The sequence below is a fragment of the Janibacter sp. UYMM211 genome, from assembly GCF_040547045.1.
GTDB classification, from domain to species: Bacteria; Actinomycetota; Actinomycetes; order Actinomycetales; family Dermatophilaceae; genus Marihabitans; species Marihabitans melonis.
The window spans coordinates 169306-284648 of sequence record NZ_JBEPOY010000001.1 but is presented as its reverse complement, the minus strand read 5'-3'; the positions used below and the strand labels follow the sequence as shown (position 1 = coordinate 284648).

Below are 115343 nucleotides of genomic sequence, written 5' to 3'. Positions count from 1 at the left end.
GTTGCCCGCGGCCTCCTGCGCCGCGCTCTTGGCCTCGTCGACGAGCGGCTGAGCCTTGTCGGCGTTGTCCATCGCCGTGCGGGCCACCGAGCGCTCCTTCTCGCTCGCCGGGAGCAGCGATCCCACGAGCCAGCCGGCGGCGAGGGCGATCGCGCCCGCCGCGAGCGGGTTGCCCTGGGCGCGGCGTCGGGTCTGCTGACGCACGTCCTGCGCGCGGTCCCCGACGGCGTGCGCGGCCTGGCCGGCCCGGTCGCCCAGACCCGGCGAGTCGTCGTACGGGTCGTCGGAGCCCATGATCTTGTCCTTGAGCGAGTTCTTCGCGCCGACGGCCGCCCCGCCGACCTTCTGGGCCTGACGGCGGGCGACGTTGCCCGGCTGGACGGCCTCGCCCAGTGCGTCGACGTCGCGGCTGAGGTCGCCGCGGGTCCGCTCGATCTCGCGCCGGATCTCGTCCGGGCTCTGGGCCTGCGCCGCGGGTGCGACCGCAGGCTGCCCGGCGTAGGGGTCGGTGCCGCTCGTCGCGGCGATGTCGTCCTCGTACATGCTCATGCCCTGTCCTCGTCTCGTGAGATGGCGTCGGGGACGGCCTTGACCGTCTCCGTGGTCTGCGGCAGCCCGCGGACCCTCTTCAGCTGGTTGCGCCCCAGCACCGCGAGCGTGGCGGCGGCGACGGCCCACAGCAGGGTCACCACGAGGGCGGCCCAGATGAGGCTGTCGAAGAGCTCGGCGAGGACGAACATGAGGAAGGCCGTCGCGAAGATCGCCATGACGTGCGCGGCCACCCCCGCCCCGGCGAGCATCCCGGCGCCCTTGCCGGCCTGGGTGGCCGACTCCTTGGCCTCGGCCTTGGCGAGCTCGAGCTCCTGGCGCACGAGCGTCGACATGTCGGTCGCGATGTCGGAGATGAGCGCGCCGATCGAGCCGATCTCGCCCTTCGGGTAGGTGTCGTGCGCGCCGTGGAGAGGCTCGGCCGGGGGTGTCGTCCCTCCGGCAGGGCCCGCGGCCGACGCTCCAGAGCTCGGCGGACCGCCGCCCGCGGCGGGGCTGTAGACGGGGTCGGTCATGGCCGCAGCCCACCGGTGGTCGTCGGGTCGCCGAGGCCGGCCTGCTCTCCCGGCATCGGGCCCGCCGTCGGGATGCCGGACGCGGGGGGAGAGACGGGCGGCGGGGGACCCGTGGCAACGTGCGGGGTCGGCGGCGGGGCCACGGGCGGCGCCTGCACCGGAGCCTCTGCGTGCCGCCGGGCGAAGGGTGTGCCCTCGTCCTGCGGCGTGGTGTCGTCCTGCTTCTCGGCGACCACCCCACGGGTGAGGCGACCCGCGACGAGGCCGAGGACGGCCGCGCCGGCGAGGAAGGCGCCCGGGCGGCGGCGTGCGTAGCTCGTGAGCTCGGCGACGACGTCACCGGGCTCGCGGGCCTCGAGCCAGTCCGCCGCGGTGCGGGTGCGCTGAGCCGCCTGTCGGGCGAGGTCGCCGCCGACGCCGGAGTCGGCGTGATCGGCCATCCCGCCGAGGTCGTCGGCGAGGGTGCGCAACCCGCCCGCAGCTCGGCTCTGCTGGTCCGACCCCTGGCTGCTCAGCTCGGAGCGCACCTGGTGGTAGAGGTCGCGGATCTGCTGCTGGGTCTCCTGGGCGACGTGCTGGGCCTCGTCCTTCGCGGTCGCGGCGACCTGCTGGGTGCCCTCCCGGGCGTCTCCGGCGACGGAGGCGGCCTCGTCCTTGGCGACGGACGCCGTGCCGGCGCCTGCGCTGCCCGGGGTCGAGCGGTCCTGGTCGTACGGTCCTGCGGTCATCTGCAGTCCCCTCTTCGGTGAGTGGTGCAACGGGCGCAGACCCGGGCGCTGGCGACGCTGCCGGCCTGCCTGACCTTGTGGACGCTAGTGACCTCCGGCGAGCGGGGGCCGCGAGCGCACTACAGCCTTCGGGGTGGTATCTCGGGCTCTGACCTGGGCGGACGCCCCGCAGGGGACGGTCAGGTCCTCGCGCGACGCCCGCGGCCGCGGGGGGCGGATACTGGTGCGGTGAGCACCCCCGAGACCTTCCGCGAGATCGCCGACGTGCTGAGCCGCGGGCCGGCGCTGGCCCTCACCGGCGCGGGGATGTCGACCGACTCGGGGATCCCCGACTACCGCGGTCCGGACGGCACGCGCCGGGTGACGCCGATGCACCTGTCGGAGTTCATCGGCAGCAGCGCCGCCCGGCGGCGCTACTGGGCGCGCAGCTACGTGGGGTGGCGCCGCTTCAGCGCAGCCCTGCCCAACCGCGCCCACGAGCTCGTCACGCACCTGCAGGAGCGCGGTCAGGTCGGCGCCGTCATCACCCAGAACGTCGACGGCCTGCACCAGGCGGCCGGCAGCACCGGTGTCGTCGAGCTGCACGGGAGCCTGGCCGAGGTGGTCTGCCTCGCGTGCGGCGCCCGGGAGGCCCGGGCCGCGCTCGACGAGCGGATGGCGCAGCGCAACCCCGGCTTCGACGCGGACAGCGACGAGATCCGACCCGACGGCGACGTGCGCCTCGAGGAGGTCGAGGTCGAGACCTTCGAGGCGCCGCTCTGCCTCGTGTGCGGGTCGGACATGCTCAAGCCCGACGTCGTCTTCTTCGGCGGCTCGGTCGACAAGCCGCTCGTCGAGCACTGCTTCGCGCTCACGGAGGCGGCGCCGAGCCTGCTCGTGCTCGGGTCGAGCCTGCAGGTGATGTCCGGCCTGCGCTTCGTGCGGCGGGCCGCCAAGCTCGGCACGCCGGTCGTCATCATCACGAGGGGACGCACGCGCGGTGACGACCTCGCGACCCACCGGGTCGACGGCTCGCTCGACACGAGCCTGGACGCGCTGGTCCGCGCCAGCGCACAGGTCGGCTGACCGCCCCGCCACGCTGGACGGGCCCGCCCCGTGCAGGGGCGGGCCCGTCCGGCCGGGGCGGCGCGCCAGGCTCAGATGCGGCGCAGGACCGCGGTGACCTTGCCGAGGATCGTCGCGTGGTCGCCGTCGATCGGCTCGAAGGCGGGGTTGTGGGGGAGCAGCCACACCTTGCCGTCACGTCGCTTGAAGGTCTTGACCGTCGCCTCGTCGTCGAGCATCGCCGCGACGATGTCGCCGTTGTCGGCCGTCGGCTGCTGGCGCACGACGACCCAGTCGCCGTCGCAGATCGCGGCCTCGATCATCGAGTCGCCGACGACGCGCAGGAGGAAGAGGGAGCCCTCGCCGACGACCTGCTTCGGCAGCGGGAAGACCTCCTCGACGCTCTCCTCGGCGACGATCGGCACGCCCGCGGCGATCTGGCCGAGCACCGGCACGTACGTGGCGGCGGGGTGGGCGTCGCCGCTGCCCGTCGCGTCGGGGTCGTGGGGGCTGGCGCCACCGCGGTAGCCGGCGATGTCGTGGGTCTGCGCGTCGCCCTCGGGGGAGCGGGGCGCCTCGGGCGAGACGACCTCGATGGCGCGGGGCCGGTTGGGGTCACGGCGCAGGTAGCCCTTGCGCTCGAGCGCGGTCAGCTGGTGGGCCACCGAGCTCGGGCTCGTCAGCCCGACCGCGTCGCCGATCTCGCGCAGGCTCGGCGGGTAGCCCCGCGTCGCGACCGCGCTGCGGATCACCTCGAGGACCTTGACCTGCCGGGCGGTCAGCCCCTCGCCGTTGTCCCGCACCGGCAACGTGCGGATGTTGTCCTCGCTCATCGCGCCCCTCGCTGTCTCGCTCGCGCCGCGACCCGTGAGGGGGCGGCTGGTGGCCTGCTCCTGCGGGGGAGGACAGCGTTGTCGGTGCTCGCTGGTTGTCTCTCCCGTGTGGCCGACGGTAGTGCTCGGCCCGGTCTAGATCAAACACATGTTCGAGCGTGTCTTGTTCTCGCTCGAACACCTGTGCTAGACATCGTGCAGACGCCTCGTCGAACACCGGTTCGACCAGACGACCAGGAGGAGACCATGAGCGCACTCACCGTCCAGGCCCCGCAGCACGCTGCCCGGCCCTCGGCGCTGCGCGACCCGCGCCGGGCCGAGCGCCACCTCGTGTCCGTGCCGACGGGGACCGACGTCCCCACCGAGCTGCGGGTGACCCGTCGGGGTCGCCTCGCGCTCACGACGATCGCCGTCGCGGCGCTGCTCGCGCTCGGCACCGGCATCGCGACCGCGGGCGGCGAGGCCGCGGCGGCCACGACCGTCACCGTCGAGCAGGGGCAGACCCTCAGCGACGTCGCCGCCCGCCAGATGCCCGGCGTGCCCACGAGCGCGGCCGTCTCGGCCATCCGCTCGGAGAACGCGCTGAGCACCCCCTTCGTCCACGCCGGCCAGGAGCTCGTCATCCCGACGCGCTGACCGTCACGACGGATCACCAGACCACCCGGGTCCCTCGACCCGACCCGGGCGATAGCGACGGCCGCACCTCCACCGGGTGCGGCCGTCGTGCTGTCCCCGCCGGCTGTCGACAGGGCCTCGCACCGGCGTGTCGCCCGGTATCCCGGGCCTTCTCGCCCGGGGGCTTGCCGGGTCTTGCGTGCGTGGTGGTGGGCGTGATGAAATGGCACTACATCTAGTGGTTACACCGATGTCATTCGTCCACATGTAGTGCACATGTACGACGATGTTGTCCACCGGTTGTCGACAGATGTCCACAGCAGAACCGCCCTGATCCACACCCCGGTCCACAGCCGGCGACCCGCCTCGTGCAAGTCAGCCGGTGCCCGACCTGTGCCACCGTGCCCGAGAGGAGAGCATCGTGCACTGCCCCTTCTGCCGTCACACCGACTCTCGCGTCATCGACTCGCGCACGGCTGACGACGGGTCCTCGATCCGTCGTCGTCGGCAGTGCCCCGAGTGCAACCGGCGCTTCACCACGCTCGAGAGCGCGAGCCTGAGCGTGACGAAGCGCTCGGGGGCGGCGGAGCCCTTCAGCCGGGCCAAGGTCCTCGTCGGCGTCCGCAAGGCCTGCCAGGGCCGACCGGTCACCGAGGACCAGCTGGCCCTGCTCGCCCAGCGCGTCGAGGAGGCCGTGCGGGCGCAGGGCAGCGCCGAGATCGACGCCCACGAGATCGGGATGGCGATCCTCGGCCCGCTGCGCGAGCTCGACGAGGTCGCCTACCTGCGCTTCGCGAGCGTCTACCAGGCCTTCGACTCGCTCGAGGACTTCGAGGCCGCCATCACCCTGCTGCGCGCCGAGCACACCGCTCTCGCGCAGGACGCCCCCTAGACCCCCGGGTACCGGCACGCGATCGGGCTGTCGGTACCCGGTGACACGCTTGATGCGAGGTCTTCCCTTGCACGCCGCCCGCACCACACAGCACCACATGAGCAGCACCACCTGCAGACCCGCACCACCGAGAGAGGGACCATGACCGAGACCGCCGGCAAGCCCAGCACCCGTCGATCCGCGAAGAACCGCGGCATCACGGTCGAGCGCATCTACACCACCGAGGGCGTCCACCCCTACGACGAGGTGACCTGGGAGAAGCGCGACGTCGTCCAGCAGAACTGGAAGACCGGCGCGACGATCTTCGAGCAGCGCGGGGTCGAGTTCCCCGACTTCTGGTCGGCCAACGCGAGCACCATCGTCACGACGAAGTACTTCCGCGGCGCCGTCGGCACGCCCGAGCGCGAGCAGGGTCTCAAGCAGCTCATCGACCGCGTCGTGCTCACCTACGTCAAGGCGGGCAAGGACCACGGCTACTTCGCGACCCCGGTCGACGCCGAGATCTTCGAGCACGAGCTGACCTACGCCCTGCTCCACCAAGTCTTCAGCTTCAACTCCCCGGTGTGGTTCAACGTCGGCACGAAGAGCCCCCAGCAGGTCTCGGCGTGCTTCATCCTCTCCGTCGACGACTCGATGGACTCGATCCTCAACTGGTACAAGGAAGAGGGCTTCATCTTCAAGGGCGGCTCCGGCGCCGGCCTCAACCTCTCCCGCATCCGGTCCAGCAAGGAGCTGCTCTCCTCCGGCGGCACCGCCTCCGGCCCCGTGAGCTTCATGCGCGGTGCCGACGCGTCGGCGGGCACCATCAAGTCCGGTGGCGCCACGCGTCGCGCGGCGAAGATGGTCGTCCTCGACGTCGACCACCCGGACATTGAGGAGTTCGTCGAGACCAAGGCCCGCGAGGAGGACAAGATCCGGGCCCTGCGCGACGCGGGCTTCGACATGGACCTCGGCGGCGCCGACATCGTCTCGGTCCAGTACCAGAACGCGAACAACTCGGTGCGCGTCAGCGACGAGTTCATGCGTGCGGTCGAGGACGGCACCGACTTCGGGCTCACCTCCCGCAAGGACGGCTCGGTCATCTCCACCGTCGACGCCCGTGAGCTCATGGGCAAGATCGCCAAGGCCGCGTGGGAGTGCGCCGACCCGGGCATCCAGTACGACGACACGATCAACGACTGGCACACCAACCCCGAGACGGGCCGGATCACCGCGTCCAACCCGTGCAGCGAGTACATGTCGCTCGACAACTCCAGCTGCAACCTCGCCTCGCTCAACCTGCTGAAGTTCCTGCGCGACGACGACACCTTCGACGTCGCGACCTTCCAGAAGGTCGCCGAGCTCGTCATCACCGCGATGGACATCTCCATCTGCTTCGCGGACTTCCCGACCGAGCCGATCGGCGAGACGACCCGTGACTACCGTCAGCTGGGCATCGGCTACGCCAACCTCGGTGCGCTGCTCATGGCGACCGGCCACGGCTACGACTCCGACGGCGGCCGCGCCCTCGCCGCGTCGATCACCTCGCTGCTCACCGGTGCCGCCTACAAGCGCTCCGCCGAGCTCGCCGCGGTCGTCGGCCCCTACGCCGGTTACGCCCGCAACGCCGACGCCCACAAGCGCGTCATGCGCAAGCACCAGGCGGCCAACGACCAGGTCCGCACGCTGCACACGATGGACAAGGACATCCACGCGGCCGCGACGAAGGCGTGGGACGCCGTCATCACGCTCGGCGAGAAGAACGGCTACCGCAACGCGCAGGCCTCGGTCCTCGCGCCCACCGGCACCATCGGCTTCATGATGGACTGCGACACCACCGGCATCGAGCCGGACTTCTCGCTCGTGAAGTTCAAGAAGCTCGTCGGCGGCGGCTCGATGCAGATCGTCAACCTCACCATCCCGCGCGCGCTGAAGAAGCTCGGCTACGCGCAGGAGACCGTCGAGGCGATCGTCGAGTACATCGCCGACAAGGGCCACGTCATCGACGCCCCCGGCCTGAAGACCGAGCACTACGAGGTCTTCGACACCGCGATGGGTGCGCGCTCGATCAGCCCGATGGGTCACGTGCGGATGATGGCGGCGACCCAGCCCTTCCTCTCCGGCGCGATCAGCAAGACGGTCAACCTGCCGGAGGACGCGACCGTCGAGGAGATCGAGGACGTCTACATCCAGGGCTGGAAGCTCGGGCTCAAGGCGCTCGCGGTCTACCGCGACAACTGCAAGGTCGGCCAGCCGCTCTCCGACGGCGGCTCGACCGCCAAGGACGCGAAGGACGCCAAGGACGCGAAGACCGAGGCCGCGGAGCCGGAGAAGGTCGTCGAGTACCGCCCGCTGCGTCGTCGTCTGCCCAAGCGCCGCACCTCGCAGACCACGTCCTTCGCCGTCGGCGGGGCCGAGGGCTACCTCACGTCGGGCACGTACGACGACGGCGAGCTCGGCGAGATCTTCCTCAAGTTCGGCAAGCAGGGCTCGACCCTCGCCGGTCTCATGGACGCCTTCTCCATCGCGATCTCCATCGCGCTGCAGCACGGCGTGCCGCTCGAGACCTACGTCGAGAAGTTCACCAACCTGCGCTTCGAGCCGGCCGGCATGACCGACGACCCGGACGTGCGGATGGCGCAGTCGATCATGGACTACGTCTTCCGTCGCCTCGCGCTGGACTACCTCGACTTCGAGACCCGCTCCTTCATGGGCATCCATACCGCCGAGGAGCGCGCCCGCCAGCTCGAGACGGGGTCCTACGCGGCCGCGCCGAACGAGGACGACGAGGACCTCGAGGACGAGCTGGAGACCTACAGCCAGTCCGCCGCCCCGTCCTCGAAGAAGGCCGACGCCCCGGTCGAGGAGCACGCGGCCGAGGTCACCTCGGGCGCTGGCGCCGCCTCCGCCCGTGAGGTCAGCGGCCAGATCCACAGCTCGGCCGAGCTGCTGGAGAAGTTCCAGGGCAAGACCGCCGACGCGCCGATGTGCATGACCTGCGGGACGAAGATGCGCCCCGCCGGCTCCTGCTACGTCTGCGAGGGCTGCGGCTCCACCAGCGGCTGCAGCTGATCACGAGTTGCGCACGACGGGCCCCGGCCGCAGCGATGCTGCGGCCGGGGCCCCGCGCTTTCCGCAGACATGCGCCGGGGGAGTGCTCCCCCGACATGACGACAACCCCGAGATACCGGGGCAGATCGCGGGTCGTCGCCGAAACGACACGAGATCGGTGCGCCTCGCACCCATCCGGCGCAGGTAGCCTTCGCCGCACAAGACACACCACCTGACAAGGGGAGCACGATGAGCGAGTGGGCAGCGGGCTGGTACCCGGACCCCGAGCAGTCCGGCCAGATCCGGTACTGGGACGGCAGCAGCTGGACGGATCACCGTCAGCCGACGCCCGAGGGCTTCGGCAACGACCAGCAGGGGGCTGCCGGTCAGGACGCCTCTGACGTCGACGAGGCGACCCGGATCCGTCCGAGCGCCGACAAGTCGCCGGAGACCGAGGCCATGCCGAGCGCGGGCTCGGGCTACGGGTCGGGTGACTCCTCGTACGGGTCGAGCTCCTACGGCGCGAGCGGTGACAGCGGCTACGGCTCGAGCTCTTACGGGTCCTCGGGCGACAGCGGCTACGGCACGAGCTCCTACGGCGCCGGTGCCGGCGCGGGCGCCCCGGGCTACGGCCAGCAGGGCGGCTACGGCCAGCAGGGCCCCGGCGGTCCTTCGGGCTACAACCAGCAGGGCTACGGCCAGCAGGGCGGCTACCCCGGTCAGCCCGGCGGCCCGCAGAAGAGCAACAAGCTCCCGCTCATCATCGGCGGCGGCGTGCTCGGTGTGCTCCTGCTGTGCGTCCTCGGCTTCTTCGGCGTCCGCGCCCTCAGCGGTGGCGACGACCCGACGACGACTGCGAGCTCCTCGAGCTCCGAGTCCTCGACCTCGGAGACCTCGAGCGACACCTCGAGCGACTCGCCGACGAGCGACGACTCCTCGACGAGCGACACGAGCACCGACTCCCCGACGACCGACGCCTCGCCGACGAGCGACTCCACCGGCGGTGGCAGCACGAAGATCGGCAGCGGCGTCACCAAGGGCGAGTACGGCAAGACCTACGAGGGCAGCGGCAACGCCGTCATCCAGGTCCCGCCGGGGGACGGCGCCGGTCTCATCGAGGCCGACTTCCTCGGTGACCCCAACTCGAGCTTCTCCAGCTTCCGGGTCAAGGGCGAGGACGCGAACGGCTCGTCCTCGGGCGACTACAGCATCTTCTCCTACTACGACAAGGCGAAGGGCACGAGCTCGTACAACCTCACCGGCTCCAGCGCCTCGACCAACCGCATCAAGGTCGAGTCCGAGGGCAAGTGGAAGATCACCTTCAAGCGGATCTCGACGGCCCCCGCCTTCGGCTCCTCGCAGAAGGGCAACGGCGGCGCGGTCTTCAAGTGGGACGGCAAGTCCTCCGACATCCGCGTGAAGTACACCTCGAGCAACGACTACGGCGGCCGCATCTCCATCCAGGCCGTCGGTGGCGAGGACTACCCGGACCGTCTCGTCAGCGAGTACAAGAAGACCTACGAGGGCACCTCGACGGTCCAGACCGGCACGAAGTACCTCGTCGTCGACTCCGACGGCGGCGACTGGGAGATCACCAAGCGCTGATCACCGCGCGCTGATCACCCAGCCGTGACGAAGGGGGTGCCCGGACCGATCGGTCCGGGCACCCCCTTCGTGCTGCTGCCGGCAGCTGACGGTCAGCACTCGATGACGTTGACCGCGAGACCCCCGCGGGCGGTCTCCTTGTACTTGACCTTCATGTCGCGCCCGGTGTCGCGCATCGTCTTGACGACCTTGTCGAGGGAGACGACGTGGCTGCCGTCGCCGCGCAGGGCGGTGCGGGCGGCGGTGATCGCCTTGACGGAGGCGACCGCGTTGCGCTCGATGCACGGGATCTGCACGAGCCCGCCGACGGGGTCGCAGGTGAGGCCGAGGTTGTGCTCCATGCCGATCTCGGCGGCGTTCTCGACCTGGGCGGGGGTGCCGCCGAGGACCGCGGCCATCGCCCCGGCCGCCATGGAGCAGGCCGAGCCGACCTCGCCCTGGCAGCCGACCTCGGCGCCGGAGATCGACGCGTTCTCCTTGTAGATGACACCGATGGCGGCCGCGGTGAGCAGGAATCGCACGACCCCGTCGTCGTCAGCACCGGGCACGAAGTCGAGGTAGTAGCGCAGCACCGCGGGGATGATCCCGGCCGCGCCGTTCGTCGGGGCGGTGACGACCCGCCCGCCGGCGGCGTTCTCCTCGTTGACGGCGAGCGCGTAGAGGGTGAGCCAGTCCATGCCGCGCAGGGGGTCGTCGCTGCTGCCCTCGACCTTGAGCCGGCGGTGCAGGTCGGGCGCACGGCGGCGGACCTTCAGCCCCCCCGGGAGCACGCCCTCGGTGCGCGCGCCGTTGTCGATGCACTCCGACATCACCTGCCAGATCGCGAGCAGCTCGGAGCGCACCTCCTCCTCGGTGCGCCACGACAGCTCGTTCTCGAGCATGACCTGGGCGATCGACAGCCCGGTCTCGGCGCAGATCTGCAGCAGGCGGTCACCGGTGGTGAAGGGATGGGCGACGGGGGTGGTGTCCTCGACGACCTTCGTCGAGCCGGAGGCGTCCTCGCCGATGACGAAGCCACCGCCGACGGAGTAGTACGTGCGCTGCGAGACCAGCTCGCCCGCGGCGTCCCACGCGTGGAAGGTCATGCCGTTGGGGTGCAGCGGCAGGGTGGCCCGACGGTGCAGGACGACGTCGTCGGCCTCGGCGAAGTCGATCTCGTGCTCGCCGAGCAGGCTCAGCCGACCGCTCTCACGGATCTGGGCGAGACGGCCCTGGACCTCGCGGGGCTGGCACAGCTCGGGCCGCTCGCCGGACAGGCCGAGCATGACGGCGGTGTTCGAGCCGTGGCCGTGGCCCGTCGCGCCGAGCGAGCCGAAGAGCTCGGCCTTGACCCGCGCCACGCGGGGCAGGTCACCGCGCTCACGCACGCCCTCGACGAAGAGCACCGCCGCCCGCATCGGTCCCACCGTGTGCGAGCTGGACGGCCCGATGCCGACGGAGAAGAGGTCGAAGACGCTGAGTGCCACGTGCGTCACAGTAACGGGCGCTGTGGAAAAGCTCGCGGCGATCGGCCCGTCCCGCGCAAGTCTTGCGGTCATGACCTTCTCCGACCTGCCACCTGGGTGGCCCGCCCTGTCCCTGCGCGACGAGCGCCTCGCTGCCGACGTCGTCGACCTCGTCGTCCGCGACGACGAGCGGGAGGGGCGCTGCATCAGCCTCCTCCTGTGCGACGCCGACGGCCGGATGATCCAGCCGGTCACCGTCGACGGCGTCGACCCCACGACCGACGAAGGGGAGCGCCGTGCCCTCTTCGACGCCTTCTTCGGCCACCTCGGCGCGAGCCTGGCCGCCGTCGTCGTCGCGGTGGGGCGCCCGCGCGGCAGCGTGCCCGACGACGAGGTGCGGGCCTGGCACGAGAGCGCGCTGCGCGCCGCTCGCGAGGGCGGGGTCGAGCTGCTCGGCACCTATCTCGCGACCCGCGACGGCGTGAGCCTGCTGCCCCGGTGGGACGAGCGGGCGCTCGCGAGCTAGCGGCTGCCCAGCGGTCGCGCGGTCCACAGGTGCAGCGCGGCATAGCTGCGCCACGGGCTCGCCGGGCGCAGGACGCCCGGCAGGTCGACCTCGCTCGTCAGCCGCTCGAGGGCGACGACGAGCGCCCGGTCGCCACGCAGGTCGACGTCCGCGACGCCGTGCCCGCGCATGAGGGTGCTCGCGACCGTCCACGCCCCGACACCCCACACGGCGTGCAGCGCCGCGCCGGTCGCCTCGGGGTCGAGACCCGGGTCGAGGCCGCCGTCCGCAGCCAGGTCGAGGACCCCCTCGAGCGCCCGTCGTCGTGACCGCGTCCCGTGGTACCACCCGGTGCCGAAGGGGTGCACCGCCGCGGACCCGGGGAAGGGCTGCAGCGCGCCGACCTGCGCGCTCGGCGTGCCGACCTCGGCGACGAGCCGGTGCAGCTGGGTCAGCCCGGCGGCCACGCTCACCTGCTGACCGGTGACCGCCCGCAGCACCGCTTCGAAGGGGGTGGGGGTGCCCGGCAGCCGGATGCCCGGGCGCCGCGCGACGAGGGGAGCGAGCACCGGGACCGTGCGCAGGTGCGCGTCGACCTCGGCGGGATCGGTGTCGAGGTCGAGCATGCGCCGCAGGACGGCGACGGCCGCGTCGTGGTCGGCGGCGTCGGCGAGCTCGAGCCGGGCGGCGAGCCGGTCCTGGCCCGGGTCGTCGCGCAGCTCGACGAGCGTCGAGCCGTGAGGGAGCGCCAGCGCGAGCCGGTAGCGCTCGTCGTCGACGACCTCGACGCCGTCGAGCGCGTGGTAGCGGTACCAGTCGAGCAGCCCCTGCCAGTCGAGCGGCGGCTCGTAGCCGAGCGTCGTGTCGACCGTGACGGGGCCGCCGACGTGCTCGCGGGTGTCGCGGTCGGCGGGCATGGGTCGATCCTGCCCAGGAGCAGGCCCTACCCTTGGCTCTCGTGCTTGTGCCGTTGACCACGATCGTCCTGGTCGCCTCCCTCGTCCTCGCCGTGGTCGCCGGCGCCTACACGGCCCTCGACCGCGTCATCGACGACCGGCTGCTGCTCGTCGCCGCCGTCGTCGAGCTGCTCCTCGTCGTCCAGGCCGTCGTCGCCTGCGTCGTCGCGGGGCAGGTCCGCACCCCCGGCGAGGGGCCGACGATGGCCGCGTACGCGGTCACCCTGCCGCTCGTGCCGCCGGCGCTCGCGTACCTCGCCATCAAGGAGAAGTCGCGCTGGGCGATGGGTGCCGTCCTCGGGGGCGCCCTCGTCGTCGCGGTGATGACCCTGCGCATCCAGCAGATCTGGACCGTCCATGCGTGAGGCGACGGGGGAGCGCACCGGCCGTCCGGTGCGCAGCGGCCCCGGTCTGCTCCTCGTCATCGCCTACGGCACCCTCGCGCTCGCGGCCACGGGCCGCTCGACCCTCCAGGTCCTCGAGTACTTCGACCGCGCGCCGCTGGCCTACCTGCTGAGCGCGCTCGCCGCGCTCGTCTACGTCGTCGCGACGTGGGCCCTGCTCACCGACCGGCGCCCCGTCGCCTCCGCGACGATCACGGTCGAGGCCGTCGGCGTCCTGCTCGTCGGGGCGCTGTCCTACCTCGCGCCCGACCTCTTCCCGGACAAGACGGTGTGGTCGCACTTCGGCTCCGGCTACGGCTTCCTGCCGCTCGTCCTCCCCTTCGTCGGGCTGTGGTGGCTGCGCCGCACGGCCCCGGCGGGCGCGCCCACCACATCCTGAGACGCGCCCTGTCGCGCCGCGAGGACGCGGGCTAGCCTGCCCGCAGGTCAAGAGCACCAGCGTCAAGCCCCGGCTCGCTGGTCGGCAACCCTCCATCCGCGGTGGGGTGCCCCGGGAGACGACCTGGTCCGTGAGCACCCGCCCACGGTCAAGCGCGATGACACCAGGAGAACCCTCATGTCCGACCCCACGACGTGGCACTTCGAGACGCAGCAGATCCACGCCGGGCAGAGCCCCGACCCGACGACCGGCGCCCGCGCGCTGCCGATCTACCAGACGACGAGCTACCAGTTCGACTCCACCGAGCACGCCGCGAACCTCTTCGGGCTCAAGGAGCTCGGCAACATCTACACCCGCCTGATGAACCCGACGACGGACGTCGTCGAGCAGCGCATCGCCGCGCTCGAAGGGGGAGTCGGCGCCCTCCTCGTCGCGTCCGGCCAGGCCGCGACGACCTTCGCCATCCTCAACGTCGCCGAGGCCGGCGACCACGTCGTGGCCAGCCCGGCGCTGTACGGCGGCACGTACAACCTCCTCGGCTCGACCCTGCCCCGTTACGGCATCGAGGTGACCTTCGTGCAGGACGCGGCGGACCTCCAGCAGTGGCGCGACGCGGCGAAGGAGAACACCAAGCTCTTCTTCGGCGAGACGATCTCCAACCCCAGCGGCGAGATCCTCGACGTCGAGGGGGTCGCCGGGGTCGCCCACGAGCTCGGGCTGCCGCTCGTCGTCGACAACACCGTCGCGACGCCCTACGTCCTGCGCCCGATCGAGCACGGCGCCGACGTCGTCGTGCACTCGGCGACGAAGTACCTCGGCGGGCACGGCACGACGATCGCCGGTGCGATCGTCGACGCCGGGACCTTCGACTACGCGCTGCACCCGCAGCGCTTCCCGTCCTACAACGAGCCGGACGAGAGCTACCACGGGCTGCGCTACGGACCGGACCTCGGCGTCGGCAGCGCCTTCGGGGCCAACCTGTCCTTCATCCTCAAGGCGCGGGTGCAGCTGCTGCGCGACCTCGGTTCGGCGGTCTCGCCCTTCAACGCCTTCCTCGTCGCGCAGGGCATCGAGACGCTCTCGCTGCGCATCGAGCGGCACCTGGAGAACACGCGCGCCGTCGCCGACTTCCTCGTCGGTCACCCGCAGGTCGAGCACGTCACCTGGGCGTCCCTGCCCGACCACAAGCACCACGCCCTCGCGCAGAAGTACGCGCCGAAGGGTGCTGGCGCCGTGCTCACCTTCGAGATCGTCGGCGGCGAGGAGGCGGGTCGCCGCTTCGTCGAGGGGCTGACCCTGCACAGCCACGTCGCGAACATCGGCGACGTGCGCAGCCTGGCGATCCACCCGTGGTCGACGACGCACAGCCAGGGCAGCGACGAGGGTCGCTACGCGGCCGGTGTCTCGCCGGGCCTCGTGCGCCTGGCCGTCGGCATCGAGCACGTCGACGACATCGTCGCCGACCTCGAGCGGGGCTTCGCCGCGGCCGCGGGCGAGGCGCAGGAGCGCGCCGCGAGCTGACGTCATGACGAAGGGGGGACCCACCCGGTGGTGGGTCCCCCCTTCGTCGTCAGCGGGCTGGGCCCGCCCGAGATGTCGACGCGAGCGCTGGTTGCAACCCGAGCAGGTGCGAACGTCTGGGGTGGTCTCCCGAGATGTTGGCGCGAGCGCTGGTTGTAACCCGAGCAGGTGCGAACGTCTCGGGTGGTCTCCCGAGATGTTGGCGCGAGCGCTGGTTGCAACCCGAGCAGGTGCGAACGTCTCGGGTGGTCTCGAGGCTCGGGCGCAGGCGCCCTCGCACCTCGACCGACGAGGGCCTGTGGACAACTCGGTCGGCCGGGGTGGCGGGTCGACCTAGCGTTCGGGGATGACACGGCTGACCATCAGCGCCGAGGCGATCGCCGCGCTCGGCGACCGGCTCGAGGAGATCGCGACCCACCTGGAGGAGCGGTCGGCGCAGACGCGGGGAGCGGGCGACGTCGACCACGGCTTCGTCGACCGGGTGGCCGAGGAGGCGGTCGACCGGGTCTACGGCGACTTCGAGCACGCCCGGGTCACGCTGTGCGCTCAGCTCACCTCGCTCGCCCGCCTGGCCCGCTCCGCGGGCGCCTGCTACGTCGACACCGACGACATGGTGCGCCGCTCGGTGACACCGACCTTCGAGCGCGGGACGAAGGTCGGCACCCTGTGACCGGCTACGACTGGACCGCGCGCGACATCCTCGCGCTCGACCCCTACCGCGTCGACCTCGCCGCGACCGACGCCGTCGCCGCCCTCGGCAGCGACCTCACGACCGTCGAGGACAACGTCGCGCTCGTCGCCGAGCTCCTCGGGCAGGTGAGCACTCACGGGGTATGGGAGTCGCCGTCGGGCGAGACCTTCGCCCGCGAGGTGGGTGACGTCCCGGTGATCCTGCGGCAGGTCGGGGCGCGCATGGGCGGCGCGGGCGAGAGCATCACCCGCTACTCGCGGACGCTGCGCACCACCCAGGAGGAGATGGAGCGCACGGCCGCTGCGCACGAGCGCACGTGCAGCACCCTGGCCGAGATCGACCGCCAGCTCGCCCTCTACGCACCCCACCCGGCCGAGGAGGCGCTGCGGGCCCGACGCGCCGAGGCCCACCGCGAGGTCCTCGCCCACGAGAGCGCCTACGCCGCCGCGAGCGAGGACGCCCGGCGCGACGAGGCCGTGCTCGCCGCCGACCTCGACGAGGTGTGCACCGATCTCGCCGACCCGCGCGGCTACGACGCGCTCGAGAGCACCCGAGACCTCGGGCGCAGCGCGGTCTTCACGGGGCCGTGGGCGGGGCTGCTCAAGCCGCTCGCCCTCGGGACCGCGCTCGACCCGCTCGGCCAGGCCGGCCTGCGGGTGGCCTACGGGCACGGCAGCTGGCACCGGATCGCCTCGGACTCGAGGTACCTCGTCGCCGACGGGGTGATCAAGGGCAGCGGACGCGCGCTGCGGTCGGCGCGGGGCGTGAGCACCGCCGCCACCGCCGTGGGCCGCACGACGCGGACGGCGAGCCCGGCCCGCGCCCCACGGGCGCTCGACCAGCCCTGGCACGTCACCGCCCGGCAGAGCACGACCCGGCTCGCCGCCCGCAGCCGCGCGCTCGCCGTGGCGAAGGGGACGCAGCTGGCCCGCGACCGCAGCGGCCTCGCCCTCGCCGACGAGCTCGCCGCCGACTGGCGGGCCGTCTCGGGCGCCTCCCGGCCGGTGAAGGTCGTCCAGGGCGTCGCGTCGAGCACGAAGGTCGCCCGGCACGTCGGGCGGACCGCCGACACCGTGGGCACGACGCGGGAGCGGCTGCGCCCGATGACCGACGCCGACGCGCACGAGCGCGAGCGCCGCGACGCCCGACGCGAGGACCGGCGCCGCGCCGCCGCCGCCCACCGGGTCGAGGAGCCGACGCGGCCCTAGCGCGGGGCCGGACGTATCCTGGCGCGCATGCCCGGACCCGTCGCTGCGCCGATGACGGCGGCGCAGCTGCACTACCCGGAGCAGCTGCCCGTCGTCGCCGTCAAGGACGAGATCGCGGCCGCGATCCGTGAGCACCAGGTCGTCGTCATCGCCGGCGAGACCGGCTCGGGCAAGACCACCCAGCTGCCGAAGATCGCGCTCGAGGTCGGCCGGGGGATGGGCGGCCAGATCGGCCACACCCAGCCGCGCCGGATCGCCGCCCGCAGCGTGGCCGAGCGCATCGCCGAGGAGCTGCACGTCGAGCTCGGCGGCCTCGTCGGCTACCAGGTCCGCTTCTCGGACCACAGCAGCGACGCGACGGCGGTCAAGGTGATGACCGACGGCATCCTCCTCAACGAGATGCAGCGCGACCGCGACCTGCGCCGCTACGACACGCTCATCATCGACGAGGCGCACGAGCGCAGCCTCAACATCGACTTCATCCTCGGCTACCTCAAGCAGCTGCTGCCGCGCCGACCCGACCTCAAGGTCATCATCACCTCGGCGACGATCGACCCCGACCGCTTCGCCGCCCACTTCGCCGACGCCGACGGCACCCCCGCACCGGTCATCGAGGTCTCCGGGCGCACCTACCCCGTCGAGGTCCGCTACCGACCCCTCGTCGGCGAGGGCGAGGACGGCGAGGACATCGACCAGATCACCGGCATCTGCCGGGCGGTCGAGGAGCTGTGGACCGAGCCCGACCCCGGCGGGGCGCGGGACATCTTGGTCTTCCTCTCCGGCGAGCGCGAGATCCGCGACGCCGCCGACGCGCTCGAGGGCATGCACCTGCCGGGCACCGAGGTGCTGCCGCTGTACGCCCGGCTCTCATCCGCCGAGCAGCACCGCGTCTTCGGCCGCCACTCCGGCCGGCGCATCGTGCTCGCCACGAACGTCGCCGAGACCTCGCTCACCGTGCCCGGCATCCGCTACGTCATCGACACCGGCATGGCGCGCATCTCCCGCTTCAGCCAGCGCACGAAGGTCCAGCGCCTGCCCGTCGAGCCGGTGAGCCAGGCGAGCGCGTCGCAGCGCGCCGGCCGCTGCGGCCGGCTCTCCGACGGCATCTGCGTGCGCCTGTACTCGCAGGAGGACCACGACGCGCGCCCGGAGTTCACCGACCCCGAGATCCTGCGCACCTCCCTCGCCGCGGTCATCCTCCAGATGACCGCCCTCGGCCTGGGGGACGTGAGCCGCTTCCCCTTCGTCGAGCCGCCGGACTCCCGCCAGGTGAGCGACGGACTGCGTCTGCTCGAGGAGCTCGAGGCCGTCCACCCGGCCGAGCGGGGGGCGAAGGGGTCGGCCCGCCGCCTCACGCCCACCGGCAAGACCCTCGCCCGGCTGCCCGTCGACCCGCGGCTGGGGCGGATGCTCATCGAGGCCGACCGCCGCGGCTGCCTCACCGAGGTCCTCGTCGTCGTCTCCGCGCTGTCCATCCAGGACCCCCGCGAGCGCCCGCTCGAGCGGCAGGCGCAGGCCGACCAGCAGCACGCGCGCTTCCGTCACGAGACCTCCGACTTCGCGACGTGGTGGCAGCTGTGGGTCTACCTCAAGGAGCAGCAGCGCGAGCTGTCCTCGAGCGCCTTCCGCCGGATGTGCAAGCGCGAGTACCTCCACTACGTGCGCATCCGCGAGTGGCAGGACGTGCACGCGCAGCTGCGCCGCGCCGCCACCGACCGTCGTCTCGACACGCGCTCGCGGACAGCGGCGAAGGGGGCCGACCCGGACTGGGACACCGTGCACCAGGCGCTGCTGGCCGGGCTGCTCAGCCACGTCGGCGTCCGTGACGAGGACAAGCGCGACTACCTCGGCGCCCGTGGCGCGCGCTTCTCCATCCAGCCCGGCTCGACGCTCCACCGCCGTCAGCCGCCGGTCGTCATGGCCGGAGAGCTCGTCGAGACGACGCGGCTGTGGGCGCGCACCAACGCCCGGATCGACCCCGAGTGGGCCGAGCGGGCCGGGGCGCACCTCGTGCGCCGCAGCTACTCCGAGCCGCGGTGGTCCAAGCGTCAGGCGAGCGCGATCGCCACCGAGCGCGTGACCCTCTACGGCGTGCCGCTCGTCGCCGGTCGCACCGTGCAGCTCTCGCGCGTCGACCCCGTGCTCGCCCGCGAGCTCTTCATCCGCGAGGGGATCGTCTCCGGGGAGTGGGAGACCCACCACCAGGTCTTCCGGGACAACGCGCGGGCCATCGCCCGCGTCGAGGAGCTCGAGGCGCGCAGCCGGCGACGGATCGCCACCGACGAGGAGGACCTCGTCGCCTTCTACGACGAGCGGATCCCCGCCGAGGTCGTCTCCGGGACCCACTTCGACCGGTGGTGGAAGTCCGCGCGCCGCGAGCAGCCCGACCTGCTCACCCTCACCCCCGAGCACCTCGTGCGCGACGACGCCGAGGCCGTCGACGACGCGCAGTACCCGACGACCTGGCGCGACGGCGAGCACGACCTGCGCCTCACCTACCAGTTCGAGCCCGGCACCGAGGCCGACGGCGTGACCGTCCACCTCCCGGTGCACCTGCTCAACCAGATCGAGGGCACCGGCCTGGACTGGCAGGTCCCCGGGCTGCGCGAGGAGCTCGCGACCGCCCTCATCCGCGGGCTGCCGAAGGCGACCCGCCGCAGCTTCGCCCCCGCGCCGGACCACGCCGCCCGCGCCCTGCGGGCCATCCCGCCCGAGGAGGTGGGGCAGACCCCCTTCGTCGTCGCCCTCGGGCGCGCCCTGCGCAGCCTCACCGGGGTCGCCGTGCCGCTGGAGCAGTGGGACCCCTCGGCGGTGCCGGCCCACCTGCGGATGACCTTCCGGGTCGAAGGGGAGCGCGGTCGCCGGCTCGCCGAGGGCACCGATCTCGACGCCCTGCGCACCGAGGTCGCCGGCCACGTCCAGGCGCGGGTGCGCCAGGCGGGTGCGTCGGTCGAGCGCTCGGGCATGACGACGTGGGAGCTCGAGGAGCTGCCGCGCACGGTGACGTCCGGTCGCGGCTCCCGCCAGGTCGTCGGCTACCCGGCGCTCGTCGACGAGGGCGACACCGTCGCCGTCCGGGTGCTGCCCGACGCCGCGCAGGCCGAGGCGGCCCGTCGACGCGGTGTGCGCCGGCTGCTCGTGCTCGGCACCCCGGCCCCGTGGAAGCGCGTGCTCGCCGGCCTCTCCAACGCCGACAAGCTCGCGCTCGGCGACAACCCGCACGGGTCGGTCCCCGCCCTGCTCGAGGACTGCCTCGGCGCCGCCGTCGACGACGTCGTCGCCGAGCACGTGCCCGGGGAGGTGAGGGACCGCGCCGCCTTCGACGACGCGCTGCGTGCCGTGCGCACCCATCTCGGCTCGCGCACCCTCTTCGTCGTGCGCGAGGTCCAGCCGGTCCTGCAGCAGCGCCGCGAGGTCCTGGGCACCCTCGAGCGGATCACCGCGCCCGCCCTCGCCCCGGCCGTCGCCGACATGCGCGCGCAGGTCGAGAGCATCGCCGGGCCCGGCTTCGTCACCGCGGCGGGCCTGGGCCGGCTGCGCGACCTCGCCCGTTACCTGCGCGGCGTCTCCGTGCGCATCGACCGGCTCGGCGAGCGGCCCGACCGCGACCGGGCGCAGCAGGAGGTCGTCGACGGCGTCGAGGGCGCCTACGCCGACCTGCTCGACGTCCTCGACCCGCTCGAGCGCGACCGCGAGGACGTCCGGGCGATCGGCTGGCTCGTCGAGGAGCTGCGGGTCTCGCTCTTCGCCCAGTCCGTCGGCGTGCCCGTGCCGGTCTCGGCCAAGCGGGTGCGCTCGGCCATCGCCGCCGTGCGCGCCGAGCTGCGCCCCCACGGCTGACCGCGACGCGCCACCCGCGCGGGGGAATCCCGTGCGGCCCGGCGTCGTTGGGGATGATGTACGTACCGATCACCAGGAGGACGACGTGACCGACCCGACCGAGCTCTACCGCTTCGAGGTCGACATCGACCCGAGCCGGCTCACGCCCGGGCCGATGATCGTGGGCTTCGACGGCTTCATCGACGCCGGGGGCACCCAGCGCATCCTCGTCGACCACCTGCTCGCCGCGGGCGAGGCCCGCGTCGTCGCGTCCTTCGACGTCGACAGCCTGCTCGACTACCGCGGCCGCCGCCCCGTCATCGTCTTCGAGGCGACCCGCTACGGCTCCTACGACGACCCGGCCCTGCTGCTCTACCAGCTCACCGACCGCGAGGGGCAGGCGTACTACCTGCTCACCGGCCCCGAGCCGGACTACCGCTGGGAGGCGGTCGTCCTGGCGGTCACCGACCTCGTGCGGCGGCTCGGCATCACCCTCGTCGTCCAGGCGCACGGCATCCCCATGGCCGTGCCGCACACCCGTCCCATCGGCATGACGGCGCACGCCACGGACGAGCGCCTCATCGGCGAGCGCAAGCCCGTCTTCGGCACCGTGCAGGTGCCGGGCAGCCTCGGCTCGCTGCTCGAGCTGCGTCTCGGAGAGGCCGGTCTCGACGCCATGGGCTTCGCGATCCACGTGCCGCACTACCTCGCGGGCTCGGCCTTCCACGACGGCGCGCTCACGGCGCTCAACGCGGTCGTCGACGCGACCGGGCTCAACCTGCCCAACGACGCCCTCGTCCAGGCGGCCGGCGAGAACCGCCTCGAGATCGAGCGCGAGATCGGCGAGAACGCCGAGGTCGCCGAGGCCGTCCACGGGCTCGAGCGCCAGTACGACGTGCACCTGCGCGGCATCGAGCGCCCCAGCCTCCTGGCCGGTGAGGACGACAAGCTGCCCTCGGCCGACGAGCTCGGTGCGGAGTTCGAGGACTTCCTGCGCACGGTCGACGACGGCGACAGCTGAGCGCTCGTCGCGACGCCGTCCACGCTGGTCCGGGGCCTACTTGGCCTCGGACCAGCGGCGTACGACGGAGGTGTCGGAGACGAAGCGCACGCGGTCGTGACCGCACCACCGGCGGGCGCTGAGCCGCAACGACTCGTCGACGAGCCGGGCGACCTCATCGCCGTGCTCCTGCGCCACGTGCACGAGCAGCTCGTCGTGCAGGCACAGGACGACCTGACCGCCGAGCGGCCGCACGGCCTCGCGTACCGTCACCGCCCACGCCTTGAAGAGCTCGGCGGCCGAGCCCTGGATGACGGCGTTGCGGGCGAAACGTCCCCGTGAGCGGATGAGCGGCCCCGGGTCCTCGCCGGGCCCGACGGCGCCGAAGGCGGTGCGCACGAGCCGCCCGCCGAAGGTGCGCACGGGTCGTCCCCCTTCGCCCTCCCTCTGCGCGCGGTCGAGATGGCCCATGGCGACCGGGTAGGCGCGCTCGAGACCGCGCAGCGCCTCGCCGGCGGCCCCGCTGCGCTGGCCGTACATCGCGGCGAGCACGGCGATCTTCGCGACCGGGCGCTCCACCCCGAGGCGCTGGGCGACCGGCTCGTAGAGGTCGGCGGCCGTGCTCGCGGCGGCGAAGGCCTCGTCGCCGGAGACGACGGCGAGGACGCGAGGCTCGACCTGGCCGAGGTCGGCCCGCACGAGGACGTGCCCCGCAGCGGCCGCGACGCCGGGCCGCAGCTCCGCGGGCAGGTTGTGGAGCCCGGCCTGAGCCGTCATCCGCCCGGCCGCCCCGTCGCACGCCGTCCACGCCCCGCGCAGCCGGTCGTCCGCGCCGACGTGCTCGGCCAGCCAGCGCCACCCGTACGTCGTCGCGATCCGCTCGCGCCGACGCCACTCGAGCAGGGCGGGCACGACGGGGTGGCGATGCACGTGCTCGGCGAGCACGGACTTGCGGGTGCTCGGGACGTCGACGCCGGCCGTCGCCAGCAGGCTGCGGACGGCGGCCGGGTTGCGCAGGTCGACCCGGCCGATGCCCGGCACGCTGGCGAGGACCGGCGCGTCGCGCTCGGCACGGGCGCGAGCCTCGTCGGCCTCGGTGAGCGGGCGCGGCCCGGCGGCCTGCCGGACGAGCTCCTCGAGGGCCGCCCGGTCGACGGGCAGCCCGTCGCGCTCGAGCTCGACCGCGAGGACGGCAGCCGCCGACTCCGCATGAGCGGTGACGACCGCCCGCGGGCCGAGCCGCTCGAGACGCTCCTGCTGCCAGCGGGCCACCTCCAGGGCCGCGCGCCCCCAGTCCAGACCGCGGGCCAGGGACTCGCTCGCCCACACCGCTCCGGCGTCGGCGCGCAGGTACCCGTCGGGTCGCACGAGGTCGTCCGGGTCCCCGTCCTCGGACAGCGCGGCGAAGAGGTCGTCGCCGACCGGCGCCGGCAGGGCGCCGGGGTCGAGGCCCCGGGCGTGCGCCCACGCCGTCGCGGGATCGGCACGCCACCCGCCGTGGAGGAGCCGGTGGGCCTCGGCGACGTCCCACGTGCGGGGGAGCGCGGCCCCGGCCGCCAGGAGAGGGGCGAGATCGCGGGCCGACCAGGTGACCCACCGGGTCGGCCCGAAGGCGGCGAGCCCGCCGGCGACGTCCGGGCCCAGCACGACGTGGTCGTCCGCGCCGACGGCGAGCGCCGCGCCCGGCGCGAGGACCAGGGCGCGCACGGCGCCGGGGAGGGGTCTCGTGCTCACCGGGTCACGGTAGGCGGCTGCGGGGCCTCGGCGTGCGCACGATGGGGCAGGATGACCACGCGGCGGGCGACACGGCCCGGCGCAGACAGACCAGGAGGACCCGTGGGACGCATCTCCGACGCGCTCGGCTTCGGCAAGGACGAGAAGGAGCAGGTGCAGCAGACGCGCACGGCTCTCGAGCAGGCGCAGGACCCGAAGGACCAGGGCGCGCTCAACGCGTCCGTCTCCCGGGTCGTCGAGAGCCTCCTCGACACCGGCATCGACGGGCGCGGCCCCTTCGACTCGGCCGCCCAGGTCGCCGACGCCGCGCTCGCCAAGCACGGCGGCAACGCCGAGAAGGCCGTCGACGAGGTCATGCGCGACCACCTCAAGCTCGTCGCGGCGAGCGGCTTCGTCACCAACCTCGGCGGCTTCATCACGCTGCCCGTCGCGCTCCCGGCGAACGTCCTGGGCTTCTACCTCCTCGCGACCCGGATGACCGCCGCGACCGCCCGCCTGCGCGGCCACGACATCTCCGACCCGCGCATCCGCAGCGCGGTCCTCCTCGCGCTCGTCGGCGCCGACGCCAACGACCTGCTCGCCAAGGCCGGGATGGCCGCCCCGTCCGGGCGCCTGACCAACCTCGCCGCGCAGCGCCTCCCGGGGCCGGCCCTCATGGTCGTCAACAAGGCCGTCGGCTTCCGGATCCTGTCGACGGCGGGGCGCAAGTCCTTCTCCCGCTTCGGCAAGTCGGTGCCGGTCGTCGGCGGGGCCGTCGGAGCGGGCATGGACACATGGCTGCTCAAGCAGCTCGCCGACCACGTGCGCACGGAGTTCCCGCCCGCCGCGTGACCACCGGGCGACCCGGGGGAATCCTCCGGGTCGCCTGCTCGTTCTACTCCTCGCGGCCGGCCCCAGACCGGCCCGGACCTTCACCAGGAGGAGCCCGATGGCCCGACGACACCGCATGCACGCCGCCGCGAACCTCGCCGGCGCCGTCCGCAGCGCCACCCGTCCCGGCACGCCCAGCCTGCTCCAGCGGGTGCTCGCGCTGCCGCGCCTCGTGCGCGCGGTCCGCAGCGGGCGCTACCAGGGGATGAGCAGCGGGCAGCTCACCCTCATGCTCCTCGGCCTCGGCTACGTCGTCTCGCCGATCGACGTCGTGCCGGAGGGGCTGCTCCTCGTCGTCGGCCTCGTCGACGACGCGGTCATCCTGTCCTGGCTCGCCGTGTCGCTCGTGCGCGAGACCGAGGACTTCATCGCCTGGGAGCAGGCCGGCTCGCCCGCTCCCGGTGCCCATGCCTACGCATCGGGCCACGCGTCGGGCCCCGCATCCGCCTACGCGACGTCGACGACCGTGCCCTCCGAGGTCGTCCGCGACTGACGGCCCCGTGCGTCGTCCACAGGCGCGCCCGCCGCGCAGCCGTCGTCCACAGGGCGCCCCGACGGCCTGACGGCAGCCCGTGCCACCGGGCAGCGTGCGGTCATGGAGACCGTCCGAGCCCGCACCCCTGTCGACATCGCCGTCATGGCGCCCTATCTCCTCGGCTTCCACCCCGAGGACTCGCTCGTCCTGCTCGCCCTCGACGGGCGACGCGTCGGGCTGATCCAGCGCTGCGACATCGTCCCCGACGAGCATGCCGAGCGCGCCGTGCGCCAGATGGTCGGGCAGGTCGTGCAGACCCGGGCCCGCGCGGTGGTCGCCGTCGCCTACGAGACCCGGTCCGGCGCCTCCGCCCGGATGCGCGCCGTCCTCGCGGATCTCGTCGACCGAGGCGTCATCGGGTGCAGCCCGGTCGTCGTCGTGCGCGACGGACGGTGGCACTCGCCGGACCGCGACGTCGAGGGGTGGGAGGAGGACGGCGTCGTGCTCCCCGAGGCGAGCAGGGTGCCCGGTGTCGCCGCGCTCGTCGCGCACGGGCGGGCGCCCCTGCGGACGCGATCGGACCTCGCGGAGCAGGTCGCCGCGGGGACCCACCCGTGCAGCACGCGTGTCGAGACTCTCCTGGCCCACCGTCCGAAGGGGCCCCGGGGTCGGGCCCGGGCGATCTCCGCCTGGACGGCCGTGCTCAGCGCCCGTGAGCCGGTCGACGACCTCGACGACGAGGTCGTCGTCGATCTCGTCGTGTCGTTGCGCGACCGGGCCTGGCGCGACGCCCTCCTCGCCGTCCTCACCCCCGGGCCGGACGCGGTGCCCGGCATCGACCCCGACGACCTGCGCGCCGCCGCCGCGGCAGCGCGCTGCTGCACGTGGGCCCACGGCGCGGCGGGCAGCGGCGGGGGAGAGGTCGACGGCGCACCGGCGCTCGACGGCGCACCGGCGCTCGCCGACGAGGCGGCGCTCGACGTCGAGGCCCTGCTCGACCGGCTGTGCGGCGTGGCGCGCCGGGTGCCCGAGCCGCGCAGCGCGGCGCTGCTCACCGTCGTCGGGCAGGTCGCCTGGTGGTCCGGCAGCGGTGCCCTGGCCGGCGTCGCCCTCGAGGCAGCCCTGCGGGCCGACCCCCGCTACCGGCTCGCGGTGCTGCTCGACCAGCTCGTGACGCACGGCATCCGGTTGCCCGCCGCCTGAGGGTGAGACGCCCGTGGCCCCGCCCACGGCGCCTCGTTACACTTCGGGCAGGTCATGAGACCCAGCGTCAAGCGCCGGCTTGCTGGGCGGCAACCCTCCTCGCGATGGGGTGCCCCGGGTGATGACCTGGCCGCACCGACCCGGTGCGTGCAAGAGCGAGGCTGCAGGAGCGCATCCGTCATGAGCGTGACGTCATTCGTCCGACCCGGTGCAGATCGACCGGGCACCCCCATCCCCACCTCGGTGCCCGCCCGCGCGGCAGGCCCGGCGCGCCCGAGCGCGGCCTGGCGCGAGGGCGACGACCCCGGCGGCCGGGTCTTCGCCGACCTCGGACCGCTCGACCTCGAGCGCGGCGCACGGCTGCCCGAGGTCCGGATCGCCTACGAGACGTGGGGCGAGCTCGCCCCGGACGGCTCCAACGCCGTCCTCGTCGAGCACGCCCTCACCGGCGACAGCCACGTCGTCGGGCCGAGCGGCCCCGGTCACCCGACGCCCGGGTGGTGGGAGGGCATGGTCGGTCCCGGCGCGCCGGTCGACACCGACCGCTACTTCGTCGTCGCGCCCAACGTGCTCGGCGGGTGCCAGGGCAGCACCGGCCCGAGCTCGCCGGCCCCGGACGGCGCCCCGTGGGGTTCGCGCTTCCCAGCGGTGACGATCCGCGACCAGGTGGCCGCGGAGGTCCTGCTCGCCGACGCCCTCGGCGTCACCCGGTGGGCCGCGGTCGTCGGCGGCTCGATGGGCGGCATGCGCGCCCTGGAGTGGGCGCTCTCGGAGCCCGAGCGGGTCGAGCGGGCCGTCGTGCTCGCGAGCACCCCGTACGCGACGGCGGAGCAGATCGGGTGGTCGCAGGCCCAGGTCATGGCGATCCGCAACGACCCCCACTTCGCCGGGGGCGACTACTACGGGCAGCCCGAGGGCCCCGACGCCGGTCTGAGCATCGCGCGCCAGGTCGCCCACGTCACCTACCGCAGCGAGATCGAGCTGCACGACCGCTTCGGGCGGCGCGGGCAGGCCGAGGGGGCCGACGCCCCCTTCGCCGTCGAGAGCTATCTCGAGCACCACGGCACCAAGCTCGCCGGTCGCTTCGACGCCAACTCCTACGTCGTGCTCACCGAGGCGATGAACTCCCACGACGTCGGGCGTGACCGGGGCGGTCTCGAGTCGGCGCTGCGGGCCTACCCCGGGCGGCTCACGGTGGCGGCCGTCGACAGCGACCGGCTCTACCCCCCACGGCTCACCGACGAGGTCGCCGCGCTGCGCCCGGGCACGCTCCAGCGGCTCGTCACGAGCCGGTCGGGGCACGACGGCTTCCTCACCGAGATCGAGCAGGTCGCGACGATCGTGCGCGAAGCCCTCGACGGCTGACGCCGAGACGCCGACGACGGCCTCGACCGGCACCGCTGACGCGTCCGGCGCGCCCCGTCCTCTTGCCCGTGCGGCACCGCGCTCGCGGTGTAGCGTCTGCGGCAACTACCAGCCATGGACAAGGAGTCGCAGATGACGATCGTCGTTGGTTACGTCTCGACCAAAGAGGGACGCGCCGCCCTCGACCGTGCGGTCGAGGAGGCGAAGCTGCGCGGGCGACCCCTCGTCGTCGTGCACTCCGACCGCGGCGGCTCGGGCTTCACCGGTGACAACGCCGCCTCCCAGGAGGCCACCCTCCAGGGGGTGCGCGACGACCTCGCCGGCAGCGGCGTCGACGTCGACGTGCGTGGTCTCGTGCGCGGCAAGGAGCCGGCCGAGGACCTCATCGCCGTCGCGGAGGAGACCGATGCCGAGCTCATCGTCATCGGGCTGCGCCGCCGCACCCCCGTCGGCAAGCTCATCCTCGGCTCCAACGCCCAGCGGGTGCTCCTCGACGCCCCGTGCCCCGTCCTCGCGGTGAAGGCTGACGCCTGACGCGAGACGCTCTGCAGCACCGCCGAAGGGCCCATGCGCACGGTCGCGTGGGCCCTTCGCGTGCTCTCGACTTATAATGGTGATCAAGCCCGCGGCCGAGCGCCCAGGCGCCACCTGCTCCGGAGGCAGTCACCCTGCTCCAGATGCATCCTCGGTGGCGCGGGCCCAGCCCGCTCACACGCCACGGAAGGTGCCGGTAGACCCTTGTCGCCCCGCTCGACCACGTCAGACTCCCTGCCCCGCGACTTCGCCCACCCTGCCGTGCAGACCTTGCTCAGCAAGGGCAGCTCCACCGGCCACGTCACGGCAGAGGACGTCGCCGCCGCGGTGAGCGAGGCCGGGATTACCGCCCCTCGGATGCGCGTTGTGCTTCAGACGCTGAAGGAACAGGGAATCGAGGTCCACGTGCCACCGACCACCACCAAGAAGACCGCCACCAAGAAGGCAGCGTCCCCCGCCAAGAAGGCGACGACGAAGTCGACGACGAAGAAGGCTCCGGCCGACGGAGCCGTGACGACGAAGGTGGCGGCGAAGAAGGCCGGCACGACCAAGGCCGCCGCCGCGGGCGCCGCCGCTCCGGCGAAGAAGACCGCCGCGAAGAAGAGCACCGCGAAGAAGACGACGACCAAGAAGACCGCGGCGAAGGCCGCCGCTGCCGGCCCCGTCGAGGACGTCGAGCCCGATCCCGCCGACATCGCCGACGAGGCTGCCGAGGACGGCGAGGAGACCACCGAGGCCGCCGTCGGCACCCCGGCCCCCGCGACGACCGCTCCCACGAGCGAGGCCGCCGGCTTCGTCCTGTCCAACCAGGACGAGGACGACGCCCCGGCCCAGCAGGTCGTGACCGCCGGCGCCACGGCCGACCCGGTCAAGGACTACCTCAAGCAGATCGGCAAGGTCGCCCTCCTCAACGCCGAGCAGGAGGTCGAGCTCGCCAAGCGGATCGAGGCCGGCCTCTTCGCCGAGGAGAAGCTCGCCTCGGGCGAGAAGATCGACACGAAGTTCAAGAACGAGCTGTGGTGGATCTCGCAGGACGGCAAGAACGCGAAGAACCACCTCCTCGAGGCCAACCTGCGTCTCGTCGTCTCGCTCGCCAAGCGCTACACCGGTCGCGGCATGCTCTTCCTCGACCTCATCCAGGAGGGCAACCTGGGCCTCATCCGTGCGGTCGAGAAGTTCGACTACACGAAGGGCTACAAGTTCTCCACGTACGCGACGTGGTGGATCCGCCAGGCGATCACCCGCGCGATGGCCGACCAGGCCCGCACCATCCGCATCCCGGTGCACATGGTCGAGGTCATCAACAAGCTCGCGCGCGTCCAGCGCCAGATGCTCCAGGACCTGGGCCGCGAGCCCACGCCGGAGGAGCTGGCCAAGGAGCTCGACATGACCCCCGAGAAGGTCGTCGAGGTGCAGAAGTACGGCCGCGAGCCGATCTCGCTGCACACCCCGCTCGGCGAGGACGGCGACTCCGAGTTCGGTGACCTCATCGAGGACTCCGAGGCGGTCGTGCCCTCCGACGCGGTCTCCTTCACCCTCCTGCAGGAGCAGCTGCACAGCGTCCTCGACACGCTCTCCGAGCGCGAGGCGGGCGTCGTGTCGATGCGCTTCGGCCTCACCGACGGCCAGCCCAAGACGCTCGACGAGATCGGCAAGGTCTACGGCGTGACCCGCGAGCGGATCCGCCAAATCGAGTCCAAGACGATGAGCAAGCTGCGTCACCCGTCGCGCTCGCAGGTCCTGCGCGACTACCTCGACTGAGCACCCGCCCGACGCGAAGGGGGACCCACCGGACATCCGGTGGGTCCCCCTTCGTTCGTCCGGTGGCCCGGCCGCGAGCCGCTGCTCATCGGCGGCGCGTCACGACGTCGACGACCCGGCCGGGCAGCGAGCCCCACCACCGGATCGCCGACGGCGGGGCGAGCGCGGCCCGGACCCGTCGCCCGGTGTCGCGCGAGCGTCGCACCCGCGCGAGGAGGTCGTCGACGTCGCGCCCGACCTGCTCGACCTCGTCGGGCTCGGGGCGTCCGGGAGGGGCGTAGCGGGCCCCCTCGAGGGTGGTGACGACGCGATGCATCTGCTCGGTGCCGCGGCCGCCGACCCCGCTGCGCTGCACGAGGTGGTCGCCGGAGACCCGCGGCGTGGCACCGGGCGGCGCGTCGATGCCGAGATCGCCCAGCCCCTCGACGAGCCGCTCCCACTCGCGCTCGACCTGCTCCTGGGGCGACCCGCGCCGCCGGCGGGCGCGCTCGCGCAGCAGCAGGGCGGTGAGGGGGAGCACGGCGAGTAGGGCGACGACGAGCAGGGTGAGGAGCAGCGGGCGCTGCCACTGGACCTCGGTGCCCGTGTCGGCCTCCTCGACGGGCGCCGCGTCCTGCGAGGTGCTCGTCGCCGAGCTCGTCGTGCTCGAGCTCGTCGTCGAGGTGGACGACGTCGTGTCCTGCTGCGGCAGCGAGTAGCCCGGCAGGCTCGCGGCACGGCCGCCGGGGGTGGGCTCGAAGCGCAACCAGCCGACGCCGTCGATCCACAGCTCGGGCCACGCGTGGGCGTCCGACGCCCGCACGACGCGCTCCTGGGTGCTGCCGGTGCCGGGCAGGAAGCCGACGACGAAGCGCGCGGGGATGCCCTCGGCGCGGGCGAGGTGGACCATCGTCGCGGCGAACTGCTGGCAGTAGCCGCGCTTCGTGCGCAGGAACTGGCTGATGGGGTGCTCGCCCGGGAGGCGCTCGTCGAGCTCGAGGCTGTACGTGAAGTCGTTGCCGCGCAGGTAGGACTGGATCGCCTGGGCGCTCTCGAGCTGGCTGTCGCCGGGCTCGACGACCTCGTCGAGGACCTGGGCGAGCTCGCTGGCGATCTCGGGCTCGACGGCGAGGTACTCCTCGCGGTCCTGCAGGCCCGCCCCGGTGTCGCCGGCCGCCGCGAGGACCGCCTCGGTCTCGTCGAGCGGCTCGTCGTAGCTGATCGTGTAGCTCTGCGCGTCGTCGGCGACCCGCACGACGCCGTCGGAGTCCATGCTCCACGGCGCCCCGACCTGGACGTCACGGGCGACGAAGGGGGCCGGCAGCTGCGGTGCGCGGACCTTCGACTCCACGACCGTCGTCGTGCGGCGCTCCTGGTCGAAACGGGTGACCCCCACGGCGTCGTCGTCGCCGAGCGGGACCGTGCCGGAGATCTCCGAGCCGATCCGGGCCCGGCCGTCGACGAAGCGGGTCGCCACGCCGACCCGCAGCGGCGGCGGGCTGGGGTCGTCGGTCTGGTAGCGCAGGACGGGGGAGGGGTCGGGGTCCTGCAGCGAGCGCCGCAGGTCGATCTCGCTGGACAGGCTCACCCGGGAGCGACCGCCCTCGGACTGGCCCGTGCCGTCGCGCAGCCCGTCGCCGATGTAGGTGCTCGGCAGGTGGGGCACGACCGTCGGCACGGCGATCGCGAGCGCGATGCCGGCGGCGGCGAGGCCGACCCCCTGGGTCGTGAAGTCCCGGCGGGCCCGCTCCTCGCCGTCCTCGCCCGGGTGCCCCGGGACGTGGCTGACCCACCGGCGCAGCTGGTCGCCGTCCTGGTGGGCGAGGACGAGCAGCCACAGGGCGGCGGGGGCGGCGAAGGCGTGCCACGGCAGGCTGGTCTGGGCGTTCGCGGCGCTGATCGCGTAGAGCGCCAGCACCGGCAGGCCCGCGATGGTCGGCGACTCGGCCGTCGCCGCGGCGAGGTCGGCGGTGAGGGCGACGAGACCGACGATGGCCGTGAGCGAGAAGGTGACGCCGGCGTCGACCGGGGCCGGCGCGGCGTAGGACGTGATCGTGTCCTGCGACTGCAGGACGAGCTCGACGGCCCGCTCGACGGTGCGCGTCGTCGGCAGCGCGAACCACAGCGTGTCGCGCGCGAAGAGCCAGGCGAGGGCGAGAGCCAAGCCGAGGGCCTGGACGGGCAGCAGGACGGTGACGGCCCGGGTGCGCGTGCGCAGGGCGACGCCGAGCCCGACGACGACGATGACGACGAGCGCCGCGGGGCGCATGAAGGAGGAGTCGACGAAGAGGTAGCGCAACGAGGCCGCGGCCGCGAGGACGGCGAGGGCGGTGATGACGGAGGTGATCGCCTGGCGCATCAGGCGACCCCCGCCCGGGCGGCGACGAGGTGGTCCCACACCTCGGCGATGCGCGACCCCGGCTGCACGTCGACCGCTCGCCAGCCGCCGGCCGTGAGCGCGGCCGCCGTCGTGCTCGGCCGCTCGCCGGCCTGCTCGAAGGAGTCGGGGTCGACGACGAAGGCGATGCCGTGGCCGGTGCGGGTGAGGCGCTGGGCCTGCTCGTGCTCGAGCGGCCCGACGACGGCGACGACCGTGCCCCCGCCGGTCGCCGCGACCTCGGTCGCGGCGTCGACGAGCCCGTCCGGCCCGGGTCGGGAGCAGGTGGCGACGACGGCGAGGGCCTCGAGCGCGTCGTCGACGCCGCCGAGCGGGGCCAGCGGCTCGCTCGTCTCGTCGGCGGTCGCGAGGTAGGTCTCGAGGCCGTGGGCCACGAGGTGGGTGGCGACGGAGGCCGTCGCGCTCACCGACCACTCGAGGGAGCCGCCGCCGCCGGTGCCGGCGTGCGAGCTCGCCCGGTTGTCGAGGAGGACGAGGGCCCGGCGCCGGCCGGGCTGCTCGTCCTGTCGCACCATCATCTGGCCGGTGCGCGCGGTCGACGGCCAGTGGATGCGGCGCAGCTCGTCACCGCTGCGGTACTCGCGCACGCCGACGTCGCTCTCGCCGTGCAGCGCGAGCTGGTGCGAGGAGGACTCGTCGCCCCCGGACCCGGCGCGCATGACGGGCGTGCCGCGCAGGGGCACGGTGCGCGGCAGGACGAGCACGCTGTCGGTGCCGGGGACCACGACCTCGCGATGGGCCATGCCGAAGGCGTCGGTGACCCGCACGCTCAGCGGGCCGACGGGGTGCCGCCCGCGCACGTGGGAGCGCACGCGGTACTGCACCTCGCGCTCCTCGCCGGGGGCCAGGCGGGCGACGAGCATGCGGGGCCGGTCGCCCAGGGCGTACGTCACCTGGTCCTCGGCGACGAGCAGGGGAGAGGTCGTGCGGCCGGTGTTGCGCAGCACGAGGTGGACCGAGGCGGGGGTGCCCGTCGTGACCTTCGGCGGGTCGACGGTGCGCGAGGTGACGAGCCCGAAGGGGCGGGAGACGAGCAGCCGGGCGAGGAGGGGCAGGACGAGCAGGAGCGCCCCGGCCCGGGTGAGGTCGGGCACCCCGAGCAGCACCCCGGCGGCGGCCAGCGAGATGCCCAGGCCGAGGACGACCGCGCCGCGCGAGGTCAGCCTGTTCAGCCGCGATCCCACGACCTAGCGCCTGCCGGGCACCCGCGTGCGGGCGATGACGTCCTCGACGACCCCGGCCGGGGTGAGCCGCGAGACGTGCGCCTCGCTCGTGAGGATGATGCGGTGGGCGAGCAGGGGGACCGCGAGGGCCTGCACGTCGTCGGGCAGCACGTGGTCGCGCCCGGCGAGGGCGGCGCGCGCCCGGGCCGCCCGCAGCACGTGGAGGGTGGCACGCGGCGAGGCGCCGAGCCGGATGGCGGAGTGGGAGCGGGTCGCGGCGGCGACGTCGACGACGTAGCGGCGGGCGGCCTCGGAGGCGTGCACGCGGCGCACGACCCGGATGAGCTCGGCGACCCCCTCGGCGTCGGTGACCGGCCGGACGTCGTCGAGGGGAGAGGTGGCGCCGTGGTGGTCGAGCATCTCGACCTCGGCGCGCGGGTCGGGGTAGCCGACGGACACCCGCGCCATGAAGCGGTCGCGCTGCGCCTCGGGCAGGGGGTAGGTGCCCTCCATCTCGACGGGGTTCTGGGTCGCCATGATCATGAAGGGGTGGGGCAGCGCGTGGGTCTGCCCGTCGACGGTGACCTGGTGCTCCTCCATGCACTCGAGCAGGGCCGACTGGGCCTTGGGCGAGGCGCGGTTGATCTCGTCACCGACGACGACGTTGGCGAAGACCGCCCCGGGCCGGAACTCGAAGACCCGGTTGTCCTGGTTGAAGACGCTCACGCCGGTGATGTCGCTCGGCAGCAGGTCGGGGGTGAACTGCACCCGTCGCACCGAGGCGTCGACCGAGCGGGCCAGGGTCTTGGCGAGCATCGTCTTGCCGACTCCCGGCACGTCCTCGACGAGCAGGTGGCCCTCGGCGAGCATGACGGTGATCGCGGTGCGCACGACCTCGGGCTTGCCCTCGATGACCGCGCTCATCGTCGCGGCGAGGCGTTCGCCCACCTCGACGAGGTGCTCCAGCTCTGATGTCGTCGGGGCGCTCGGACGGATGTCGTTGACCGGGATCACCCGGGCTCCTTCCCCCCGGCCGTGCCGACCGGGTCCTCGGTGAGGTCGAGGTCATCCCACCACGCCCCACTGTGCTCCCGACCCTATGGCGAAGGGGTGCCCTCGCGAGGCCTCGGGGGGCGACAGGCCCCGGGATCAGCGGGATCCGTCCCGAAGAGCCGCCCGGTCGAGCCGTCGGCGGGCCGCTCCCGGGCCCCGGTGCGCCAGATCTGCCCCACTTCGCACCACCCCCGAGAAATGGCGGATCTGAGGGCGAGAAATCACGGATCCGTCACGGTTCTGGCTGTCTTTCGGGGGCTGGGTGGAGTAAAGTGGGGGACATCGGGACACGGTGGCGCCCGGAGGGTCGAGCAGAGCGGGAGGTGGGTCGTGTTCCTCGGTACCCACACGCCTCGTCTCGACGACAAGGGCCGCCTCTTCCTCCCCGCGAAGTTCCGCGACCGTCTGGCCACCGGCCTCGTCGTCACCCGTGGCCAGGAGCGCTGCCTCTACGTCTTCCCGCTCGAGACCTTCACGCAGATCGCCACCGACATGCAGAAGGCCCCGACGAGCAGCCGGGCCGCCCGCGACTACATGCGCGTCTTCCTCTCGGGCGCGTCCGACGAGATCCCCGACAAGCAGGGCCGGGTGACGATCCCGGCCGCCCTGCGCCAGTACGCGGGCCTGAGCAAGGACTGCACCGTCATCGGTGCCGGCAACCGGCTCGAGGTCTGGGACTCGCAGGCCTGGACCGACTACCTCGCGGCCACCGAGCAGGCCTTCTCCGACCAGTCCGACGAGGTGATCCCGGGCCTGATGTAGCTGCTGGGCCCTGGCCTCCAGCCGAGCCGATGCCGACGCGTCTTCCCCCGCGCCGGACCGGTCCGGATGGGGACCAGGACCCAGCAGCCCGAGCAGATGCAGCAGTCGCACGAGCACCGCACCACCCCGCACCACCACGACGAGAGAGCAGAGGAGGACGAGCATGACGACGACGACCGGCCCCGGCGCCGCCGACCGGCACGTCCCCGTCATGCTCGAGCCGGTCCTGGACCTGCTGGGCCCTGTGCTCGTCCCCGGCGCCGTGCACGTCGACGGCACGCTCGGCATGGGCGGCCACGCCGAGGCCGTCCTCGCCCGTCACCCCGGGGTGCGCCTCGTCGCGATCGACCGCGACCCGCTCGCCCTCGACCTCGCGCGGACCCGGCTGGCCCCCTTCGCCGACCGGGTCGACTACGCCCACGCGACGAACGACGAGATCGGCGACGTCCTCGACGGCCTCGGCATCGAGTGCGCGCAGTCGATGTTCTTCGACCTCGGGGTGAGCAGCTTCCAGCTCGACGAGGCCGAGCGCGGCTTCGCGTACGCCCAGGACGCCCCGCTCGACATGCGGATGGACCCGGGCGCACCGACGACCGCCGCCGACGTGCTCAACACCTACGACGAGCGCGAGCTCACCCGGGTGCTCCAGGAGTACGGCGAGGAGCGCTTCGCCCGCCGGATCGCCCGGTCCGTCGTGCGCGAGCGCGAGGTCGCCCCCTTCGAGACCTCCGCCCGGCTCGTCGAGGTGCTCCGGGCGAGCATCCCGGCCGCCTCGCAGCGCACCGGCGGCCACCCGGCGAAGCGGACCTTCCAGGCCCTGCGCATCGAGGTCAACGCCGAGCTCACCGTCTGGGAGCGCGCGCTGCCCGAGGCGCTGCGCCGGCTCTGCGTCGGTGGACGGCTCGCCGTGCTGTCCTTCCACTCCCTCGAGGACCGCATCACCAAGCGCGCCCTCGCCGCCGGCGCGACCTCGACGACCCCGCCCGGGCTGCCGGTCGAGCTGCCCGAGCACGCCCCCGAGCTGCGCCTGCTCACGCGCGGCGCGGCCACCCCCGACGCGGCCGAGCTCGCCGCGAACCCCCGATCCGCCTCGGTCCGCCTCCGTGCGGCCGAGCGCACCCGACCCGTCCGCGCCCCCGAGAGGACCTCCCGATGAGCCAGCTGCAGACCGCGACCACCGTCGCCCGGCGCGCCCCCGCGAAGGGGGGCCAGCAGCGCGAGCTGCGCGTGCTCACCGCCGCGGACGCGACCGGATCGCCGCTCTTCCCGATGCTCGTCGTCGCGCTGCTCGTCGCCGGTCTGGCCGCCGTCCTCGCCCTCAACGCGAAGATGGCGCAGGACTCCTTCGAGGTCGGTCGCCTCGAGGCGCGCTCCGCCGAGCTCTCCGACACCCAGGAGGCCCTCGTGCACGCCGTCGACGCGCGCTCGGCACCGCAGAACCTCGCGACGAAGGCCCGCGAGCTCGGCATGGTCCCCGCCGACACCGCGGCCTTCGTCGACCTCGAGCGCGGGCGCGTCCTCGGCGTGGCGAAGGCGGCGAAGAAGCCCGAGGGATTTAGCGTGGACGCAGCGGCGCGGGCGACGCCCCGGGCGAGCACGACGAGCGCGCCGGCCTCGGGCGACCAGGACTGACGCCCCGACGAGACCGACCGCACCCGACCAGGCAGGAGACGACGTGACGCAGCGCCGCACCCCCGCCTCGAGCACCCGCACGGCGAAGGGGTCGACCTCCGCCTCCTCGAGCACCTCGACCCGGTCGACGGCGAGCTCGTCGTCCGCCGCCCGGCGGGCCGCGGCGAAGAAGGCCGCGGCGTCCCGGACGGGCACGACGAAGCCCACCACCACGAGGGCCACCTCCAAGGCCACGACGACGAGGGCGTCCACCACCGCGTCGTCGAGGGCCTCCTCGCCGAAGGCCTCCTCCTCCAAGGCGCCCACGTCCAAGGCCTCCACGTCCAAGGCGCCCACGTCCAAGGCCTCCTCGAAGGCCTCCTCGGGGCGGACCTCGTCGACCGCTCGCACCCGCGCGACGGCAGCACCGTCCTCCGCCCGCCGCGTGGCCGCACGGACCGGCGCGAGCACGGGCTCCTCCACGCGCGGCGCCCGCACGAGCGCCGCCGGCGCGACCCGCCGCAGCACGACCGGACCGGGCGCGTCGCGCACCGCCACCCGGACCGCCCGTCCCACGACCCCGCGCCGCGGCGGCGGGTCCGCGCCCCCGCGCGGCCCGCGTCGTCGTGGTGGTGGCGGTGGGGGAGACGTGCCCCCGGCCGGCAACCCGCGGATGCGGATGCGCGGGCTCATGGTCGCCAGCCTCTTCGTCCTCAGCCTCTTCGCCGCCCAGCTCATGCGCATCCAGGGCTTCGACTCGGCCGAGGTCGCGGCCGACGCCCTCGCCCAGCGCACGACGACCGAGTCGATCCCGGCGCGCCGGGGCACGATCACCGACGCCCACGGCACGGTGCTCGCCAGCTCGGCCGAGCGCCGCATCGTCGTCGTCGACCAGACCGCGGTCCCCGCCTACGAGAAGGAGGTCGGCGGCACGCGCACCGAGGTCGGTGTCGCCGGCGCCGCCGAGGACCTCGCCCCGCTCCTGCGCCAGGACGAGGACGACCTCGTCGAGGCGATGACCGGCGAGCGTCGCTACGTCATCCTCGCCAAGAACCTCTCGCCGCTCACCTGGCGCAAGATCAGCGCCCTGGGCATCCCCGGCGTGTACAGCGAGCGCTCCTCGCAGCGCACCTACCCGCAGTCGACGACCGTCGCCAGCCTCGTCGGCTTCGTCCAGCCCCAGGACCAGACCGCGGGCGGCGGGCTCGAGCTCATGCTCGACGACACGCTCAAGGGCACGCCCGGCACCGCGACCTACGAGGTCGCCATGGACGGCAGCCGGCTGCCCAACGCCGGGTCCGACGTCAGCTCGGCCAAGCCGGGCAAGGACGTGCGCCTGACGATCGACAACGACGTGCAGTGGTACGCGCAGAACGCCCTGGCCGCGAAGGTCGAGGAGACCGACGCGCTCTCGGGGACCGTCGTCGTCCAGCGGGTCGACACGGGCGAGCTCGTCGCGCTCGCCTCGTACCCGACCTTCGACCCGAACGACATCGGCGACGGCAAGGGCGTCTTCGCCAACCTCGCCTTCAGCGACGCCTTCGAGCCCGGCTCGACGGCCAAGATCATGACGGTAGCCGCCGGTCTCGAGGAGGGCACGATCACGCCGTCGAGCCCGATGGTCCTGCCCGACCACCTCCAGCGCTACGACGCCACCCTGCGAGACAGCCACCCGCACCCCGTCGAGTACCGCACCGTCGGCGGCGCGCTCGCCGAGTCGAGCAACGTCGGCATGATGCTCATCGGCGAGACGATGAAGCCCAAGACGCTCGAGGAGTACTTCCGCAAGTTCGGGCTCGGCAGCAAGACCGGCTCGGGCTTCCCGGGCGAGTCCGAGGGGATCATGCCGCCGTCGGAGAAGTGGGACGGCGTGCAGCGCTACACCGTCACCTACGGCCAGGGCCTGTCGACGACGGCCGTGCAGGTCGCCGGCGTCTTCCAGACCATCGCCAACAAGGGTGTGCGCGTCGCCCCGAGCCTCGTCGCCGAGACCTCCGACGGCGAGGGCGGATGGACCCCGGCACCGGCCGCGAAGCGCGAGCGCGTCGTCTCGCAGAGCACCGCGACCTCGGTGAGCCGGATGCTCGAGGGCGTCGTCAGCGAGGAGGGCACCGCCCCCAAGGCCAAGATCGACGGCTACCGCGTCGCCGGCAAGACGGGCACCGCCGACCGCTACGACGACAAGACCGGCGGCTACTCGGGCAAGACGGCGAGCTTCATCGGCTACGCCCCCGCCCAGGACCCCCAGCTCGTCGTCGCCGTCATCCTCCAGCGCCCCGTCAAGGGCTACTTCGGCGGCCAGGTCGCCGCGCCGGTCTTCAAGGACGTCATGACCCACGCCCTGCAGACCCAGGAGGTCCCGCCGGCCGCGGACGACAAGGTCAAGCCCATCTCGACCCGGCTGAAGAAGGCCCCCGCAGAGGGCACGCCCGGTCTGCTGAAGGACCGGGGCAACCCGGGGGACAGGTAGGCTCGCTCGTCGTGCCATCGCCCCGCCCGCAGACCATCGACCCGGTCGCGCTCCAGGCGGTGTCGGAGGCTGCAGGACGCAGCAGCGACATCGTCGGGGACGCCGACCTCACCGTCACCGGTGTCACCCTGAGCACCTTCTCGGTCCGCCGGGGTGACCTCTACGCGGCCCTGCCGGGGGCCAACGCCCACGGCGCCTCGTACGCCGCCGCCGCCGTCCGTGAGGGTGCCCGTGCCCTGCTCACCGACGGGCGTGGCCTCGAGCTGGCCCGCGAGGCCGGCGTCGACGTGCCCGCCGTCGTCGTCGCCGACCCGCGCTCCGTCCTCGGCCGCGTCGCGGCCGCCGTCTACGGCACCGGGACGCCGGGCGGCCCGGGCGTGCGCTCCTTCGGCATCACCGGGACGAACGGCAAGACGACGACCGCCTACCTCCTCGCCGCCGCTCTCGAGGCCCTGGGGCGCAGCACCGGTCTCATCGGCACCGTCGAGACGCGGATCGGCCAGGAGCGGGTCCCGAGCGCACGCACGACGCCCGAGAGCCCCGACCTGCACGCCCTGCTCGCGGTGATGCGCGAGCGCGGCGTCGACGACTGCGTCATGGAGGTGAGCAGCCACGCCCTCGTCCTCCACCGCGTCGACGAGGTCGTCTACGACGTCGCGCTCTTCACCAACCTCTCGCAGGACCACCTCGACTTCCACGACGGCATGGAGGACTACTTCGCCGCCAAGGCGAGCCTCTTCACCCCCGAGCGCTCCCGCGCGGGCGTCGTCTGCGTCGACGACGCGTGGGGTCGCCGCCTCGCGGCGCAGGCCGGCGTGCCCGTGCGCACCGTCTCCTCCGACCCCGCCGTCCCCGCGGACCTCGTCATCACCTCGGTCGACGGCCCCGCCTTCGTCCTCGAGGGCGACGGGGTGAGCCTGGCCCTGCGCAGCCCGCTGCCGGGCGGCTTCAACCGCACGAACACCGCCGTCGCGGCGGCCGCCCTGCTCGTCGCCGGCCACGACCCCGCCGAGGTGGCCCGCGCCGTGGGCGCCGAGCCTCGCGTGCCCGGCCGCATGGAGGTCGTCGCCGCCCCCGAGGGCGCCGATGCCGCGCTCCTGCCCCGCGTCGTCGTCGACTTCGCGCACACCCCCGACGCCGTGGCCGCCGCGCTGGCCGCCCTGCGCGAGGGCACCACGGGCCGGCTCGTCGCCGTCCTCGGCGCCGGCGGGTCTCGCGACCCCGGCAAGCGACCCGGCATGGGCCGCGCCGCGGCCGACCACGCCGACCTCGTCGTCGTCACCGACGACAACCCCCGCTCCGAGGACCCCGCGGCGATCCGCGAGGCCGTCGCCTCGGGCGCCCGCCAGGGCGGCGCCGAGCTCGACGTCGTCGCCGACCGCCGGGCCGCCGTCGAGCACGCCGTGCGCGCCGCCGGGCCCGGGGGAGTCGTCGCGCTCCTCGGCAAGGGGCACGAGAGCGGGCAGGAGGTCGAAGGGGTGGTCACCCCCTTCGACGACCGCGTCGTCGCCCTCGAGGCACTCACCGCCCTCGCCACGGAGGTGGCCCGATGATCGCCCTCACCCTCGCCGAGCTCGCCCAGGTCACCGGGGGCACCGTCCACGGCGACCCCGCCGTCGTCGTCGACGGCCCGGTCGTCACCGACGCCCGTGAGGCCGCCGCCGGCAGCCTCTACGTCGCCCGCGTCGGCGAGCACGCCGACGGGCACGCCTACGTGCCCCAGGCCGCCGAGCGCGGCGCGAGCGCCGCCCTGACCACCCGACCCGTCGACGGCCTGCCGTGCGTTGTCGTGGAGGACACCCAGGCCGCCTTCGTCGCCCTGAGCCGCGCGCTCGTCGACCGCCTGCCGCAGCTGCACGTCGTCGGGATCACAGGGTCCTCGGGCAAGACGAGCACGAAGGACCTCCTCGGCGCCGTCCTGGCCGCCGACGGCGAGACCGTCGCGCCGCTGGGCTCGTACAACTCCGAGGTCGGCGTCCCGCTCACGGTCTGCCGGGTCACCGAGCGCACCCGCCACCTCGTCGTCGAGATGGGCGCCCGCGGCGCCGGGCACATCGCCTACCTCACGACGATCGCGCCGCCCCAGGTCGGCGTCGTGCTCAACGTCGGGCATGCCCACGTCGGCGAGTTCGGCTCCGTCGAGCACGTCGCCGTCGCGAAGTCCGAGCTCGTCGCCGCGCTGCCCGCGAACGGCGTCGCGGTCCTCAACGCCGACGACCACCGCGTCCGCGCCATGGCGGAGGTCACCGCTGCCCGCGTCGTCCTCGTCGGCGAGGCGCAGGACGCGGAGGTCCGTGCCACCGACGTCGTCCTCGACGAGGCCGGCCGTCCGCGCTTCACCGTCACCGCCCCCTTCGGCACCGCCCAGGTCGCGCTGCCGCTCGTCGGGCGCCACCACGTCGGCAACGCCCTCGCGGTGATCGCCGCCGCGCACGCCTGCGGTCTGGCCCTCGACGACGTCGTCGCGACGCTCGCGCAGGCCCGCCCGGCGAGCCGCTGGCGGATGGAGGTCACCGAGCGCCCCGACGGGGTGCGGGTGGTCAACGACGCCTACAACGCCAACCCCGACTCCATGGAGGCCGCCCTGCGCGCGCTCGCCGCGATGTCCTGCCGCGGCCGCCGGGTCGCCGTGCTCGGCTCGATGCTCGAGCTCGGCGAGGAGTCGCCCGCGCTGCACCGCGGCGTCGGCGAGCTCGCCGGCGCGCTCGGGGTCGACCTCGTGCTCGCCGTCGGCGACCTCGCCCGCGACATCGCGCACGGTGCCCGCGACAGCGGCGTCGCCACGGTCGAGTCCGTGGCCGACGTCGACGCCGCGCAGACCCTCCTGCACGAGCGACTCGCCCCCGGCGACGTCGTGCTGCTCAAGTCCAGCCGTGACGCCGGGCTACGGTGGCTCGGAGATCGGCTCAGCCACAGAGAGGACGCGCAGTGAAGGCGGTGCTCATCGCGGCAGTGGTCTCGCTCGTCGTGGCCCTGCTCGGGACGCCCATGCTCATCAAGGTGCTCGTGCGCCAGGGGTACGGCCAGTTCATCCGTGACGACGGCCCCACCTCGCACCACACGAAGCGCGGGACGCCGACGATGGGCGGGGCGGTGATCATCCTCGCCGCGGTGCTGGCCTACGCCGTCGCGCACCTCGCGACGTGGTCGCTGCCGACGGCCAGCGGGCTGCTCGTGCTCTTCCTCATGGGCGGCATGGGGCTCGTCGGCTTCGCCGACGACTACATCAAGATCAGCAAGCAGCGCAGCCTCGGGCTGCGCTCGCACGAGAAGCTCATCGGGCAGACCCTCGTCGGCGTGATCTTCGCGATCCTCGCCCTGCAGTTCCCCAACGACTCCTTGCGCACGCCGGCCTCGACGCACATCTCCTTCGTGCGCGACACCCCGCTCGACCTCGCCTTCGCCGGGCCGATGGTCGGCATCGTCCTCTTCGTCCTGTGGGCCAACCTCATGATCGCCGGGACGAGCAACGGCGTGAACCTCACCGACGGCCTCGACGGCCTCGCGACCGGTGCCTCGGTCATGGTCTTCGCCGCGTACGTGCTCATCTCCATCTGGCAGTTCAACCAGAACTGCCAGATCGAGCCCGGCCTCAAGTGCTACGACGTGCGCGACCCGCTCGACCTCGCGGTGGTCGCCGCGGCGGGCATGGGCGCCTGCTTCGGCTTCCTGTGGTGGAACGGCTCGCCGGCGAAGATCTTCATGGGCGACACGGGCTCGCTCGCGCTCGGCGGCGCGCTGGCCGGGCTGGCGATCACGACCCGCACCGAGCTCCTCATCGTCATCCTCGGCGGGCTCTTCGTGACGATCACCCTGTCGGTGATCATCCAGGTCGCCTCCTTCAAGTCCACCGGCAAGCGCGTCTTCCGGATGGCACCGCTGCAGCACCACTTCGAGCTGCTCGGCTGGCAGGAGGTGACGATCGTCATCCGCTTCTGGATCATCGCGGGGCTCTTCGTCGCCCTCGGCCTGGCGATCTTCTACGCCGAGTGGGTCGTCGGCGCGTGAGGGACCTCAGCACGCTGACGCACCGCGACGCGGACTGGTCGGGCCTGCGGGTCGTCGTCACCGGCCTCGGGGTCTCCGGCTTCGCCGCCGCCGACGCCCTGCTCGAGCGGGGCGCGCAGGTGAGCGTCGTCGACGGTACCGCCCCCGCGGAGGGCTCGCCGATGGCGCAGCGCTCGACGATCCTCGAGGTGCTCGGCGCCCGGATGCTCCTCGGCGACGCGGCCCCGGCGGGCCTGCTGGACGACGGGGTCGACCTCGTCGTCACCTCGCCCGGGTGGCCGCCGACCCAGCCCCTGCTCGCCGACGCCGCCGCCCGCGGCATCACCGTGTGGGGCGAGGTCGAGCTCGCCTGGCGGATGCGCCCCGAGCACGGCGGCGCGCCGTGGATCACGCTCACCGGCACCAACGGCAAGACGACGACGGTGCAGATGCTCACCTCGATCCTCACCGCGGCCGGGCTGCGCGCGTGCAGCGCGGGCAACGTCGGCACCCCGATCCTCGAGGCGGTCCTGCACCCCGACCCCTACGAGGTCATCGCCGTCGAGCTGTCGAGCTATCAGCTGCACTGGCAGGACTCGGTGCGCCCGCTCGCCTCCGCCTGCCTCAACATCGCCCCCGACCACCTCGACTGGCACGGCGGGTACGACGCCTACCTCGCGGCGAAGGGCAAGGTCTACGAGGGCACCGAGGTGGCCTGCGTCTACAACGAGGACGACCCGACGACCCGGCGCCTCGTCGAGGCCGCCGACGTCGTCGAGGGCTGCCGGGCCGTCGGCTTCACCCGCTCCAGCCCGGGGCTGTCCATGCTCGGTCGCGTCGAGGACCTCCTCGTCGACCGCGCCTTCGTGCCCGACCGCGGCCGGCAGGCCGCCGAGCTCGCGAGCCTGGCCGACCTCGGCGACGAGGGCGACGGGGTCCCCGACCACGTCGTCGCCAACGCCCTGGCCGCCGCCGCGCTCGCCCGTGCCTGCGGCGTCCCGCCCTCGGCCGTGCGCGACGGGCTGCGCGCCTGGCGTCCCGAGCCCCACCGCATCGCCCACGTGCTCACGGTCGACGACGTCCGGTGGGTCGACGACAGCAAGGCGACCAACCCGCACGCCGCTGCCGCGTCGCTGTCGGCCTACGAGCACGTCGTGTGGATCGCCGGCGGGCTGCTCAAGGGCGCCGAGGTCGACGACCTCGTCGCGGCGAACGCGCACCGTCTGCGCGCCGTCGTCCTCATCGGGCGTGACCGCGACCAGATCGCCGCGGCGATCGCGCGACACGCACCCGATGTCCCCGTCCTCGACATCGCCGCCACCGACACTGAGGCGATGGATCTCGTCGTGGGTCAGGCCGCGGCCGTCGCTCAGCCGGGCGACGTCGTGCTGCTCGCCCCCGCGGCGGCCTCCATGGACATGTTCGAGAGCTACGTGGCCCGCGGCGAGGCCTTCGCCACGGCCGTGCGGCGCCACCACGAGCAGGGATGAGCCGATGAGCAGCAACGCGACGAGCGGGGGGCGCCCGGTCGGTCGCACCACCCGTCTGCCCCGGGGCAGGGCCGGGTCCTGGACCCGCCTCGTCGACTCCCCGCTGACGACCTACTACGGGCTGCTCGGCATCGTCGGCATCCTCGTCACCGTCGGGCTCGTCATGGTCCTGTCGGCCTCGATGATCGTCTCGCTCAAGCAGAACGACTCGTCGCTGACGATCTTCTTGAAGCAGCTCGTCTTCGCGGTCCTCGGTCTCGCGGCGATGTGGTTCGCCGCGACCCGGTCCATCGCCTTCTGGCGGCGCAGCGCGATGCTCCTGCTCGCCGGCGGCGTCGGGCTGCTCGCCCTCGTGCCCCTCGTCGGCTACGGCTTCCAGGGCAACAAGAACTGGATCGGCGTCGGGCCCGTGAGCATCCAGCCCAGCGAGATCGCCAAGATCGGGCTCGTCCTCGGCGGTGCGCTCGTCCTCGAGCGCAAACGCGCGGCCCTGGGCGACATCCGCCAGGCCGTCGTCCCCTTCGTCGCGCCCATCGGGCTGGGCATCCTCACCCTCGTGATGATCGGCCACGACCTCGGCACGGCGATGGTCATCGCCGCGATCGTCGTCGGCATGCTCTTCGCCGCGGGCGTGCGGATGCGGTGGTTCGGCCTGGCGCTCGGGGTCCTCGGCGTCCTCGTCGCGATCATGGCCTCGGTGAGCAGCAACCGCATGGAGCGGATCGCGATCTGGCTCGACCCGGCACGCTGCGCGCCGGGCACCGACCTCTACTACGCCATCTGCCGGCAGCCGATGCACGGGCGCTACGCCCTCGCCGACGGCGGCTGGTGGGGCGTCGGCCTCGGCGGGAGCCGCGAGAAGTGGGGCTGGCTCTCCGAGCCGTACAACGACTTCATCTTCGCGATCATCGGCGAGGAGCTCGGCCTCTTCGGCAGCCTCGGGGTCATCGCCCTCTTCGCCGGTCTCGCGGTCGTCGGGATGCGTCTCGTGAGCTCGACCGAGGACTTCTTCGTCCGGGTCGCCACGGCCGGCATCTGCACGTGGGTCCTCGTGCAGGCGATGATCAACATCGGCTCGGTCATCGGCATGCTCCCGGTCATCGGGGTGCCGCTGCCCTTCGTCTCCTCCGGCGGCTCCTCGCTCGTGACGACGATGCTCGCCGTCGGCATCCTGCTCTCCTTCGCCCGCGCCGAGCCGACGTGCGCGGCGGCCCTGGCCTCGCGCCCCTCCCGCCTGCACACCCTCATCCCCGCCCGCCTCACCCGACGGAGCAGCAGCGCATCATGAGCACCACCCCCACCAGCCCACGCAGCGTCCTGCTCGCCGGAGGGGGGACGGCCGGGCACGTCTCGCCGCTGCTCGCCCTCGCCGACTGCCTGCGGCGGCGCGATCCCGAGGTCGCGATCCTCGCGGTGGGCACCGAGCAGGGCCTGGAGTCACGGCTCGTGCCCGCGCGCGGGTACGAGCTCGCGACGATCCCCAAGGTGCCGCTGCCGCGTCGCCCCTCCGGTGACCTGCTGCGCCTGCCCGGCGCGCTGCGCCGCGCGGTCGCCCGCGCGGGCGAGCTCGTCGAGTCCAGCGGCGCCGAGGTCGTCGTCGGCTTCGGCGGCTACGTCTCGACCCCCGTCTACCTCGCCGCCCGGCGCCGCGGCGTCCCGGTCGTCGTGCACGAGCAGAACGCCCGGGCCGGTCTGGCCAACCGGGTCGGCGCCCGGATGACGCGCCACGTCGGCATCACCTTCCCCCAGACCGAGCTCGCGCACGCCACCGTCACCGGCATGCCGCTGCGCCGTGAGATCGCCGACCTCGACCGGGCCGCCCGCCGGGCCGAGGGCCGTGCGCACCTCGGCCTGCACCCCGACCTGCCCACCGTGCTCGTCACCGGCGGGTCGCTCGGGGCCAAGCGGCTCAACGACGCCTTCGCCGCGAGCGTGGCCGACCTCGGCGCCGCCGGCGTGCAGGTCCTGCACGTCACCGGGCGGGACAAGGACTTCGAGCCCGTCGGGGCGGTGCCCGGCGTCCCGTACGTCGTCGTGCCCTACCTCGACCGGATGGACCTCGCCTACGCCGCCGCCGACGTCGCCGTGTGCCGCTCCGGGGCCAACACCGTGTGCGAGCTGACGGCCGTCGGGCTGCCCGGTCTCTACGTGCCCCTGCCCATCGGCAACGGCGAGCAGCGGCTCAACGCCACGGGCGTCGTCGCCGCGGGCGGCGGCACCCTCACCGAGGACTCCGAGGTCACCCCGGCGTGGGTGCGCGACGTCGTCGTGCCCCTGCTCGGCGACCGCGAGCGGGTCGCGACGATGTCGCTCGCCGCCTCCGCCGTGGGCGAGCGCGACGGCGACGAGCTGCTCGCCGACCTCGTCGGCCGGGCCCTCGCGGCCGCGCGCGGGGCGGGGGAGGGCGCATGAGCGTGCGCGACCGCCTGCCCTTCCGTCTCGACGTCGACGCGCCGGTCCCGCGCCTGGCCGAGCTCGGCCGGGTGCACGTCCTGGCCGTCGGCGGCGCGGGCATGTCCGCCGTCGCCCGGCTGCTCCTCGACGCCGGCGCCCGCGTGAGCGGCAGCGACGCCAAGGACGGCCCCGTCCTGGACGAGCTGCGCCGCCGGGGCGCGCAGATCTGGGTCGGTCACGACCCGGCCCACGTCGACGGGGTCGACACCGTCGTCGTCTCCTCGGCCATCCGTGACAGCAACCCCGAGCTCGTCGCCGCCCGCGAGGCCGGCACGCGCGTGCTCCACCGCAGCCAGGCCCTCGCGGCTGCGATGGGAGAGCAGCGCCGGGTCGCGGTCGCCGGGGCGAACGGCAAGACGACGACGTCGTCGATGCTCACCTCGGCCCTGCTGCACCTGGGCGCCCGGCCCTCCTTCGCCCTCGGCGGCGAGCTCGCCAGCCAGGGCACGAACGCCGCCCTCGGCGGCGGGCCCGACTTCGTGGCCGAGGCCGACGAGTCCGACGGCTCCTTCCTCGTCTACCACCCCGACGTCGCGGTCGTGACGAACGTGCAGGCCGACCACCTCGACTTCTACGGCGACCTCGCCACGGTCGAGCAGGCCTACGCCGAGTTCGCCCGGACCGTGCGCCCCGGCGGCCTCGTCGTCGCCTGCGCCGACGACCCGGGCTCGGCCCGGCTCGCCGACGCGGTCCGCGACGCCGGCGGTCCGCACCCCGACGGCGGGCAGGGGACGCGCGTCGTCACCTACGGCTTCTCGCCCGACGCCGACGTCCGTCTCGCCGACCCGGTGCTCGAGGGTCATGGCGCGCGGGCCCAGGTCGCGCTCGAGGGCGTCGTGCACGACCTCGTGCTGCGCGTCCCCGGGCGGCACAACCTGCTCAACGCCGCGGCGGCCCTCGCCGCAGCCGTGCTCGGCTGCGGGCACGACGCGCGCGCCGTGCTCGCCGGTCTCGCGGACTTCGCCGGCACGCGCCGCCGCTTCGAGGTGCGCGGCGAGGTCGACGGCATCACCGTCGTCGACGACTACGCCCACAACCCCGGCAAGGTGAGCGCCGTCGTCGCCACCGCCTCCGAGATCGCCCGGCCGGGCCGCCTGCTCGTCATCTTCCAGCCGCACCTGTACTCGCGCACCGCCGACTTCGCCGCGGACTTCGCGGCCGGTCTCGCCCCGGCCGACGACGTCGTCCTGCTGCCGATCTACGGCGCGCGGGAGGACCCGGTGCCCGGGGTGACCTCCGAGGTCGTCGCGGAGCCGTTGCGCGCGGCCGGTCGGGTCGTCGCCGTGCTCGAGCCCGAGGCCGCCGTCGCGCACGTCGTCGCCCGGGCGCGCCCGGGCGACCTCGTCATGACGATCGGCGCGGGCGACGTCACCGCGCTCGGCGCGCCGGTCCTCCAGGGCCTGCGGCAGCGATGACGAGCACCCAGCACGCGCGCTTCGAGCAGCGCCAGGCCGACCTCGCGGCCGACCGCCGCCGCCGGTGGGCCTGGGGGAGCGGGGCGGTCGCCGTCGTCGCCGCGGGCGTCTACGTCGTCGGCTTCAGCCCCCTCCTCGCCGTCCAGGACGTCGACGTCGTCGGGGCCGAGCCGGGCGACACCGCGGCCATCGGCGAGCTCGCCGCCGACGCTCACGGCCGACCCCTCGCCCGGGTCGACGTCGGCGCCATCGTCGACGGCGCCGAGGCCAGGCCCGGGGTCGAGTCGGCGACGGTCGTGCGCGACTGGCCGCGCACCCTTCGCGTCGACGTCGTGCCCCGGATCCCCGCCCTCGCGGTGAACCGGGGTAAAGGTCAGGTAGAGGTCTACGACATCGACGGCATCCGCATCCGCTCGACGGGGTCGGTGCCGAAGGGGGTCCCGACGATCTCCGCGGACCGGGGCGCCGAGGTGAGCGGGCACGGGGTCACGGCGGCGCTGTCGATGCTCGAGGCCCTGCCGCAGGACGTGCGCGAGCAGGTCTCGGCGGTGACCGTCGACGCCGCCGACCGGGTGAGCTTCCGGATCGGGCGCACGACCGTCGTCTGGGGCGACGAGGCGCAACCTCAGCTCAAGGTGCAGGTCATCGACGTGCTGCTCAAGGGCCGTCCCAAGGTGCTCGACGTCTCGGCCCCAGACACCCCCGTCACCCGTTGAGCCACCCCGCGCGCAGGTGGGTCAGGCACCCGTCGAGAGCACAGTCCGGCCACGATCTGCAGACCCGTCCCGACACGCGGGGGACCTGCCTTGCGACGGGCGTCCGTGACGCATAACGTCAGCGGCACACCGGTCGTGATCAAAACGTAACTCTCAAGTTGACGTCGAGATTTCGTCTCGAGAAGTCCAGCACGTCACCCATCCAGGAGAACCCCCGTGGCATCTGCCCAGAACTACCTCGCCGTCATCAAGGTCGTCGGCATCGGCGGTGGAGGTGTCAATGCCATCAACCGGATGATCGAGGTCGGCCTCAAGGGCGTCGAGTTCATCGCCATCAACACCGATGCCCAGGCCCTCCTCATGAGCGACGCCGACGTCAAGCTCGCCGTGGGTCGCGAGCTCACCCGTGGTCTCGGCGCCGGTGCCGACCCCGAGGTCGGCCGCAAGGCCGCCGAGGACCACGCCGACGAGATCGAGGAGGTCCTCAAGGGGGCCGACATGGTCTTCGTCACCGCGGGCGAGGGCGGTGGCACCGGCACCGGTGGCGCGCCCGTCGTCGCGAAGATCGCCAAGTCGCTCGGTGCCCTGACGATCGGTGTCGTCACCCGCCCCTTCACCTTCGAGGGCCGCCGCCGCGCGACCCAGGCCGAGACCGGCATCCAGTCGCTGCGCGACGAGGTCGACACCCTCATCACGATCCCCAACGACCGGCTGCTCTCGATCAGCGACCGCGCCGTGTCGATGCTCGACGCCTTCCGCAGCGCCGACCAGGTGCTCCTCTCCGGTGTCCAGGGCATCACCGACCTCATCACCACCCCGGGTCTGATCAACCTCGACTTCGCCGACGTCAAGTCCGTCATGCAGGGCGCGGGATCGGCTCTCATGGGCATCGGCTCGGCCCGCGGCGAGGACCGCGCGGTCCAGGCGGCCGAGCTGGCCATCAGCAGCCCGCTGCTCGAGGCGAGCATCGACGGCGCGCACGGCGTGCTCCTGTCGATCCAGGGTGGCTCCGACATCGGTCTCTTCGAGATCAACGAGGCCGCCCGCCTCGTCCAGGAGGGTGCGCACCCCGACGCGAACATCATCTTCGGTGCCGTCGTCGACGACGCGCTCGGCGACGAGGTGCGGGTGACGGTCATCGCCGCCGGCTTCGACGGCGGTGCGCCGAACGCCCGGCCCGACGAGCGGGCCCTCGGCACGATCCAGGGCTCGAGCCAGCAGGGCTCGGGCCAGCAGGGGTCGAGCCAGCGCGGCGCGCAGCAGGGCGGTCAGCAGCGCCCGCAGGGCGGGCAGCCCGTCTCGCAGGGTCAGCGCCCGGCGCCGGCCCAGCAGCCGGCCGCCCAGCCCCAGCAGCGCCCCCAGCCGCAGCCGGTCGGCGGCCAGGGTGGTCAGCGCGAGCAGGCCGCCCCCGCGCAGCCCGTCGCCGTGCCGGTGCAGGACGAGGCCCAGCAGGCCCCGGCCGCCCCGCAGGAGCGCCCGCAGGTGCAGCAGCCCCCGCGTCAGGTGACCTTCGACGAGGGCGACGACCTCGACGTCCCCGACTTCCTCAAGTGAGGGTGCGCTGAGCACCCTGCACGACGTGAGCGAGCACCCCTTCGCCCCCCTGCCGACGCAGCACCCGCTGCGCTGGGAGAGCCGGGACGAAGGGGTGCTGCGCGCTGTCACCCATCGGCTCGGCGGGGTGAGCGAGGGTCCCTACGACGGGCTCAACCTCGGGGGCCACGTCGGTGACGACCCCACGGCGGTCGCCCGCAACCGCGCGCTCGTCGAGGAGGCGGTCGGCACCCCGGTCGCCTACATGGACCAGGTGCACGGCGCCGACGTCGTCCACGTGCGCGCGGCCGGCGGGTCGCCGACGTGCGACGCGATGGTGAGCGACACCCGCGGCGTCACGCTCGCGGTGCTCGTCGCCGACTGCACCCCGGTGCTCCTGCACGACGCCCGGGCCGGGGTCGTCGGCGCGGCCCACGCGGGTCGGCCCGGCATGCTCGCCGGGGTCGTCCCCGCGACCGTGGCGGCCATGCGCGACCTCGGGGCCGAGCAGATCACCGCCACGCTCGGGCCGTCGGTGTGCGGCCGCTGCTACGAGGTGCCGGCCGCGATGCGCGAGGACGCCGCCGCCACCAGCCCGGCGTCCTACGCCATGACCTGGCAGGGCACCCCGGCGATCGACGTCGCGGGCGGTGTCGTCGAGCAGCTGGCCGCCCTCGACGTCGCCGTCCAGTGGCTGCCCGGCTGCACCCGCGAGGACCCGACCCTCTACTCCTACCGCCGCGACGGCACGACCGGCCGGCTCGCCGGGCTCGTGGGGCTGGCATGAGCGCCACCCCCGAGCGCGTCGCCGAGCTGCAGGAGCGGCTCGCCGCCGTCCACGCGCGGATCGACGCCGCGTGCGCGGCCACCGGTCGCCCGCGCGACGAGGTCCGGCTCGTCGTCGTCACGAAGTACTTCCCCCGCAGCGACCTCGACGCCCTCGTCGGGCTCGGGGTGCGCGACGTCGCGGAGTCTCGCGCCCAGGAGGCGACGGCCAAGCTCGCCGAGGGCGACGGCCCGCCGCCGGGCGTGCGCACCCACTTCGTCGGGCAGATCCAGAGCAACAAGGCCGGCGAGATCGCCCGCCTGGCCGACGTCGTGCACTCGCTGGACCGGGCGAAGGTCGTGCGTGCCCTCGCCCGGGGCGCCCAGGCCGCCGGGCGCGAGGTGACCGGCCTCGTCCAGGTCGACCTCGAGGGGTCCGACGCCGGGCGCGGCGGGGCGCAGCCGCAGGACGTGCCCGCCCTGGCCGATCTCGTCGTCGAGAGCGGGCTGCGCCTGGGCGGGGTGATGGCCGTCGCCCCCCGGGGTGCGGACCCGGCGCCCGCCTTCGCCCGGCTCGCCGAGCTCGCGGCGCAGGTGCGCGCCGAGCACCCGGGTGCGGTGATGATCTCGGCGGGCATGAGCGGCGACCTCGAGCAGGCCGTCGCCCACGGGGCGACACACCTGCGTGTCGGCAGCGCAATCCTCGGAGATCGGCAGTCCCACCGGTAACTTCGGTCACGACCGGCGAGTGGAGCGGCCCCGTGAGGCTGCAGGCAAGGAAGTAGAGACATGGGACTGCGTGACGCGATGGTGTACCTCGGCCTGGCCGAGGATCAGAAGCGCTACGACGACTACGAGGACCAGTACGTCGACGAGGCGGACGAGAGCTATGACGAGGTCGAGGAGGCGCCCCGCGCCGAGGTGACCCGGCTGCGCCCCGTCGAGCGCCACGACCACGCCGCTGCCGTCCGGGAGGTGCCTGTGGGCCAGCTCAACCGCATCACGACCATCCACCCGCGCACGTACAACGACGCCCGAGCCATCGGCGAGAGCTTCCGCGACGACGTGCCGGTCATCATGAACCTCAGCGACATGGACGACTCCGACGCCAAGCGTCTCGTCGACTTCGCCGCGGGGCTCGTCTTCGGCCTCCACGGCTCGATCGAGCGCGTGACGAACAAGGTCTTCCTGCTCTCGCCGGAGCACATCGAGGTCGCCGCGGAGGGTGCCGACGAGCCTGCCGCGCGCAACCTCTTCAACCAGAGCTGACCGCGCACCGCTCGCCGTCCCGCCCGACGCCCGGCCCCTCGTCCCACGAGGAGCCGGGCGTCGCGTGTCGTACCCGGTGCGGCGAGCTCGCAGGTCGGCAGGTTTAGATAGGGCCCATGGAGCTGATCCGGGCCGTCGTCCACCTCGTGCTGTACGCCTTCTTCCTCGTGCTCATCGGGCGGCTGATCTTCGACTGGATCCAGGTCTTCGCCCGCGAGTGGCGGCCCCGCGGGATCGCGCTCGTCGTCGCCGAGGTCATCTACTCGATCACCGACCCGCCGCTCAAGGCCATCCGAAAGGTCATCCCGCCGCTGCGTCTCGGCGGCGTCCAGCTGGACCTCGCCTTCCTCGTGCTCATCCTCGGTGTCTCGATCCTGCTGCGTATCATCTAGGGTGACTCGATGCCTGCTCGCGGGAGCGACAGGCGTCTCACGTGTCCGTGCAACGAGGAGAAGAGATGGCGCTGACGCCTGAGGACGTCCTCAACAAGACGTTCACCCAGACCCAGTTCCGACGGGGTTACGACGAGCGCGAGGTGGACGACTTCCTCGACGAGGTGGTCGCCGAGATGCGCCGCATGGTCAAGGACGGCGAGGACCTGCGGGCCCGCGTCCAGGACGGCGACGCCCCGGCGACGACGTCCGCCGCGGCCGCGCCCGCCCCGGCCGGTGACTCCGGCCAGGCCGTCAAGGAGCGCGACGCGCTCATGCGGCGCAACGACGAGCTCAAGGCCCGTCTGGAGAAGGAGCAGAGCGCTCTCGCCGACGCGCAGAAGCGCGCGAGCGAGGCCGAGGCGCGCGTCAAGGCGCTCGAGGAGCAGCAGGGGCGCGAGTCCCGGTCGCGCGACGAGCAGGCCGCCGCCGCGAAGCGCGGCGCCGACGAGCGCGTCAGCACCGTCACCGCCCGCGCCGAGGAGGCCGAGAAGGCCGCCCAGGAGCGCATCGCCAAGGCCGAGGCCGACGCGAAGAAGGCGGAGGCCGACGCCAAGAAGGCCCAGGAGGACGCCCAGCGCCGCCGCGAGGCCGCCGAGCGCGCCGCCGCCGAGGCCGAGGCGAAGGCCCAGGCCGCCCAGCAGGCGCCCGCGCCCGCCGCGACGGCTCCCGGCCAGGGTGACCAGGCCGCTGCCTTCGCCGGTGGTGCCGCCACCGGTGGCGGGGCCAGCGGTCTCATCGCGCTCGCGCAGCGCCTGCACGACGAGCACGTCGCCGAGGGCCAGTCCCAGCACGACAAGCTCGTCGCCGAGGCGAAGGCGAAGTTCGAGGAGCTGGTCGGTCAGGGCCAGGCGCGTCACGACGAGCTCGTGACGAAGGGCCAGACCCAGCACGACGACCTGCTCTCGCGCGGCAAGGCCGCGAACGAGAAGCTCGTCGGCGAGGGCACCTCGCAGCGCGACAAGCTCATCGGCGACGCCACGAGCAAGAGCCAGGGCATGGTCGCGGAGGCCGAGGAGAAGAAGAAGCGCATCCTCGGCGACCTCGAGCAGCGCAAGACCGAGGTCGAGAAGCAGATCGCGGACCTCAAGTCCTTCGAGAAGGACTACCGCTCGCGGCTCAAGGACTACATCTCGGGCCAGCTCGCCGAGCTCGACACCGTCGGGACGACCGAGCGCCCGGCGCAGAAGCAGGGCTGACCCGGCGCCCGCGAGGGCACCACGGCTCCACGACGACGGGGGTGAGCGCGCAGGTCGCGCTCACCCCCGTCGTGCTGTCCTGCGCCGACACCGGACAGGGCGGGCCCTGCGGTGGCCGCTGCGTCCCCGGGGCGTCTATCCTCAGGCCACCTTCGGCCCGCGATCGGCGGGCCGTGCCAGCTGAGGACGGACATGGCCAGGTCGAGCACCACCGCCGCGGCGAAGACCCCTGCGACGAAGAAGACCGCGAAGAAGAGCGCGGCGAAGAAGTCCGCCGAGGAGTCGGCGGACACGACGACGAGCACCCGGACCCGCTCCAAGGCCGGCGACGTCGCCCCCACGCTCGTCGTGCGCGACGACGAGGCCGCGTGGACCAAGGCCGAGCTCAAGGCCGTGCGCAAGGAGATCGACGACGAGGTCGCCCGCCTGCGCACGGAGATCGAGACCGCCGAGCACGACCTCGTCGACCTCATGCGCGACCACGCCGACGGGTCGGGCGACGACCAGGCGGACGCAGGGGCGAAGACCTTCGAGCGCGAGCAGGAGGTCACCCTGGCCAACAACACCCGGGCGATGCTCATCCAGAACCTCCACGCCCTCGAGCGGATCGACGACGGGACCTACGGACGGTGCGAGTCCTGCGGCAACGCGATCGGCAAGCTTCGCCTCCAGGCCTACCCACGTGCGACCCTGTGCGTGACATGCAAGACGAAGCAGGAACGACGCTGACCCCTCCCACCGACCCCGCAGCCGACGGGGGCGCCGCCGACGGCGCTCCCGACGACGCGAGCGGGGCACGACTGCGACCGCGGACCCGGGCGACCCTCGCCCCCTTCGCCCTGCTCGCCCTGGTGACCCTCGGTCTCGACCAGGCGAGCAAGGTGTGGGCGCTGGGCTCGCTCGACGACGGGCACGTCGTGCCCCTCGTCGGCGACGTCCTCAGCCTGCGGCTCATCCGCAACCCCGGCGCGGCCTTCTCGATCGGTGACTCCTCGACGGTCGTCATGACCGCCCTGGCCGTCGCGATCACGATCGCCGTCGTCGTCGCCGCCTGGCGCGCGGCGAGCCCGCGCTGGACCGCCGCCCTCGGGCTGCTCCTCGGCGGCTCGCTGGGCAACCTCTCCGACCGCTTCTTCCGCGAGCCCGGACCGGGCCGCGGCCACGTCATCGACTTCATCGACTACGGCGGGCTCTTCGTCGGCAACGTCGCCGACATCGCGATCGTGCTCGGCGCGGTCGTCGTCGTGTGGCTGACCTTCACCGGGGTGGGCCTGGACGGCGTGCGCGCCGGCCGGCACGCCCGTGACGAGGACACCGACGACGCCGAGGACGAGACGCAGGAGAGACCGGCCGCCGAGCCGGCCCAGGAGCAGACGAAGGGGGAGCGAGATGCCTGACGTGCGCAACGTCCTCGTGCCGGAGGGCCTGGCCGGCGAGCGGGTCGACGCCGCCGTGGCGCGTCTCTTCGGCGTGAGCCGGACCAAGGCCGCCGAGCTCGCCGCGGAGGGCCACGTCGTGCTCGACGGGTCCGCCGTCGGCAAGTCCGAGCGCGTCCACGACGGCAGCCACCTCGAGGTGAGCCTGCCGAGCCCGGAGGAGGTGCCGCGCGTCGAGGTCGTCGCCGAGCCCGTCCCGGGCATGCGCGTCGTCCACGACGACGACGACATCGTCGTCGTCGACAAGCCCGTCGGGGTCGCCGCCCACCCGAGCGTGGGCTGGACCGGCCCGACGGTGCTCGGAGGTCTGGCCGCGGCCGGCTACCGCATCACGACGAGCGGCGCGAGCGAGCGCCAGGGCATCGTCAGCCGTCTCGACGTCGGCACCTCGGGCCTGATGGTCGTGTGCAAGAGCGAGTACGCGTACTCGGTGCTCAAGCGGGCCTTCAAGGAGCGCACGGTCGACAAGACCTACCACGCGCTCGTCCAGGGCCTGCCCGACCCGCACGTCGGCACGGTCGACGCACCGATCGGCCGCCACCCCGGGCACGACTACAAGTTCGCCGTCATGGACTCCGGCAAGCACGCGATCACGCACTACGAGCTGCTCGAGGCCCACCGGCACGCGTCGCTCGTCGAGGTGCACCTCGAGACCGGCCGCACTCACCAGATCCGCGTCCACATGGCCGCGCTGCGCCACCCTTGCGTCGGCGACCCGCTGTACGGCGCCGACCCGACGCTCGGCCGCCGGCTCGGGCTCGAGCGCCAGTGGCTGCACGCGATGGGCCTGGGCTTCACCCACCCGGGGACCGGCGAGTACGTGCACTACGAGAGCACCTACCCCGAGGACCTCCAGGTGGCCCTCGACCGGCTCCGCGAGCTGCGCTGAGCCGGTCGGGCCCGCCCGGCCCGGTCGGGAGCAGAGGTCAGTTGACCTGGCGGTCGCGGCCCTGCCAGTACTGGGCGCGGAGCTTGAACTTCTGCAGCTTGCCGGTCGCCGTGCGGGCGAGCTCGTCGCGGAACTCCACCGACGTCGGGGCCTTGTAGCCCGCGGCCTTGCCCTTGCACCACGCGATGAGCTCGGCCTCGGTGACCTCCTCGTCGTGGTCGGGGTCGAGGACGACGAGGGCCTTGATCGTCTCGCCCCACCGCTCGTCGGGCACGCCGATGACGGCGACCTCGGTGACCGCGGGGTGGGCGAAGAGGACGTCCTCGACCTCGATCGAGGAGACGTTCTCGCCGCCGGTGATGATGACGTCCTTCTTGCGGTCGCTGATCGTCAGGTAGCCGTCCTCGAGCGTGCCGCCGTCGCCGGTGTGGAACCACCCGTCCTCGAGCGCCGCCGCGCTCTCCTGCGGCTGCTCCCAGTAGCCCTCCATCACCTGGTTGGCCCGGGCGAGGACCTCTCCCTCGGGGGAGACGTCGAGCTCGACGCCGAGGGCGGGCGCCCCGGCGCGCACGAGCCGCGCGGCGCGCTCCTGCGGGTCGAGGTCGTCCCACTCCGCGCGGGTGCGGTTGACGGTGAGCAGGGGAGAGGTCTCGGTGAGCCCGTAGATCTGGATGAGCTCCCAGCCCAGCTCGGTCTCGACGCGCGCCACGGTCGTCGTGGGCGGCGGGGCGCCGGCGACGACGATGCGTACCCGCCCGCGGCCGGGGATCTCGCCCTCCCAGTCCTGGGCGGCGGCGAGGACCGAGGCGACGACGGCCGGCGCGGCGCACATGACGCTCACCCCTTCGTCGCGGACCCGGCGCAGGATCTCGGCGCCGTCGATCTTTCGGATGACGACGTGGCGGGCGCCGACGCCCGTCATCGCGAAGGGCATGCCCCACCCGTTGGCGTGGAACATGGGCAGGGTGTGGAGGTAGACGTCGCGGTCGCCCGCCCCGATGTGCATGGCGAAGGTCACCGCGTTGGTCCAGATGTTGCGATGGGTGATCTGGACCCCCTTCGGGCGGGCCGTCGTGCCCGAGGTGTAGTTGATCGTCGCCGTCGCGTCCTCGTCGGGCTCCCAGGGGCGTGGCTGCGGCGGGTCGCCCTCGAGCGGCGCGTCGCCGAAGAGGTGCTCGTCCTCGCCGAGGACGAAGACGTGCTCGGCCTCGAGGTCGGCGAGCTGGTCGCGCAGCTCGGGGTCGACGTAGACGACCCGGGCCCCGCTGTGGCCGACGATGTACTGGACCTCCTCGAGCGCGAGGCGGAAGTTCACCGGCACGAGGACGCGGCCCGAGCCGCACACCCCGAAGAAGCTCGTGAGCAGGCGGGCGGAGTTGTGCGAGACGACGGCGACCCGGTCGCCGACCTCGAGGCCCAGGGAGTCGAGATGGGCCGCCTGGGCGTGCGCCAGGCGCCGCATCGCGGCATAGGTGACGTCCTCGAGCGGGGGAGCGGGCTGGGCCGGCTCGTCGACGACCGCCACCCGGTCGCCGTAGACGAGGGCGGCCCGGTCGATGAAGTGGTTGACGCTGAAGGGGACGCGCATCGTGAGCCCTCCCGAAGGGGTCGTCGAGGTCACCGGGGTGCGGCGACGGGTGCCGTGGACACCCTGACGCTAGCCCCGCCGACCGCTCGCCGCACGGGATCGTGGCGGATGTCCGACGGACGGCTCGGGGCTGTCGGCGAGCGGCCGTAGGATCGACAGCGATGTCCGAGCTGCTGCCCCGCGAGAAAAACTTCGTCCACCTCCACAACCACACCGAGTACTCGATGCTCGACGGTGCGGCGCGGATCGACGAGATGTTCGAGGTGGCCGCCGAGATGGGCATGCCGGCCATCGCGACGACCGACCACGGCTACCTCTTCGGCGCCTACGAGTTCTGGAGCAAGGGCGTCAAGCACGGGGTCAAGCCGATCATCGGCCTCGAGGCCTACGTCGCGCCCGGCACGCACCGCACCGACAAGACCCGCGTCAAGTGGGGCAACGAGCGCACCCGGCCCGGCGACGACGTCTCCGGCGGCGGCGCGTACACCCACATGACGATCCTCGCCCGCAACAACCAGGGCCTGTCCAACCTCTTCCGGATGGGCTCGCAGGCCTCGCTGGACCAGGTCTACGCGAAGTGGCCCCGGCTCGACCGCGAGCTGCTCGGCCGGTACGGCGACGGGCTCGTCGCGACGACCGGCTGCCCGTCCGGCGAGGTCCAGACCCGGCTGCGCCTGGGCCAGTACGACAAGGCCGTCGAGGCCGCCTCGGAGTTCCGCGACATCTTCGGGCGTGAGCACTACTTCCTCGAGCTCATGGACCACGGCGTCGAGATCGAGCGCCGGGTGCGCGAGGACCTCCTACGCCTGGCCAAGGACCTCGACCTGCCGCTCCTCGCGACCAACGACCTGCACTACGTGCGCCAGGGCGACTCCGTCGCGCACGACGCGCTGCTGTGCATCAACTCCGGGTCGACGCTGCTCGACCCGGGTCGCTTCTCCTTCGAGGGCGACGGCTACTACATCAAGTCGCCGGCCGAGATGCGTCACCTGTGGCGCGAGCTGCCTCAGGCCTGCGACAACACGATGCTCGTCGCCGACATGTGCGAGGTCTCCTTCACCGAGGGCGAGGGGCGCTACATGCCCCGCTTCGACTGCCCGCCCGGCGAGAGCGAGCAGAGCTGGTTCATCTCCGAGGTCGCGACCGGCCTGGCCCGGCGCTTCCCCGAGGGCGTGCCCGACTACGCCCGCCAGCAGGCCGACTACGAGATCGACGTCATCGCGGGCAAGGGCTACGCCGGGTACTTCCTCGTCGTCGCCGACTTCATCAACTGGGCCAAGCGCAACGGCATCCGGGTCGGCCCCGGCCGAGGCTCGGGCGCGGGCTCGATGTGCGCGTACGCGATGGGCATCACCGACCTCGACCCCATCCCGCACGGCCTGATCTTCGAGCGCTTCTTGAACCCCGAGCGCGCCTCGATGCCCGACTTCGACATCGACTTCGACGAGCGCCGGCGCGGCGAGGTCATCCGCTACGTCACCGAGAAGTACGGCGACGAGCGGGTCGCCCAGATCGTCACCTACGGCACGATCAAGGCCAAGCAGGCGGTCAAGGACGCCGCGCGCGTCATGGGCCACCCCTTCTCCGTCGGCGAGCAGCTGACGAAGGCGATGCCGGCCGACGTCATGGGCAAGGGCGTGCCGCTGTCGAAGATGTACGACGAGAGCCACGACCGCTACGCCGAGGGCCAGGAGTTCCGCGACCTCGTCGCCGGCGAGAAGCACCTCCAGGAGGTCGTCGAGACCGCCCGGGGCCTCGAGGGCCTGAAGCGCCAGTGGGGCGTGCACGCCGCCGGCGTCATCATGTCCAGCGAGCCGCTCATCGACGTCATCCCCATCATGCGCCGGCTCCAGGACGGCCAGGTCATCACCCAGTTCGACTACCCGAGCTGCGAGAACCTCGGCCTGGTCAAGATGGACTTCCTCGGCCTGCGCAACCTCACGATCCTCGACGACGCGCTCGAGAACGTGCAGATGAACCGCGGCGAGGTCATCGACCTCGACGCGCTGAGCAAGGACATGACCGACCCGGCGACGTACGCGCTGCTCTCGCGCGGCGACACCCTCGGCGTCTTCCAGCTCGACGGCGGCGGCATGCGCACCCTGCTGCGCCTCATGCAGCCGGACAACTTCGAGGACATCTCCGCCGCGCTCGCGCTCTACCGGCCGGGCCCGATGGGCGTCAACGCGCACACGAACTTCGCGCTGCGCAAGAACGGCAAGCAGGAGATCGTCCCGCTCGACCCCCAGCTCAAGGGCAAGCTCCAGCCCGAGATGGTCGAGGCGCTCGACCCGATCCTGTCGATGACCTACGGCCTGGTCATCTACCAGGAGCAGGTCATGGAGGTCGCGCAGAAGCTCGCGGGCTACACGCTCGGCAACGCCGACCTGCTGCGCCGCGCGATGGGCAAGAAGAAGAAGGAGGTCCTCGACAAGGAGTACGTCCCCTTCTCCGAGGGCATGAAGGCCAACGGCTACAACGAGGCCTCCGTCGCCGCCCTGTGGGGCGTCCTCGTGCCCTTCTCCGACTACGCCTTCAACAAGGCGCACACCGCCGCCTACGGCCTCGTCTCGTACTGGACGGCCTACCTCAAGGCCAACTACCCGGCCGAGTACATGGCCGGGCTGCTCACCTCGGTCGGCGACGACAAGGACAAGTCCGCGCTCTACCTCGGTGAGTGCCGCCGGATGGGCATCAAGGTCCTGCCGCCCTCGGTCAACGAGTCCGTCGGGCGCTTCGCCGCGGTCGGCGCGGACATCCGCTTCGGTCTCGACGCGATCCGCAACGTCGGGCGCAACGTCGTCGAGGCGATCATCACCGCGCGCGAGGAGAAGGGCCGCTTCACGTCCTTCGACGACTTCCTCGCCAAGTGCCCGGCCGTCGTGTGCAACAAGCGCACCATCGAGTCGCTCATCAAGGCGGGAGCCTTCGACGACCTCGGTCACCCCCGCCAGGGGCTCGTCATGGTCCACGAGGAGTACGTCGACGCCTTCGTCTCGGTCAAGCGCCAGGAGGCCGTCGGCCAGGACAGCCTGTGGGACCTCCTCGGCGGCGACGACGAGGGCGAGGCCGGCGGCATCGAGGGCATGGGCCTGCGTCCCGTGCCCGATGTCGAGTGGGACAAGCAGGCCAAGCTGAGCAACGAGCGCGACATGCTCGGCCTCTACGTGAGCGACCACCCGCTCTTCGGCATCGAGCACGTGCTCCAGCGCGCCGCGGACACCTCGATCACCTCGCTCACCCAGTCCGAGTCCTCCGAGGAGCGCAAGGGCATGGTGACGATCGCCGGGCTCGTGACGAGCCTGTCGGTCAAGCGCAACAAGCGCGGCGAGCTGTGGGCCGTCGCCCAGGTCGAGGACCTCGGCGGCTCGATCGAGTGCCTCTTCTTCCCCCGCACGTACATGACCGTGCAGACGATGCTCACCCAGGACGTCGTCGCCGTCGTGCGCGGCCGGGTCAACACCCGCGACGACTCGGTGTCGATCTTCGCCGAGGACCTCACCCTGCCCGAGCTCACCGACGGCCCCCGCGGCCCGGTGACGCTGACGATGGACCTGCGCCGGGCGACCTCGGCGCGGGTCGAGCAGATCAAGGAGGTCCTCGGCCAGCACCCCGGCTCGACCGAGGTCCATCTCAAGCTCGTCCAGCCCGGTCGGTCGGTGACGATGGCGGTCGACCCCGAGTGGCGCGTCGACGTCTCCGAGGCGCTGGTCGCCGACCTCAAGGTCCTCCTCGGCCCCCGGGCGGTGTCGGCATGAGCACCGTGCAGCCGCCGGTCGCCCCGCACCGGCCGACGCGACGCGAGCACCACGGCGAGGTCTTCGAGGACCCCTTCGAGTGGCTCCGCGACGCGCAGGACCCGGCCGTCGTCGCCCACCTCGAGGCCGAGAACGCCTACGCCGAGGAGCGCACCGCGCACCTGGCCCCCCTTCGCTCGGAGCTCGTCGAGGAGATCCGCTCTCGCACGCTCGAGACCGACCTGTCCGTGCCCGTGGCCGCCGGCCCGTGGTGGTACTACACCCGCACCCGCGAGGGGCAGCAGTACGGCATCCACTGCCGCGCGCCGCTGGCCGACCGCGCGGTCGTGCCGGCGCTGGACCCCGAGCACCCGCTGCCGGGCGAGCAGGTGCTCCTCGACGACAACGCGCTCGCCGAGGGGCACGAGTACCTCGCCGTCGGCGCCTACGAGATCAGCGCCGACCACGACCGGCTCGCGTACTCCGTCGACGTCAGCGGCGACGAGCGCTTCGACCTCACGGTGCTCGACCTCACGACCGGCGCGGTGCTCGACGACTCCGTCCGGGGCATCGGCTACGGCGCCGTCTTCTCGCGCGACGGGGCTCATGTCTTCTACGTGCGGGTCGACGACGCGTGGCGCCCGCACGAGCTGTGGCGCCACGAGGTCGGCGGCGACCCCGCCGACGACGTGCTGCTGCACCGAGAGGACGACGAGCGCTTCTGGATGGGCGTCGACCGCAGCCGCGACGACCGGTGGGTGGTCCTCGGTCTCGGCAGCCGCACGACGAGCGAGGTGCACCTGCTCGACGCGACCGACGTCACCGCCCCGATGCGCTGCGTCTCGCCCCGGCGCGAGGGCGTCGAGTACGACGTCGAGCCCGCGGCCGACCACCTCCTCGTCCTGCACAACGAGCGCCAGCGCGAGTGGGATCTCGCCTGGGCCCCCCTCGACGCGACGAGCCACGAGCAGTGGAGCCCGCTGCTCGACCGCGCCGACGGCGAGCGTTTCCTCGGCGTCGACGCCTACGACGACTTCGCCGTGCTCACCCTGCGCCGCGACGGCGTCCCCGCCGCGCGCATATTGCCCCGGACCGGGCGCTCCGCCCCCTTCGCCGCCGTGGACTACGGCACCGGTCGCGACGTCGTCGTCGGCGACGACCCGATGGCCACCGTCTCCGCGCTCGGCGCGGCCGATCCCGACGCCGACCGCATCCGGGTGAGCCACGAGTCGTGGGTGAGCCCGCGCACGATCCTCGACGTCGTCGTCGCGACCGGCGAGCAGGTCGTGCACAAGCAGCACCCGGTGCTCGGCGTCGACCTCGCCGACTACGAGCAGCGCCGCGAGTGGGTCACCGCCCCCGACGGCACCCCGGTGCCGCTCTCGCTCGTCATGCGCCGCGGCACCCAGGCCGACGGCACCAACCCCGGCCTGCTCTACGGCTACGGCAGCTACGAGCTGTCGATGGACCCCTACTTCTCGACCGCGCGCCTGTCGCTGCTCGACCGCGGCGTCGTCTACGCCGTCGCCCACGTGCGCGGCGGCGGCGAGATGGGGCGCGCCTGGTACGAGGACGGGCGCCTGGCCACCAAGCGCAACACCTTCACCGACTTCGTCGCGTGCGCCGAGCACCTCCACGACCGCGGCTGGGTGGCCCGTGACCGGCTCGCGGCCGAAGGGGGGTCCGCCGGTGGTCTGCTCGTCGGGGCTGCCGCCAACCTCGCGCCCGAGCGCTTCCGCGCGGTGCTGGCCGCCGTCCCCTTCGTCGACGCGCTGACGACCATCCTGCGCCCGGACCTGCCGCTCACCGTGGGGGAGTGGGACGAGTGGGGCAACCCGCTCGCCGACCCCGAGGTCTACGCCTACATGCGCTCGTACAGCCCGTACGAGGGCGTGCGCGCCGTCGAGTACCCGGCCGTCCTCGCGACGACCTCGCTCAACGACACCCGGGTCTCCTTCACCGAGCCCGCGAAGTGGGTCGCCCGGCTGCGCGAGGTCGTGACCAACGACCCGCAGGAGCGCCCGGTGCTGCTGCGCACCGAGATGGTCGCCGGTCACGGCGGGCGCTCCGGTCGCTACGCCGCATGGGAGCAGACCGCGTGGGAGTGGGCGTGGGTGCTCGACCAGGTCGGTGCGACGCAGCGTCGTCAGGGCCCGACGACGAGGTGACCGGGGCGCGAACCGCGCTGGTCGAGGTACGACGCAGGAGCCTCGAGACCATGACGATCCGCTGAACGGTCGGGGCATCTGCGCAGATCAGGCCCGGGCCTCTTGACGGGGGCGACACAATGGCGACGGCTCTCGAGCCACGCCACCCCCCTCTCCAGGAGACCTCTCGCATGAAGCACACGAAGCGTCTGGCCGTCGGCCTGCCTGCCACCCTCGCCCTGGCCCTCGCGGCCGGCCTGCCCGCCGCGGCCACCCCGTCCGCGGCGCCGGCCGCCCCGGCTGCTCCCGTCGCCGCAGCCCCCGCTGCCGACACCACGGCCGCCGCCCCGAGCGCCTGGGGCGACCGCTGGCGCTACGTCAACATCTTCTCCTTCAGCGACTTCCACGGTCACCTCGAGGCCAACGACCCGGCGTTCGACGCGTCGGTCGACCCGACCCAGACCCCCGTCGGCGGCGTCGCCCACCTCGCGGCGAACATCAAGGCGCGCAAGGGCAGCAACGGCATCACCGTCTCGGCCGGCGACAACATCGGCGGGTCGACCTTCCTGTCCGGTCTCTTCCACGACGAGCCGACCATCGAGGTCCTCGACGAGATGGACGTCAGGGCCTCGGCCGTGGGCAACCACGAGTTCGACGAGGGCACCAACGAGCTGCTGCGCATCCAGCACGGCGGGGCGCACCCGAAGGACGGCACGTACTTCCCCGGCAAGCCCTACCCGGGCGCCGACATGGAGTACCTCGCGAGCAACGTGACGAACACGAAGAACGGCCGCAAGATCCTGCCCGGCACGTCCGTGCAGACGGTCAACGGCGTCAAGGTCGGCTTCATCGGCGTCGTCACCCCCGAGACCCCGAGCCTCGTCTCGCCCGGCGGCGTCTCCTCGATCCGCTTCGACGAGATCGCGGCGAAGGTCAACTCCGCGGCGAGCTGGCTGAGCAGCACCAAGGACGTCGAGACCATCGTCGTGCTCATGCACGAAGGCGGCAGCCAGGACGGCACGATCGACCAGTGCGAGAACCTCTCGGGCCCGGTCGTCGAGCTCAACCGCCGGATCAACTCGCGCGTCGACGGCATCGTCACCGGCCACACCCACTCGTCCTTCAACTGCACGCTCACCGACTGGAAGGGCGGGCAGCGCCCGGTCGTCGCCTCCGGTGACTGGGGCCGCGCCTTCAACCAGATGCGTCTCCTCGTCGACCTCAAGACCGGCGACGTCGTGAAGAAGTCGAGCCGCGCGACGAACCACCTCAACGTCCGCAGCACCACCGCCGACCCCGGCGTCCAGGCGATCCTCGACAAGTGGATCGACCGCGCCGGCCCCGAGCGCGCGAAGGTCGTCGGCACCGTCGCCGAGGACATCACCGGCGACGCGAGCGGCAACCGCGGCATCGAGACCCCGATGGCCGACCTCGTCGCCGACTCGATCCTCTGGGGCACCCAGGCCCCCGAGCGCGGTGGCGCCCAGATCGCGATGATGAACGTCGGCGGCGTCCGCTCGTCCTTCGCCCGCAGCACGATCACCAACGGCGAGCAGGTCGGCGAGATCACCTACGAGGAGGCCTACAAGGTCGCCCCCTTCGGCAACCTGCTCGTCACGGTCGACATGACCGGCGCGCAGATCAAGGCGGTGCTCGAGCAGCAGTACGTGCCGACCCGCGGCCGCAAGTACCTCGCGCTCGGCGTCTCCGAGGGCTTCAGCTACACGTGGGACGACACCCAGGCCGAGGGGTCGAAGGTCTCCGGCATGGAGCTCGACGGCACGGCGATCGACCCGGCGAAGACCTACCGCGTCGCGACCCTGAGCTTCCTCGCCGAGGGCGGCGACGACTTCACCGCCTTCGAGGACGCGACCAACCTCACCGGTGGTCCCGAGGACCTCGAGAACCTCGTGCGCTACCTGCAGGCCAACCCCGGCCTCACCGCGCCGGAGGACCGCGTCGCCGGCCTCTGAGCCACGACGAGCGCGAAGGGGTGGTCCCGCCGGCCGGCGGGACCACCCCTTCGTCGTCCCTCGACGGGCGCCGTGGTGCGAGGAGCTCTGGGGTCAGGCGAGCCTCGCTCCCTGAGGTGCGAGGAGCTCTGCGGTCAGCCGGATCTGGCTCCCTGAGGTGCGAGGAGCTCTGCGACGAGCCTCGAAGGGTGCGTCTCAGCCGGCCGGACGCCTCGAGCGGACGAGGGCGAGCGGGAGGGTGAGCGCGGTGATCGCGGCGGTGACGAGCAGCGCACGCTCGAAGTCCAGGCCCGCGGCGAGCGAGCCGACGAGGACCGAGCCGACGCCGGTGCCGAGGTCGAAGCCGACGTTCCACACGGCGCTCGTCGTGCCGTAGTGCCGGCGGTGCACCGCGGCGAAGGACAGCACGAGGGTGAGGTTCTGCAGCCCGCCGTACGCCATGCCGAGGGCGGCGGAGCCGAGGACGAGCAGGGGCACCGACGGGCCGTCGAGGGAGAGCGCGATGAGCAGGCTGCCGAGCGCACCGACGACGACGAGCGGGGCGACGAAGCGACGGGCGCCGTAGCGGTCGGCGAGCGCGCCGACGCGCCAGCGGGCGAGCGCCGAGGTGGCGGTGACGACGACGAGCGCCAGGGTGACGAGCGCGGCCTCGTCGAGCATCTGCGGGGCGAAGGACAGCACGGCGCCGCCGGCGAGGGTGATGCCGGTGAGGACGAGCATGGGCGGCAGCAGCGGCAGGACGACCGTGCGCAGGTCGACGCGGGCGTGCTCCTCGCTCGCGGTCGCGCTGGGGCGTCCGTCGAGGTGACGACCCAGGGCGAGCGCGGCGGGGATCGCGAGGACCGGCGCGGCAGCGAGGACGAAGACCGGCGCGAAGCCGACCCGGTCGGCCAGCCACGGCGACAGGGGGAGCAGGACGACCTGCGGCAGCGCGATGGCCAGGCCGTAGAGCCCGACCGCGCGACCGCGGCGGGCGGCGTCGACGAGCTCGGCGACCGCGGCGCTGCCGGTGACGGTGAGCACGCCGAAGCCCGCGCCGCGCACGGCGGAGAGGGCCAGGGTGGGCGCGAGCGCGTCGGAGGTGAGGTGGAGCAGCGACGGGACGCCCATGAGGAGCAGACCGACGGCGAGCACCCGGCCCCACCCGAGACGGCGCAGGAGACGGGGGACGACGGGCTGGGTGAGGACGGTGCACAGCAGCGCGACGCCGTTGACGAGACCCGCACCGCCGACGTCGGCCCCGCCTCGCACGGCCCACAGCGGGGCCGTGGGCAGGAGCACGGAGAAGCCGGCGAAGCCGAGCAGGGTGGCGACGAGCAGGGCGGGCATGCCGGGCAGGGTGGCGACACGGGTCGCCGGTGCGGTGTCGGGCGTGGGCTCGCCGGCGTGCGCCGGGGCGTCGAGCATCGAGGGGGTCCTTCCGAGTGGGTGGGCAGCCGTCCATCATGCCCCGCCCCCGCCCCGACCGACGAATCGTGGTGGTCGTGGGCTGGGGCCGGTGGGGTCCGCTCAGGGCAGGCGGAGGCGCACGAAGCGGGGGCGGTAGATGCTCGGGGTGGCGAAGAGCCGCTCGCTGTCGAAGGTGTTGACGTTGTACGAGACGAGCAGCTCGTCGGGGTCGGCGCCGGGCAGACCGGGGTGCGCGTGCGCGTTGTAGGCGAAGCGCTCGTCCTCGCCGGGCTCGGGCGCGGTGTAGATCAGCTGGGCCTCGCCCCATGGCCCGGCCGGGGAGCACGCGGTGCGGGCGACGACCTCGGGGGAGAAGAGCTCGCGGGTGTCGCTCGTGACGAGCAGGAACCCCCCGCCGTAGGGCTGGACCGACAGCTCGTTGGCCACGCCGTCGGTGATCCGGACGGAGTCCCGCGGGTCCGTCGACCACCCGGTGGCGGTGCGGTACGACCACTGCGACCGGTCGTGCACGGCACCCGGGGGAGCCTTCGCGAGGTGCAGGTGCTTGTCGGAGCCGCGGTCTTCCACCCCGTAGACGTAGGTCGCGTCCTCGCGCTCCATGACCGCCGCGCCCCACGCCACGTCGCCCGCGCTCGGCACGTCGGTGATGCTCAGCAGCCTGAGGTCGGGGAGCGAGACCCGCGCGACCGAGGTCCCGGCCCAGCGGAAGTCGCTGCCGCTGCCTGTCGTCCGGGCGAGGAAGACGGTGAGCTGCGAGCCCTCGACGGTGGCGTCCTGGACCCAGTGGTACGTGCGCTCGTCGACGTCGGGGAAGAAGGCGCTGGGCTCGCCGTCGCGCGTCCCGGTGAGGGTGCGCGAGGTGCCATCGGGTGACTGGACGACGAGGGCGTTGTGGACCATGACGGTCCCCGGCCCGGGCTGCCCGCGCAGGCCGAGCGAGCCGATGAAGGAGTCGGAGTACAGCCAGAGCACGCGCCCGTCGGGCAGCACGACCGAGTACGTCGAGTCGCCGGCGACCCACCCCGGCCCGGACATGGCGTCGACGCGGGCGTCCTCGTCGTGCGCCGGCTGGGCCGTCGGCAGCTCGGCGTCAGCGGCAGCGCACGTCCCCGGGGCGGGGGACGGGCTGTCGCAGGCCGCGGCGAGCGGCGCGAGCAGCAGGGCGCTCGCGACGAGCGCGGTGCGGGCTCGGGTCGTCGGCACGGCACCTCCTCGTCGGCGCGACGGCTCGAACCTAACCCGTCGCCACCTCCACCACCGCGTCGTCGGCCGATCCGGCCGAGCTACTCGGCAGTAACGGGACTCGTGAGGGCCTAGCCCCGGTCTATGGAGGGCTGCGCACCCACGGGTCCCGTTACTGCCGGGTCACCAGCACGTCCAGCGGGGTGTGGACCTCGGCGGCGGCTCCCGGCGAGGATGGGCAGGTGCCCGCACCCCTCCACGACCGCGCCCGCTGATGCCGCAGGACCGCGCCGCCCTCGTCGTCGTCGACATGCAGAACTCCTACTTCGAGGACCCGGTGCTCGACGAGCAGCGCGAGTGGCTCCTCCCGCGGGTCAACGACCTCGTCGCGACGGCCCGTGAGGCGGGCGCCGACATCGTCCTCGTGCGCACCGAGCACGCCCGTGACCGATCGACGTGGACGCTGAGCATGCGCCGCGACGACCAGGGCTTCGCCTTCCCCGGCACCGAGCAGGCCGCGCACCTCGACGGCCTCGACACCGACGGCGCCCTCGAGGTCGTCAAGACCCGCGACAGCGCCTTCGTGCGCACCGACCTCGAGGAGCTGCTGCGCGAGCGCGGCGTCGGTCGCGTCCTCCTGTGCGGGGTGTCGACGCACTCGTGCATCGCCCAGACCGCGACGCACGGCTTCGCGCTCGACCTCGACGTCGCCATCGCGCGCGAGGCGTGCGCCTCGGAGAACTTCGAGCTCGCCGAGGCGCTCCTGGCCTTCCTGCGCGACGAGGTCCGCCAGCCGCTGCTCCACCAGGACGAGTGCGCCGACTGGCTGTCCGGCCGCGGCACGCCGGGCAGCGGCGGCCCCCGATGAGCGCGGCGCAGGACGAAGGAGCGGTCCTCGCCCGCCTGCTCGCCGACACCGGTCCGAGCGGGGTGCTCGAGCGCTACGGCGACGACCCCGACCAGGTCTACGAGGTCTACGGGCCGGAGCGCGGCCCGCTGCTCGTCGTCGTCCACGGCGGCTACTTCCGTCCGAGCATCGACCGCGCCCACGCCCGTCCCCAGGCCCGGGCGCTCGCCGACGCGGGCTACCGGGTCGTGCTCGCCGAGTACCGTCGGGTGCCCGGAGACCCGGTCGTGAGCGTCACCGAGCTCGAGGCCCTCGAGGACCATCTCGGCGAGCTCGGCACGTGGGTCGGTCATTCGGCCGGCGGGACGCTCGTCCTCCTGCGGGGGGCGACGCCGGACCGCCCTCGCGTCCCCGTTCTCGCGCTCGCGCCCGTCGCCGACCTCGTCGCCGCAGCGCGCGAGGAGCTCGGCGACGGAGCCGTCGTCGACTGGGTCGGTGGCACCCCCGAGCAGCAGGTGCAGGCCTACGCGACCGTCGACCCGAGGCAGCGGTGGTCCGCCCCCTTCGCCGACGCCCCCGACGCCCCGCGGGTCCTCCTCGCGCACGGCGACGTCGACGCGACGGTGCCGCTGCACCTGAGCACCGACTTCCCGGCGGAGTCGGTGACGCTCACGGGTGCGCACCACTTCGACGTCATCGACCCCCAGTCGCCGTACTGGCCGCGGGTCCTCGAGCTCGTCCGCGAGGTCAGCGGCTGAGCAGCTCCTCGATGCGCACGAGCGCGTGCGCGACCTCGGCGTACGAGGTCGACAGGGGAGCCAGCCCGAGCCGGATCCCGTCGGGCTCGCGGAAGTCGGGGACGACCCCTTCGCTCCACAGCTGCTGGTAGACCTCGCGCGAGCGCGGGTGGGCGATCGTCACGTGGCCGCCGCGCTGCTGGGCGTCCCGAGGCGAGACGACGCGCACGCCGTGGGCAGCGAGCCGGGCGTCGACGGCGTCGACGACGAAGTCCCCGAGGGCGGCAGCCTTCGAGCGGATGGCGTCGAGGCCGACGCGCTCGACGAGATTGACGGTGTCCTCGATGCCGACCATGCCGAGCACGGGCGGGGTGCCCGAGATCCACGAGCGCATGCCGGCGCCGGCCTCGTACCCCGGCCCCATCTCGAAGACCCGCGCGTGCCCCATCCACCCCTGGATCGGCTGGCGCAGCCGGCCCTGGTGGCGACGTGCGACGTAGGCGAAGGCGGGCGCGCCCGGGCCGCCGTTGAGGTACTTGTAGCTGCAGCCCACGGCGAGGTCGACCTCGTGCTCGTCGAGGTCGACGGGGACGACGCCCGCGGAGTGGCACAGATCCCACAGGACGAGCGCGCCGGCGTCGTGCGCGACGCGGGTGATGCCGGGCAGGTCGGCGAGCCAGGCCGACTTGTAGGCGACCTGGCTGACGAGGACGACGGCGGTTCGGGGGCCGACGACCGCGGCGACCTGCTCGGGCGTCACGCCCTCCTCGGGCGTGGGCTCGACCCACACGAGACGGGCGCCGGTCTCGGCGGCGATGCCCTCGGCGATATAGCGGTCGGTGGGGAAGTTCTCGCTGTCGAGGACGATCTCGTCGCGCTCGGGGTCGGCGGCGACGGCGGCGCGCAGCAGCTTGTACAGCAGGACGGTCGTCGAGTCGGCGACCACGGTCTGGCCGGCGGCCGCGCCGAGGCAGACCTCGCCGAGGCGGTCGCCGAGCCGGGTCGGCAGCTCCATCCACCGCTCGTCCCACGACCGGATGAGCCGGGTGCCCCAGTCGCGGCGGACGAGGTCCTCGAGACGCTGGGCGGTGGCGCGAAGGGGGCGTCCGAGCGAGTTGCCGTCGAGGTAGGCGGTGACGACGTCGTCGCCCCCGCCGGCGGGGACGAAGAGGTCGCGCGTCTCGCGCAGCGGGTCGCTCGCGTCCAGCTCGGCGGCGCGGGTGCGCAGGTCCATGGCTCTCCTTCGACGGGGCAGCGGTGCCGCGCCCACCCTAGGGGGATCGGCCCACGGCGGCGTCCATGGGTGACAATGACGCCCGTGATCCCCATCGTGCCCATCCGCAACGAGCCCCGCGACTACGCGTGGGGCCAGCGGGGCGGCATCTCGCGGGTCCTCGGGTCGGGGGAGAGCGACGCGGTCGAGGCCGAGCTGTGGCTCGGGTCGCACCCGGGCTCGCCCAGCCGGTGCGTTGCCGCGCCGTGGGAGAGCCTGCTCGACTGGGAGCGCAGCACTGGCCAGGAGCTGCCCTACCTGCTCAAGGTCCTCGCCGCCGCGGAGCCGCTGAGCCTGCAGGCCCACCCCAGCGCCGAGCGGGCCCGCCGGGGCTTCGACGCCGAGGACGCCCGGGGCATCCCGCGCGACGCCCAGCACCGCAGCTACAAGGACCCCCAGGCCAAGCCCGAGCTCGTCGTCGCCGTCGAGGACGGCTTCGAGGCGCTGTGCGGCTTCGCCCCGCTGGCGCGCACGCGTGCAGAGGTCGAGGCGCTGCGCGCGCTCGCCGACGACCCGGCCCCCTACGAGCGCTGGCTCGAGCTGCTCGACGGCGACGACGGCCTGCACTGCAGCGTCGAGTGGCTGCTCTCGGACGACCCGGTGGCCGCCGCGCTCGCGGCCGACCTCGGCGCGACGGCGGCTCGCGACGCCGAGCGCTTCGAGGTCGTCGGGCGGCTGGAGGAGCGGCACCCCGGCGACCCGGGTGTCGCGGTCGCCGTCATGCTCAACCACGTCGTGCTCGACGAGGGCGAGTCGCTGTGGCTGCCGGCGGGCAACATCCACGCCTACCTCTCCGGCGTCGCGATGGAGCTCATGGGCCCGAGCGACAACGTGCTGCGCGGCGGGCTCACGGGCAAGCACGTCGACGTCCGCGAGCTGCTCGCCGTGCTCGACTTCGCCGACTGCGAGCCGCCCCGCCTCGTGCCCGAGCCCGAGGGCGACCACGTGCTCGTCTACCGGCCCGCGTCCGTCCGGTCCGGGGCCGACGTCCCCTTCGAGCTGCGGACGATCACCGGCGACGCGGTCGTCGAGACCGCCTCGCCCGCGGTCGCGATCGTCGTCGACGGGGGCTTCGAGCTCGAGGTCGACGGCGAAGGGGTGTCGCTGGGTCGCGGGGACGCGGTCTTCGTCCCCGAGCCGGCTGCCCTGCGGCTCACCGGCGCGGGTCGCCTGTACCTCGCCTCCGCTCGCTGACCCGACGGCGAAGGGGGCGACCTAACCGCCCCGGGAAGCTGGCACCAGCTCGGGGTGCAACCCGGGCTGATGCCGGCTTCCCGAGCATGCGGCTCAGGCCGCGTGACGCCCGGAGCCCTGGCCCGACCCCTGCCCGGACCGGATGACCAGGGCCGCGAGGGCGGTCGTGGCGGGGACCGCGAGGACCAGACCGATGCCGCCGGCCATCGTGCGCACGATCTCCTCGGAGATGTCGGCGCTGGTGAGGATCCGCCCGATGGGCTGGTCGACGAGGCTGATGACGAGGAGCACCGGCAGGGCGGCGCCCGCGTACGCGAAGACGACGGTGTAGACGGTCGAGGCGATGTGGTCGCGCCCGATCCGCATCGCCTGGCGGTAGAGCTGTACCGGCGAGAGGTCGGGAGCCGCCTCGTGCAGCTCGTAGACAGCGGAGGCCTGGGTGATCGTCACGTCGTTGAGGATGCCCAGGCCGGCGAGGATGATCCCGCAGGTCAGCAGGTTGCGCAGGTCGATCTGCTGCGCGGCCTGCTGGAGGGCGGCGTTCTCGTCGCCGCTGACGCCCGTGAGCAGCGCTTGTGCCACCGCGAGCGCGCCGATGCCGGCCGTCGCGGCGAGGCCGGCGAAGGTCCCGAGCAGGGCGGTCGTCGTGCGCGCCGAGACCCCGTGCGCGAGGTAGAGGACGACGATCATGATCGCCGCCGAGCTGACGAGCCCGACCGCGACCGGGCTGCGCCCCTCGAGCAGCGCCGGCATGAGGTAGCCGACGACGACGGCCGCCGCGACGGCGAGACCGACGAGCGATCGCAGCCCTCGCCACCGGGCGACGAGGACGACGACGAGCGCGAAGGCGATCGAGAGCAGGAGCAGGGGCTGACCGCGCTGCATGTCGTAGTAGGTGTACGGCGAGCCCGCGACCTGCCCGGGGATCTTCAGCAGGACCAGGGGGGCGCCGACCCCTTCGCCCACCGCGTCGGGCGGGATGTCGACCCGCACGCTCCCGCCCTGCTCGGCCCCGTCGGTGATGCGCACGCTCGCCCGGCCGCACTCGGCGCCGGCGGGCGCCGCACCCGTCGTCGTCGACGGGTCGGTCCCGAAGGCTGCGCAGTCGAGGGGCGTCACCGACACGACCTCGCCCTCGAGGTACGTCACGCCGCTGGCGCTGCTCTCGCGCACGTCCGGCCGGCCCTCGCCCGTCGGACGCAGCACCCACATGCCGACGACGGTGACGAGCGCGATGACGGCGACGGTCACGGCGAGCGCGATGCGGGTGCCGCGCGGCGTCGACACCTGGGGCGCGTCGTGGGTGTGGCTGTGCCCACCTCCCATCGTCGTCAGGCGCCGATCTCGGTGCGGACGGCGAAGAGCTCGGGGAAGAAGGTGAGGTCGAGCGCGCGCTGGAGGAAGCTCACGCCCGAGCTGCCACCGGTGCCGGTCTTCATGCCGATGGTGCGCTGGACGGTCTTGAGGTGGCGGAAGCGCCACAGCTGGAAGTTGTCCTCGAGGTCGACCATCTCCTCGCACGCCTCGTAGACGTCCCAATGCTCGTCGGCGTGGGCGTAGATGTCGGTGAAGACCCTGGTGAGCTCGGGGTCGATCGTGTGCGCCCGGGTGACGTCACGCGTGAGGACGTGCTCGGGGATCGCGTACCCGCGCCGGGCGAGGTAGCGCAGGAACTCGTCGTACAGGCTCGGGGCGTGCAGCAGCTCCTCGAGCACCTGGTGCGCCTGCGGGTCGGCCTCGTGGACCGTGAGCATCCCCGGGTGCTTGTTGCCGAGGGCGAACTCGACGGCGCGGTACTGCCAGGACTGGAAGCCCGACGAGTGCCCGAGGAAGGGCCGGAACTGCTGGTACTCCGTCGGCGTGAGCGTCGCGAGCACGGACCACTGGTCGGTGAGCGTGCGCTGGATGTGCTTGACCCGCGCGATCCGCTTGAGCGCCATCCGCATCTCGTCGGCGGCGAGCAGCGCCATCGCCGAGCGCGTCTCGTGCAGCACGAGCTTGAGCCAGAGCTCGGAGGTCTGGTGCTGGATGATGAAGAGCATCTCGTCGTGGTGCTCCGGCGAGCTCACCGGCCGCTGCGCGTCGAGCAGCGTGTCGAGCGCGAGGTAGGAGCCGTAGCTCATCTCCTCGCGGAAGTCCTCGTGGATCCCCTGCTCGAGGTCGCGGGTGTTGTCGGCCATGCGGCTCCTTCGTCGGTCGGTCGGGCGTCAGCCTAGGGCGAAGGGAGAGAGCGGCCGACCCGACATCCGGAGGTCCCGACGGTCGTCAGGACCCGTCCGCGCCGGCCGCGGTGCCGATCCGCAGCCGGTTGCCGTCGGGGTCGGCGATCTCGACGTCTCGTCCCCAGGGCATGTCGTCGAGCTCGGTCACACCGACTGCGCGGGCGGCTGCGTCGACGTCGTCGACGTAGAGGTAGACCAGCGTCCCGGGCCTGGCGTCTCCGGAGTGCTCGGAGAGATGGATACGAAGACCTCCACGCGCGATGGCGACGTACAGCGGCAGCCCCGGCGCGAATCGGTGCTCCCACTCCATGACGAAGCCGAGCTGCGCGTACCACCGCGTGGCGGCGCGTGCGTCACCGACGTGCAGCACTGGCGCGAGGTGCTCAGTCATCTGGGGAGTCTCCCGTATCCGCCGCCGCCTCGCTCAGAGCTGGGTGGTGAGGTAGCGCTGCAGCTGGGTGACGGTGCGCGAGTCCCAGCCCTTCGAGCCGGAGCGGGCGATGCCGAGGTAGTCCTGCAGCGCGCCGACGCTCGCGGCGTCCCACCGCCCCGTGGTCGCCGCGCCGACCCGGTACTGCAGCGAGCGGATCGTCGCGGCGTCCCAGGTCCGCGTCTGGGGCGTGCCGAGCCAGGCCTGCACGCGCCCGACGAGGTAGGGGGAGAAGCGGCCCGTCGGTGTGACCCGCGGGCCGAGCAGCCCGGCGTCCTCCTTGGCCTGGAGCACGCGAAGGGAGGCGGCGTCGACCTTCGCCGCGAAGGTGGGGTCGGACGCGGCCTTGCTGCGCACGGCCGCGACCATCTCGGGCAGGGTGTCGGTGCGGGCGGTGAGCACCATGTCGCCCCCCGCCCCGATGAAGGTCGTCGCCCGCTGCGCCGGCGTCCACGCGGCGAGCTGGCGGGCGTTGCCCACGTCGTCGCTGATGACCACGCCGTCGAAGCCGAGCCGCGAGCGCAGCAGCGTGCGGATGATCGTGGGGGAGAAGAGCGCGGGGCGGTCGGGGTCGATCTTCGAGTAGGACGCGGAGGACATCATGACGAAGGGGGTGCCCGCCTCGACCGCGGCGGCGAAGGGGGCGATGACCCCCGAGGTCGTCGTCGTCACCGTGTCGGTCACTCCGCTCGTCGTGTCGGTGTTGCCCCGCACCCGGCCGAGCCCGGGGAAGTGCTTGACGGCCGTGGCGACGCCGGCCCGGTCCATCCCGGAGCGGAAGGCTCCCCCCTTCGCCGTGACGGTGGTGGTGAGGGGTCCGTACTCGCGGTCGTACCGGCCGATCGGCTCGTTCGTCGTCTTGTCGGCGGTCGTTACGGTGTCGAGGACGGGTGCGAGGTCGGCGCTGACGCCCGACCGGCTGAGCTGGGTGCCCCAGCGCAGGGCGTCGACGCGCAGGGCCGAGGTCGACCGGGTGCCCTGGACGAGCGCGGTCGGCATCGTCGAGTAGCCGGGGCCGCGCAGCACCTGGACCTGCCCGCCCTCCTGGTCGGCGGAGACGAAGGCCGGCACGCCGGCGGTCGCGGCGCTCGGCTCGGTCAGCCGCTGCACGGCCGTCGTCACGGAGCGGATGTGGTCGGCCCCGCGGGTGCTGCGACCCATGAGGATGACGTTGCCGACGTGCTGCCGCGCGACGACGTCTCGCAGTCCGCTGCTCACGGTGTCGGCGGGGGTGGCGACCATGAAGAGCTGGCCGATCCGCTGGTCCCGGGTCATCGCCGCCTGCACCTGCTCGGCGCGCGAGGTCGCCGTCGCGCTCGCCGCCCGGGCGGTCGACGGGTGCGCCGACGCCGTCAGGCACCCGCCCCAGAGCAGCGCCGCCGTCAGCGGTCCTGCGGCCAGCCGCCGCGTGCATCTCATGCCTCCACTGTGGACCCGCCGCGGTCACGACGCCAGGTGTCCTGACCTTGGTCACGACCGCGTCATGGGCTCCCCACGAGCCGGTCACGGGTTGGTGAGGGCGGCTGCCGCTGGTCGCGAAGGGCGACCGCTCACCTCGCTACCGGGCGGTCACCCCTTCGCCCGGATCGACGTCGGGCGGAGCCTGCGAGGACCACCGACAAAGGAGTCGACGATGGACCAGACACCCGACAAGACCCCCAGCACCCTGCCCCGCCGAGCCTTCCTCGGGGGCATCGGCGTCTCCGCCCTCGGCGTCGCGACGGCCGGCGGAGCGGGTGCCTTCACCCGCTCGCCGAAGCCGGCGACGACCCTGTCCGGCGCGGCCATCCCGGCCGCCGACATGGACCCGCTCGACCTGCTCCAGCGGATGCTCTCCTTCGACACGCAGAACAGCGGTCAGGGCGGCAAGACCCGTCCTCACGCCGAGATGCTCAAGGCCGTGTGGGAGCGCGCGGGCGTGCCCGTCGAGATCATCGACACCCCGCAGCCCGACAACGTGCACCTCATCGCCCGGATCCCCGGGACCGGTGAGCAGGAGCCGCTGCTCCTGCTCGGTCACTCCGACGTCGTGCCGGTCGAGAGGGAGAACTGGGACGTCGACCCCTTCGCCGGTGAGGTCGTCGACGGCGAGGTCTACGGCCGCGGCGCGCTCGACATGAAGGGCGCGAACTCGGCGATGATCACCGCGCTGCTGCGCCACCTCGACGAGGGCGCGCGCTTCGACCGCGACATCATCGTGCTCACCGACTGCGACGAGGAGGCGGGGTCGTACGGCTCGGGCTGGCTGGCCGAGAACTACTGGGAGAAGATCGACGCGGGCAGCGTGCTCACCGAGGGCGGCTGGTTCATCGCCCAGAGCGACAAGACCTCGCCGATGCTCATCTCGGCGACCCGCCAGGACAAGGTCTACTTCAACCTCGAGCTCGTCGCGACGGGCACCGCCACCCACTCCTCGAAGCCCATCCCCGACGACTCGGCGATCGTCTCGATGTCCCGCGCGATCAGCGACCTCGGACGCTACGAGGCGCCCGTGCACCTCACCCGCGTGACCCGCGACTACTTCGAGGCCCTCGCGAGGGCGACCGACGACCGCCGCTTCGCCGCGGCCATCCGCCTGCTGCTCCGGGCCCGCAACGACCGGATGCGTGAGCGCGCGGCGAAGCTCGTGGAGCACCTCTCCGACTACCCCTACCTGCACCGGGCGCTGCTGCGCACGACGCACGCCTTCGTCATCCAGGAGGCGGGGTACAAGGAGAACGTCATCCCCTCCGAGGCGACGACGCGGATCAACTGCCGCGGCATCCCCGGTGGAGAGAAGCCGCGCGACTTCGTCGCCTCCGTGCGCCGGCTGCTGCGTCACCGGGACGTCGAGGTCCGGGTCGTCGGCACCCCCGGCGAGAGCGAGAAGCAGACCCTCGCTCGCCTCGACAAGACCTGGGCGACGCCCCCGGCCGACCTCGACACCGACCTGTGGCGCGCGCTGTCCGGTGCGTCGCGCAGGACCTACGAGGGCACACCCTTCACGCCGGCGCTCTTCGAGGCCGGCACGAGCCTGGGCCCGTGGCGCGAGAAGGGGGTGCCGGGCTACGGCGTCTACCCCTACGTCATCAGCAACGAGCAGCTCATCGGCATGCACGGCAACAACGAGCGGATCTTCGTCGAGGCCCTCGAGCAGGGCAGCGACTACATGTACGAGGTCTTCTCGGCCTTCCGCACGAAGGGGTGAGCGCCAGTCCTGGTCGCTGGCTGAGGTGCGAGGGCCCGCCAGGGCCTGAGCCTCGAAGCCACTCCGCGACGCCAGGTCACATCTGCGTCGAGACGAAAACCACGAGCAGCAGGCCGCCGAAGAGGACGGCGGCCAGCAGCGGGATCCACACGAAGAGCATGATCAGGGGCTCACGCTTGTCCTCCAGGTACTGGGCGACCCACCCCTTCCGACTCGGCTCGCTCATCGCTGCTCCTCTCGCTCGGCCAGCTGCGTGTGGGCCATGATGCCCTGGCGGCCAGGTAGGTGCAGTGCTCGCGCGACGCGGTCGGCTACTCGCAAGCGACCCCGTCGTCGTCGCCGTCCATCCTCGAGGCGTATCCGGGATCGCCCCGGTGCAGCGGTGCGGCGCCCGCAGCACGGGCGGCGTCGCAGTTCTCGTAGCTCACAGTGCCTGTGGGAACGGGCGAGGAGGTCGGCGTGGGCACGACCGGTGACGGCTGCCGCGAAGGGGAGGTGGCGCCCTTCGCCCCGTCGACGGGCGGGACGGCGGTCGAGGCTGCCGTCGGCAGCCGCTGGCCCGGGCAGGTCGTGAGGACGCGTCGTAGCGCGTCCCGCTCGGGAGCGGTGACCCACAGGTGGTGGCGCTGCTTCACCGCGACCTGGCGGGCGGCATAGGTGCAGCGGAAGGTCTTGCGAGGCGGGAGCCAGGTGGCTGCGTCGCCGTCGCCCTTCTGCGCGTTGAGGCGACCCTGCACGGCGAGCAGGTTGAGCGGGTCGTTGGCGAGGTCCTGGCGCTGCCGCACGGTGAGGCGCTGCGCGCCGGTCTGCCACGCGTTGGAGAGCGCGACGAGGTGGTCGACCTGGACGAGGCTCGACGTGCCGGGCCCGCGCTCGAAGCCGACGACCGACCCGCCGAAGGGGTCGCGCAGCGCCCCGGTGAGGATGACGCAGCCGTTGGTGCCCGGCTTGAGCACGACATCGGTGAGGTCGCGGCGCAGGACGTCGTTGCGGGTGTCGCAGCCGTTGCGCCCGCCACTCATCGCGTGGTCGTCGCTCCACGCCTGCCCGAACATCGCCCGGTCGTACCCGGTCTTGGGTGCACGCCCCTTGACCGGGAGGGTCGCGAGGACGGCCAGGGCGGGGGAGGAGGTCGTCGGCGAAGGGGGAGTGGCCCGGGTCGTCGAGGTCGCCGGCGGCGCCGAGACGGTGATGGTCACCTCGGGTGCCGACACGGAGCTCAGCGCCCCGCACCCGGTGAGGGAGAGGAGCGCCCAAGTGACAGTGACGAAGGGGTACCAGCGGCGGCGCGTGGTGGGCGCGCCGGGCTGGGTCAGCGCTTCTCGCAGGCCACGCCGTCCTTGTCGCGGTCGTGCTTCTTGTTGGCGTTGTAGACCTTGGTGTTGATCCGGAAGTTCGTCACGGGCTTGGTGCCGCTCCGGGTCTTGTCGCGCGCGCCGGCCTTGCCGACGCCGTGCTTGTAGGTCTTGTTGAGCTCGGTGCAGTTCTTGTAGACCTTCACGCCGGCGGACGCGGTGGTCGGGGCCGGCGCTGCGAGCGCGACGGCGGCGGGGGTGAGGCAGACGAGAGACGCGGTGAGCGTGGCGAGGGTGCGGCGCATGAGGTGAGCGTAGATGCAGTGTGAACGGTGCGTCTGGCGTTTGGGCAGATCAGGTGGGGGATCCACCTATGCTGCGGGCAGCAGCCGAGGCGCAGAGGCGATCTCGGGCGGGATGGGGAAGAGGACAGCGATGTCGGAGGCAGGGGAAGTCGAGACCAAGGCCTCGTCCGAGGACGAGAAGGTCGTGCGCCGAGAGGTCGAACGCGTGCGTGGGTTCGTCAAGGACCTGTCGATGGAGGACCTGCGTCAAGGGAACTGGTTCGCGAAGCTGCTGACCTTCTCTTTGAACAAGTACGTCGAGGAGGTCGACGCCGAGTACTTCCGCCGCAAGTACCCCGACCTCCCGGCGGACGCCGTAGTCCGCGAACGGATTCAGATGGCGGCTCGCTACGCCGGCGTCGAAGGTGGTCTGAGCGCCGCTGCGTACACCGGAGCCGTTGCGGCGACGATCGGCAGCGGCGGTGGAGCGTCTCCTCTGACGCTGCCTGCCGGCGGTGCCAGCTTCGCGGTCGATCTCGTGTACACCTCGCAGCTCCAGCTCAGGCTTGCTCACGACATCGCAGTCCTTTACCGGGTGCCCCTGGACATGGACGACCCTGACGACCTGTGGAAGCTGATCCGCATCGCTTTCGCCATCAAGTCCGGCGAAGCTGGTGGGGGCGCTGTCCTGAAGGGGGTGCCCGTCGTCGTGCGGCCAGTGGTCAAGAAGTTCTTCAGCGGGAGCACCCTGGCGGCTGCCAGGAGTCTCCCCGTCGTGGGAAGGCACTTGCTCCAGCGCAACGTCATCAAGTTCGCCATCCCAGTGGTGGGCGTGCCGCTCTCCGTCGGGGTCAACTACTGGACGACCAGGACCGCCGGCAACCATGCACTGGAGATCTTCCGAAACGAAGCCAGGCTGGTTGAGTCGGCCTCGCGGATCGTCGAGAGCGCTGAGCATCACGGTGAGCTGCCCTGGATCATGTGGGCGGCGGCGACCTCGGACGGTCCGGCGACGAGCAACCAGCACGGTCTCCTCAACTACGTCTCTAAAGAGCTGAGGGCCAGAGGGACCGCGGACGCTGAGCTCGAGGAGCTGCGCGACGTCATCGAGATCGATCGCGATCGTGTCTGGCGGATGCTCGAGGACGCCACGGGAGACCTCGAACCACTGCACAGTGCCGCGGTCACGACCGTGTCGGTGCGCGGCAAGGCCAGCAAGAAGTCGCTCATGCACCTCGAGAGGGTCGCCGCGGAATGTGGTGTCGACCACGACTCCCAGGCCGTGAGGGCTCAAGCACGTAGCTGGTCATGATCAACCTCGTGGCTGAGGGTGCGGCGCCATCTACTCCGTCGAGCTGATGTAGGAGGTCCAGTGCCGACCGGCCTTGGTGGCGGTGAGCTGTTCGTCGTCAAGCCCCAATGGGTTGGCCGAGTCGTCAAGGATTTCCTTGTCCAGGAGGACTTCTGACTCGCTGACCGCCCACATCGCGACCTGATCCAGAGAGACCTCGATCGACCGGGCTTGCCAGGCGGTGCGCGCCTCCTTGTCTGCCTCGATGTCTTCGGGTACCTCCATCCCGATCCAGGTGACGGTGTCTTCCCACAGCCGTTTGCGCGCAATGTCAGTCTCGAGGGCAAGCGCCGTGCCCAGGATCCCCTTGCGGCTCTTGGTCACGTGGTGGGTGAGCCGAAGCACGTTGTCGTCGGTGAACGAGACCCCGACGAAGAGGACGTGGCGCGTCATGAGCATTGCCTGGAAAAGTGCGCCCAGCGCCTGACGGCTGCCGTCGTAGTCCACGAAGGCCGACCTGCTGAGGACGATGTCCTTCGGGTGCTCGGCATCACCGTGAAGTTTGAGAATCCATGACGCGTTGGGTGCGACCACGTCATACGGCAGGGCAGCAACCTTCAGAGAACCATCGGTCTGAGACTTCACGGCGCGCTCGTACAAGAGGTCGTAGTTCGTCGTCGCGACTTCACGGCACCGAAGTCCGGCCAGCAGGAAGTGGCTCAGTGCGGGTTTGACCGGTTTGGCGGTGTAGTCGGGTCCCTCTCCATCTGAGCCACTATCGGTCCGGGGAGCCACCGTCACAGCGTCCACGATGGCCGCTGGAGCCCGATCGCCGAGGAGTCGTGCGATGAGCTCTGCCTGATCGAGCATCGGCAGGTTGTCGAATGCATCCGTGTTGACGAGATCTCGTATGTCTTGTCGATCTGCCCGAGCAGCCACGTGCTTGATCAGTCCAGCCCAGTTCGGGAGTCCGGCTCCTGCGCTCACCCCGGCCCCGAGCATCAGCGCAAGCTCACCTCGTCGGGCCATCTCGCCAAGCCGCCTCATCGTGTCGTCGACCGACGCACCCAGATACCGGCGTCGCTGCCACTGCAAGGCGTTGAAGTGCGACCGCTTCGGGACGACGATCGCGACGTCGATGCGCAGGTCCCGGACTACCTCGCCAAGTGCGGACAGAAGCGCGACCACCATGTCGGTCGACGCGACTCCTCCGCCTCCCGTGCCCAACAGCGGCAGCGCGACGAGATGCTGCGCTCGACCTCGAACGGGAGACAACCAAGGAGTGCGAAAACTACGCGAGATCGCCTCGACGGCCGCTCGAACCCGGCCGGCGATGAGCTCAGGTGGGGCTGCGTGATCGCGGTCCGTGACGTCGATGTACCAGGCGGCAGTGGTCGTCTCCTGGGCCGCTCTCCCGAAATGGTCCTCAGCCCACCTCGCGGGCTTGACCGGAGCGGCCGGCCCGGTGACGTCCGACCAGTGACGTCGTACCCCGAACGAGGTGTCGGTCGGGATGACAACTGCGTCGCAGGTCACGTCCTCGAGCGATCCGTGGATGACGAAGACGTGTCCCGCGGTCTGCGAGTGGTCGTCGTTCACAAGATGGTGAGGCGCTGTGGTCGTCATGACGAGAACCTAGGGCCTGACCGTCACTCTGTCTTTCGATACAACGTCGCAGGCCGCCCCCGCAAACCGGAGGACGACACGAACGCGCCCCCTTCGACCAAGGGCTGAAGTCCTTCCTTCATCCGACGGTTGAAGTTGTCCTTGTGCATCTCCTCGCCGACGACGGCCTCGTGCACCTTGCGCAGCTGATGGAGGGTGAAGGGCTCGCGCAAGAACCCGTCCGGATCGGGAGAGACCCCCACCAGTCGCCCGCGGAACTCGTAACGCGACCGCATGTCTTCGACCGCCGCGGCGACGATCTCGTCGTGGTCGAAGAGCAGGCCCTCCTCGCCCTCGAGCGAGCCGTCCGGCAGGACCGGGACGAGATCTCCCTTCGCCCCTCTCAGCGCCCACGACGGCAACGCCAACGCATGGGCGGCCGACATCACCCAGCTGCGGTCGTCTCGTCGCGGGTCGTCGAAGAGGCGCAGCAGCCGAGGTGCCACGGAGGTCCCGAGCTCGACGCCGACCTTGCGGCTGAGCACGTCGAGCGTGGTCTGCGCGACCGTCTGCCGCTCTCTCACGAAGCCCCCCGGCAGCGCTCGGCCCGCAGGCGACTCACGGTCCTGCACGAGCAGTCTCAGCACCGGGTCGGTGTCGGCACCGGTCACGGTGAGGATCGCGAGGTCGACGGTCAGGCCGGGCCGCGGGTAGTGATCGAGGGAGGCAGTTGTCAGGGACACGGGTCAACTTTAGCGACGATGTGCTCTAATAGATAGCGACACAAGGATGCTAAAGCGGGGGGACTCGCGGAGCGGAGGCCGAGATGACCGATTCACGAGCTGGGGGCGGTGCCGCGCGGACCCCCTTCGACCACACGCCGGAGGTGCAGGCGATCTGGCAGCGGGTGGAGGCGGGGCTGACGACGTACCTCACCGGTCTGCCGCAGCGCGCGGTGTCGTCCGGCCAGCGCGACACCTTGCGTCTCGAGGTGGCCGGCACCGACTCGGGCGAGCGGCTCCCGTCGATCCGGCTGCTCGCCTCGCAGGACGGGCGGCGGGTCCGGGTGGCCATGACCGGTGACGCGCTGCTCACCTCGCACTCGGTGCACGGCCGGGTCAGCGCGTCGCTGCGGCTGCGGGGACGGTCGGGCAACGACGACAGCTCTGTGGACTGGCGGCGTACGCGTCCGACGCGCAACGCCGACAAGCTGGCCCACGAGATCGTCCTGGCGATGAAGGGCTACGGCCTGCCCCACCCCAGCCTGTGGACCTTCCGCGTGTCCGGTCCGTCCTCCCAGACCCTGCCGACCCTCCTCCCGCTCGTCGCCTCGGCGGGTGTGCGGGAGGAGCCAGCCGTGCCCGCGCTCGTGACGACCACGGTCGTGCAGCCGCAGGACCGGGAGCACCTCCTCGCGGTGGTCAGGGAGACGCTCGAAGGGGTGACCGGCGCGGCCCCGGAGGTCGACGGGGACGGCGATCTCGTCGTGGATCTCGACGATCACCGTGCGTGGGTGCGGGTCTGGCACCAGGATGCGAGCGTGATGATCTTCACCCGCCTCGTCCACGGGGTGCACTCGCGCCATGCGACCGCCACCGAGCTCGCGCTCCTCAACCGCGACCTTCGGACCTTCACGCTCTTCCCTCACGAGAGAGAGGTCTGGATGCGCGTCATGCTGCCCGCCTGCCCCTACGTCCCGGCCCACGTTGAGCAGACCCTCGCGGACTTCGGCCAGGCGGTGGCCCGGATCCGTGGCGACCTCGCCCTGCGCACCCGTGGGGAGGTGGGCTGAGTGCGGCTCACGACGGAGCAGATGGACCGCGCCTGCGGGACCGTCCTCGGGACGGCCGCCGGTGACGCGCTCGGCGCGGGGTACGAGTTCGGGACGGCGCGGGTCGGTCCGGACGGGCCGCAGATGATCGGTGGCGGGCTCGGCGGATTCGCGAAGGGGGAGTGGACCGACGACACGACGATGGCGTGGTGCGTCCTCGACGTCGCGTCCACGGGTGTCGACCTGCGCTCGGACGAGGCGCTCGACGAGATCGCGCGCCGCTTCCGCACCTGGTACGAGTCGGGTCCGGCGGACATCGGGACGCAGACCCGCAAGGTGTTGCGGGCCGGGGGAGCTGATCCGACGGGGGCGACTCTCACCGCCATCTCGGACGAGCTGCATGCTCGGACCGGCCACACCGCGGGCAACGGGTCGCTCATGCGCACGGCGCCGGTCGCCCTTCGCCACCTCGACGACCCCACGGCGCTCACGCAGGCCGCGGTCGCGGTGAGCCGGCTGACCCACGCCGACCCCCGGGCCGGGGAGGCGTGCGCCCTGTGGTCGCACGCGATCAGGCACGCGGTGCTCACCGCACAGATCGACGTGCGCGTCGGCCTGGAGCACCTCGAGGCGGAGGCTGTCGAGTACTGGTCCGAGCGGATCGCCGAAGCCGAAGCGGGGCCGCCCGGGCGCTTCACCCCCAACGGATGGGTCGTCACGGCCCTGCAGGCGGCGTGGTCGGCGATCCACCACACCCCGGTGCCGCAGGACGACCCCCGTCAGCACCTCGAGGACGCGCTCGCCGCGGCCATCGCGATCGGCGACGACACCGACACGGTCGCTGCGATCGCCGGCGGCCTGCTCGGAGCGCGGTGGGGAGCGTCGGCCGTGCCCGCCCGGTGGCGCCGGATGCTCCACGGGTACCCGGGCCTGACGGGGGAGCGTCTCGTCGAGCTCGCCCACCTCGCCGCGACCGGGGGCCGGTCCACCCATCACGGCTGGCCCGAGCTCGACTACCTGCCGTACGCGGGGTACAACCGCGGTGCGGTGCTCGTGCGGCACCCCTTCGACGAAGGCGTGTGGCTCGGCAACGTCACGGCGCTCGACGACCTGCCCGAGGAGATCACCGCCGTGGTCAGCCTCTGCCTCGTCGGCTACGCCCAGGTCCCGGAGGGCGTCGAGCACGTCGTCTTCCGCCTCATCGACGAGCCTGCTGCCGAGTCGAACCGCAACCTCGCCTTCATCCTGAGCGACGTGGCCGCCACCGTCGCGGCGTTGCGCGACGAGGGGCACGAGGTGCTCGTGCACTGCGTCGCCGCGCAGTCGCGGACGCCCACGGTCGGGATCGCCTACGCGATGCTGCGAGGCGTCGACTACGAGACCGCGTCGAAGGGGGTGTGCGGGGCTCTGCCGAGTGCGCGACCGAATGCGGGCTTCACACAGGCGTTGCAGCTCCTGGAGGAGGCTTCGACCACGCCTCACGAGTCGAAATGGCCGGGCGTGGGCAAGATCGTCCAGCACTTCTCCGGAGACATCGTCGCCTCCCTCGTGGCGGATACGGACGCACTAGCCAACGCTCTCGACCCGACGTGGTCCAAGGCCACTCTCGGGACTCGCAGCAACAGTCACGGCCTGGTCTGCTTCTCCTCGGGCATTGAGCTGGGGTCTGACTCTGACCGTCGCTTCTACAAGGCCGAGCACCCGTTTGCCGGAGACTCGCTCCGTGTCACCAGCCAGTGGTACGAGGATCAGCGGGGGGCGATCACCGACCTCCTGGTCGGCCTCGGTTTGATACCCGTCGGGACAACAGACGTCGAGGTTGCCGCCGAGGTGGCCCGCAGCGCGACGACCGACATAACGGTGGGCGGCACGCGAACAGTGCAGGTCGGGGGGACACTCAAGGGCTATCCCATCGGCGACGCGCAGAACCTCGCCGTGCGCACGGTGCTCGACCTGACGGGTGCAGGTCCGAGCCAGTCGGACTGGCAGGCGACCATCCGGGCTCTCGGGTCGCGGTGCATCTACTGCGAGGCGTCCTTCTCAGCATCTGTGAAGGTGGTGATCGACCATGTGGTGCCGATCAACAAGACCGATCTCGGCGAGAACGTCATCGGAAACGTCGTACCTGCATGCCAGGATTGCAACACCGAGAAGCGTGGCAAGTCGCTCGAGCTGTGGCTGGCGACGACACAGCGGCCTATCGATCGGGCGGCGGCGCACCAGAGGGTCCTCGCGCACCAGGCCCGTCACGGGTACGTGCCGCTAGAGGAGCGCCTCGGGCCCAGGCGTGGCGAGGTGGACGAGGTCATCGCGCAGATGCGCGCAGAGATGCTGGAGGCTGCGAAACGTTGTGCCGCGTTGATCAACAACATCGTTGATCGAGACGATGCCGCAGACGAGTCCTAGCTTGACGTCCCTAGATGTACTCGGTCACGACGTTGGTGACAGGCGGCTGATGGGTGGGAGTCCGCCCAGAGCGGTGTGGCGTCGTTGAGTGTTGTACTGCTTGAGCCAGGGTGCAAGGGCGGCTGCGCGGTCGGTGTTGCTGGTGAAGACCTGCCGGTAGGCCCATTCGGTGGCCAGGGTGCGGTTGAACCTCTCGACCTTCCCGTTCTGCCAGGGGCAGTGCGGGCGGATGAATTTGTGCCGGGCGCCCAGGGTGGTCATCGCGTCCTTGACGTCGTTGCTCTTGCGGTAGCTGTAGTGGTTGTCGGTGATGACCCGCTCAATGGCGGTGATGCCGTGGGTGGCGAAGTTTTCGGCGGCGCGCAGGATGAACGCGGCGCAGGTGGGGCCCTTCTCGTCGGGCAGGATCTCGCTGTACGCCAGTCGGGAGTGGTCATCGACCATGGAGTGCACGTAGTCGTACCCAATCCGGGCCTTCTTCTTGGCCGCGGTCGAGCCCATCTGGCGGCCGTGCGCTTTCCACCCACCGCCGTCGGGGATCTTGCCGATCTTCTTGACGTCAACGTGGACCAGCTCCCCGGGACGGTCGCGTTCGTAGCGCACCGCGGCGGTCTTGGAGGAGCGAATCACCTCGCCGGTGAGCGGGTCGCAGTCACGCAGGTAGGGCAGGTCGTGGCGGCGCAGGATCCGGCTGACCGTTCGAGCAGGGACACCGAGCTCAGGCCCGATCCAGTCCTGACCGCGCCGGTGCTCACGCCGGGCCGCGACCACTGCGTCCTCGACCGATGCCGCGGTGCGTCGCGGGCTGGAATGCGGCGCCGAACACCGGTCTGACAGGCCGGCCTGACCCTCGGCGTCGAACCTGGCAACCCAACGGTGAGCGCACTGGCGTGAGATGCCCATCGCCTTCGCCGCGTGAGCCACCGCCCACCCCTGGCGGCGGACTCGGTCGACCAGCAGACGGCGACCATGAACATTGAGACGGGCGTTAGCGTGGGCCACGAGAACCTCCGGGTCGGGCGGGACTTCGACAATCCACACCTCACCCGGAGGTTCTCCTCCTCGTCAACGCCTACGCGTCACCAACCTCTCGGCCGAGTACACCTAGATCCTCGCCGCCGAGATCCGCTGTCACCCACTCGATGACGTCGATGAGATGAGGGACGGACCGGTCCGCATATGCTGCCGTCAGCGCGCATCGATGACGCCGGTAGAACTTTGGGTGAGGAGTCGAGCTGAAAGCCACATCGACGATTGAGGGCGTCCTGCACGCGCCGCTCCATGACGGCGTACGGGTGTCGAAGCATCCCAATGCACCTGCACGTGACCAGCGGAGCATCCGAGCAGAGCCGGCCGCGCTCGCAGCACGCCGACCGCCGGGCGATGCGGCCGGCCTTGCCCACGACGCCGAGGAGGTGTCTAGTTTGATCAGCCCGATGGAGCGCTACGCCTTATCGTTTACCAGCGGCTCCCTCCTCGTGCGTGAGGCCCTAGTGGCCGCGCCGCTCTACCTGCGAGTGCAGGACTGGGGGAAGGTCCGAGAACTGATCGAGGAGGACAACCTCCTCCAGGCCCGCACGCGCTCGTCGGGCTTCCGGCTCGCCCGTGAGGTCGCTCAGCGACTCTCGGTGCTCACAGATGACGAACTCGAACTGCTTATCGACGCCACGCCGACCGAGCGCGGCTACCTGATGTGGGCCGCTGCCTGCCGCCGTTACGACCTAATCGGCGAGTTCGCCGAGGAGGTCGTACGCGAGCGGTACCTCGTGCTGGCCCAGACGCTCGACCACGACGACTTCGACAGTTTCATCCGGGGCAAGGCGCTCTGGCATGAAGAAGTGGCCAATCTCAAGGACACCACCTTGCGCAAGCTCCGCTCAACCGTCTTCCGCATGCTCGTCGAGGCGGGCCTGATTTCCGACGACGACCGCATCAATCAGGCCGTCCTTTCGGCGCGGCTCAAGGACGCCCTGTCTGACGACCTCCGCTTCTTTCCGATGGGCGGCACCACATGACGAATGCCGCCGATCTCCACGAGCAGGAAGAGCACCTGTTCAGTGTCCTCAGCGGCAAGCGATTCCTCCAGATGGAGGGCCTGAGCAACGAGGTCCCGTTCTTCATCTACTCCTACCCACCTGAGGCGTCCCTCGCGGTGGCCCAGGCGAAGAAGCGCATCAAGAGCAAGCTCTCGACGAAGCACGGCATCACCGTGCGTGAGGTCAACCTCTACGACCTGGCCGTCGAGATCCTCAAGGAACGCGGCGTCTGGGAGAGGGTCCTCCAGGCCGAACCAGACCAGGACAAGGACGACTTTCGCGAGATGCTCCAAGGGATGCTGGACCCTCAGCTCCACATCGCGCCGGCGATTCGCGCCAAGATCGAGGACGGCGAATTCGACATCTTCTTCCTCACTGGTATCGGTGAGGTCTTCCCGTACATCCGGTCGCACAACGTGCTCAACAACCTTCAGAGCGTCGTGACCGGCAAGCCCATGCTCATGTTCTTCCCCGGCCGCTACGAGCAGTCCGACACCCTCGGGTCCTCACTTGTGCTCTTCGGGCGCTTGAAGGACGACCAGTACTACCGAGCCAAGAACATCCTGGAACAGGAAGCGTGACCCGATGCAGTTGAACGAAATCTTCGCCAAGGACGTCCAGCGCCCAATCGAGGGCGTTATCAAGGCGGACGACGCCGCACACCTCGGCGCCGAGGTTGAGGAGTACGTTCTCACCAACGAGGCCGCCAAGGGCCTCGAGTTACTTCTTGAGGCCTACACGAACTACACCACCGCCAACGGTGTCTGGATCTCAGGCTTCTTCGGCTCCGGTAAGTCGCACCTGCTCAAGATGCTCGCGCATCTCCTCGGGGACGTCGAGGGTCAGGAGTTCGACCGTGCACAGGTCTCCGAGAGCTTCCGGTCCAAGGCGACGGGCGCATTTCTCCCCGCCCTGCTGACCAAGGCTGAGCGCATCCCAGCCAAGAGCCTCCTGTTCAACATCGACCAGAAGGCAACGCTCATCACCAAGGACCAGACCGATGCCTTGCTCAGGGTCTTCGTGAAGGTCTTCGACGAGAGCCGGGGCTACTACGGCAACCAGGGACATGTCGCGCGCTTTGAGCGGGACCTCGATACGAGGGGCCAATACGAAGCGTTCAAGGAGGCGTTCGAGCGCATCGCGGGCATCCCGTGGTCGCAGGGTCGGGAGCAGAGTGCCCTCGAGGGCGCGAACATCGATGCCGCATTCGCTGAGATCAACGGTGACGCGACCACCGGCATCATCAAGCAGTACCAGGCGTCGTACGCCGTCTCGATCGAAGACTTCGCGGACGAGGTCAAGGCATGGCTCGACAAGCAGCCCGACGGCTACCGCCTCAACTTCTACGTCGACGAGGTTGGCCAGTTCATCGGCTCCAACACCCACTTGATGCTCAACCTCCAGACAATTGCCGAGAGCCTCAACACCAAGTGCGGCGGGCGCGCCTGGGTGATGGTCACCTCGCAGGAGGACATGGACAAGGTCGTCGGCGACCGCACCCGGCAGCAAGGCAACGACTTCTCCAAGATCCAGGCGCGCTTCAAGACCCGCGTGAAGCTCACCAGCGCGGATGTCGAGGAAGTCATCCGCAAGCGCCTGCTGGAGAAGAACGGCACCGGAGAGACTGCACTCCAGGCGATCTACGCCGTCGAGTCGGCCAACTTCAAGACGCTCTTCGACTTCGTCGACGGCGCGAAGACCTATCGCAACTACACCGACGAGGCACACTTCGTCGGCACCTACCCGTTCGTCAGCTACCAGTTCCCGCTGTTTCAGGCTGCGATCGAGGGCATCTCTGACCACAACGTCTTCGAGGGACGCAACAGCTCGGTCGGCGAGCGGTCGATGCTCGGCGTCGTCCAGCAGGTTGCCAAGGACATCGGCGACGTCGAGGTGGGCACGTTGGCCACCTTCGACCACATGTTCGCCGGCATCCGCGCCTCCCTGAAGTCCGCCGCGCAGCGTTCCATCGACGTCGCCGAGCGCAACCTGGACAACCAGCTCGCCATCCGGCTCCTCAAGGCACTGTTCCTCGTGAAGTACGTCGACAGCTTCGAGGCCACCCCGCGCAACCTGACCGTGCTCGTCTACGACCGGTTCGGCCTCGATTTGCCCGCACTCGCCGAGGACGTCAAGGAGGCGCTTGCCGAGCTGGAGCGGCAGACCTACATCCAGCGCAACGGGAACGTCTACGAATACCTGACCAACGAAGAGCAAGTGATCGAGGAGGAGATCAAGAACGTCGACATCGACGCCTCCGAGGTCAGCGCCCAGCTCTTCAAGATCCTGTCCGGCGACGTGATCAAGACGAACAGGATCAGGTACGCCAAGAACGGCCAGGACTTCCCGTTCGGCTTCAAGCTCGATGACCAGGTGCACGGCCCGCAAAAGGAACTCTCGGTCCATTTCATCACCCCGGAGTACCCGTACGAGCCTGAACAGATCAGGATGCACAGCGCGGGCAAGGACGAACTCCGGGTCCTCCTCGACCCGGACGACCGTCTGCTCTCGGACCTTCGTCTGCTGCTCAAGACCGACAAGTACACGAAGCGCAAGCGGACCACTTCGCTATCAGCGATCGAGGAGCAGATCCTTCAGTCGAAGGCCACCCTGAACCGCGAGCGAGAGAAGGAACTGGTCCAGCGGATCCGGAGCGCGGTGAGCAAGGCATCCCTCGTCATCAACGCCGCCGATGTGCCGGCGTCCTCGCAGGATGCAGTCGGCCGCGTGACCGAGGGGTTCCAGGAACTCATCAGTCGCACCTACACGCAGCTCAAGTTGCTCGGTGGCGTCACCTACAGCGAGCAGCAGGTCGCGGGTGCTGCCAATCCGGACAGTGGTCTGTTCGACGCCGACGCGCTGCTCAAGATCAACCAGCCCGCCGAGGAGGTCTTAGCGACGATCCTCCGCAAGGACGCTCAGGGCGAGCAGGTGACGATGAAGACCATCGTCGACACCTTCCAGGCGAAGCCCTACGGCTGGGATCTCGGGTCGATCGAGGTCATCGTGGCCTCGCTGATCGGTGCCTCGAAGATCACCGTGACCGTCGATGGCAACGTCCTCAAGCGCAGCGAGGTCGGAAACGCGCTGCGCAACACGCAGAAGCACGGTCACGAGATCCTCGCGCCACAGAAGAGCTTCGACGAGCGCAAGGTCGCCAGCTTCCGCAAGTTCTGCACCGACTTCTTCGACGAGGGCAACGCCCCCAAGGATCCGCTGGAGCTTGCTCGCCACGGGGCAGACAAGCTGAAGGGCAAGCTCGATGAGCTGAAGGCAACGATCAGTGGTTCGAGGTACGCGTTCGTCGAACAGCTCGGCGGCCCCATCAGCCTCCTCGAACAGGTCGTGGGCAAGCCCGACGACTGGTACCTCAGCGGCTTCACGCTCGGCGACGACCTGCTCGAAGCCAAGGAGAACCTGATCGACCCCATCCAGTCGTTCCTGCACGGAGCGCAGAGGTCGATCTACGACGAGGCGGCGACGCTCCTTGTGACGCACAGCAGCAACCTCAGCTACCTGCCGCAGGGCAGTGACGAGCCCATCAAGAACGCTCTCGCCGACCCCAACGCGTTCCGCGGCAACAAGATGGCCCAGCTCAAGCAGGCAACCGATCACCTTCGGAGGGAGATTGACGGCATCGTTGCCACGAACCGAGCGACGGTGACGGCGGCCATCGAGGGTCGCAAGACCGAGCTGCTTGGCGGCACCTACTACGACAATGCAACGGAAGACGCCCAACGGCGAGTGACGCAGCGCATCGACCACACGCTCCACCGCGTCGCCACCGAGACCCAAGTAGCGCTCATCCTCCAGATCGGTTCGAACTTCGAGGCGAGTGACTACCCGTCATTGCTCGACCGTCTCGCTGCTTCCCCCGTGGAGCCCGACCCGGAGCCGGCCCCCAAGAAGCAGACCGTGTCCGTGAAGACAATCGCGGTTGCGGGCGCTTCAGGCGTTCTCGAGTCTGAGGATGACGTCGACAAGTACATCGCCGCCCTAAGAAGCGCGCTCATCCAAACCCTCAACGACGGAAAGCGAATCACCCTCTGATGGAAACCGCACCGCTGAAGAACTTCGCGACCTGGGCTCGCAAGGAGCTCATCCGCGAGGTCACCGCGCGCATCGCCGCGGTGCTGGCGCCCGGATCGTCGGAGCGAGTGGAGCAGGCGAAGGCGGTTGCCGCCTTGGAAAAGGCAGTCACGGCTGCCGGTGGCGGAGACAAGGGCCGCGCTTCAGTCGCGGACAAGGTCGCCTACACCTGGTTCAACCGGATCATCGCGCTCCGCTTCATGGACGCCACCGGCTACTCCGGGATCGGCGTTGTCTCGCCCCAGGCAGGAGTGGAGGTGGGCCAGCCCGAAATCCTCGCTGAAGCCAAACGCGGCGTCATTGACGCGGACGTTGTCAGCGACGCGACCCGTAAGACGGTGGCCGCGCTGCTCGATGGGACGCGCATCAGCGGTGACTCACAGGGCGAGACGTACGCGCTGCTGCTGGAGTCGTACTGCAACCACTGGCACAAGTTCATGCCGTTCATGTTCGAACGCGAGGGTGACTTCACCGAGCTGCTTGTCCCGGCGAACTTGCTCGCCGATGACTCGGTGCTCGACCGCGCGGTCAAGGTGCTCAGCGAGCACGTCTGCCAGGACGTCGAGGTCATCGGCTGGCTCTACCAGTTCTACATCTCGGAGCGGAAGGACGAGGTCTTCGCCGGCTTCAAGAAGAACAAGAGGGCCGGCGCCGACGAGATCCCGGCCGCCACCCAGCTCTTCACCCCGCACTGGATCGTCCGCTACCTCGTCGAGAACTCTCTCGGCCGGCTCTGGATGCTCAACCGTCCGAACTCGGGACTGGCCTGCCAGATGGATTACTACATTGCCCCGGTCGACGATGAAACCGACTTTCTCAAGATCACCAAGCCCGAAGAGTTGAAGGTTATCGACCCCGCGTGCGGCTCCGGCCACATGCTCACCTACGCCTTCGACCTGCTCTACGCGATCTATGAAGAGGAGGGCTATGGTCCGGGCGAAATTCCCGGCCTGATCCTGACTCACAACCTATTTGGCACTGAGATCGACCCTCGCGCCGCTGCTCTCGCCGCATTCGCGCTCACAATGAAGGCCCGAGCCAGTCAGCGCTCTTTCTTCAGCAAGCGCGTCGAGGCGAACATCTGCGTCATCGATCCGATCTCATTCAGCCCGGACGAACTCGACTTCCTACTCACTGGAGCTGGCGACCGTCACGCCGAGGAAGGCTTCTGGAACCAGTTCGCCGAGGCCGACACCTTCGGAGCATTGGTTCGGCCTGATCCAGAGCTCATCGTGCGGCTAGAGCGCCACCTAGAGGCGCTCGACCACGGGGGGGACATGCTACGTGCGGATGTTCTTCACTGGGCAGACCGCGTTGTCGCTCAGGCGAAGTACCTGGCGCCGGGATATTCGGTCGTCGTGACGAACCCTCCTTACATGGGGAGTGGGAACATGTCCGCTCCAGTCAGCGCGTGGGTCAAGGATTCGTATCCGGACGAGAAGCAAGATCTATATGCCTGTTTCGTTGTGCGCAGCGACGAGCTGGTGGTTTCCCGCGGGTACATCGCGATGGTCACAGGAGACACCTGGATGACCATCAAGTCCTTCGAGAAGCTTCGTCGCCGACTGCTGGCTCACCATGCGTTCCTCAGTTTCGTGCACATGCACGACGTCTCGAATCATCCGGACATTTTCGGTGCCAATACGGCATTCGTTATTGCTAAGGATGGGCGGCCAGAGACCGGCGGAGCATATGTGTACCTCGACGCGAGCAGTAGCAACGCCAAGTCTCGGCACCTACGGGATGCAGCGAATGGGCGGGCCCCCGAGCGCGTCTTCTTCGCCCAGAGTGCGCAATTCGAAGAGGTTCCGGGCGCACCTCTTGCGTTCCGGATCTCGGGTGCGATGCGTCGGGCTTTCCACGCGGGCCAACCGATGATTGCGCTAGGTGAGCCGCGACAGGGCATGGCCACCGCTGACAACGGGCGGTTTCTCAGGCTTTGGTTCGAGGTTTCGGGCGATCGACTGGGCCGAGGTATGACGCGAGCCGAGGCTGCCCAGAGCGAGTACAAGTGGTTCCCTTACAACAAGGGTGGTGAGTACAGGAAGTGGTACGGGAATCAGGACTGGGTGGTGAACTGGCAGCACGATGGGGCCGAATTGCTCGCAGAGCGCCCCAAATCCGTGATTCGAAGTCCGCAGATGTACTTTCTGCCGTCGGTCTCGTGGTCGAAGGTCGGCACTGGCATTCCGGCCTTCCGCTACTTCCCGAAGGGATTTTTGTTCGACGTAGCTGGTACTTCGATCTTTGCTGCGAGTGATCGCCTGTATCAGATCGCGGCGGTCTGCAACTCAAACGTCGTGCGACAGATGCTCGCAGCTATCTCCCCCACGCTGAACGTAGAGGTTGGCACCATCTCCCAGCTTCCCGTTGTCGATGTTTCTGATGAGGCCGTGGCAGCCGCGCGGGAATTGATTGAGATCCACCGCGACGACTGGAATGAGCAGGAGACCTCTTGTGATTTCTCCACGTTGAGCTTGATCTCAGTGGGACAGGTATCGGTGCAAAACGCCGTTGCCTCCGTGCTTCGCGGCGGTCTCGCATTGACGGATCGCGTTCGCTGCCTCGAAACTGAAATGAATACGGAGATCGCGAAGGCCTACGGCTTGGACGGCGAGGTCGACACTGACGTTCCTCTCAACCGCGTGACCCTGAACTCCAACCCGTGGTTCCGCTACGGGGTGGCTCTTGGTCAAGCCGACCTGGAACAGCGCTTCTCGACTGATCGTGTGGTTGATCTTGTCTCGTACGCAGTCGGGTGCATGTTTGGCCGCTACAGCCTCGATGAGCCGGGCTTGATCCTTGCCGACCAGGGTGCGACGTGGCAGGACTACCTCGCGAGGGTGCCAGCCCCCACTTTCATTCCAGATGCGGACAACGTGATTCCGATCGTGGATGGCGACTGGTTCGAGGACGACATCGTCGAGAGGTTCCGCAAGTTCCTTCGCGCAGCGTTTGGCGAGCAAAACTTCGAGGAGAACCTGCGGTTCATAGCCGAGTCGCTCGGCGTCAAAAACCTGCGGGACTACTTCGTGAAGTCCTTCTACAAGGATCACGTCCAGCGATACAAGAAGCGCCCGATCTATTGGCTGTTCTCCAGCCCCAGGGGGTCGTTCAACGCTCTCATCTACATGCACCGCTACACGCCGTCGACCGTGTCCACGGTCCTGAATGAATACCTTCGTGAGTTCCAGGGCAAGCTCAAGGCGAGCCTTGATCACGCCGAACGTTCGAACAACGCGAAAGAGGCCGACCGACTGCGCCAGGTCCTGCTGGAACTCGACGAGTACGAGCACGACGTGCTCTACCCCCTGGCCTCGCAGAACCTCGCCATCGACCTCGACGACGGTGTTAAGGCCAACTACCCGGAGTTCGGCACTGCCCTCAAGAAGATCGTGGGCTTGGAGGCGACTGTATGAGCGAAGTCTCGGCTGTCCGTCCGCACCTGGAGCGTCGATTCTCGGACCAACGAGTCGTGTTCTGGCATGACCCTCTCGGTCAGTACGCCTCGGACCTCGATGGCCTCGACTTGCCGGGAGTCACGACTCTGCGTGTCGCGAATGACGAGTACGGCATCAAGCACCGTCTGCTCCACCAGCAGCCTGACGACAAGTTCCTGGTCTACCGCGGAGGTCAGCCGCCCGCCGGCACAAGCAACTGGCTCCTCGATCTCGAGCTGGCCTACGGAGTGTTCACCGCCGACCGAAGCTCGCTCGTATCGCAGGACCTCGGTCTAGGCGCAGACGGAATCGACGAAGTCGTGCAGGCCCACGAGAAGTTCTTCAACGCCAGCAAGCGCGTCCAGAGCATCAAGGCACTGCTGACGCCTGACGATGACGCGGCACGCCTCCGCGCCAAGATGTCCGCCGTTGTGATCGGACAGAAGGAGCACAGCCTTCTTGAGATCACGCGGACGCTGCTCATCGAGAACGCCAAGGGCCTGCGCACCAAGTACGACGCGCTTGTCGACTACGGACTTGACGACTTCTACTGGCGAGGCGTCGCATCGATCTACGGCTACGAGGCGACCTCGCCGAGCATTGACGACTTCATTCTCTGGATCTTCCGCAAGGCCATCGATGGCTTTAGGTCCGACCGCCCCGGCGGACTCCAGAACATCCAGTTGGACTTTGCGAGCTTCCGAAACGACCGACGCAGCCAGCAGGCACTCGCGACCCTGGCGAGGCGCGCGTCTGCCGACCTCGACTACAAGGCAAGTACCGAGGAAGCCGGATTCCGCGAGCTGGTAGCCGTCGACCTGTTCGAGGAAACCGATCGCAAGATCATCGCGGACCTCGCGCGCGGTGTAACGGAACAGACGGTCACCGCCCGTGAGGTAGCCGAAGTGGTCCGTGCCCGCCAGAGCAGCGTGTGGATCGACGGCTATCGCCAGCTCTACACGGCCATCGCAGCAGCAGCAGACCTGATGTCGGAGCTGAGCACGATCGACTTCACATTCTCGACGTTCGACGAGGCGTTGGAGCTATACCGCAGCGAGTGGTTCCGCATCGACCAGCTCTACCGCCAGTTCACCTACGCCCGCCGAACCTTCGAGGGGCCCCACCCACTTGACCCGCTGCGGGAGCAGGTCGAGAAGCGCTACACCAACAAGTTCGTCTACGAGCTGGGCAATGCGTGGCAGAAGCAGGTCGATGAAGCCGAGTCGTGGCGCTCGGCCACAGTCAGGTCGCAGAGATCGTTCTACGGCGACTACGTCGAGCAGCTGGTCCGCGAGGACAAAAAGGCGGTCGTCATCGTCTCCGACGCGCTCCGCTATGAGGTCGCCGAGGAGCTGGGCTCGCGCATACGGCAGGAGGACCGATTCGACGCGGAACTTGAGGCTGTTCTGGGTGTCCTGCCCAGCTACACGCAGTTGGGGATGGCGGCCCTCTTGCCGCACCGGACGCTCAAGCACTCGCCGGACGGCAAGACTGTCCTTGCTGATGACCAGCCGACCAACGGGACCGCATTCCGCAAAAGGATCCTGGAGACGGTCGGCGGGACGGCGATCCAGGCCGAGGACTTCAAGGCGCTGAGCCCGGAGGAACGGCGTGAGCTCTTCAGGAACAACCGCGTCTTGTACGTCTACCACGACGTCATCGACGCCACCGGTGACAAGCAGGGCACCGAGCGTCGAGTGTTTGAGGCCGCTGAGCAGGCGCTCGGCGAGTTGGTCGACCTGGTGAAGAAGGCGGCGAACGCCAACGCCACCAACATCTTCGTCACCGCCGACCATGGGTTCCTGTTCCAAGACGACGAGCTGCCCCAGCAGTTCTTCCTCTCTGAGGCGCCCCACGGAGACAAGATCCTGGTCAAGAACAAGCGCTACGTCCTTGGTCACGGACTCAAGGTCGACTTCGCGTTCACCACGTTCAGTGGAGTCCAGCTCGAGCTCGACAGCGACATCGAGGTGCAGATCCCCAAGTCGATCCACCGACTCCGCCTGCCCGGCGGGGGGACACGATTCGTGCACGGGGGAGCGACCTTGCAGGAGGTCGTCGTTCCGGTGCTCGCGATCAACAAGAAGCGCAAGAGCGATACCCGGTTGGTCAACGTCAAGGTGCTGCCCGATACCGACAAGATCACCACCGGGCAGCTTGTTGTGAAGTTGTTCCAGTCCGAACCGGTCAGCGACAAGGTTCAGGCGCGCGTGCTGCGAGCTGGCCTCTACGTTGGGGAGACGCTGATCTCCAACGATCCTCAGCCGGAGCTGACCTTCGACTCCGCTTCGGGCGAGCAGCGCAACCGGTACCAGAGCATCCAGCTCCTGCTGAACAAGGATGCCAACGACTACAACAACCGGGCCGTCGAGTTCCGGCTCGAAGAGCGGATCCCCAACACGAACCAGTGGCGCGTCTACGAGAAGGCGATCTACACCCTCAAGCGCTCCTTCACCTCGGACTTCGACTTCTAGGGCCGGCATGGAGACTGCACAGTTGAAGAACTTCGCGACGTGGGCTCGTAAGGGGTTGATCCGTGAGGTCACCGCGCGCATCGCCGCGGTGCTGGCGTCCGGATCGTCGGAGCGGGTGGAACGGGCGAGGGCGGTGGCCGCCTTGGAGAAGGCAGTCACGGCTGCCGGTGGTGGGGACAAGGGTCGCGCTGCGGTGGCCGACAGGGTCGCCTACACCTGGTTCAACCGGATCGTCGCGCTCCGCTTCATGGACGCGAACGGCTATACGGGGATCGGCGTTGTGTCGCCTCTGGCAGGAGTGGAGGTGGGTCAGCCCGAGATCCTCGCCGAGGCCAAGCGCGGCGTCATTGACGCCGACGTTGTCAGGGACGCGACCCGTAAGGCCGTTGCCGGCTTGCTGGACGGCACGCGCGCGAGTGGTGACCCGCAGGGTGAGGCGTACGCCCTGCTGTTGGCGGACTACTGCCGTTACTGGAACAAGGCCATGCCGTTCATGTTCGAGCGCGAGGGTGACTTCACCGAGCTGCTGATCCCAGCCAACCTGCTCGCCGACGACTCTGTGCTCAACCGCTCCGTCAAGGTGCTGACCGAGGCCGTGTGCAAGGACGTTGAGGTCATCGGCTGGCTCTACCAGTTCTACCTCTCGGAGCGGAAGGACGAGGTCTTCGCGGGGTTCAAGAAGAACAAGAAGGCCGGCGCGGACGAGATCCCCGCAGCGACCCAGCTCTTCACCCCGCACTGGATCGTCCGGTACCTCGTCGAGAACTCCCTCGGCCGGCTGTGGATGCTCAACCGCCCGAACTCGGGCCTGGCCAGCCAGATGGACTACTACATCGCCCCGGTCGAGGAGGAGACCGACTTCCTCAAGATCGCCAAGCCAGAGGACCTGAAGGTCATCGACCCCGCCTGCGGCTCCGGCCACATGCTGACCTATGCGTTCGACCTGCTCTACGCAATCTACGAGGAGGAGGGCTACGGCCCCGGCGAGATCCCTGGCCTGATCCTCACTCACAACCTGTACGGCACCGAGATCGACCCGCGCGCCGGCGCGCTTGCCGCGTTCGCCTTGACGATGAAGGCTCGCGGCAAGCAGCGCACCTTCTTCAACAAGACGGTCGAGCCGAACGTCTGCGTGATCGAGCCGATCACCTTCAGTCCCGAGGAGTTGGCCTTCCTCGTCACGAAGGATGGCGACCGTCACGCGGAGGAGGCGTTCTGGAACCAGTTCGCCGAGGCTGACACCTGTGGAGCATTGATTCAGCCCGATCCCGCTCTGACCGCGAGGCTAGAGGCTCACCTCGCAACCCTCGACGACGGCGGTGACCTTTTGGTGGCTGACGCGATCGAATGGGCTCACCGCGTGGTCTGGCAGGCGACTGTGTTGTCTCAGCGCTACCACGTGGCCGTAGCAAATCCGCCTTATATGGGCCAGCGGAATGCCTCCGAACTTCTCCAGTCCTTCCTCAAGGTTCGGTATCCGAGCGCGAAGGCCGATCTCTACGCTGCCTTTATCGCGCGGCTACTGGGACTTGTTGCGTCCCGTGGCTATATCTCGATGATCACGATGCAGTCGTGGATGTCGCTGACGACGTACGAAGGACTTCGCGCTGGCATCCTTGCCGATTCCGAATTGGTCACCCTCGCCCACCTCGGGACGGGTGCGTTTGACAGCATCGGTGGCGAGGTCGTTTCGACCGTCGCCTTCGTCCTTGAGTCCGGCGCAGCGACAAAGGTTGCAACGTTCGTTCGGCTCACGGACCTTAGTACCGAGGCTCAGAAGTCTGAAGCACTCCGGACGGCCGCAGCTGGGGATGGTGGCGAGCGCACGTTCCTGGTCGAGGCAGATTCGTTCGCTTCCATCCCGGGAAGCCCGTTCGCGTATTGGCTTCCTGAAGCAGCTCGCAGAGCGTTTGTGGACTTGCCCGCGCTCGGCGAGATTGCCTCGCCTCGTGTCGGAATGCAGACGTCAAACAATGCCAAGTTCCTCCGTTCGTGGTGGGAGGTATCGGCGTCTGAAGCGCTGGCACCTCTCGCCGCCGGCTCGAAATGGATCACCTATATCAAGGGCGGCCCATTCCGGCGCTGGTACGGCAACGTTGAGCTCGTGCTCCACTACAACGGACAGCCAAGCCACGTCCTGAGCCAGCGGAACGCAACCATCCTTCCGATCGACCGAGGGATGGCTCCGAAGGTCACGTGGACGGATCTGACAAGCGGAGACTTCAGCGCGCGCCTTGCGCCACATGGCAGTTTCCATGATATTTCTGGCCATTGCTTCTACCCAGAATCTGGAGACATCGAGTGGGTACTGGGATTCGCTAACTCTCGGGTGTTCCAGATGTACCTCTCGGTGCTCAACTCAACAATGCACGCTCAAGTGGGTGACGTGGCAAGGATTCCGGTCACCGAATTTGACCGCCAAGAGATGGCGCGCCTTGCGGCGCGTGCGGTCGAGCTGTCTCGGCACGACTTCGACAGGTCCGAGACCTCGTCGGGCTTCGTCGGTAACGAACTCGTTGGCCTGGCGGGCGTCAGCCAGCCCGCTCGCAGTCTCTTTCGGACGCTTGTTAGGCAGTGGGATGAGGACACGGATGAGTTGCGCCGAATTGAAGAGGCGGTGGACTCTTTGGCCGACCCTGACGGAATCTCTGACTGGTTCCGGAAGGCCGACCGCGATCGCGTGGTTTCACTCGCGGTAAACCCAGCTCATTCCTTCCCCCGAGCAGGTGGAGCCGCGGCGTTGGGCGCCCGGACGACCTCGGTAGTGGCGGACCTTGTCTCCTACGGAGTGGGCTGCATGTTTGGGCGCTACAGCCTCGATGAGCCGGGGCTGATCCTTGCTGATCAGGGTGCGACCTTGCAGGACTATCTGTCGAAGGTTCCGGTGCCGACATTCATGCCGGATGCGGACAACGTCATCCCAATCGTCGACGGGGACTGGTTCGAGGACGACATCGTCGAGCGGTTCCGCCAGTTCCTTCGCACGGCGTTCGGGGAGCAGCACTTCGAGGAGAATCTGCGCTTCGTCACCGAGTCGCTGGGCGTGAAGAACCTCCGCGATTACTTCGTGAAGTCCTTCTACAAGGATCACGTCCAGCGCTACAAGAAGCGGCCGATCTACTGGCTGTTCTCCAGCCCCAGGGGCTCGTTCAACGCGCTCATCTACATGCACCGCTACACGCAGTCCACCGTGTCCACCGTGCTCAACGAGTACCTGCGTGAGTTCCAGGCGAAGCTCAAGGCCAGCCTTGAGCACGCCGAGCGCTCCAACAACGCGAAGGAAGCCGACCGCCTTCGCGCGATCTTGCTGGAGCTCAATGAGTACGAGCACGACGTGCTCTATCCGCTGGCTTCGCAGAACATCGCGATCGACCTTGATGACGGGGTGAAGACGAACTACCCGAAGTTCGGTACCGCCCTCAAGAAGATCCCCGGCCTGGAGGCAACCGAATGAGCGAGAAGCAGGACCTCGAAGACCGCCCCGATGGCCTCGTGAGCGAGGAAGCGACGGATCAGACCCCGGAGCAGACAGCCCTCGACACGAAGATCAACCGGCACTTCGCTGGCGTGGTTGTTCGCAAAGACCTGGTCAAGGCAGTCAAGGGCAACGCGATCGTGCCCTCGTACGTCTTGGAGTACCTGCTCGGCCAGTACGCCGCCTCCGACGACGAGGCCACCATCCAGGCCGGCATTGGCTCGGTCCGTCAGATCCTCGCCGACCACTACGTTCACCGGAACCAGTCGGAGTTGGTGAAGTCGACCATTCGCGAGCGCGGTCGTTACAAGATCATCGACAAGGTCACCGTCTCGCTCAACGACAAGGACGACCGTTACGAAGCGGAGTTCTCCAACCTCGGCATCAAGGGCGTGATCGTGGAGTCGGCCACCGTCAACGCACACCCCAAGCTGCTCGTCGGGGGCGTCTGGTGCATCTGCGACATCGACTACTTCCACTTCGACGATGCCCGCGTGGTGCCCTGGCAACTCGGATCGCTGAAGCCGATTCAGCTGTCCAACTTCGACTTCGACAGCTACACCTCTGCGAGGCGCGAGTTCACCACCGATGAGTGGATTGATCTACTGATCCAGTCCATCGGATTCAACCCCGAGCTATTCGGCCGACGCGCCAAGCTGATCCAGCTCGTTCGGCTAATACCCTTCGTCGAGCGCAACTACAATTTGGTCGAGCTCGGCCCCAAGGGAACAGGCAAGTCGCACATCTTCTCAGAGTTCTCTCCGCACGGCATGCTGATCTCTGGTGGAGAGGTCACCGTCCCCAAGCTCTTCGTCAACAACTCCAACGGCCGCATCGGGTTGGTCGGCTACTGGGATGTCGTGGCCTTCGACGAGTTCGCGGGCAAGAAGAAGCGCACTGACAAGGCGCTCGTCGACATCATGAAGAACTACATGGCGAACAAGTCGTTCTCCCGCGGTGTGGAAACCTTGGGCGCCGAGGCATCGATGGTCTTCGTGGGCAACACCTCCCACAACGTGCCACACATGCTCAAGCACTCCGACCTGTTCGATGAGCTGCCCGAGAGCTACCACGACTCGGCGTACCTCGACCGCCTGCACTTCTACATTCCGGGCTGGGAAGTCGACACGATCCGCGGCGAGATGTTCGCGGACGGGTATGGGTTCGTCGTCGACTACATCGCCGAAGTGCTCAAGTCGATGCGGAACGCCGACTACTCCGACCGCTACCAGGAGCACTTCACGCTCGGCTCCGACATTTCCACGCGTGACCGCGATGGCATCCACAAGACGTTCTCGGGCCTGATGAAGATCATCTGCCCGCATGGGGAGGCCACGAGGGACGAGATCGAGGAGATCCTTCGGTTCGCCGTCGAGGGGCGAAAGCGGGTCAAGGACCAGATCCTGCGCATCGACACCACCATGGCCGACGTGAAGTTCGGTTACCTCGACAAGCGCGGCGAGTGGCACGCAGTAACGACCTTGGAGGAAGACGAGTACCCCGCGTACTACCACCAGAGCCGTCCCGACCATGGCGAGGGCGACACGACGGACGCCAGCGCACCTGGCGGGGGAGAGGCCGAGATTTCGGCCCCCGGCGAGGACGCCGCCAGCCCCGAGCCACTCTTCGAGGGCCATCGCGAGTTCCAAGAGAACCAGCGTGGCGTCTCCTACGAAACGCTCCTGTTGCCGTATCTCGCCGGGGCCTCCGAGATCACAATCGTCGATCCGTACATCCGGCAGTTCCACCAAGCCCGCAACCTCATGGAGCTGATCGAGGCGCTGGCCCTCGCGAAGGACCCGGCAGATGAGCTGAAGGTCTTCCTCGTGACGAGCGAGAACACCGACGGTCCGGAGAAGCTACAGAAGCAGATCGAGTTCCTCCTCCGCGTCAAGCAAGCCGCTGCGGTTGCCGGCATCACGCTCGACGTGAAGTTCGATGACACGATCCACGACCGCTCCATCGTTTCCAATTCCGGCTGGCGCATCAATCTTGGACGGGGCCTAGACGTCTTCCAGTACGTCTCGAGCGATGCATTCGACCTCGCAGCGAGGCTCCAGCATTACCGTCAAACGAAAGGCTTCGGAGTGACCTATATTCGCGAGCAGAGGGCAGAGGGCTCGGCAGCGATCGGGCGCTCGCCTGCGGCCAATGTCAACGACCGGAAAGCCACGGCGCAGGAGTGACGCCCTAGGCGCACGGCTGTCGTGGCCTGCTGAGTCCAGAAGCCCCGACGCAGCCAGAGAAGAGCCCGCCAGTCCTCTCGGACCGGGGGGCTCTCGTGCGCGGGTGGGGTCAGGCGTCCCCCTTCGCACCCTTCCCGGCACGCTGGACGAGGCCAGCAGCGGCCTCGCCGGCGGCCTGCTGGACCCTGCGGGCGCTCGGCGGCGGGGGCGTCGCAGCCGACCGCGAGCCGTTGCCGTTCGCCGAGAGCGAAGGGAGGAGCTGGGCCATGAGCAGCGTCGACAGCGCAGAGCTGTCCCCGCCAGACCCGTCCGTCTGCACGATGACCGGGCGGGGCGCCTGCTCGGCGAGAGCGGCACCGACGTCCAGCCGGCGACGGGCGAGCTCGTACCCGAGCACCGCGCGGTTGTCGCGGTAGGCCGTGGCGAGCTGCTCCTGGGCCTTCGCCTCGCCCTGTGCCGCGACGAGGTTGGTACGGGCGCGCGTCTCGATCTCGTAGCGCACCTTCTGCGCCTCAGTCTCGCGCTCCTCGAGCATCTGCGCGACGTCCTTGCGCGCCTTGTTCAGCGACGCCTGGACCTCGACGATCTTCGCGTCCCGGACCTTCTTGCTGCGCTCGATCTCCATGAGCAGCGTGTCGATCCGACGCTTGCGGGTGAGCTCCCACTCCTTCTCGTACGCGACGAGCTCCTTGGCCACGCGCTCGCGCGTCGCGAGGTGCTCGCGGTACTGGTCGGGCAGCTGCACGTCGGGGATGTTGCAGCCCATGATCTGCACGCCGTAGCGCGTCAGCTGACGGTTGAGCAGGTCCTGCATGTCCTTGACGTCGCTGCCGCGCAGGTCGTACGCGCTCTCCGTGCGCACCTGCCGGCTGCGCTGGCGGATCGCGTCCTGCACCGAGTTGCTCAGCACGAGGTCGAAGTTGCCCGCGCCGATCGTCTGCACGAAGCGGATCGCGTCGACGATGCGGAAGCGCAAGAAGAACTCGATCGACTTCAGCGGCACGTTCTCGTGCGTCGGCGAGCTGAGCACCGGTGCGGTGTACGGGATCTCGGTCGTGACGTCGACGACGTACGCGACGCGGGCCCACGGGTGCCACAGGTAGTGGCGGCCGGGGGACAGGCCCGGCCCGGAGATCGCGCCGAACTTCGTCAGCACCCCGACCGTGCCCTCCTCGATCTCGACGATCGAGCTGCGCCACCACCACAGGGCGGCGAGGACGAAGGAGACGAGCGCGACGAAGATCGCCAGCCCGCCGAGACCGCCGTGGTCGACGGTCGTGAGGAGCAGCCCGCTGATGGCGGCCCACAGCCCGAACCACACGAGCGAGGTCCACCGCAGCCCGCGCTGGTCCTTGGGGATGACGACGGGCACGATCGCCCCGCCGTCGCCGCCGCGCAGCAGCCGTGCGACGTCGCCCCACCCGGAGACGGCCTCCTTGATCGAGCTCATCCCGCGGCCGCGCGCGGTCATCGTGTCCATGATCTGCTGGCTCATCGGGTGCCCCCGTCGTCAGTCGTGGCGGGAGTGGTCGGCGCGCCCTGCGGCGTCGCCGGAGGTGAGACCGGGGGACCGGACGGCGGCGAAGGGGGACCGCCCGCGGCCTCTCCCATCTGGGCCGTGACGGCCTCGTCGGTCACCGACTCGCGGATCTTGGCGATGGCCTCCTCGCCCTCGGGGTCGTCGGTGACCTCCGAGGCCGGGAGGATCTCGACGTCGGTCTCCTCGGGCGCCTGCAGCAGGTCGCCGATCTCCCCTTCGCGCTGCGCGACGCGCTCGGCGATGGCGCCGTGTCGCTCGCGGATCGCGGCCATGTCCTCGTCGGAGAAGAGCGCGCTGCCCTGACCGCCGACGAGCTCGCGGGCGATCTTCAGGTAGTCCACGCCGTCGCCCTGGTCGCCGACCCGCACGATCTGCGGCAGCGAGTCCGCGACGCTCTCCATCTTGTCGAGCATGTCCTGCTGGTAGCGGTAGTCGAGGATCTCCGGCGCCTGGGCCGCGCTCAGCGCGCGGATGTCGAGCGCCTGGGCCTCGAGCAGCGCGGCGTTGGCGTTGGCCGTCGACTCCGACTCGACGAAGCGCTGACGGGCCAGCGCGTTCGCGCGGTTCGTCTCGCGCTCGAGCGCCGTGTCCATCTGCGCCTGGTAGCGCGCGATGTCGGCCTGGATCGCCGACAGGCTCTCGTTGAGCGAGGCGAGGTCCTTGTTGAGATCTCCCTCGTTCTGCTCCTTCTTCAGCCCCAGCTCGTAGTCGTAGGTGTACGCCTCCTTCGCGACCCGGATCATCTCCGGCGCCGCGAGGTCCATCCGGTACTCCTGCGCCGAGGGCTCGGCGTGGGTGATGTTCGCCGTCGTCAGCTCGACCGCCGGCTGGAACTGCGCGTTGAGCTGCTCGAGCAGCCGCGCGGTGCTCTCGCCGACGAGGTCGTAGATGCCGCTGGCCTCCTGGTCGTAGATGAGCGAGCGCGTCGTCTCCGAGATCGCGTTGTTCAGCTTGTCCTGGAAGCCCTGGACGGCGCCGAGGACGAAGACGAACTCGCGCGCGTTGGCGATGCGGAACTGGAGGAAGAGGTCGACGCTCGCCTGCACGCCCGACTTCGTCGGGGCCTCGCGGATCGGGGCGTTGAAGGGGTACTCCCGCGTCGTGTTGACGATGTAGGAGACCCGCTTCCACGGGTTGAGCAGGGTGACGCGGCCCGGGCCGACCTCGGCCTCGACCTTGCCGAAGCGGCTGATGAGCGCGGTGCACCCCTCGGGGACCATGACCATGCCCTGGCGCCACCACATGAAGGCGGCGAGCAGGAGCACGAGCAGCCAGTAGTGCGGCCCGAAGATGCCGAGCACGAGCCCGTCGAAGGGCAGCAGCACGATGCTGCCGGCGATGCCGAGCAGCGCGAGGGCGATGACCGGGAGCATCGCGCGCAGGCGGCGCCCCTTCGGCATGACCATCGGCGTGATGACGTGGACCGGGCCGGCCGCGCCGGCCTCGTAGTGGCTGCGGCTCAGCGCCTCGGCGGCGTCGTCGAGGCTCACCGAGGCCGAGGTGATGCGCGTGCCGGCCGACGCCCCTTCGCCCCGGGCCGCCGGGAAGTCCGCGGCGTTGAGGTCGAAGCCGTCACCACCCCCGCCCGCGGCACGGCCGACGGCCTGCCGGACCCCTGCGTTGCCGGCTGCCTGCCGGGCCATGTCCATGAACTGCTGCGGTGCGTTGCTCAAACCGTCTCCCCTGAAGGCGGTGGTGGGCTGGTTGCGCCCTACCCAACCACACGGCGACCCCGTCGGTGGTGGAGGTGCGAGGGCCCTCAGGGCCGGAGCCTCGAGACCACGACACCCAGGGGGCACCCGTTGTCGGCGACGCGTTCGCGGGATCTCGAACTCCACCGTCTCGCCTCGGGCCACCTTCCCGACTTCGCGACCGTTGATGTGGGAACGCGTCACTCGCACGATGACGGCCACGGAAGCGTCGTTCCACCCGGACGTGCTTGACGCATTGAGGTCGACCAGGCTGCATTTAGGCGCTTAGCTTATGACTCTGCTGAGCACCCGACGGGCTTACCTGGTCTTCCTGTCATCAGCGCTCACGCCGGCGGCTCGGTAAGGATCTCCGGGGCGCAGGCCGCGGCCCTCTCTAACTCTTTTCCGGGCGCTACGGGTAGAGAAGATCACCGGGATCAGTGCTAGCAAACTAAGAGCCAAGCCAACCCCACCGAATGTGCGAAGCGTGGCATCCCCTACGAAGAGGAGGACCAGACTGATTGCGGTAGTTAATCCGGACACGATGATGATTTTCTTGCCGCGGGCGAGTCGGAAGTCATCACCGAACTGATCGACGTTCTCCCACTTGTTAGGTGGCGTGGGAGAATTTTCAGGCTGAGGTGTATTCACAGAATTTTCCTACTCCCTCAGGAATAATAGAATGACTGGCCTAGGACTACATTTCAATGTAGTAATTCTGCTTACCGTGGGTTGTTCGGGTCTCGACGTCCCAAGCTGCGAATGGTCAGAACTAGAACCGCCAACGCTGCGACTGCCAGTCCAATCTGAAGTATTGATCTAGTAGCGCCTTCCTCGAGCATTGAAGGAACAGCGAAGATCAATATACCGACAATAACAGCCAGGCCGGGAAGCGCCGCTGACCTCATGCAATACCTCCCTCACCGATTGAAACGCCGGTAATTCCTCCCAGGAAAACGTTAGCAGCGCAACCCCCGAGCCCACCGATGACCGCGCCGCCCACCGGGCCGACTGGGGTCACGGCGCCGACGTAGAAGCCGACGTCGGCGCCGAGAACGCCTCCCGTTCCGCAGGCGCCCACTAGCCCGACAGCATCACTGAATCCTCCGAGGTCGAAAGCGCCGGTGGGGTCGGTCTGATTGGTGGGGTTGCACCCGACGTAGGTGTAGGGCTGGGTCTCGGCGGGCTGGGCTGGGTTAGTGACGCGCTCTACCGGATCGGTCTGGGTCCAGCGGTGCATGCCGGGGTCGTAGTAGCGCAGGCCGATCTTGTAGTTGCCGGTGGTGGCATTGGTGGTGTCGAGCCATTCGCCGGTGTAGCGCCAGTTGACCAGGGGGATGTCGGCGGCGGTGTCGGCGAAGGGGGTGACATCGCACGGCCCGGGGTGCGACGTTGGTCCGATGGACGTGCTGCCGATGTTCCCGCTGGGGACGGCCCTGCTGCCCGGGCAGCCGCTGCCGCTGCAGGTCTTCGAGCCTCGCTACGTGGCGATGCTGCGAGACGTCTCCGGCAGCGACGGGCGCTTCGGCGCGGTGCTCATCGAGCGAGGCTCCGAGGTCGGCGGGGGAGACCGGCGGTTCACGGTCGGCTGCGTGGCGAGCGTCGAGCAGATGGGCCGGCTGCCCGACGGCCGGCTCGTGCTGCTGGCGCGGGGGCACGAGCGTGTCGCGGTCGAGCGGTGGCTGCCCGATGACCCGTACCCGCGGGCCGAGGTGCGTCGCCTGCCGGACCTCTCGTGGTCCGGCGAGGACGACGAGAGGCTCGCCGACACCGAGCGCGTCGTCAGGAGGGCCCTGGCGGTGATGAGCGAGTACAGGTCGCAGGTCTGGCCGGCCGACGTCGAGCTGGCCGACGACCCCGTCGCCCGGGGCTGGCAGCTGGCCTGGCTCTCGCCGGTGGGTTCCCTCGACCAGCTGACGCTGCTGCGCTCGACGTCGCTCCGCGAGCTGCTGGAGACCACGGCGCGGCTGACGAGCGACGCGCTGGAGCTGGTGCACCTTCAGATGCCCGACGACCCGGCCTGAGCTGGGCCGCGGCCGCGGGTCCCCGCCCAGCGACTCTCCCGCACACTGGTGGCACCCCACCTCGAGGAGACCTGGATGGACCGCAAGACCGTCGTCATCACCGGTGCCAGCGACGGCATCGGCGCCGCCGCCGCGCGCGAGCTCGCCGAGCACGGCCACGAGGTCGCCGTCGTCGGGCGCTCGCGGGAGAAGACCGAGGCGGTCGCCGCAGAGGTGGGGGGCACCCCCTTCGTCGCCGACTTCGCCCGCCTCACCGAGGTGCGGGCGCTCGCCGACGCGCTCGGCGCGCAGTACCCGCGGATCGACGTCCTCGCGAACAACGCCGGTGGAGTCCTCGGCAGCCGGCGGCTGACCGAGGACGGCTTCGAGGCGACCTTCCAGGTCAACCACCTCGCGGGCTACCTGCTGACGCGGCTGCTCCTGCCGACCTTCACCGCGAGCCGGGCGAGCGTCGTGCAGACCTCGAGCCTGGCGTCGCGGGTCATGGCGCGCTACGACCCCGACGACCTGCAGCTCGAGCGCGGGTACTCCGAACGCCGCGCCTACGGCAACGCCAAGCTGGCCAACATCCTCTTCACCCGCGAGCTGCAGCGACGGCACGGCGGTGACGGCATCTCCGCCGCGGCCTTCCACCCCGGCATCGTCGGGACGAACTTCGCCAGCGAGTCCTCGGTCGTCATGCGGGCCCTCTACCGCACGCCCCTGTCGAAGGTCCTCATGACCTCTCCGGCGAAGGGCGCCGACCAGCTCGTCTGGCTCGCCGAGGGCGAGCCGGGCACCGACTGGCCGGTGGGCCAGTACTTCGACGGCCGTCGCGTCTCCCGCACCTCCCGGGTGGCCTCGGACGAAGGGGTGGCCGCCCGCCTCTGGGACGAGTCCGCCGCGATGGTCGGCCTCGAGCCGTAGGCCGCGGCCCTTCGCCGGTCGAGACCACCACCCCTTCGATGGTCGAGGTGCGACGGGCGCTCTGCGCCCGAGCCTCGAGACCACCGCCCCTACGCCTCGGCGCGGTCGGCCTTCGCCTCTCTCGCCCGCGCCGCCTCCAGCAGCAGGGCGTGGCTCTCCTGCACCTTCGCGGCGAGGACGAGCAGCCCGTAGACGAGACCTGCGACCCCGGCGAGAGCGAGGATCCCGGGGACGACGAGCTGCGAGGCGGTCGTAGTCATCTCGTCGACGGCGACCTGGGCATAGGCCCACCACCCGCAGGCGAGGACGAGAAGCAGGCCCCCGACGACGATCGGAGCCACGGCGCTGCCGGCCGCGAGCGCCGAGGGCGCGCTCCGGGTCCGGTCGAGAGGGTGCGTCATCGGTGCCTCCAGGCGTGGTCGGTCGGGTCGACGCACCCATCATCGTGCGGACCGCGCCGACCCGCAGCCCGGCAGAGCCGTCCCGCCCGGCGGTGCCGCCCCCTTCGCTATGGTCGTCGCTGACGCGGGGTGCCGCCTTCGGGTGGCTGAGAGCACACCCGTGGAACCTGATCTAGCTCGTACTAGCGAAGGGACGTCACCCATGAGCGTCGCCCTGCCCACCACCGCGCCGAGCGCGCACGACCTCGCCGACTGCTGGTCGCGCCTGCGCGCGGAGTCACCGCTGACCCAGTGCCTGACCAACATCGTCGTCGCACCCTTCACCGCCAACGTCCTGCTCGCCGCGGGAGCGTCGCCGGCCATGGTCGACAACCCGCACGAGGCGGGCCAGCTCGCCGCCGTCGCCGGGGCGGTCCTCGTCAACCTCGGGACCCCGTACGACGACACGGCCGCGGGCGCACGCGAAGGGGTGTCCGCCGCCCTGTCGTCCGGGACCCCATGGGTCCTCGACCCCGTCGCCGTCGGCGGGCTCACCTGGCGCACGGGGCTGGCGCACGAGCTGCTCGCGCTCGGCTCGCCCGCCGTCATCCGGGGCAACGCCTCGGAGGTCCTCGCGCTCGGCGGCGGCAGCGGCGGCCGGGGTGTCGACGCCACCGACGACACCGCGTCCCAGGCCGTCCAGGACGGCGCGGGCACGATCGCCCGCAGGCACCGCTGCGTCGTCGCCGTGAGCGGCGCGGTCGACCACCTCACCGACGGCGAGCGCATGGTGCGGCTCGCTCACGGCGACCCGCTGATGACACGGGTCACCGGTGTCGGGTGCGCGCTCGGCGCCCTCGTCGCGGCGTGCTGCGCGGCGACACCTGACCCGCTCGTCGCCGCAGCGACCGCCACGGCCGCGCTCACCCTCGCCGCCGACACCGCGGCGCAGACCGCGCGCGGGCCGGGCTCTTTCGCCGTCGGGCTGCTCGACGAGCTCGCGGCCCTCACGCCCGACCAGCTCGAGGAGCGGGTGGGGCTGTGCTGACCCGCCCGGTGCTCGACCTCGGCCTCTACCTCGTCACCGACTCGGTGATGACGCAGCGCCACGGGCTCCTCACCACGGTGAGCGCGGCGATCGACGGGGGAGCGAGCGTGGTCCAGCTGCGTGACCCCGACGCCGGTGACGACGAGGTCGTGGCCATGGGCCGGCTCGTGCTCACCGTCACCCGGCCGGCGGGCGTGCCCCTCATCATCAACGACCGCGCCCACCTCGTCGCCGAGATCGGCGCCGACGGCGCCCACATCGGCCAGGGCGACCTCGACGCGGTCGAGGCACGCCGGGTGGTCGGACCGCATGCGTCGCTCGGGCTGTCGTGCGCGCGGGTCGAGGAGGTGGAGCGGGCCGCGACGCTGCCGCCCGGCACCCTCGACTACCTCGGTCTCGGCCCCGTGTGGGCGACCCCGACCAAGCCCGACCACGACCCGGCGGTCGGGCTCGAGGGCCTGCGCGCGCTCGCCGCCGCGAGCCGGCTGCCGAGCGTGGCCATCGGAGGGATCGACGTCGACCGGGCGGCCGAGGTCATGGCCACGGGGGTCGACGGCGTCGCCGTCGTCAGCGCCGTCTGCGCCGCCGACGACCCAGGGGCAGCCGCCGCACGGCTGCGCGCCGTCGTCGACGGGGGTGCGGCATGAGCGTGCCCAACGTCCTGACGATCGCCGGGTCGGACCCGTCCGGCGGCGCCGGGGTCCAGGCCGACCTCAAGACCTTCGGCGCGCTCGGGGCGTACGGCTGCGCCGTCCTCACCTCGCTCACGGCGCAGAGCACGAAGGGGGTGACCGGGGTCCACCACGTACCGGCAGGCTTCGTGCGCGAGCAGGTCGAGACCCTCGTCGACGACGTCGAGCTCGCGGCGACGAAGATCGGGATGCTCGGCTCGGCCGAGGTCGTCGCCGTGGTGGGCGAGCTGGTGCGCAGGGGCAGGCTGGGCGAGGTCGTGCTCGACCCGGTGATGGTGTCCACGGCCGGCTCGCGGCTGCTGGACGAGGACGCCGTCGAGGGCGTGCGGGCCCTGCTGCCCGTCGTCGACCTCGTCACGCCCAACACCGCCGAGGCGGCCGTCCTGCTCGGTCTCACCCCGCACGCTGCGGCGCACGACCTCGACGAGATGCACCGGCACGCGCAGGCGCTGCTCGACCTCGGGGCGGCCCGGGTGCTGCTCAAGGGCGGGCACGTCGCCGGGGATGAGTCGGTCGACCTGCTCGTCGACGGCACCGGGGTGCACGAGCTGTCGGCCCGACGGGTCCCGACACGTCACACCCATGGCACCGGGTGCACGCTGTCGTCGGCGATCGCCGCGCTGCGGCCGCGGGGGGACGCGTGGGCCGAGACCGTGGCACAGGCGAAGGACTGGTTGACCGGCGCGCTCACCCACGCCGACGAGCTCTCCGTCGGTCACGCAGCGGGCCCTGTGCATCACCACTGGGCGCTGTGGCCGCGTGGTTGACTGACGAGGCGGTCGTCGACCGACCCGGTCCGACCGCCACGCGATGACGGGAGTCACCATGGGTTTCCTCGACAAGCTCTTCGGACGGTCCGACCAGACGCAGCAGCACCAGCAGGCGTCGGGAGGCTTCGGGCAGCAGGGGTACGAGCAGCAGGGGTACGGCCAGCAGGGGTACGGCCAGCCCGCTCCGGGGTACGCGCCCGGCCAGCCGGCCCAGGGACAGCAGGTGAGCGACGAGCAGGCGCTCGCCCGCTACCGCTACCTCCTGCGCACGGCCCCGCCCGAGACCATCGAGCAGACGCACGCCGAGGCCTTCGCGCAGCTCACCCCGGAGCAGCGCCAGCAGGTCCTCGCCCAGCTCTCGCAGGACCTGCCGCAGGGCGAGGCGCCGCGCTCGGACGACCCGCGTGACATGGCGCGGGCCGCGACGCGCGCCGAGATGCGCCAGCCCGGCTACCTCCAGTCGAGCCTCGGCGGCATGGGCCGTGGCGGGCGTGGGGGCGTCATGGGCGGCGGCTTCGCGGGGTCGATGCTCGGCACCGTGGCCGGTGTCGTCGTCGGCTCGATGATCGCCAGCGCGATCTTCGACGGCTACGGCGACTCGCCCGAGGCGCAGGAGGCCGGCGACAGCGGCGAGGGCCTGGGGTCCGAGGGTGGCGGCGAGGGCGCCCTGCCCGACGACGGCGGGTCCGGTGACGCCGGTGGGGACGCCGGCGGTGATGCCGGTGGCGACGCAGGCTTCGCGGACGCCGGGTACGACGCCAGCGGTGGGGGCGGCGACTTCGGCGGTGGCGACTTCGGTGGCGGGGACTTCGGCGGTGGCTTCGACTTCTGAGGTCGGGCGCGTCCACTACCGCTGCTGACACCGGCGGAGGATGATCGAGGGACACGACGAAAGGTGTGGTGATGCAGGTGAGCGACGCAGCCATCCGGATCTCGACCGGTGACATCGACCCGGAGCACCTGCGCGGGGCGCAGATCATGCTCGGCGACGTCGAGCTCGGCCGCTTCGACGGAGAGAGCTCGGTGACGTACGACATCCCTGCCGGACGTCACGTGCTCATCATCCGCGAAGGGGTCGGCTGGGTGACGGCGACGAAGCTCGTCGTGCGCCACGGCTACTGCGCCAACCTCCACCTCGCCCGACGGGACGACCCGGACGGCGTCGGCATCTCGCTCATCGGCGCGCACGTGCTCCGACGCGACGGTCAGGAGCCCATCGCCGAGAGCGACGAGCCGGGCGCCGAGCTGCTGCCGCACGACGTGGCCTGACCCGCCGCCGGCACCGCCGCCCTCCGGTGGACAGGTCTGCCCC

The 115343-nt window shown here is 71.1% G+C and carries 92 protein-coding genes and 3 riboswitches (1 of these 95 running past the window's edge); of the genes, 64 read left to right on the top strand and 28 right to left on the bottom strand.

Annotated elements, in window-relative coordinates; translation table 11 throughout:
- The 3 genes in view from ABIB53_RS01280 to ABIB53_RS01270 are tightly spaced (each overlapping or abutting the next) and all read right to left on the bottom strand, a layout consistent with a single transcriptional unit that may run on beyond the window.
- Positions 1–549, bottom strand: the 5' portion of a protein-coding gene (locus ABIB53_RS01280; RefSeq protein ID WP_354586810.1) for a DUF3618 domain-containing protein. 159 nt of this gene lie to the left of the window's left edge; 549 of the gene's 708 nt are visible here — the first part of the coding sequence; its start codon is at positions 547–549; its stop codon lies off the left edge, out of view.
- Entirely contained in the window at positions 546–1064 is a 519-nt protein-coding gene (locus ABIB53_RS01275) for a phage holin family protein (protein ID WP_354586809.1), read from the bottom strand. The genes ABIB53_RS01280 and ABIB53_RS01275 overlap by 4 nt, the downstream gene beginning before the upstream one ends.
- Positions 1061–1792 carry a hypothetical protein gene (locus ABIB53_RS01270; RefSeq protein ID WP_354586808.1) on the bottom strand — a complete coding sequence of 244 codons (732 nt, stop codon included), beginning with the start codon at positions 1790–1792 and terminating at the stop codon, positions 1061–1063. The genes ABIB53_RS01275 and ABIB53_RS01270 overlap by 4 nt, the downstream gene beginning before the upstream one ends.
- Positions 1793–2020: 228 nt before the next feature.
- On the opposite strand from ABIB53_RS01270, the gene ABIB53_RS01265 reads away from it, so the two are divergent.
- On the top strand, positions 2021–2857 hold the full coding sequence (locus ABIB53_RS01265; RefSeq protein ID WP_354586807.1) for an NAD-dependent protein deacetylase: 837 nt from the start codon (positions 2021–2023) through the stop codon (positions 2855–2857).
- Between the two features lie 71 nt (positions 2858–2928).
- Here ABIB53_RS01265 and lexA read toward each other — a convergent pair whose 3' ends face one another.
- Entirely contained in the window at positions 2929–3669 is a 741-nt protein-coding gene (gene lexA / locus ABIB53_RS01260; RefSeq protein WP_354586806.1) for a transcriptional repressor LexA, read from the bottom strand.
- 246 nt (positions 3670–3915) lie between these two features.
- Between lexA and ABIB53_RS01255 the strand changes: the two genes are divergently transcribed.
- From ABIB53_RS01255 to ABIB53_RS01240, 4 genes are all read left to right on the top strand, one after another.
- A complete protein-coding gene (locus tag ABIB53_RS01255; RefSeq protein WP_354586805.1) occupies positions 3916–4305 on the top strand; it encodes a LysM peptidoglycan-binding domain-containing protein in 390 nt (129 codons plus the stop codon).
- Between the two features lie 400 nt (positions 4306–4705).
- Positions 4706–5176 carry a transcriptional regulator NrdR gene (gene nrdR / locus ABIB53_RS01250; RefSeq protein WP_123092906.1) on the top strand — a complete coding sequence of 157 codons (471 nt, stop codon included), beginning with the start codon at positions 4706–4708 and terminating at the stop codon, positions 5174–5176.
- A gap of 141 nt (positions 5177–5317) precedes the next feature.
- Complete coding sequence (locus ABIB53_RS01245) at positions 5318–8227, top strand: vitamin B12-dependent ribonucleotide reductase (protein ID WP_229299126.1); 2910 nt, start codon at positions 5318–5320, stop codon at positions 8225–8227.
- Positions 8228–8455: 228 nt separating this feature from the next.
- Positions 8456–9811: a DUF2510 domain-containing protein gene (locus ABIB53_RS01240; RefSeq protein WP_354586803.1), complete on the top strand. Its 1356-nt coding sequence runs from the start codon at positions 8456–8458 to the stop codon at positions 9809–9811.
- Between the two features lie 92 nt (positions 9812–9903).
- On the opposite strand, the gene ABIB53_RS01235 is transcribed toward ABIB53_RS01240, so the two are convergent.
- On the bottom strand, positions 9904–11277 hold the full coding sequence (locus ABIB53_RS01235) for an L-serine ammonia-lyase (protein WP_354586802.1): 1374 nt from the start codon (positions 11275–11277) through the stop codon (positions 9904–9906).
- Between the two features lie 70 nt (positions 11278–11347).
- Between ABIB53_RS01235 and ABIB53_RS01230 the strand changes: the two genes are divergently transcribed.
- Complete coding sequence (locus tag ABIB53_RS01230) at positions 11348–11782, top strand: hypothetical protein (protein WP_354586801.1); 435 nt, start codon at positions 11348–11350, stop codon at positions 11780–11782.
- On the opposite strand, the gene ABIB53_RS01225 is transcribed toward ABIB53_RS01230, so the two are convergent.
- Positions 11779–12678: a DNA-3-methyladenine glycosylase family protein gene (locus ABIB53_RS01225; RefSeq protein ID WP_354586800.1), complete on the bottom strand. Its 900-nt coding sequence runs from the start codon at positions 12676–12678 to the stop codon at positions 11779–11781. The genes ABIB53_RS01230 and ABIB53_RS01225 overlap by 4 nt on opposite strands.
- Before the next feature lie 53 nt (positions 12679–12731).
- Here ABIB53_RS01225 and ABIB53_RS01220 point away from each other — a divergent pair, with 53 nt between their 5' ends.
- From ABIB53_RS01220 to ABIB53_RS01190, 7 genes are all read left to right on the top strand, one after another.
- The gene (locus ABIB53_RS01220; protein ID WP_123092855.1) at positions 12732–13082 is read left to right on the top strand and encodes a hypothetical protein; all 351 of its coding nucleotides are present in this window, start codon (positions 12732–12734) and stop codon (positions 13080–13082) included.
- Positions 13075–13500, top strand: a complete 426-nt coding sequence (locus tag ABIB53_RS01215) for a hypothetical protein (RefSeq protein WP_354586798.1) — start codon at positions 13075–13077, stop codon at positions 13498–13500. Before ABIB53_RS01220 ends, ABIB53_RS01215 begins: the two co-directional genes overlap by 8 nt.
- Positions 13501–13545: 45 nt before the next feature.
- Positions 13546–13661, top strand: a riboswitch (SAM riboswitch).
- Positions 13662–13677: 16 nt separating this feature from the next.
- On the top strand, positions 13678–15021 hold the full coding sequence (locus ABIB53_RS01210) for a bifunctional o-acetylhomoserine/o-acetylserine sulfhydrylase (RefSeq protein ID WP_354586797.1): 1344 nt from the start codon (positions 13678–13680) through the stop codon (positions 15019–15021).
- Positions 15022–15367: 346 nt separating this feature from the next.
- The gene (locus ABIB53_RS01205) at positions 15368–15691 is read left to right on the top strand and encodes a hypothetical protein (protein WP_123092861.1); all 324 of its coding nucleotides are present in this window, start codon (positions 15368–15370) and stop codon (positions 15689–15691) included.
- A complete protein-coding gene (locus tag ABIB53_RS01200; RefSeq protein ID WP_354586796.1) occupies positions 15688–16920 on the top strand; it encodes a hypothetical protein in 1233 nt (410 codons plus the stop codon). The genes ABIB53_RS01205 and ABIB53_RS01200 overlap by 4 nt, the downstream gene beginning before the upstream one ends.
- Positions 16921–16947: 27 nt before the next feature.
- Complete coding sequence (gene hrpA, locus ABIB53_RS01195; RefSeq protein WP_354586795.1) at positions 16948–20760, top strand: ATP-dependent RNA helicase HrpA; 3813 nt, start codon at positions 16948–16950, stop codon at positions 20758–20760.
- Positions 20761–20845: 85 nt separating this feature from the next.
- Positions 20846–21760 (top strand): PAC2 family protein, encoded by a 915-nt coding sequence (locus ABIB53_RS01190; protein WP_068275006.1) that lies wholly within the window; start codon positions 20846–20848, stop codon positions 21758–21760.
- Positions 21761–21796: 36 nt separating this feature from the next.
- Here the strand turns inward: ABIB53_RS01190 and ABIB53_RS01185 are convergent, their stop codons facing one another.
- Entirely contained in the window at positions 21797–23473 is a 1677-nt protein-coding gene (locus tag ABIB53_RS01185) for a DNA polymerase (protein ID WP_354586794.1), read from the bottom strand.
- Positions 23474–23575: 102 nt separating this feature from the next.
- On the opposite strand from ABIB53_RS01185, the gene ABIB53_RS01180 reads away from it, so the two are divergent.
- From ABIB53_RS01180 to ABIB53_RS01155, 6 genes are all read left to right on the top strand, one after another.
- The gene (locus ABIB53_RS01180) at positions 23576–24304 is read left to right on the top strand and encodes an EcsC family protein (RefSeq protein WP_318240809.1); all 729 of its coding nucleotides are present in this window, start codon (positions 23576–23578) and stop codon (positions 24302–24304) included.
- Between the two features lie 97 nt (positions 24305–24401).
- Positions 24402–24836, top strand: coding sequence for a YkvA family protein (locus ABIB53_RS01175; protein WP_354586793.1), 435 nt, complete (start codon positions 24402–24404; stop codon positions 24834–24836).
- A 102-nt stretch (positions 24837–24938) separates the two neighbouring features.
- Positions 24939–26021, top strand: coding sequence for a DUF4192 domain-containing protein (locus ABIB53_RS01170; protein ID WP_354586792.1), 1083 nt, complete (start codon positions 24939–24941; stop codon positions 26019–26021).
- Positions 26022–26071: 50 nt separating this feature from the next.
- Positions 26072–26183, top strand: a riboswitch (SAM riboswitch).
- A gap of 18 nt (positions 26184–26201) precedes the next feature.
- The gene (gene metX, locus ABIB53_RS01165) at positions 26202–27386 is read left to right on the top strand and encodes a homoserine O-acetyltransferase MetX (protein WP_354586791.1); all 1185 of its coding nucleotides are present in this window, start codon (positions 26202–26204) and stop codon (positions 27384–27386) included.
- Positions 27387–27518: 132 nt separating this feature from the next.
- Positions 27519–27920: a universal stress protein gene (locus ABIB53_RS01160; protein ID WP_354586789.1), complete on the top strand. Its 402-nt coding sequence runs from the start codon at positions 27519–27521 to the stop codon at positions 27918–27920.
- 204 nt (positions 27921–28124) lie between these two features.
- Positions 28125–29681, top strand: coding sequence for an RNA polymerase sigma factor (locus ABIB53_RS01155; RefSeq protein ID WP_354586788.1), 1557 nt, complete (start codon positions 28125–28127; stop codon positions 29679–29681).
- An 85-nt stretch (positions 29682–29766) separates the two neighbouring features.
- Here the strand turns inward: ABIB53_RS01155 and ABIB53_RS01150 are convergent, their stop codons facing one another.
- Genes ABIB53_RS01150 through ABIB53_RS01140 form a run of 3 tightly spaced genes read right to left on the bottom strand, consistent with a single transcriptional unit; the run spans position 29767 to position 34235 of the window.
- Positions 29767–32019, bottom strand: a complete 2253-nt coding sequence (locus tag ABIB53_RS01150) for a transglutaminase TgpA family protein (protein ID WP_354586787.1) — start codon at positions 32017–32019, stop codon at positions 29767–29769.
- On the bottom strand, positions 32019–33242 hold the full coding sequence (locus tag ABIB53_RS01145; protein WP_354586786.1) for a DUF58 domain-containing protein: 1224 nt from the start codon (positions 33240–33242) through the stop codon (positions 32019–32021). Before ABIB53_RS01145 ends, ABIB53_RS01150 begins: the two co-directional genes overlap by 1 nt.
- Positions 33243–33245: 3 nt before the next feature.
- The gene (locus ABIB53_RS01140) at positions 33246–34235 is read right to left on the bottom strand and encodes an AAA family ATPase (protein ID WP_229299113.1); all 990 of its coding nucleotides are present in this window, start codon (positions 34233–34235) and stop codon (positions 33246–33248) included.
- Between the two features lie 369 nt (positions 34236–34604).
- On the opposite strand from ABIB53_RS01140, the gene mraZ reads away from it, so the two are divergent.
- The 21 genes from mraZ to ABIB53_RS01035 all read left to right on the top strand — a co-directional run bounded on the left by mraZ (position 34605) and on the right by ABIB53_RS01035 (position 56701).
- Positions 34605–35036 (top strand): division/cell wall cluster transcriptional repressor MraZ, encoded by a 432-nt coding sequence (gene mraZ / locus ABIB53_RS01135; protein ID WP_068275024.1) that lies wholly within the window; start codon positions 34605–34607, stop codon positions 35034–35036.
- A 163-nt stretch (positions 35037–35199) separates the two neighbouring features.
- Positions 35200–36192 (top strand): 16S rRNA (cytosine(1402)-N(4))-methyltransferase RsmH, encoded by a 993-nt coding sequence (rsmH, locus tag ABIB53_RS01130; protein ID WP_354586785.1) that lies wholly within the window; start codon positions 35200–35202, stop codon positions 36190–36192.
- Positions 36189–36668 carry a cell division protein FtsL gene (ftsL, locus tag ABIB53_RS01125; RefSeq protein WP_201467241.1) on the top strand — a complete coding sequence of 160 codons (480 nt, stop codon included), beginning with the start codon at positions 36189–36191 and terminating at the stop codon, positions 36666–36668. The genes rsmH and ftsL overlap by 4 nt, the downstream gene beginning before the upstream one ends.
- 43 nt (positions 36669–36711) lie before the next feature.
- On the top strand, positions 36712–39117 hold the full coding sequence (locus ABIB53_RS01120) for a peptidoglycan D,D-transpeptidase FtsI family protein (protein WP_354586784.1): 2406 nt from the start codon (positions 36712–36714) through the stop codon (positions 39115–39117).
- An 11-nt stretch (positions 39118–39128) separates the two neighbouring features.
- Positions 39129–40670, top strand: coding sequence for a UDP-N-acetylmuramoyl-L-alanyl-D-glutamate--2,6-diaminopimelate ligase (locus ABIB53_RS01115; RefSeq protein ID WP_354586782.1), 1542 nt, complete (start codon positions 39129–39131; stop codon positions 40668–40670).
- On the top strand, positions 40667–42049 hold the full coding sequence (locus tag ABIB53_RS01110) for a UDP-N-acetylmuramoyl-tripeptide--D-alanyl-D-alanine ligase (RefSeq protein WP_354586781.1): 1383 nt from the start codon (positions 40667–40669) through the stop codon (positions 42047–42049). The genes ABIB53_RS01115 and ABIB53_RS01110 overlap by 4 nt, the downstream gene beginning before the upstream one ends.
- Complete coding sequence (mraY, locus tag ABIB53_RS01105; RefSeq protein WP_123093405.1) at positions 42046–43125, top strand: phospho-N-acetylmuramoyl-pentapeptide-transferase; 1080 nt, start codon at positions 42046–42048, stop codon at positions 43123–43125. Before ABIB53_RS01110 ends, mraY begins: the two co-directional genes overlap by 4 nt.
- Positions 43122–44594 (top strand): UDP-N-acetylmuramoyl-L-alanine--D-glutamate ligase, encoded by a 1473-nt coding sequence (gene murD / locus ABIB53_RS01100; RefSeq protein WP_354586780.1) that lies wholly within the window; start codon positions 43122–43124, stop codon positions 44592–44594. Before mraY ends, murD begins: the two co-directional genes overlap by 4 nt.
- 4 nt (positions 44595–44598) lie before the next feature.
- Positions 44599–45882: a putative lipid II flippase FtsW gene (gene ftsW, locus ABIB53_RS01095; RefSeq protein ID WP_123093403.1), complete on the top strand. Its 1284-nt coding sequence runs from the start codon at positions 44599–44601 to the stop codon at positions 45880–45882.
- A complete protein-coding gene (gene murG, locus ABIB53_RS01090) occupies positions 45879–47006 on the top strand; it encodes an undecaprenyldiphospho-muramoylpentapeptide beta-N-acetylglucosaminyltransferase (RefSeq protein WP_354586779.1) in 1128 nt (375 codons plus the stop codon). The genes ftsW and murG overlap by 4 nt, the downstream gene beginning before the upstream one ends.
- Positions 47003–48463, top strand: a complete 1461-nt coding sequence (gene murC / locus ABIB53_RS01085) for a UDP-N-acetylmuramate--L-alanine ligase (protein WP_354586778.1) — start codon at positions 47003–47005, stop codon at positions 48461–48463. The genes murG and murC overlap by 4 nt, the downstream gene beginning before the upstream one ends.
- The gene (locus ABIB53_RS01080) at positions 48460–49179 is read left to right on the top strand and encodes an FtsQ-type POTRA domain-containing protein (RefSeq protein WP_354586777.1); all 720 of its coding nucleotides are present in this window, start codon (positions 48460–48462) and stop codon (positions 49177–49179) included. The genes murC and ABIB53_RS01080 overlap by 4 nt, the downstream gene beginning before the upstream one ends.
- Positions 49180–49395: 216 nt before the next feature.
- A complete protein-coding gene (gene ftsZ, locus ABIB53_RS01075) occupies positions 49396–50733 on the top strand; it encodes a cell division protein FtsZ (protein ID WP_123093399.1) in 1338 nt (445 codons plus the stop codon).
- 25 nt (positions 50734–50758) lie between these two features.
- A complete protein-coding gene (gene pgeF, locus ABIB53_RS01070; RefSeq protein ID WP_502914613.1) occupies positions 50759–51499 on the top strand; it encodes a peptidoglycan editing factor PgeF in 741 nt (246 codons plus the stop codon).
- Positions 51496–52206, top strand: coding sequence for a YggS family pyridoxal phosphate-dependent enzyme (locus ABIB53_RS01065; protein ID WP_354586776.1), 711 nt, complete (start codon positions 51496–51498; stop codon positions 52204–52206). The genes pgeF and ABIB53_RS01065 overlap by 4 nt, the downstream gene beginning before the upstream one ends.
- A gap of 60 nt (positions 52207–52266) precedes the next feature.
- Positions 52267–52746, top strand: a complete 480-nt coding sequence (locus tag ABIB53_RS01060; RefSeq protein ID WP_068275063.1) for a cell division protein SepF — start codon at positions 52267–52269, stop codon at positions 52744–52746.
- A gap of 116 nt (positions 52747–52862) precedes the next feature.
- Positions 52863–53138, top strand: a complete 276-nt coding sequence (locus tag ABIB53_RS01055) for a YggT family protein (RefSeq protein WP_252974277.1) — start codon at positions 52863–52865, stop codon at positions 53136–53138.
- Between the two features lie 65 nt (positions 53139–53203).
- A complete protein-coding gene (locus tag ABIB53_RS01050) occupies positions 53204–54376 on the top strand; it encodes a DivIVA domain-containing protein (protein WP_354586775.1) in 1173 nt (390 codons plus the stop codon).
- Between the two features lie 192 nt (positions 54377–54568).
- Entirely contained in the window at positions 54569–55105 is a 537-nt protein-coding gene (locus tag ABIB53_RS01045) for a TraR/DksA family transcriptional regulator (RefSeq protein WP_354586774.1), read from the top strand.
- Complete coding sequence (lspA, locus tag ABIB53_RS01040) at positions 55078–55773, top strand: signal peptidase II (protein WP_354586773.1); 696 nt, start codon at positions 55078–55080, stop codon at positions 55771–55773. The genes ABIB53_RS01045 and lspA overlap by 28 nt, the downstream gene beginning before the upstream one ends.
- A complete protein-coding gene (locus ABIB53_RS01035; protein ID WP_229299106.1) occupies positions 55766–56701 on the top strand; it encodes an RluA family pseudouridine synthase in 936 nt (311 codons plus the stop codon). The genes lspA and ABIB53_RS01035 overlap by 8 nt, the downstream gene beginning before the upstream one ends.
- A gap of 37 nt (positions 56702–56738) precedes the next feature.
- Here ABIB53_RS01035 and ABIB53_RS01030 read toward each other — a convergent pair whose 3' ends face one another.
- Positions 56739–58289: an AMP-binding protein gene (locus tag ABIB53_RS01030; RefSeq protein ID WP_354586772.1), complete on the bottom strand. Its 1551-nt coding sequence runs from the start codon at positions 58287–58289 to the stop codon at positions 56739–56741.
- Between the two features lie 161 nt (positions 58290–58450).
- Here ABIB53_RS01030 and dnaE point away from each other — a divergent pair, with 161 nt between their 5' ends.
- From dnaE to ABIB53_RS01015, 3 genes are all read left to right on the top strand, one after another.
- Entirely contained in the window at positions 58451–62047 is a 3597-nt protein-coding gene (gene dnaE, locus ABIB53_RS01025) for a DNA polymerase III subunit alpha (RefSeq protein ID WP_354586771.1), read from the top strand.
- Positions 62044–64194, top strand: coding sequence for a S9 family peptidase (locus ABIB53_RS01020; protein ID WP_354586770.1), 2151 nt, complete (start codon positions 62044–62046; stop codon positions 64192–64194). The genes dnaE and ABIB53_RS01020 overlap by 4 nt, the downstream gene beginning before the upstream one ends.
- A gap of 170 nt (positions 64195–64364) precedes the next feature.
- Complete coding sequence (locus ABIB53_RS01015; RefSeq protein ID WP_354586769.1) at positions 64365–66146, top strand: bifunctional metallophosphatase/5'-nucleotidase; 1782 nt, start codon at positions 64365–64367, stop codon at positions 66144–66146.
- Positions 66147–66341: 195 nt separating this feature from the next.
- Here ABIB53_RS01015 and ABIB53_RS01010 read toward each other — a convergent pair whose 3' ends face one another.
- The gene (locus tag ABIB53_RS01010; RefSeq protein ID WP_354586768.1) at positions 66342–67553 is read right to left on the bottom strand and encodes an MFS transporter; all 1212 of its coding nucleotides are present in this window, start codon (positions 67551–67553) and stop codon (positions 66342–66344) included.
- A 102-nt stretch (positions 67554–67655) separates the two neighbouring features.
- A complete protein-coding gene (locus ABIB53_RS01005; protein ID WP_354586767.1) occupies positions 67656–68759 on the bottom strand; it encodes a DUF5005 domain-containing protein in 1104 nt (367 codons plus the stop codon).
- Positions 68760–69012: 253 nt separating this feature from the next.
- Between ABIB53_RS01005 and ABIB53_RS01000 the strand changes: the two genes are divergently transcribed.
- The gene (locus ABIB53_RS01000; RefSeq protein WP_354586766.1) at positions 69013–69606 is read left to right on the top strand and encodes a cysteine hydrolase family protein; all 594 of its coding nucleotides are present in this window, start codon (positions 69013–69015) and stop codon (positions 69604–69606) included.
- Complete coding sequence (locus ABIB53_RS00995) at positions 69603–70343, top strand: alpha/beta hydrolase family protein (protein ID WP_354586765.1); 741 nt, start codon at positions 69603–69605, stop codon at positions 70341–70343. Before ABIB53_RS01000 ends, ABIB53_RS00995 begins: the two co-directional genes overlap by 4 nt.
- Here ABIB53_RS00995 and kynU read toward each other — a convergent pair.
- A complete protein-coding gene (gene kynU / locus ABIB53_RS00990) occupies positions 70333–71556 on the bottom strand; it encodes a kynureninase (protein WP_354586764.1) in 1224 nt (407 codons plus the stop codon). The genes ABIB53_RS00995 and kynU overlap by 11 nt on opposite strands.
- An 84-nt stretch (positions 71557–71640) precedes the next feature.
- Between kynU and manA the strand changes: the two genes are divergently transcribed.
- Positions 71641–72789 carry a mannose-6-phosphate isomerase, class I gene (manA, locus tag ABIB53_RS00985; RefSeq protein ID WP_354586763.1) on the top strand — a complete coding sequence of 383 codons (1149 nt, stop codon included), beginning with the start codon at positions 71641–71643 and terminating at the stop codon, positions 72787–72789.
- Positions 72790–72882: 93 nt separating this feature from the next.
- On the opposite strand, the gene ABIB53_RS00980 is transcribed toward manA, so the two are convergent.
- From ABIB53_RS00980 to ABIB53_RS00965, 4 genes are all read right to left on the bottom strand, one after another.
- Positions 72883–74115, bottom strand: a complete 1233-nt coding sequence (locus ABIB53_RS00980; RefSeq protein WP_354586762.1) for a YibE/F family protein — start codon at positions 74113–74115, stop codon at positions 72883–72885.
- Positions 74116–74120: 5 nt separating this feature from the next.
- The gene (gene kynA / locus ABIB53_RS00975) at positions 74121–74969 is read right to left on the bottom strand and encodes a tryptophan 2,3-dioxygenase (RefSeq protein WP_354586761.1); all 849 of its coding nucleotides are present in this window, start codon (positions 74967–74969) and stop codon (positions 74121–74123) included.
- Between the two features lie 85 nt (positions 74970–75054).
- Positions 75055–75402, bottom strand: coding sequence for a glyoxalase superfamily protein (locus ABIB53_RS00970; RefSeq protein WP_354586760.1), 348 nt, complete (start codon positions 75400–75402; stop codon positions 75055–75057).
- A gap of 33 nt (positions 75403–75435) precedes the next feature.
- Entirely contained in the window at positions 75436–76860 is a 1425-nt protein-coding gene (locus ABIB53_RS00965) for a glycoside hydrolase family 3 N-terminal domain-containing protein (RefSeq protein ID WP_354586758.1), read from the bottom strand.
- Between the two features lie 214 nt (positions 76861–77074).
- On the opposite strand from ABIB53_RS00965, the gene ABIB53_RS00960 reads away from it, so the two are divergent.
- On the top strand, positions 77075–78628 hold the full coding sequence (locus tag ABIB53_RS00960; RefSeq protein WP_354586757.1) for a M20/M25/M40 family metallo-hydrolase: 1554 nt from the start codon (positions 77075–77077) through the stop codon (positions 78626–78628).
- A gap of 76 nt (positions 78629–78704) precedes the next feature.
- Here ABIB53_RS00960 and ABIB53_RS00955 read toward each other — a convergent pair whose 3' ends face one another.
- The 3 genes from ABIB53_RS00955 to ABIB53_RS00945 all read right to left on the bottom strand — a co-directional run bounded on the left by ABIB53_RS00955 (position 78705) and on the right by ABIB53_RS00945 (position 80228).
- The gene (locus ABIB53_RS00955) at positions 78705–78854 is read right to left on the bottom strand and encodes a hypothetical protein (protein ID WP_157090091.1); all 150 of its coding nucleotides are present in this window, start codon (positions 78852–78854) and stop codon (positions 78705–78707) included.
- A gap of 85 nt (positions 78855–78939) precedes the next feature.
- Positions 78940–79827: a GmrSD restriction endonuclease domain-containing protein gene (locus ABIB53_RS00950; protein WP_354586756.1), complete on the bottom strand. Its 888-nt coding sequence runs from the start codon at positions 79825–79827 to the stop codon at positions 78940–78942.
- A gap of 113 nt (positions 79828–79940) precedes the next feature.
- Positions 79941–80228, bottom strand: coding sequence for an excalibur calcium-binding domain-containing protein (locus tag ABIB53_RS00945; protein ID WP_354586755.1), 288 nt, complete (start codon positions 80226–80228; stop codon positions 79941–79943).
- A 130-nt stretch (positions 80229–80358) separates the two neighbouring features.
- Here ABIB53_RS00945 and ABIB53_RS00940 point away from each other — a divergent pair, with 130 nt between their 5' ends.
- On the top strand, positions 80359–81519 hold the full coding sequence (locus ABIB53_RS00940; protein ID WP_252974245.1) for a hypothetical protein: 1161 nt from the start codon (positions 80359–80361) through the stop codon (positions 81517–81519).
- A 30-nt stretch (positions 81520–81549) separates the two neighbouring features.
- Here ABIB53_RS00940 and ABIB53_RS00935 read toward each other — a convergent pair whose 3' ends face one another.
- Complete coding sequence (locus ABIB53_RS00935; protein ID WP_354586754.1) at positions 81550–83124, bottom strand: SIR2 family NAD-dependent protein deacylase; 1575 nt, start codon at positions 83122–83124, stop codon at positions 81550–81552.
- Between the two features lie 23 nt (positions 83125–83147).
- On the bottom strand, positions 83148–83774 hold the full coding sequence (locus tag ABIB53_RS00930) for an NrtR DNA-binding winged helix domain-containing protein (RefSeq protein WP_354586752.1): 627 nt from the start codon (positions 83772–83774) through the stop codon (positions 83148–83150).
- A 155-nt stretch (positions 83775–83929) separates the two neighbouring features.
- Between ABIB53_RS00930 and ABIB53_RS00925 the strand changes: the two genes are divergently transcribed.
- Both ABIB53_RS00925 and ABIB53_RS00920 read left to right on the top strand, forming a co-directional pair.
- Positions 83930–84895, top strand: coding sequence for a T3SS (YopN, CesT) and YbjN peptide-binding chaperone 1 (locus ABIB53_RS00925; protein ID WP_354586751.1), 966 nt, complete (start codon positions 83930–83932; stop codon positions 84893–84895).
- A 21-nt stretch (positions 84896–84916) separates the two neighbouring features.
- Positions 84917–87280 (top strand): ADP-ribosylglycohydrolase family protein, encoded by a 2364-nt coding sequence (locus ABIB53_RS00920; protein ID WP_354587349.1) that lies wholly within the window; start codon positions 84917–84919, stop codon positions 87278–87280.
- Positions 87281–87304: 24 nt separating this feature from the next.
- On the opposite strand, the gene ABIB53_RS00915 is transcribed toward ABIB53_RS00920, so the two are convergent.
- On the bottom strand, positions 87305–88282 hold the full coding sequence (locus ABIB53_RS00915) for an IS481 family transposase (protein WP_354586750.1): 978 nt from the start codon (positions 88280–88282) through the stop codon (positions 87305–87307).
- 434 nt (positions 88283–88716) lie between these two features.
- Here ABIB53_RS00915 and ABIB53_RS00910 point away from each other — a divergent pair, with 434 nt between their 5' ends.
- From ABIB53_RS00910 to brxL, 7 genes are read left to right on the top strand one after another with little or no spacing between them, the layout of a single operon-like run.
- Positions 88717–89295 carry a DUF1819 family protein gene (locus ABIB53_RS00910; RefSeq protein WP_354586749.1) on the top strand — a complete coding sequence of 193 codons (579 nt, stop codon included), beginning with the start codon at positions 88717–88719 and terminating at the stop codon, positions 89293–89295.
- Positions 89292–89897, top strand: a complete 606-nt coding sequence (locus tag ABIB53_RS00905; RefSeq protein WP_354586748.1) for a DUF1788 domain-containing protein — start codon at positions 89292–89294, stop codon at positions 89895–89897. Before ABIB53_RS00910 ends, ABIB53_RS00905 begins: the two co-directional genes overlap by 4 nt.
- Positions 89898–89901: 4 nt before the next feature.
- Positions 89902–93366, top strand: a complete 3465-nt coding sequence (gene brxC, locus ABIB53_RS00900; RefSeq protein ID WP_354586747.1) for a BREX system P-loop protein BrxC — start codon at positions 89902–89904, stop codon at positions 93364–93366.
- Entirely contained in the window at positions 93366–96824 is a 3459-nt protein-coding gene (pglX, locus tag ABIB53_RS00895; RefSeq protein ID WP_354586745.1) for a BREX-1 system adenine-specific DNA-methyltransferase PglX, read from the top strand. The genes brxC and pglX (ABIB53_RS00895) overlap by 1 nt, the downstream gene beginning before the upstream one ends.
- Positions 96821–99319, top strand: coding sequence for a BREX-1 system phosphatase PglZ type A (gene pglZ / locus ABIB53_RS00890; protein ID WP_354586744.1), 2499 nt, complete (start codon positions 96821–96823; stop codon positions 99317–99319). Before pglX (ABIB53_RS00895) ends, pglZ begins: the two co-directional genes overlap by 4 nt.
- Before the next feature lie 7 nt (positions 99320–99326).
- Positions 99327–102773, top strand: coding sequence for a BREX-1 system adenine-specific DNA-methyltransferase PglX (gene pglX, locus ABIB53_RS00885; protein WP_502914612.1), 3447 nt, complete (start codon positions 99327–99329; stop codon positions 102771–102773).
- The gene (gene brxL / locus ABIB53_RS00880; protein WP_354586742.1) at positions 102770–104980 is read left to right on the top strand and encodes a BREX system Lon protease-like protein BrxL; all 2211 of its coding nucleotides are present in this window, start codon (positions 102770–102772) and stop codon (positions 104978–104980) included. Before pglX (ABIB53_RS00885) ends, brxL begins: the two co-directional genes overlap by 4 nt.
- A gap of 109 nt (positions 104981–105089) precedes the next feature.
- On the opposite strand, the gene ABIB53_RS00875 is transcribed toward brxL, so the two are convergent.
- The 3 genes from ABIB53_RS00875 to ABIB53_RS00865 all read right to left on the bottom strand — a co-directional run bounded on the left by ABIB53_RS00875 (position 105090) and on the right by ABIB53_RS00865 (position 109613).
- Positions 105090–106475, bottom strand: a complete 1386-nt coding sequence (locus ABIB53_RS00875) for an SPFH domain-containing protein (RefSeq protein ID WP_224767019.1) — start codon at positions 106473–106475, stop codon at positions 105090–105092.
- A complete protein-coding gene (locus tag ABIB53_RS00870; protein WP_354586740.1) occupies positions 106472–108193 on the bottom strand; it encodes an SPFH domain-containing protein in 1722 nt (573 codons plus the stop codon). The genes ABIB53_RS00875 and ABIB53_RS00870 overlap by 4 nt, the downstream gene beginning before the upstream one ends.
- A gap of 922 nt (positions 108194–109115) precedes the next feature.
- Complete coding sequence (locus tag ABIB53_RS00865; RefSeq protein ID WP_354587348.1) at positions 109116–109613, bottom strand: RHS repeat-associated core domain-containing protein; 498 nt, start codon at positions 109611–109613, stop codon at positions 109116–109118.
- On the opposite strand from ABIB53_RS00865, the gene ABIB53_RS00860 reads away from it, so the two are divergent.
- Positions 109612–110235, top strand: coding sequence for an LON peptidase substrate-binding domain-containing protein (locus ABIB53_RS00860; RefSeq protein ID WP_354586739.1), 624 nt, complete (start codon positions 109612–109614; stop codon positions 110233–110235). The genes ABIB53_RS00865 and ABIB53_RS00860 overlap by 2 nt on opposite strands.
- 75 nt (positions 110236–110310) lie before the next feature.
- On the top strand, positions 110311–111141 hold the full coding sequence (locus ABIB53_RS00855) for an SDR family NAD(P)-dependent oxidoreductase (RefSeq protein ID WP_354586738.1): 831 nt from the start codon (positions 110311–110313) through the stop codon (positions 111139–111141).
- Positions 111142–111230: 89 nt separating this feature from the next.
- Here the strand turns inward: ABIB53_RS00855 and ABIB53_RS00850 are convergent, their stop codons facing one another.
- On the bottom strand, positions 111231–111542 hold the full coding sequence (locus ABIB53_RS00850) for a hypothetical protein (protein ID WP_354586737.1): 312 nt from the start codon (positions 111540–111542) through the stop codon (positions 111231–111233).
- 115 nt (positions 111543–111657) lie between these two features.
- Positions 111658–111753, top strand: a riboswitch (TPP riboswitch).
- Here ABIB53_RS00850 and thiM point away from each other — a divergent pair.
- The 5 genes from thiM (at position 111745) to ABIB53_RS00825 (ending at position 115300) form a co-directional block, all read left to right on the top strand.
- The gene (gene thiM / locus ABIB53_RS00845; protein ID WP_354586736.1) at positions 111745–112569 is read left to right on the top strand and encodes a hydroxyethylthiazole kinase; all 825 of its coding nucleotides are present in this window, start codon (positions 111745–111747) and stop codon (positions 112567–112569) included. (Overlaps the previous riboswitch by 9 nt.)
- Positions 112563–113216, top strand: a complete 654-nt coding sequence (gene thiE, locus ABIB53_RS00840) for a thiamine phosphate synthase (RefSeq protein ID WP_354586734.1) — start codon at positions 112563–112565, stop codon at positions 113214–113216. Before thiM ends, thiE begins: the two co-directional genes overlap by 7 nt.
- Positions 113213–114028: a bifunctional hydroxymethylpyrimidine kinase/phosphomethylpyrimidine kinase gene (thiD, locus tag ABIB53_RS00835; RefSeq protein ID WP_191564747.1), complete on the top strand. Its 816-nt coding sequence runs from the start codon at positions 113213–113215 to the stop codon at positions 114026–114028. The genes thiE and thiD overlap by 4 nt, the downstream gene beginning before the upstream one ends.
- 58 nt (positions 114029–114086) lie before the next feature.
- Positions 114087–114863 carry a hypothetical protein gene (locus tag ABIB53_RS00830; RefSeq protein WP_354586733.1) on the top strand — a complete coding sequence of 259 codons (777 nt, stop codon included), beginning with the start codon at positions 114087–114089 and terminating at the stop codon, positions 114861–114863.
- A gap of 77 nt (positions 114864–114940) precedes the next feature.
- Positions 114941–115300: a hypothetical protein gene (locus tag ABIB53_RS00825; RefSeq protein WP_148041620.1), complete on the top strand. Its 360-nt coding sequence runs from the start codon at positions 114941–114943 to the stop codon at positions 115298–115300.
- Positions 115301–115343: the final 43 nt, after the last annotated feature.

Excerpts from the sequence above, each read along its gene's own strand:
- ABIB53_RS01275 (WP_354586809.1), bottom strand. The coding sequence starts at position 1,064 with ATGACCGACCCCGTCTACAGCCCCGCCGCGGGCGGCGGTCCGCCGAGC.
- ABIB53_RS01270 (WP_354586808.1), bottom strand. The coding sequence starts at position 1,792 with ATGACCGCAGGACCGTACGACCAGGACCGCTCGACCCCGGGCAGCGCA.
- lexA (WP_354586806.1), bottom strand. The coding sequence starts at position 3,669 with ATGAGCGAGGACAACATCCGCACGTTGCCGGTGCGGGACAACGGCGAG.
- ABIB53_RS01255 (WP_354586805.1), top strand. The coding sequence starts at position 3,916 with ATGAGCGCACTCACCGTCCAGGCCCCGCAGCACGCTGCCCGGCCCTCG.
- ABIB53_RS01245 (WP_229299126.1), top strand. The coding sequence starts at position 5,318 with ATGACCGAGACCGCCGGCAAGCCCAGCACCCGTCGATCCGCGAAGAAC.
- ABIB53_RS01240 (WP_354586803.1), top strand. The coding sequence starts at position 8,456 with ATGAGCGAGTGGGCAGCGGGCTGGTACCCGGACCCCGAGCAGTCCGGC.
- ABIB53_RS01230 (WP_354586801.1), top strand. The coding sequence starts at position 11,348 with ATGACCTTCTCCGACCTGCCACCTGGGTGGCCCGCCCTGTCCCTGCGC.
- ABIB53_RS01225 (WP_354586800.1), bottom strand. The coding sequence starts at position 12,678 with ATGCCCGCCGACCGCGACACCCGCGAGCACGTCGGCGGCCCCGTCACG.
- ABIB53_RS01215 (WP_354586798.1), top strand. The coding sequence starts at position 13,075 with ATGCGTGAGGCGACGGGGGAGCGCACCGGCCGTCCGGTGCGCAGCGGC.
- ABIB53_RS01210 (WP_354586797.1), top strand. The coding sequence starts at position 13,678 with ATGTCCGACCCCACGACGTGGCACTTCGAGACGCAGCAGATCCACGCC.
- ABIB53_RS01205 (WP_123092861.1), top strand. The coding sequence starts at position 15,368 with ATGACACGGCTGACCATCAGCGCCGAGGCGATCGCCGCGCTCGGCGAC.
- hrpA (WP_354586795.1), top strand. The coding sequence starts at position 16,948 with ATGCCCGGACCCGTCGCTGCGCCGATGACGGCGGCGCAGCTGCACTAC.
- ABIB53_RS01175 (WP_354586793.1), top strand. The coding sequence starts at position 24,402 with ATGGCCCGACGACACCGCATGCACGCCGCCGCGAACCTCGCCGGCGCC.
- ABIB53_RS01170 (WP_354586792.1), top strand. The coding sequence starts at position 24,939 with ATGGAGACCGTCCGAGCCCGCACCCCTGTCGACATCGCCGTCATGGCG.
- metX (WP_354586791.1), top strand. The coding sequence starts at position 26,202 with ATGAGCGTGACGTCATTCGTCCGACCCGGTGCAGATCGACCGGGCACC.
- ABIB53_RS01160 (WP_354586789.1), top strand. The coding sequence starts at position 27,519 with ATGACGATCGTCGTTGGTTACGTCTCGACCAAAGAGGGACGCGCCGCC.
- ABIB53_RS01150 (WP_354586787.1), bottom strand. The coding sequence starts at position 32,019 with ATGCGCCAGGCGATCACCTCCGTCATCACCGCCCTCGCCGTCCTCGCG.
- rsmH (WP_354586785.1), top strand. The coding sequence starts at position 35,200 with ATGACGACGACGACCGGCCCCGGCGCCGCCGACCGGCACGTCCCCGTC.
- ftsL (WP_201467241.1), top strand. The coding sequence starts at position 36,189 with ATGAGCCAGCTGCAGACCGCGACCACCGTCGCCCGGCGCGCCCCCGCG.
- ABIB53_RS01110 (WP_354586781.1), top strand. The coding sequence starts at position 40,667 with ATGATCGCCCTCACCCTCGCCGAGCTCGCCCAGGTCACCGGGGGCACC.
- ftsW (WP_123093403.1), top strand. The coding sequence starts at position 44,599 with ATGAGCAGCAACGCGACGAGCGGGGGGCGCCCGGTCGGTCGCACCACC.
- murG (WP_354586779.1), top strand. The coding sequence starts at position 45,879 with ATGAGCACCACCCCCACCAGCCCACGCAGCGTCCTGCTCGCCGGAGGG.
- murC (WP_354586778.1), top strand. The coding sequence starts at position 47,003 with ATGAGCGTGCGCGACCGCCTGCCCTTCCGTCTCGACGTCGACGCGCCG.
- ABIB53_RS01080 (WP_354586777.1), top strand. The coding sequence starts at position 48,460 with ATGACGAGCACCCAGCACGCGCGCTTCGAGCAGCGCCAGGCCGACCTC.
- ABIB53_RS01065 (WP_354586776.1), top strand. The coding sequence starts at position 51,496 with ATGAGCGCCACCCCCGAGCGCGTCGCCGAGCTGCAGGAGCGGCTCGCC.
- ABIB53_RS01060 (WP_068275063.1), top strand. The coding sequence starts at position 52,267 with ATGGGACTGCGTGACGCGATGGTGTACCTCGGCCTGGCCGAGGATCAG.
- ABIB53_RS01055 (WP_252974277.1), top strand. The coding sequence starts at position 52,863 with ATGGAGCTGATCCGGGCCGTCGTCCACCTCGTGCTGTACGCCTTCTTC.
- ABIB53_RS01050 (WP_354586775.1), top strand. The coding sequence starts at position 53,204 with ATGGCGCTGACGCCTGAGGACGTCCTCAACAAGACGTTCACCCAGACC.
- ABIB53_RS01045 (WP_354586774.1), top strand. The coding sequence starts at position 54,569 with ATGGCCAGGTCGAGCACCACCGCCGCGGCGAAGACCCCTGCGACGAAG.
- lspA (WP_354586773.1), top strand. The coding sequence starts at position 55,078 with ATGCAAGACGAAGCAGGAACGACGCTGACCCCTCCCACCGACCCCGCA.
- ABIB53_RS01035 (WP_229299106.1), top strand. The coding sequence starts at position 55,766 with ATGCCTGACGTGCGCAACGTCCTCGTGCCGGAGGGCCTGGCCGGCGAG.
- ABIB53_RS01030 (WP_354586772.1), bottom strand. The coding sequence starts at position 58,289 with ATGCGCGTCCCCTTCAGCGTCAACCACTTCATCGACCGGGCCGCCCTC.
- dnaE (WP_354586771.1), top strand. The coding sequence starts at position 58,451 with ATGTCCGAGCTGCTGCCCCGCGAGAAAAACTTCGTCCACCTCCACAAC.
- ABIB53_RS01020 (WP_354586770.1), top strand. The coding sequence starts at position 62,044 with ATGAGCACCGTGCAGCCGCCGGTCGCCCCGCACCGGCCGACGCGACGC.
- ABIB53_RS01015 (WP_354586769.1), top strand. The coding sequence starts at position 64,365 with ATGAAGCACACGAAGCGTCTGGCCGTCGGCCTGCCTGCCACCCTCGCC.
- ABIB53_RS01010 (WP_354586768.1), bottom strand. The coding sequence starts at position 67,553 with ATGCTCGACGCCCCGGCGCACGCCGGCGAGCCCACGCCCGACACCGCA.
- ABIB53_RS01000 (WP_354586766.1), top strand. The coding sequence starts at position 69,013 with ATGCCGCAGGACCGCGCCGCCCTCGTCGTCGTCGACATGCAGAACTCC.
- ABIB53_RS00995 (WP_354586765.1), top strand. The coding sequence starts at position 69,603 with ATGAGCGCGGCGCAGGACGAAGGAGCGGTCCTCGCCCGCCTGCTCGCC.
- kynU (WP_354586764.1), bottom strand. The coding sequence starts at position 71,556 with ATGGACCTGCGCACCCGCGCCGCCGAGCTGGACGCGAGCGACCCGCTG.
- ABIB53_RS00980 (WP_354586762.1), bottom strand. The coding sequence starts at position 74,115 with ATGGGAGGTGGGCACAGCCACACCCACGACGCGCCCCAGGTGTCGACG.
- kynA (WP_354586761.1), bottom strand. The coding sequence starts at position 74,969 with ATGGCCGACAACACCCGCGACCTCGAGCAGGGGATCCACGAGGACTTC.
- ABIB53_RS00970 (WP_354586760.1), bottom strand. The coding sequence starts at position 75,402 with ATGACTGAGCACCTCGCGCCAGTGCTGCACGTCGGTGACGCACGCGCC.
- ABIB53_RS00965 (WP_354586758.1), bottom strand. The coding sequence starts at position 76,860 with ATGAGATGCACGCGGCGGCTGGCCGCAGGACCGCTGACGGCGGCGCTG.
- ABIB53_RS00960 (WP_354586757.1), top strand. The coding sequence starts at position 77,075 with ATGGACCAGACACCCGACAAGACCCCCAGCACCCTGCCCCGCCGAGCC.
- ABIB53_RS00955 (WP_157090091.1), bottom strand. The coding sequence starts at position 78,854 with ATGAGCGAGCCGAGTCGGAAGGGGTGGGTCGCCCAGTACCTGGAGGAC.
- ABIB53_RS00945 (WP_354586755.1), bottom strand. The coding sequence starts at position 80,228 with ATGCGCCGCACCCTCGCCACGCTCACCGCGTCTCTCGTCTGCCTCACC.
- ABIB53_RS00940 (WP_252974245.1), top strand. The coding sequence starts at position 80,359 with ATGTCGGAGGCAGGGGAAGTCGAGACCAAGGCCTCGTCCGAGGACGAG.
- ABIB53_RS00935 (WP_354586754.1), bottom strand. The coding sequence starts at position 83,124 with ATGACGACCACAGCGCCTCACCATCTTGTGAACGACGACCACTCGCAG.
- ABIB53_RS00925 (WP_354586751.1), top strand. The coding sequence starts at position 83,930 with ATGACCGATTCACGAGCTGGGGGCGGTGCCGCGCGGACCCCCTTCGAC.
- ABIB53_RS00920 (WP_354587349.1), top strand. The coding sequence starts at position 84,917 with ATGGACCGCGCCTGCGGGACCGTCCTCGGGACGGCCGCCGGTGACGCG.
- ABIB53_RS00910 (WP_354586749.1), top strand. The coding sequence starts at position 88,717 with ATGGAGCGCTACGCCTTATCGTTTACCAGCGGCTCCCTCCTCGTGCGT.
- ABIB53_RS00905 (WP_354586748.1), top strand. The coding sequence starts at position 89,292 with ATGACGAATGCCGCCGATCTCCACGAGCAGGAAGAGCACCTGTTCAGT.
- brxC (WP_354586747.1), top strand. The coding sequence starts at position 89,902 with ATGCAGTTGAACGAAATCTTCGCCAAGGACGTCCAGCGCCCAATCGAG.
- pglX (WP_354586745.1), top strand. The coding sequence starts at position 93,366 with ATGGAAACCGCACCGCTGAAGAACTTCGCGACCTGGGCTCGCAAGGAG.
- pglZ (WP_354586744.1), top strand. The coding sequence starts at position 96,821 with ATGAGCGAAGTCTCGGCTGTCCGTCCGCACCTGGAGCGTCGATTCTCG.
- pglX (WP_502914612.1), top strand. The coding sequence starts at position 99,327 with ATGGAGACTGCACAGTTGAAGAACTTCGCGACGTGGGCTCGTAAGGGG.
- brxL (WP_354586742.1), top strand. The coding sequence starts at position 102,770 with ATGAGCGAGAAGCAGGACCTCGAAGACCGCCCCGATGGCCTCGTGAGC.
- ABIB53_RS00875 (WP_224767019.1), bottom strand. The coding sequence starts at position 106,475 with ATGAGCCAGCAGATCATGGACACGATGACCGCGCGCGGCCGCGGGATG.
- ABIB53_RS00860 (WP_354586739.1), top strand. The coding sequence starts at position 109,612 with ATGGACGTGCTGCCGATGTTCCCGCTGGGGACGGCCCTGCTGCCCGGG.
- ABIB53_RS00855 (WP_354586738.1), top strand. The coding sequence starts at position 110,311 with ATGGACCGCAAGACCGTCGTCATCACCGGTGCCAGCGACGGCATCGGC.
- ABIB53_RS00850 (WP_354586737.1), bottom strand. The coding sequence starts at position 111,542 with ATGACGCACCCTCTCGACCGGACCCGGAGCGCGCCCTCGGCGCTCGCG.
- thiM (WP_354586736.1), top strand. The coding sequence starts at position 111,745 with ATGAGCGTCGCCCTGCCCACCACCGCGCCGAGCGCGCACGACCTCGCC.
- thiD (WP_191564747.1), top strand. The coding sequence starts at position 113,213 with ATGAGCGTGCCCAACGTCCTGACGATCGCCGGGTCGGACCCGTCCGGC.
- ABIB53_RS00830 (WP_354586733.1), top strand. The coding sequence starts at position 114,087 with ATGGGTTTCCTCGACAAGCTCTTCGGACGGTCCGACCAGACGCAGCAG.